The sequence below is a fragment of the Myxococcus sp. AB056 genome (assembly GCF_006547365.1).
GTDB classification, from domain to species: Bacteria; Myxococcota; Myxococcia; order Myxococcales; family Myxococcaceae; genus Myxococcus; species Myxococcus virescens.
Map to the genome: position 1 here is coordinate 1 of NZ_VHLB01000012.1, position 115343 is coordinate 115343.

94 protein-coding genes and 2 pseudogenes (1 of these 96 running past the window's edge) are annotated in these 115343 nt (G+C 68.0%); 41 read left to right on the plus strand and 55 right to left on the minus strand.

The window, feature by feature from the left end; all coding sequences use genetic code 11:
• Nucleotides 1-139 precede the first annotated feature (139 nt).
• Nucleotides 140-496: pseudogene (locus FMP39_RS07860) on the plus strand (transposase); the annotation flags it as partial.
• Between the two features lie 207 nt (nt 497-703).
• Here FMP39_RS07860 and FMP39_RS37350 read toward each other — a convergent pair.
• The 4 genes from FMP39_RS37350 to FMP39_RS07880 all read right to left on the minus strand — a co-directional run bounded on the left by FMP39_RS37350 (nt 704) and on the right by FMP39_RS07880 (nt 5491).
• The gene (locus FMP39_RS37350) at nt 704-1183 is read right to left on the minus strand and encodes a hypothetical protein (RefSeq protein WP_194858285.1); all 480 of its coding nucleotides are present in this window, start codon (nt 1181-1183) and stop codon (nt 704-706) included.
• Nucleotides 1184-1701: 518 nt separating this feature from the next.
• The gene (locus FMP39_RS07865) at nt 1702-2181 is read right to left on the minus strand and encodes a hypothetical protein (RefSeq protein ID WP_141258960.1); all 480 of its coding nucleotides are present in this window, start codon (nt 2179-2181) and stop codon (nt 1702-1704) included.
• Between the two features lie 20 nt (nt 2182-2201).
• Nucleotides 2202-3437: an IS3 family transposase gene (locus FMP39_RS07870; protein ID WP_141589350.1), complete on the minus strand. Its 1236-nt coding sequence runs from the start codon at nt 3435-3437 to the stop codon at nt 2202-2204.
• Between the two features lie 713 nt (nt 3438-4150).
• Entirely contained in the window at nt 4151-5491 is a 1341-nt protein-coding gene (locus FMP39_RS07880) for an exo-alpha-sialidase (RefSeq protein ID WP_141589351.1), read from the minus strand.
• Nucleotides 5492-5770: 279 nt separating this feature from the next.
• Here FMP39_RS07880 and FMP39_RS37835 point away from each other — a divergent pair.
• A pseudogene (locus tag FMP39_RS37835) lies at nt 5771-5899 on the plus strand (IS3 family transposase); the annotation flags it as partial.
• Nucleotides 5900-6019: 120 nt separating this feature from the next.
• Here the strand turns inward: FMP39_RS37835 and FMP39_RS07885 are convergent.
• The 3 genes from FMP39_RS07885 to FMP39_RS07895 form a co-directional block, all read right to left on the minus strand.
• The gene (locus FMP39_RS07885) at nt 6020-7234 is read right to left on the minus strand and encodes a methyltransferase (RefSeq protein WP_141589352.1); all 1215 of its coding nucleotides are present in this window, start codon (nt 7232-7234) and stop codon (nt 6020-6022) included.
• Between the two features lie 88 nt (nt 7235-7322).
• Nucleotides 7323-7589, minus strand: coding sequence for a hypothetical protein (locus FMP39_RS07890; RefSeq protein WP_141589353.1), 267 nt, complete (start codon nt 7587-7589; stop codon nt 7323-7325).
• Between the two features lie 31 nt (nt 7590-7620).
• Nucleotides 7621-8535 carry an NmrA family NAD(P)-binding protein gene (locus tag FMP39_RS07895; RefSeq protein WP_141589354.1) on the minus strand — a complete coding sequence of 305 codons (915 nt, stop codon included), beginning with the start codon at nt 8533-8535 and terminating at the stop codon, nt 7621-7623.
• 104 nt (nt 8536-8639) lie between these two features.
• Between FMP39_RS07895 and FMP39_RS07900 the strand changes: the two genes are divergently transcribed.
• A complete protein-coding gene (locus FMP39_RS07900; protein WP_141589355.1) occupies nt 8640-9191 on the plus strand; it encodes a TetR/AcrR family transcriptional regulator in 552 nt (183 codons plus the stop codon).
• Between the two features lie 253 nt (nt 9192-9444).
• Here FMP39_RS07900 and FMP39_RS07905 read toward each other — a convergent pair whose 3' ends face one another.
• Nucleotides 9445-9795 carry a calmodulin gene (locus tag FMP39_RS07905; protein WP_141589356.1) on the minus strand — a complete coding sequence of 117 codons (351 nt, stop codon included), beginning with the start codon at nt 9793-9795 and terminating at the stop codon, nt 9445-9447.
• Between the two features lie 183 nt (nt 9796-9978).
• The gene (locus FMP39_RS07910) at nt 9979-11373 is read right to left on the minus strand and encodes an ELWxxDGT repeat protein (protein WP_228557772.1); all 1395 of its coding nucleotides are present in this window, start codon (nt 11371-11373) and stop codon (nt 9979-9981) included.
• A 311-nt stretch (nt 11374-11684) separates the two neighbouring features.
• On the opposite strand from FMP39_RS07910, the gene FMP39_RS07915 reads away from it, so the two are divergent.
• On the plus strand, nt 11685-14600 hold the full coding sequence (locus tag FMP39_RS07915) for a DEAD/DEAH box helicase (RefSeq protein WP_141589358.1): 2916 nt from the start codon (nt 11685-11687) through the stop codon (nt 14598-14600).
• Nucleotides 14601-14766: 166 nt separating this feature from the next.
• Entirely contained in the window at nt 14767-16872 is a 2106-nt protein-coding gene (locus tag FMP39_RS07920) for a serine hydrolase (RefSeq protein WP_141589359.1), read from the plus strand.
• Nucleotides 16873-17073: 201 nt separating this feature from the next.
• Here FMP39_RS07920 and FMP39_RS07925 read toward each other — a convergent pair whose 3' ends face one another.
• From FMP39_RS07925 to FMP39_RS07950, 6 genes are all read right to left on the minus strand, one after another.
• Nucleotides 17074-17955 (minus strand): NAD(P)-binding domain-containing protein, encoded by an 882-nt coding sequence (locus FMP39_RS07925; protein ID WP_228557775.1) that lies wholly within the window; start codon nt 17953-17955, stop codon nt 17074-17076.
• 62 nt (nt 17956-18017) lie between these two features.
• Complete coding sequence (locus FMP39_RS07930; protein ID WP_141589361.1) at nt 18018-18746, minus strand: hypothetical protein; 729 nt, start codon at nt 18744-18746, stop codon at nt 18018-18020.
• On the minus strand, nt 18743-20707 hold the full coding sequence (locus tag FMP39_RS07935; RefSeq protein ID WP_228557776.1) for a serine/threonine-protein kinase: 1965 nt from the start codon (nt 20705-20707) through the stop codon (nt 18743-18745). Before FMP39_RS07935 ends, FMP39_RS07930 begins: the two co-directional genes overlap by 4 nt.
• 47 nt (nt 20708-20754) lie before the next feature.
• On the minus strand, nt 20755-21795 hold the full coding sequence (locus tag FMP39_RS37840; RefSeq protein ID WP_228557777.1) for a hypothetical protein: 1041 nt from the start codon (nt 21793-21795) through the stop codon (nt 20755-20757).
• A 107-nt stretch (nt 21796-21902) separates the two neighbouring features.
• Nucleotides 21903-22658, minus strand: a complete 756-nt coding sequence (locus FMP39_RS07945; RefSeq protein ID WP_141589435.1) for a Dickkopf N-terminal cysteine-rich domain-containing protein — start codon at nt 22656-22658, stop codon at nt 21903-21905.
• Between the two features lie 192 nt (nt 22659-22850).
• Complete coding sequence (locus tag FMP39_RS07950; protein ID WP_141589363.1) at nt 22851-24596, minus strand: sigma 54-interacting transcriptional regulator; 1746 nt, start codon at nt 24594-24596, stop codon at nt 22851-22853.
• Nucleotides 24597-24914: 318 nt separating this feature from the next.
• On the opposite strand from FMP39_RS07950, the gene FMP39_RS07955 reads away from it, so the two are divergent.
• Nucleotides 24915-27731 (plus strand): carboxypeptidase regulatory-like domain-containing protein, encoded by a 2817-nt coding sequence (locus FMP39_RS07955; RefSeq protein ID WP_228557778.1) that lies wholly within the window; start codon nt 24915-24917, stop codon nt 27729-27731.
• Between the two features lie 209 nt (nt 27732-27940).
• Here FMP39_RS07955 and FMP39_RS07960 read toward each other — a convergent pair whose 3' ends face one another.
• The 5 genes from FMP39_RS07960 to FMP39_RS07980 all read right to left on the minus strand — a co-directional run bounded on the left by FMP39_RS07960 (nt 27941) and on the right by FMP39_RS07980 (nt 32890).
• The gene (locus tag FMP39_RS07960) at nt 27941-29101 is read right to left on the minus strand and encodes an ankyrin repeat domain-containing protein (RefSeq protein WP_141589364.1); all 1161 of its coding nucleotides are present in this window, start codon (nt 29099-29101) and stop codon (nt 27941-27943) included.
• Nucleotides 29102-29158: 57 nt separating this feature from the next.
• Complete coding sequence (locus FMP39_RS07965; RefSeq protein ID WP_194858286.1) at nt 29159-29896, minus strand: ribosomal protein L7/L12; 738 nt, start codon at nt 29894-29896, stop codon at nt 29159-29161.
• A gap of 209 nt (nt 29897-30105) precedes the next feature.
• Nucleotides 30106-30633 carry a DUF1993 family protein gene (locus FMP39_RS07970; protein ID WP_141589366.1) on the minus strand — a complete coding sequence of 176 codons (528 nt, stop codon included), beginning with the start codon at nt 30631-30633 and terminating at the stop codon, nt 30106-30108.
• 704 nt (nt 30634-31337) lie between these two features.
• Complete coding sequence (locus tag FMP39_RS07975; RefSeq protein ID WP_141589367.1) at nt 31338-31928, minus strand: hypothetical protein; 591 nt, start codon at nt 31926-31928, stop codon at nt 31338-31340.
• The gene (locus FMP39_RS07980; protein WP_141589368.1) at nt 31925-32890 is read right to left on the minus strand and encodes a 3-hydroxyacyl-CoA dehydrogenase family protein; all 966 of its coding nucleotides are present in this window, start codon (nt 32888-32890) and stop codon (nt 31925-31927) included. The genes FMP39_RS07975 and FMP39_RS07980 overlap by 4 nt, the downstream gene beginning before the upstream one ends.
• Before the next feature lie 177 nt (nt 32891-33067).
• Between FMP39_RS07980 and FMP39_RS07985 the strand changes: the two genes are divergently transcribed.
• Together FMP39_RS07985 and FMP39_RS38655 are read left to right on the plus strand one after the other, a co-directional pair.
• Nucleotides 33068-33250: a hypothetical protein gene (locus FMP39_RS07985; RefSeq protein ID WP_194858287.1), complete on the plus strand. Its 183-nt coding sequence runs from the start codon at nt 33068-33070 to the stop codon at nt 33248-33250.
• Nucleotides 33251-33289: 39 nt separating this feature from the next.
• The gene (locus tag FMP39_RS38655; protein ID WP_368667058.1) at nt 33290-33442 is read left to right on the plus strand and encodes an NAD(P)-binding domain-containing protein; all 153 of its coding nucleotides are present in this window, start codon (nt 33290-33292) and stop codon (nt 33440-33442) included.
• A gap of 131 nt (nt 33443-33573) precedes the next feature.
• On the opposite strand, the gene FMP39_RS37355 is transcribed toward FMP39_RS38655, so the two are convergent.
• The 8 genes from FMP39_RS37355 to FMP39_RS08025 all read right to left on the minus strand — a co-directional run bounded on the left by FMP39_RS37355 (nt 33574) and on the right by FMP39_RS08025 (nt 42904).
• The gene (locus FMP39_RS37355; RefSeq protein ID WP_228557779.1) at nt 33574-34275 is read right to left on the minus strand and encodes an ATP-grasp domain-containing protein; all 702 of its coding nucleotides are present in this window, start codon (nt 34273-34275) and stop codon (nt 33574-33576) included.
• Between the two features lie 130 nt (nt 34276-34405).
• A complete protein-coding gene (locus FMP39_RS07995; RefSeq protein WP_228557780.1) occupies nt 34406-35716 on the minus strand; it encodes a hypothetical protein in 1311 nt (436 codons plus the stop codon).
• Nucleotides 35717-35876: 160 nt separating this feature from the next.
• Complete coding sequence (locus tag FMP39_RS08000) at nt 35877-36743, minus strand: sigma-70 family RNA polymerase sigma factor (protein WP_141589370.1); 867 nt, start codon at nt 36741-36743, stop codon at nt 35877-35879.
• A 1-nt stretch (nt 36744) separates the two neighbouring features.
• Nucleotides 36745-37209 (minus strand): carboxymuconolactone decarboxylase family protein, encoded by a 465-nt coding sequence (locus tag FMP39_RS08005; protein WP_141589371.1) that lies wholly within the window; start codon nt 37207-37209, stop codon nt 36745-36747.
• A gap of 156 nt (nt 37210-37365) precedes the next feature.
• The gene (locus FMP39_RS08010; RefSeq protein WP_141589372.1) at nt 37366-39081 is read right to left on the minus strand and encodes a radical SAM protein; all 1716 of its coding nucleotides are present in this window, start codon (nt 39079-39081) and stop codon (nt 37366-37368) included.
• 156 nt (nt 39082-39237) lie between these two features.
• A complete protein-coding gene (locus FMP39_RS08015; protein WP_141589373.1) occupies nt 39238-40590 on the minus strand; it encodes a thioredoxin family protein in 1353 nt (450 codons plus the stop codon).
• A 167-nt stretch (nt 40591-40757) separates the two neighbouring features.
• A complete protein-coding gene (locus FMP39_RS08020; RefSeq protein ID WP_194858288.1) occupies nt 40758-42119 on the minus strand; it encodes a PQQ-dependent sugar dehydrogenase in 1362 nt (453 codons plus the stop codon).
• Between the two features lie 293 nt (nt 42120-42412).
• Nucleotides 42413-42904 (minus strand): DoxX family protein, encoded by a 492-nt coding sequence (locus FMP39_RS08025; RefSeq protein WP_141589375.1) that lies wholly within the window; start codon nt 42902-42904, stop codon nt 42413-42415.
• A 708-nt stretch (nt 42905-43612) separates the two neighbouring features.
• Here FMP39_RS08025 and FMP39_RS08030 point away from each other — a divergent pair.
• The gene (locus FMP39_RS08030; RefSeq protein WP_141589376.1) at nt 43613-43951 is read left to right on the plus strand and encodes a hypothetical protein; all 339 of its coding nucleotides are present in this window, start codon (nt 43613-43615) and stop codon (nt 43949-43951) included.
• A gap of 170 nt (nt 43952-44121) precedes the next feature.
• On the opposite strand, the gene FMP39_RS08035 is transcribed toward FMP39_RS08030, so the two are convergent.
• A complete protein-coding gene (locus FMP39_RS08035) occupies nt 44122-44895 on the minus strand; it encodes a hypothetical protein (protein ID WP_228557781.1) in 774 nt (257 codons plus the stop codon).
• Nucleotides 44896-45159: 264 nt separating this feature from the next.
• Entirely contained in the window at nt 45160-46146 is a 987-nt protein-coding gene (locus FMP39_RS08040; RefSeq protein ID WP_141589378.1) for an alpha/beta hydrolase, read from the minus strand.
• Between the two features lie 95 nt (nt 46147-46241).
• Between FMP39_RS08040 and FMP39_RS37360 the strand changes: the two genes are divergently transcribed.
• The 7 genes from FMP39_RS37360 (at nt 46242) to FMP39_RS08070 (ending at nt 53541) form a co-directional block, all read left to right on the plus strand.
• Nucleotides 46242-46532, plus strand: coding sequence for a hypothetical protein (locus tag FMP39_RS37360; RefSeq protein ID WP_194858296.1), 291 nt, complete (start codon nt 46242-46244; stop codon nt 46530-46532).
• 201 nt (nt 46533-46733) lie between these two features.
• A complete protein-coding gene (locus FMP39_RS08045) occupies nt 46734-48257 on the plus strand; it encodes a hypothetical protein (RefSeq protein ID WP_228557782.1) in 1524 nt (507 codons plus the stop codon).
• 187 nt (nt 48258-48444) lie between these two features.
• A complete protein-coding gene (locus tag FMP39_RS37365; RefSeq protein WP_194858289.1) occupies nt 48445-48609 on the plus strand; it encodes a hypothetical protein in 165 nt (54 codons plus the stop codon).
• Nucleotides 48610-48761: 152 nt separating this feature from the next.
• Nucleotides 48762-49283, plus strand: a complete 522-nt coding sequence (locus FMP39_RS08055) for an RNA polymerase sigma factor (RefSeq protein ID WP_141589381.1) — start codon at nt 48762-48764, stop codon at nt 49281-49283.
• Nucleotides 49280-50014 (plus strand): hypothetical protein, encoded by a 735-nt coding sequence (locus FMP39_RS08060; protein WP_228557783.1) that lies wholly within the window; start codon nt 49280-49282, stop codon nt 50012-50014. The genes FMP39_RS08055 and FMP39_RS08060 overlap by 4 nt, the downstream gene beginning before the upstream one ends.
• 31 nt (nt 50015-50045) lie before the next feature.
• Entirely contained in the window at nt 50046-50585 is a 540-nt protein-coding gene (locus FMP39_RS08065; protein WP_228557784.1) for a hypothetical protein, read from the plus strand.
• 58 nt (nt 50586-50643) lie between these two features.
• The gene (locus FMP39_RS08070) at nt 50644-53541 is read left to right on the plus strand and encodes a CHAT domain-containing protein (RefSeq protein ID WP_228557785.1); all 2898 of its coding nucleotides are present in this window, start codon (nt 50644-50646) and stop codon (nt 53539-53541) included.
• A 62-nt stretch (nt 53542-53603) separates the two neighbouring features.
• Here FMP39_RS08070 and FMP39_RS08075 read toward each other — a convergent pair whose 3' ends face one another.
• The gene (locus tag FMP39_RS08075) at nt 53604-54260 is read right to left on the minus strand and encodes a biotin transporter BioY (protein ID WP_141589384.1); all 657 of its coding nucleotides are present in this window, start codon (nt 54258-54260) and stop codon (nt 53604-53606) included.
• A 242-nt stretch (nt 54261-54502) separates the two neighbouring features.
• Here FMP39_RS08075 and FMP39_RS08080 point away from each other — a divergent pair, with 242 nt between their 5' ends.
• A complete protein-coding gene (locus tag FMP39_RS08080; protein ID WP_011552285.1) occupies nt 54503-54970 on the plus strand; it encodes a DUF2147 domain-containing protein in 468 nt (155 codons plus the stop codon).
• Nucleotides 54971-55021: 51 nt separating this feature from the next.
• Here FMP39_RS08080 and FMP39_RS08085 read toward each other — a convergent pair whose 3' ends face one another.
• The 3 genes from FMP39_RS08085 to FMP39_RS08095 all read right to left on the minus strand — a co-directional run bounded on the left by FMP39_RS08085 (nt 55022) and on the right by FMP39_RS08095 (nt 58862).
• The gene (locus FMP39_RS08085; protein ID WP_141589385.1) at nt 55022-56506 is read right to left on the minus strand and encodes an ammonia-forming cytochrome c nitrite reductase subunit c552; all 1485 of its coding nucleotides are present in this window, start codon (nt 56504-56506) and stop codon (nt 55022-55024) included.
• Nucleotides 56503-57006: a cytochrome c nitrite reductase small subunit gene (nrfH, locus tag FMP39_RS08090; RefSeq protein ID WP_141589386.1), complete on the minus strand. Its 504-nt coding sequence runs from the start codon at nt 57004-57006 to the stop codon at nt 56503-56505. The genes FMP39_RS08085 and nrfH overlap by 4 nt, the downstream gene beginning before the upstream one ends.
• Nucleotides 57007-57644: 638 nt before the next feature.
• Entirely contained in the window at nt 57645-58862 is a 1218-nt protein-coding gene (locus FMP39_RS08095) for an MFS transporter (RefSeq protein WP_141589387.1), read from the minus strand.
• 104 nt (nt 58863-58966) lie between these two features.
• Between FMP39_RS08095 and FMP39_RS08100 the strand changes: the two genes are divergently transcribed.
• The 3 genes from FMP39_RS08100 to FMP39_RS08110 all read left to right on the plus strand — a co-directional run bounded on the left by FMP39_RS08100 (nt 58967) and on the right by FMP39_RS08110 (nt 62046).
• Nucleotides 58967-59722 (plus strand): helix-turn-helix transcriptional regulator, encoded by a 756-nt coding sequence (locus FMP39_RS08100; protein WP_228557786.1) that lies wholly within the window; start codon nt 58967-58969, stop codon nt 59720-59722.
• 477 nt (nt 59723-60199) lie between these two features.
• On the plus strand, nt 60200-60382 hold the full coding sequence (locus FMP39_RS08105) for a hypothetical protein (protein WP_020477576.1): 183 nt from the start codon (nt 60200-60202) through the stop codon (nt 60380-60382).
• A gap of 206 nt (nt 60383-60588) precedes the next feature.
• On the plus strand, nt 60589-62046 hold the full coding sequence (locus tag FMP39_RS08110; protein WP_228557787.1) for a hypothetical protein: 1458 nt from the start codon (nt 60589-60591) through the stop codon (nt 62044-62046).
• Between the two features lie 86 nt (nt 62047-62132).
• Here the strand turns inward: FMP39_RS08110 and FMP39_RS08115 are convergent, their stop codons facing one another.
• Both FMP39_RS08115 and FMP39_RS08120 read right to left on the minus strand, forming a co-directional pair.
• On the minus strand, nt 62133-62636 hold the full coding sequence (locus tag FMP39_RS08115) for a hypothetical protein (RefSeq protein ID WP_141589391.1): 504 nt from the start codon (nt 62634-62636) through the stop codon (nt 62133-62135).
• Nucleotides 62637-62645: 9 nt separating this feature from the next.
• Nucleotides 62646-63383, minus strand: coding sequence for a helix-turn-helix transcriptional regulator (locus FMP39_RS08120; protein ID WP_228556355.1), 738 nt, complete (start codon nt 63381-63383; stop codon nt 62646-62648).
• Between the two features lie 118 nt (nt 63384-63501).
• On the opposite strand from FMP39_RS08120, the gene FMP39_RS08125 reads away from it, so the two are divergent.
• Nucleotides 63502-64437, plus strand: a complete 936-nt coding sequence (locus FMP39_RS08125) for a DMT family transporter (RefSeq protein WP_140861626.1) — start codon at nt 63502-63504, stop codon at nt 64435-64437.
• A 326-nt stretch (nt 64438-64763) separates the two neighbouring features.
• Here the strand turns inward: FMP39_RS08125 and FMP39_RS08130 are convergent, their stop codons facing one another.
• Nucleotides 64764-65351, minus strand: a complete 588-nt coding sequence (locus tag FMP39_RS08130) for a 2OG-Fe(II) oxygenase (protein WP_228557788.1) — start codon at nt 65349-65351, stop codon at nt 64764-64766.
• 170 nt (nt 65352-65521) lie between these two features.
• On the opposite strand from FMP39_RS08130, the gene FMP39_RS08135 reads away from it, so the two are divergent.
• Both FMP39_RS08135 and FMP39_RS08140 read left to right on the plus strand, forming a co-directional pair.
• A complete protein-coding gene (locus FMP39_RS08135; protein ID WP_141589393.1) occupies nt 65522-66421 on the plus strand; it encodes an alpha/beta fold hydrolase in 900 nt (299 codons plus the stop codon).
• Nucleotides 66422-66470: 49 nt separating this feature from the next.
• Nucleotides 66471-67025, plus strand: coding sequence for an AAA family ATPase (locus tag FMP39_RS08140; RefSeq protein WP_141589394.1), 555 nt, complete (start codon nt 66471-66473; stop codon nt 67023-67025).
• Nucleotides 67026-67184: 159 nt separating this feature from the next.
• Here the strand turns inward: FMP39_RS08140 and FMP39_RS08145 are convergent, their stop codons facing one another.
• Entirely contained in the window at nt 67185-67949 is a 765-nt protein-coding gene (locus tag FMP39_RS08145) for a M57 family metalloprotease (protein WP_141589395.1), read from the minus strand.
• Between the two features lie 275 nt (nt 67950-68224).
• Here FMP39_RS08145 and FMP39_RS08150 point away from each other — a divergent pair, with 275 nt between their 5' ends.
• A complete protein-coding gene (locus FMP39_RS08150; protein WP_228557789.1) occupies nt 68225-68926 on the plus strand; it encodes an endonuclease/exonuclease/phosphatase family protein in 702 nt (233 codons plus the stop codon).
• A 177-nt stretch (nt 68927-69103) separates the two neighbouring features.
• On the opposite strand, the gene FMP39_RS08155 is transcribed toward FMP39_RS08150, so the two are convergent.
• A complete protein-coding gene (locus FMP39_RS08155; RefSeq protein ID WP_141589396.1) occupies nt 69104-70846 on the minus strand; it encodes an amidohydrolase family protein in 1743 nt (580 codons plus the stop codon).
• A 198-nt stretch (nt 70847-71044) separates the two neighbouring features.
• On the opposite strand from FMP39_RS08155, the gene FMP39_RS08160 reads away from it, so the two are divergent.
• On the plus strand, nt 71045-71305 hold the full coding sequence (locus FMP39_RS08160; RefSeq protein ID WP_141589397.1) for a hypothetical protein: 261 nt from the start codon (nt 71045-71047) through the stop codon (nt 71303-71305).
• 36 nt (nt 71306-71341) lie between these two features.
• Here the strand turns inward: FMP39_RS08160 and FMP39_RS08165 are convergent, their stop codons facing one another.
• The 3 genes from FMP39_RS08165 to FMP39_RS08175 all read right to left on the minus strand — a co-directional run bounded on the left by FMP39_RS08165 (nt 71342) and on the right by FMP39_RS08175 (nt 74726).
• On the minus strand, nt 71342-72148 hold the full coding sequence (locus FMP39_RS08165) for a glyoxalase (RefSeq protein ID WP_090489845.1): 807 nt from the start codon (nt 72146-72148) through the stop codon (nt 71342-71344).
• A gap of 125 nt (nt 72149-72273) precedes the next feature.
• Nucleotides 72274-73506: an SGNH/GDSL hydrolase family protein gene (locus FMP39_RS08170; RefSeq protein ID WP_228557790.1), complete on the minus strand. Its 1233-nt coding sequence runs from the start codon at nt 73504-73506 to the stop codon at nt 72274-72276.
• A 341-nt stretch (nt 73507-73847) separates the two neighbouring features.
• A complete protein-coding gene (locus tag FMP39_RS08175; protein WP_141589399.1) occupies nt 73848-74726 on the minus strand; it encodes a bifunctional 5,10-methylenetetrahydrofolate dehydrogenase/5,10-methenyltetrahydrofolate cyclohydrolase in 879 nt (292 codons plus the stop codon).
• Nucleotides 74727-74944: 218 nt separating this feature from the next.
• On the opposite strand from FMP39_RS08175, the gene FMP39_RS08180 reads away from it, so the two are divergent.
• The 3 genes from FMP39_RS08180 (at nt 74945) to FMP39_RS08190 (ending at nt 76872) form a co-directional block, all read left to right on the plus strand.
• Nucleotides 74945-75754, plus strand: a complete 810-nt coding sequence (locus FMP39_RS08180; RefSeq protein ID WP_141589400.1) for a GNAT family N-acetyltransferase — start codon at nt 74945-74947, stop codon at nt 75752-75754.
• Between the two features lie 81 nt (nt 75755-75835).
• Complete coding sequence (locus tag FMP39_RS08185) at nt 75836-76519, plus strand: iron-containing redox enzyme family protein (RefSeq protein WP_141589401.1); 684 nt, start codon at nt 75836-75838, stop codon at nt 76517-76519.
• Nucleotides 76520-76611: 92 nt separating this feature from the next.
• Nucleotides 76612-76872: a DUF3892 domain-containing protein gene (locus tag FMP39_RS08190; RefSeq protein WP_026113945.1), complete on the plus strand. Its 261-nt coding sequence runs from the start codon at nt 76612-76614 to the stop codon at nt 76870-76872.
• A gap of 9 nt (nt 76873-76881) precedes the next feature.
• Here the strand turns inward: FMP39_RS08190 and FMP39_RS08195 are convergent, their stop codons facing one another.
• Nucleotides 76882-77997: a LuxR C-terminal-related transcriptional regulator gene (locus tag FMP39_RS08195; RefSeq protein ID WP_141589402.1), complete on the minus strand. Its 1116-nt coding sequence runs from the start codon at nt 77995-77997 to the stop codon at nt 76882-76884.
• A gap of 331 nt (nt 77998-78328) precedes the next feature.
• On the opposite strand from FMP39_RS08195, the gene FMP39_RS08200 reads away from it, so the two are divergent.
• Together FMP39_RS08200 and FMP39_RS08205 are read left to right on the plus strand one after the other, a co-directional pair.
• Complete coding sequence (locus tag FMP39_RS08200) at nt 78329-79645, plus strand: ferritin-like domain-containing protein (protein ID WP_228557791.1); 1317 nt, start codon at nt 78329-78331, stop codon at nt 79643-79645.
• A 189-nt stretch (nt 79646-79834) separates the two neighbouring features.
• Nucleotides 79835-80860: a pirin family protein gene (locus tag FMP39_RS08205; RefSeq protein ID WP_141589404.1), complete on the plus strand. Its 1026-nt coding sequence runs from the start codon at nt 79835-79837 to the stop codon at nt 80858-80860.
• A 149-nt stretch (nt 80861-81009) separates the two neighbouring features.
• On the opposite strand, the gene FMP39_RS08210 is transcribed toward FMP39_RS08205, so the two are convergent.
• Together FMP39_RS08210 and FMP39_RS08215 are read right to left on the minus strand one after the other, a co-directional pair.
• The gene (locus FMP39_RS08210) at nt 81010-82269 is read right to left on the minus strand and encodes an MFS transporter (RefSeq protein ID WP_141589405.1); all 1260 of its coding nucleotides are present in this window, start codon (nt 82267-82269) and stop codon (nt 81010-81012) included.
• Nucleotides 82270-82275: 6 nt separating this feature from the next.
• Entirely contained in the window at nt 82276-82824 is a 549-nt protein-coding gene (locus tag FMP39_RS08215; RefSeq protein WP_141589406.1) for a TetR/AcrR family transcriptional regulator, read from the minus strand.
• Nucleotides 82825-83116: 292 nt separating this feature from the next.
• Between FMP39_RS08215 and FMP39_RS08220 the strand changes: the two genes are divergently transcribed.
• The 4 genes from FMP39_RS08220 (at nt 83117) to FMP39_RS08235 (ending at nt 89757) form a co-directional block, all read left to right on the plus strand.
• Nucleotides 83117-83866, plus strand: a complete 750-nt coding sequence (locus FMP39_RS08220; protein WP_141589407.1) for a sulfite exporter TauE/SafE family protein — start codon at nt 83117-83119, stop codon at nt 83864-83866.
• Between the two features lie 126 nt (nt 83867-83992).
• Complete coding sequence (locus FMP39_RS08225; protein ID WP_228557792.1) at nt 83993-85924, plus strand: bifunctional UDP-sugar hydrolase/5'-nucleotidase; 1932 nt, start codon at nt 83993-83995, stop codon at nt 85922-85924.
• Between the two features lie 292 nt (nt 85925-86216).
• Nucleotides 86217-87194 carry an NADP-dependent oxidoreductase gene (locus FMP39_RS08230; RefSeq protein WP_194858291.1) on the plus strand — a complete coding sequence of 326 codons (978 nt, stop codon included), beginning with the start codon at nt 86217-86219 and terminating at the stop codon, nt 87192-87194.
• 94 nt (nt 87195-87288) lie between these two features.
• A complete protein-coding gene (locus tag FMP39_RS08235) occupies nt 87289-89757 on the plus strand; it encodes a helicase-related protein (protein WP_141589408.1) in 2469 nt (822 codons plus the stop codon).
• A 135-nt stretch (nt 89758-89892) separates the two neighbouring features.
• Here FMP39_RS08235 and FMP39_RS08240 read toward each other — a convergent pair whose 3' ends face one another.
• The 6 genes from FMP39_RS08240 to FMP39_RS08265 form a co-directional block, all read right to left on the minus strand.
• On the minus strand, nt 89893-91419 hold the full coding sequence (locus FMP39_RS08240) for an SMP-30/gluconolactonase/LRE family protein (protein ID WP_228557793.1): 1527 nt from the start codon (nt 91417-91419) through the stop codon (nt 89893-89895).
• A gap of 491 nt (nt 91420-91910) precedes the next feature.
• A complete protein-coding gene (locus FMP39_RS08245) occupies nt 91911-95966 on the minus strand; it encodes a DUF3857 domain-containing protein (protein ID WP_194858292.1) in 4056 nt (1351 codons plus the stop codon).
• 155 nt (nt 95967-96121) lie between these two features.
• Entirely contained in the window at nt 96122-96850 is a 729-nt protein-coding gene (locus FMP39_RS08250) for a bifunctional 2-polyprenyl-6-hydroxyphenol methylase/3-demethylubiquinol 3-O-methyltransferase UbiG (RefSeq protein WP_141589411.1), read from the minus strand.
• An 81-nt stretch (nt 96851-96931) separates the two neighbouring features.
• On the minus strand, nt 96932-99010 hold the full coding sequence (locus FMP39_RS08255; RefSeq protein ID WP_228557794.1) for a methyl-accepting chemotaxis protein: 2079 nt from the start codon (nt 99008-99010) through the stop codon (nt 96932-96934).
• A gap of 326 nt (nt 99011-99336) precedes the next feature.
• Nucleotides 99337-100542, minus strand: a complete 1206-nt coding sequence (locus FMP39_RS08260; protein WP_141589413.1) for a bifunctional 2-polyprenyl-6-hydroxyphenol methylase/3-demethylubiquinol 3-O-methyltransferase UbiG — start codon at nt 100540-100542, stop codon at nt 99337-99339.
• A 99-nt stretch (nt 100543-100641) separates the two neighbouring features.
• Complete coding sequence (locus FMP39_RS08265) at nt 100642-102090, minus strand: FAD-binding oxidoreductase (RefSeq protein ID WP_141589414.1); 1449 nt, start codon at nt 102088-102090, stop codon at nt 100642-100644.
• A 24-nt stretch (nt 102091-102114) separates the two neighbouring features.
• Here FMP39_RS08265 and FMP39_RS38660 point away from each other — a divergent pair, with 24 nt between their 5' ends.
• Nucleotides 102115-102630, plus strand: a complete 516-nt coding sequence (locus FMP39_RS38660; protein WP_141589415.1) for a carboxypeptidase-like regulatory domain-containing protein — start codon at nt 102115-102117, stop codon at nt 102628-102630.
• Here the strand turns inward: FMP39_RS38660 and FMP39_RS08275 are convergent.
• Entirely contained in the window at nt 102591-102746 is a 156-nt protein-coding gene (locus tag FMP39_RS08275; RefSeq protein ID WP_153904234.1) for a hypothetical protein, read from the minus strand. The genes FMP39_RS38660 and FMP39_RS08275 overlap by 40 nt on opposite strands.
• A gap of 379 nt (nt 102747-103125) precedes the next feature.
• Here FMP39_RS08275 and FMP39_RS08280 point away from each other — a divergent pair, with 379 nt between their 5' ends.
• The 5 genes from FMP39_RS08280 to FMP39_RS08300 all read left to right on the plus strand — a co-directional run bounded on the left by FMP39_RS08280 (nt 103126) and on the right by FMP39_RS08300 (nt 109773).
• Nucleotides 103126-105207, plus strand: coding sequence for a WD40 repeat domain-containing protein (locus FMP39_RS08280; protein WP_228557795.1), 2082 nt, complete (start codon nt 103126-103128; stop codon nt 105205-105207).
• Nucleotides 105208-105664: 457 nt separating this feature from the next.
• A complete protein-coding gene (locus FMP39_RS08285) occupies nt 105665-106819 on the plus strand; it encodes a hypothetical protein (protein ID WP_141589443.1) in 1155 nt (384 codons plus the stop codon).
• A gap of 8 nt (nt 106820-106827) precedes the next feature.
• The gene (locus FMP39_RS08290; protein ID WP_141589417.1) at nt 106828-108012 is read left to right on the plus strand and encodes a glycine betaine/L-proline ABC transporter ATP-binding protein; all 1185 of its coding nucleotides are present in this window, start codon (nt 106828-106830) and stop codon (nt 108010-108012) included.
• Nucleotide 108013: 1 nt separating this feature from the next.
• Complete coding sequence (locus FMP39_RS08295) at nt 108014-108847, plus strand: proline/glycine betaine ABC transporter permease (RefSeq protein WP_141589418.1); 834 nt, start codon at nt 108014-108016, stop codon at nt 108845-108847.
• 14 nt (nt 108848-108861) lie between these two features.
• Nucleotides 108862-109773 (plus strand): glycine betaine ABC transporter substrate-binding protein, encoded by a 912-nt coding sequence (locus FMP39_RS08300; protein ID WP_228557797.1) that lies wholly within the window; start codon nt 108862-108864, stop codon nt 109771-109773.
• 27 nt (nt 109774-109800) lie between these two features.
• On the opposite strand, the gene FMP39_RS08305 is transcribed toward FMP39_RS08300, so the two are convergent.
• Together FMP39_RS08305 and FMP39_RS08310 are read right to left on the minus strand one after the other, a co-directional pair.
• The gene (locus FMP39_RS08305) at nt 109801-110826 is read right to left on the minus strand and encodes a phosphagen kinase (protein WP_141589420.1); all 1026 of its coding nucleotides are present in this window, start codon (nt 110824-110826) and stop codon (nt 109801-109803) included.
• A 313-nt stretch (nt 110827-111139) separates the two neighbouring features.
• Nucleotides 111140-113071 (minus strand): S28 family serine protease, encoded by a 1932-nt coding sequence (locus FMP39_RS08310; protein ID WP_141589444.1) that lies wholly within the window; start codon nt 113069-113071, stop codon nt 111140-111142.
• A 140-nt stretch (nt 113072-113211) separates the two neighbouring features.
• Between FMP39_RS08310 and FMP39_RS08315 the strand changes: the two genes are divergently transcribed.
• Entirely contained in the window at nt 113212-114786 is a 1575-nt protein-coding gene (locus FMP39_RS08315) for a DUF4419 domain-containing protein (RefSeq protein ID WP_141589421.1), read from the plus strand.
• Nucleotides 114787-114801: 15 nt separating this feature from the next.
• Here the strand turns inward: FMP39_RS08315 and FMP39_RS08320 are convergent, their stop codons facing one another.
• Nucleotides 114802-115343, minus strand: the 3' portion of a protein-coding gene (locus FMP39_RS08320) for a serine/threonine-protein kinase (RefSeq protein ID WP_141589422.1). It continues 949 nt past the right edge of the window; 542 of the gene's 1491 nt are visible here — the last part of the coding sequence; the start codon falls outside the window, past its right edge — the gene reads right to left on this strand; it ends in the stop codon at nt 114802-114804.

Here is a 115343-nt window from a genome sequence, read left to right on the forward strand (position 1 = left end):
GCACGCGCGACTGGACGCCGGTAGGCCCCGTGCGCCTCAATCCCACTCCCAACCTCACCCCGCTTCCGCAGGAGGTGCGGTCCGTCGGCTGAACCCTCTCACGCGACAACTACCTTGACGCTCACCGGTCTGCTTCGATGAGATGCCGGTGCAACTGCTGGAGTGGGTACGTCCTGCTTCGCCGGCCTCCCCTGGACGAGAAGCACGCCGGGACTACGCCTACTTCCGCTGTGGCACTGCCAATCTCTTCTGCGCATTGGCGCGCACAGCAGGCTGGCACTTCGTGAAGGCCACGCCCAACAGAAAGAGCGAGGCATTCGCCGAAGCGCTGCGGGACGTTGCCAATCACTATCCGGACGCAGCAGCCATTCACCGGGTGCTCGATAACCTCAGCACCCACTCCTGTCGCGCCCTGGAGGTACGATACGGGAAGCGGGCAGGTCGTCGACTCTGGCGCCGCTTCACTGTGCATTTCACGCCCGTGCACGGCAGTTGACTTAATCAGGCAGAGGTAGATCTCCCTCTGCTCTCTTCAGTGCCTGGGCAGGCGGCGGAGCCCCACCCTCGACAAGCTCGACCAGGAAACGGGCGCATGGGAACGGTGGGCCAATCGCCAGAGGTTGCGAATCCGCTGGCGGTTCACTGTCCCAAAGGTCCGGGCGACGTCCGGCTACAATCCACCAATCTTCTCCCGGTCAGAGGACTACTCCCACGGCAGCAAATCTGTGTCTGTGAAAATCGCATTGAAAATCCTAACCCGCTCCGGCTCCGTCTTGAACATCGGCATTTCAATAGGGTGCTCACAGGTTTTGCGATCAATCTGTATTAGGCCCTCCTGTAAGCACATTTCGGTTATCTGTCTTTCAAGTCCTTCTCTTGGTTCGCCTGGCTCGACAAATCGCCCATGGGCGCCCCAGGAGAAAGGCCGCGTCAGCACAAAATACGGTCCAACCATCGACACCCGAAGCAATAGCCCGCCATCGGTGCTACGTATCCGATAGGAGAAACAGACGTCGTCATTGCTGTCTGTCAGATCCTCTACCTCCGCAGCGCGGGAAATCTTCTCGCGCAGGAGCGCATACGGGTCCTTCCTTAGAGTGGTTTCAACAAAGTCGAAGCGAGGCTTGTCTAAAGATCCGTACTTCGCCTCTATTGTCCGCAGTAGCCTATCTAGATTGATCATCTGTGCCTGAAAGTATAGGCGGAATGGGGGCCTTCTTGAAGATGGCCTTACCCGTGGGCGCGGTCAGAACCCAGAGCCGTTCCTCCCGTGGAGCAGGTCCTTGCCAGAACGGAACATGCGCGTGAGGGCATGAGTATGGGACGGACTGGGCCTCTGTTGTGCGGACGCAGTGGGATTGGGGCTGACGCAAGGAGGGCGAGGTGACACGCCGTGTGCGAGGCGGAGCGCCGATAAGAAGGCCTGCCCCACAGGTTTCAGGCGCACCGCTCCTGTCCGCGGGCCGTTGGTTCGGCTCGCGCTCCTTCTTTTTGCACTGCTGCCTCAGTCCCACAGCGTCTGATATTACATGGTCACTTTGGATCTCCCCGGAGGAAGCTTCTCCTTGGAGAAGCGCCGGGACTCCGAGGGACGTGACCGTGTAGTACTTGACGGCCGGTCGCGATGCTCGAACGCCTATCACGGGAGTGGAGTTGCCCCGTTAAGTTCGGACAGGTTGGCGGCTCGACTATGCACTTCTGTCACACCAGTTCTGAAAAACGCTTCTTCCACTCCGCTGGCAACGTGGGCGGGCCTTTCAACTCAAGAAGCTGCCGCAAGTCGTGCTTGAAGCGCCGGAGTGCTGCGCCCAGGTCGTCCCAGGCAAACTCCGCGTTCTGCCACTCGGGATGCGGGGCGCCACCACCGATGCCGGCGACGATGGAGAGGTGGAGGGACGCGTCCGTGCGCTCGAAGAGGAAGGCGGGGTCGCCCTGCTCGCACGAGTCGAGGGTGTAGGGCTGTCTGTCGGAAAGTGCCGCTACGGCCCCGGTGAGTTCGTCCCACCACTGCCCGAGGCACACATCGTCCGGCCCCCAGAAGCCCATGCACGGCACGCGTCGCTCGCCGATGGTCCACGCCAATTCACCATGAACGTGAGGCTCATCTTCGCAAAGCGCTGCCAGGGGCCGACGCTCGTTGCCCTCGCCGGGCACGTGGGCGCTGCGGAGTTCAAGCTGCATCGATAGGGAGCCTGACGACATCAGCCGACCTCCGCTGGACAGGCGCCTGCGGCCACCGCCCCGCGAAACTCGCGTGGCGAGCGCATTCCGAGCCCCTTGTGAGGGTGTACCGAATTGTAGTCTTCGAGCCAAGCTGGCAGCTGCGCCAGGACGTGGGCGGCAGAATGCAGCTCGTGCACGTACACGTAGTCGCGCTTGAAGGTCTTCACGAAGGCCTCCGCCATGCCGTTGCTCTCCGGCGAGTACGCGGGCGTGGTGCACATCAACAGCCCCAGGGAGCGGCCGAACTCGCGCGTGTCGTGCGCGGTGTAGACGGGGCCATTGTCCGATAGCCACTCCACCGGGTGCGGCACCCGTATGATGCCCGGGCCGAAGCGCGCATCCACCGTCTCGGCCATCAGGTCCTGGATGGTGAGGCTGGTGGGGTACTCCGCAGAGGTACGGTACGCGATGACCTCTCGGTCGCAGCAGTCGAGCGAGAAGGCTACCTGTACCCGCTCGCCATTCCAGCAGCGGATTTCAAAGCCATCCGAGCACCAGCGCAGGTCGCTCTTCAGCGTGGTGACGGTGCCCTCGTGCGTGCGCGTGGGCTTGCCCGTGTGCCGCTGGAGGAGCAGCACGGCGTCCCGCATGAAGCGGTACGCCCGCTTGTGGTTGACGGGTGGCTTGTCCTCCTTGCGGCGCTGACGGTTGAGGAGCGCGCAGGCCCGGCGGTACCCGTAGGTGGCACGCTCCTGGGCCACGGCCTTGAGGCCCGCGAGCGCCTCGGAGTCTCCGTCAGCGTCTGAGCAGCGGGGCTCTCGAGGGGAAAGAGGGCGGTGCAGCGTGGAGCGGGCCACCCGAAGTGTTCGGGACACGGCGCTCACAGGATGCCTCGCAAGCTCGACAACGCCGCGGACGACAGCAGTTTTTTCGCGGGCCACCGCCACCGCATCCCGCAGAATCTCCGCCTCCTGCGTCTTCTTGCCAAGCAGCCGCTGCAGCTCGCGCACCTGCGCCTTGAGCGACTGCACCTCGGAGGCGGGCACCACGTCCTCGCCAGTCTTGAGCCCTGACTCGCCGCCGGCGGTCTTCAGCTGCCTCCAGCGGAACAGCTGGCTGGGGCTGATGCCGTACTTCCGGGCCACCAGGGACACACTGCTCCCCGAGGCCTCGCAATCAGCCACCAGGCGCAGCTTCTCCTCCGCCGAGTACCGGCGGCGGCTCTTCCCCTGCCCAGCCCCTCCAGGGGCGCCCTCTTTCGTCGTCTTCTCCATCGGTCAGACTCGCTTTCTAGCCGAACGAGCCTGTCCGACTCTTCAAGAGGCTACCCAAGGGAGGTTGCCCGCTCGCTCTGGGGCTGACTTGCCTCAGGAGGGAATCCGCACGATCTGGTCGCGCTGGGGAATCGACTCGTCTTCAGCTCCGGGGACGGTGAGCCAGAGGGCGATGAGCTTTGGACAAGCGACGGCTCGCCGTCGGGCACGACGCGGGGGAATGATGTCTGGCCAGGGCCTATGAGATTCTCAGCTGGTTCCCTCGCGGTTCTGAACTCGCGGGGGTCTTCGCCGCGAATGATGTTTCGGGCAATGGTGTGAGCACTGGGTGAGCAACGGCACCCGGTAGGGGAGCACGCACTTCAAGAATCTGGCGCCTGGTGGTGACTCATCGGATCCCGAAGCGCTGGCCTTCATTAAAGGCACGCTGTTCTTCGCCGAGAGCTGGGGAGCATGGGCACGAGCCCTGGGGGAGCGATGGCACCCGTTCGGGCACGGTGTAGCTGCGGGAGCTGGCGCATGGGAGCGCCTCCTCCTCGTCGCCGCGCGACTTCGTGCGCTCGGGCTGGGACGTGTCCTTCTCGGCGGAGGACGGAAAGACCAGACGCGAACTGTGGGCCTTGCCGTTCCGTCCGAAGGACGAGTGCAAGTAGCACCCGTCTCACATGCGCGCGATCATCCACCGGAGTGCATGCCGCCGGGGCCGGCGCGGCCTACTTCACCTCGGTGCGTCGGAAGAACACGTCCGTGTTGTCGACCGACAGGTCCTCCAGCCAGCCCACGTAGCCGTTCTTTCCCCCCTCGGATGAGAGGACCCGTGGGGCGGAGGACCGCCCGGGGGAGTCGCTCAGGTTCTTGATGGGCTCGAAGGAATCACCGAAGTCGCCGCTGGCCCGATAGAAGATGTCGGTGGGGCCCGGCGTACTGTCTTCCCATACGACGCGAAGGAACTCGTTCTCGGCGGAGAGGCTGACGGCACCGGAGTCACCGGAACTCTTGCTCAGGTTGCGGGCCTTGGCGAACGAGTCGCCGCGGTCGTCGCTGATACGGAGAAAGATGTCGAAGTTCCCGGGGCCATTGTCCTGCCACGCCACGAAGACATGTTGGCCCGAGACCTCGAGGTCCGGTGCGAGCGCCAGTCCCACCCTGTCGCTCAGGACCACGGCCGGCTCGAAGGTGGCCCCCCGGTTGGGGCTGCGCCGATAGACAATGTCACAAAGGGTGGGGAAGAAGTCATTACACTCTTCCCAGACCACGTGGACCTTCTGGTCTTTTACCGCGATGCGGGCGCGCTGTGACGGCTGGAGCGGGCCCTGGGGGGCGCTGAGGTTGATGAGCGGGTCGAAGGTACGTCCCTCGTTGGTGCTGCGGCGGAATCGCACGTCGGGAATGTCATCCACTCCCGCGTCATCGCCGACCAGGAATACTCCGTTGTTCGACGCGACGATTTCCGTGACACCAATATCCTGGCCGTCGTCGATGGTCAGCGTGGGGTCAAAGCTCTGGCCCCGATCGTGGCTCGCCCGGAAGAGTTGGTCGACTGACTCCTCACCGGTCGAGACGCCCCACGTCACGTACACGTCGCTGTTCTCCGCCGCGATCCGGGGAGTGAAGCCGCTGGTGCTGAGTGTCAGGGGCGGTTCGAACGTCCTGCCGTGGTCGTGGCTCGCACGGAACTGGATGCCCTGCTCGCTCCATGCGACGTAGACCTTCTTTCCCTCCGCGAACACGAACGGGATGAAGGCGGGCGTGACGCCGCTGCTCAGAAGCTGGGGAGGGCTGAAGCTCCTGCCCCGATCCGAGCTCCTTCGCAGGAAGACGCTGGTGGTGCCCCCGGCCGGGGTGTCACTCCAGACGACATAGACGTCGTCTCCTGAGACGGCCATCGAGTACTCGAAGTTGAAGGTCGGCGTGTCGCTCAGGTTCAACACCGGGCCGAACTTCTCCTCGAACCGTCTCGGAACTTCGTGGGCCACCGCCCCAGAGGACAACAGCAACCCTCCGAAAAGCCAGGCCCAGCCTCCGCGCCCCACCGCGCTCGTCAGTTTCGCCATGTCTGCTTCCCCATCTCCTTCGCTTGCCGGGGAGGAGTAATTTCTGGGGCTGAGTCGAGACACTGCTCGCGGGCGCTGCTCGGTTGGTGGTGGCCAACAATGAGGTGAAGTTGCCCCGGCTTCGCGCCTCTCCCGCAGTTTGCGTGATGCTCCTCGGAGGAGTAGGCAGACTCAGCAGGCTGCCAGTGACGTGGCTACACGCTGGGAATGGAAACGCTGTACTCCCTTCCCGGATGCCGAGTGGGAGCATGTGGAGCGCACCGGCTCGGCGACTCTCCTTCGAAGGCAGAAACACGGATGGCCTTCTTCGAGTTCATCGAGGGTTGGCACAACCCACACAGACGGCACCCTGCGCTCGACTACGAGTCGCTCGCCAACTTCGAAAAGAAGTACCGGGCTGCTGCTTGATGGCGATTGCCCGGGACACTCTGCGGAACCGGAGCAACTTCAGTGAGGGCTTGAAACGTTGCGCCAGACTGGCCGCATTGAGGGGCGCGACAGGCCCCCGGGGGCCGGCCCGAGACGTGCTCAAGCACTCCGCGACGCGATGAGTGCGAGGTTGCGCGGAGACAGGCGCGGATCGAAGAGTTGGAGGAGTTCGACCTGGAAGCCCGATTCCTCCAGGAGGAGCGCGCGATCAAGCAGGAGCACGACCTCCAACGCCCTCGCGAAGCGGTCCCTCAGCAGATGGCAGAGCAACAGGTCCCGTGTCTCGGCGCGAACGGAAACCTCGAAGGCATTCAGCTCGGCGTCCGTCATGCCGGGATCGAGGCCCAGGCGCTCCAGGCGGTCGCGCGCGTAGACGGCGAAGCGTTCGGCGTAAAGCGCCCGGGGCGCATCCCCTGCTCTCACGAAGCCGCGTTCGGGAAAGTGCCGCCTCGATAGGAGATCGAACGCGAAGCGCCACGCATATACCCGCTTCATCCGCGCGAACTCCTCCTCGGTCTTGTGATGCCGTCCCCGCGTCGTCAACGCCAGGGCATGTGGGGTGAAGGGCAACGGATGTTCGCTCCCGAAGCGGGAGACAGGGTAATCCCGCGGGACCTCCAGCTTGTCGTAGCAGCAGCCGATGTTCAGGACGAAGCCCGCCCCCTGGCTCTTGCGAATCTGCGTGAGGGCGAGCGGCCCGCAGGTGTGCAGGCCGATCGAGGCGCGGTCCCAGCCGGAGAAGAGCGGATCGAGCTGTGGTTGGAGTCCGTCCTCGACGGAGGCCTGGATGAAACACAGGGTGTCCCCGCCTGGGGGATGGGTTCTCGTCAGCCACCGTCGGCCCTTGTCCTGCAACGCGGCGTCCCGATCGATGCTGTGGAAGGTCCACCCGAACGTCCGCGAACAGAGGCGGGCGAGATGTCCCATGCCGCCGCCAATATCGACCGCCTGGTGGATGAAGCGCGTTCTCGGCGCGAGCAGGGCGAGCACCCGCTCGAGCTCGTGGGTCTTCTTGGCGTTGAGGCCCTGCGTCTCCGCGACCGTCAGCGCGTGAAGGCCCTCGTGCCAGGGCAGCGCCGTCAGTTCCTGGAGCGCGCCCAGGAGTGCGCACAGGGCCGGAGGCGCGACGCCCTCGAGCGCCCCCTGGTCCAGCTGACGCTCGCCCGCTTCATCGAGCGACCGGGCATAGCCCAGCCAGTCCTCGGGATAGGCGGCGCCGGACCCGGGCCAGCCCTGGAGGATGGAGCGGGACCAGAGCGGGGACCAGGGCCGGAGTTGGTGCGTGAGCGCTTCGAGTCGCGCCTGGAAGTCCATGTCGGCGCATCCTATGCGCCGCTGGTTGGGGATGACGGTTCCGATGTCCCAGGACTCGGCAGCGATTCAATCATCTCGGACTTCCCCGTCAGCGGCCCTCCGCCGTCAACAGCGCCTCGAATTCTCCGAGGCGCCACCACCCCCGGAGGCATCGCGGATGGAGGATGTGGACCTCGACGGCCAGTGGCGCATTTCGGTGGAGGGCGACCAGGTCCGGCTCGTTCCCGAGCAGCTCGAAGCCAAGCAGGCTCGGGTCATCCCATTGGCCCATCTCGAACGTCCAATCCCTGTTCGTGGGATGCCGCGCGGTGTCCGCCTGCGACACGAAGCTGGAGAAGCCGCTCGCCCCGGACACGGCATCGGCGCTGCGACGCCTGGGCGGCAGGTCAGGCCATTTCGCGACGCTGGCGCGCCCAGGTCTCGAAGCTCATGGGCGAAAGGCCATAGGACCGCGCGATTTCAGGCCGCGCCAGCACCGGTGCGACGTTCATGTACGTCAGGCCTTGGGCCACGCCGGGATGCAGGCCGGCTGCGACGGCCTCCTCGACCGTACTGAACTGGACGATGTACTCCTTGCCGTCGAGGCGCGAGAGGACCTCGGCGATCTGAGGAAGCGTGAGCAGGTCACTCGCGAGCTGCAGCGTCACGCCGTTGAACGTCGCGGGATTGTTGAGCGCCGCCGCGGCCGCCTTGCCGATGTCCTCTGGCGCGACCAACGCGATGGTTTGATCGGTCCTGATCACCGTGAGCAACCGGTGCCCGTCGACGAAGCCAGCCGGATCCAACATCGGATGATCCATGAAGGTGGCGGGCAGGATGAGGGTCCAGTGCTTGAATCCCGCGCTGCGGACGAGTTCGCAGGTGGCAAGCTTGTTCTCCCAATACGTCTCGTGCGCCTTCCAGCGCCCCTCCGCCCAGCCCTCCACGTTGCGGTGGTCGCCGACACCGGAGGTCGCGGTGTGCACGAACGTTTCGACACCTTCGGCAAGCGCGGCCTCGACGAGGTTCCTCCCTTGCTGGAGTTCCTTGCTGTAGTCGACGCCAGTCGTGGAGATGATGGGGGACTGCATCGAGAAGACCGCCCGCGCCCCAGCGCAGGCAGCGCGCAACGACGCCGGATCGTCGAGGTCCCCGACGACCACCTCGGCGCCAGCCTCCGCGAGGGCCTTCGCGTTTGGCGCCTTGGGATTGCGCACCATCACACGCACCGGGGTGCCGCCTTCGGCCAGCAGCGCCCGGGCGGTGGCGCCGCCCTGACGCCCCGTGGCAGCGGTGACGAGAACGCATTCGTTGCTGCTCATGGACCGCTCCTTTGTAAGTGGGGGACCCCACCGTTTATTCTCGTGGTTAGATATGGAGGGGGACCCCATTTGTCAACGCGGGTTCGCGTGAGGAGGCGGTCGCGGTGGAGCATGTGAAGCCGTTGCGAGCGGACGGGCGGCGCAACCGGGAGCGGATTGTCGCGGTCGCCGCGGAGCTGGTCGGCAGGGATGGTGCGCAGGTGTCGCTCGAGGAGATCGCGCGGCGGGCGGGGGTCGGCTCGGCGACCCTGCACCGGCACTTTCCCTCGCGGCAGTCGCTGTTGGAGGCGGTATTCCGCGATGGCGTCGCGCAACTCTGTGCGCGGGCATCCTCGCAACCGGGAGAGGATCCCGCCGCCGAGTTGGCGGCCTGGCTCGAGGACTTGACGGTCTACACGGCGACCCACCGCGGGCTTGCCGCAGCGCTGTTGACCGGCCCGGATGGCCTTACGGCTGAGGAGGTCTGCTCCACCGACAAGCTGCTCGATGTGTTGAGCGTTCTGGTGGCGCGGGCGTCATCGGCAGGCGCGATTCATGCCCGTGCCACGACGGAGGACCTGCTGATGCTGGCGAACGCGATTGCCGTCGCCAACGAAGACGATCCGCTCACCGCCAGCCGGGTGCTGCGCCTCGCGCTCACCGGCATCCGGCCGTGAATGCGGGGAGCGCGGCGGTCTGCGCTCCCGCTTGAGGACGCCCGTCTCGGTAGACGCCGGAGTGATGCTACCGGCGGGTGGACAGGCCGCACTGCCTTTGGGGGGACAGGCCGGCCCTGTCCGCGCTCCCATGCGGTGTGCGGCAGGGGCCTGGCTCGCTTGGCTGGGACAGCTCGAGCCTCAACACCAGGCGGCCTTGCGTGGCTTCTTCGGCCACGCAGGGCGCTCTGCTCGCGGACCTATCTGAAGGGGATCAGGCGATTTCGCGCGTCAGCTTGGAGTCCCACGGGCACCAGTGTCCGCCCGGGAGGAATGCACCGCCCGCCTCGTCGAGGTGGTCTTCCACATACGTCATGTTGGCATCGCAGACCTCGATGGCCATCGAGAAGAAGCGGATGGTGTTCGGGTCCAGGTGGAAGGAGAACTTCGGGTTGTAGGCCGCGGCCCGCTTGATGATGCGTCCGTGGACGTGGACTTCGTTCTTCTCCTCGCCAGAGAGAATCTTCCGTGCGTGCGCAATCGTTTTCTCGTCAGACAACTCGACGATGAACTCCAGGTTGGGCTGGGCGGTCTGCGTGAATGCGAAACGAACCGGGTTTGCCATTGAAAGGCTCCTTGGGGTAGGGGCCCCATATAGGAGACTCCCCTCACTCGATTGCATCACCTGCCGGTAGCGGTGGTGTGTCTTGAATGCGGCGTCGTGAGGTGTGTTGTCTGAGGCAGTCGCACGGGGCGGGGGCGGCCTCCGAGAACCGGCAGGCCGCCAGTGTGATGGGTTGGCGAGGCGTCAGTGACTCGCGACCTGAGGCCTCGGCACGGGCAATACCCAGATCTCCCGGCCGAGTTGCCCATCCAGCGCCGTGAAGTAGATGAAGTCGCCCGCGCGCAGCAGGTCCTGCGGATAGGAAGAGGCGGGGCCCGGGACGATGTCCTGCAGGAGCTTGGTGCCGCTCGGTTGTCCGTTGCTCACCCAAAGCTCGTGGCCGTGTGCTTCATCGAAGGCGTAGAAGACGACGCGGCCGTCATCAGTGGGGACTGGCGTGGGCGGTCGGAGGTCCGGAGAGACGATGAGTGGCTGGTACAGCAGCTTCGTTCCCTGGGCGGTGGCATCGGTCCGCCACAGCTGGACGTCGAAGGGGGCGGGGCTGCCGATGTCGTAGAAGAGCGTGAAGTAGAGCTTTCTCTCGGTCGCCGTGGACGTGGCGACGAAGATGAAGAAATCGAAGGGAAGGTCGGCGTAGGGGTTGGGGATGCTCGCAACGAGATTCGAGCGCGGGTGGCAGGAGGGGGCCGGGTCGAGCTTGCGAATCTCCGTCACCGTGAAGCCCGGTGTGAAGGTGGCGAAGTAGAGGCGTTCCTTGAACAGGGCGAGGATTTGCGCTTCCGAGCCCTGGGGTCCGGGAACGGTGTCCTCGACCAGCTCCGTGCCCTGGGCCGTGCCATCGCTGCGCCACACTTCACGGCCGTGCACGGCGTCGTCCGCGGAGAAGTAGAGCACTCCCTCCGCTTGCGTCAGGTTCCGAGGGAACGAGGAGGCGGCACCCGGGTTGATGTCCTTGACGAGGCGGGTTCCGGAGGCGCTGCCGTCACTCACCCAGAGCTCCACTCCGGTGTCGGGCACCCCGAGGCTCATGAAGAGGCGGTTGCCCACGCTCGCCAGGTCAAAGGGCCCGTTCACGGTGTCCCTCGGTCCCAGGTCCTTCACGCGCACTGTGCCTGCCGAGGTGCCATCACTGCGCCACAGCTCCAGGTTCTCGGCGGCGATGAGGGTGGGCCGGACCGACCGGAAGAAGTAGAGCTTGTTGCCCACCGCGATGAAGTCCGCCAGGGAGGCGGTGCCGCCCTCCGGGGCAAGGTCCTTCACCTGACGCGTGCCCGCGGTGGTGCCATCACTCACCCACAGGTCCGCGCCGTGTTCCATGAAGCCTTCGGTGAAGAAGAGCTGCTGGCCGACGACGGTCAGCCGTCCGGGAGAATCGTCCAGGTGCTTCACGGGGACCGTGCTCGCTGTCGTGCCCGCGCTCCGCCACAGCGCGCCCCGGTCCGCCTCGAAGTCGAAGGCAGAGAAGAAGAGCTTGCCGCGGAAGGACACCAGATCTGTTGGCGACGGGCCACCCAGCGGGTCCGGGAATGGCCCCGGGGGAGGCGGGTAGATGTCCTTCAACAGCGTGGCGGGCCCCAACTTCGGGAGTGGGGCATCCCAATGCGCGGTGACCTCCTCGGGGGCGTGTTCCTCGGCGAGCGATGCTTCTGGAAGAGGCCCACCGCATCCCGCGGTTGCCAGACAGACCCATGCCACTTGCCACCATGCACGCATGATTCCCCCTCGTTCTCGGGTGGGCGACAGCCCCGATGGCGATAAGTCCGGAGCAGAGCCGCGGCCAGGGGGCGCGCCGGGTTCCTGGTCGCAAATCTTCCGCAGGTCCAGTCGCGCTCACTTCCATCGCCTCGTGATGCTTCGTTGATGGATGAGAACGCGACGCAGGCTCCCGCGTGCGGGCGACGGCTCCCGCGAGCATGCGTCCTTTGGACGGTGCGGTGCTCTCGGCCCGGACGACCGCGTCGTGGAGTTGGGCTTCCTCGCGCCGCAGGCCACGTTCACCGGGCGGCGCTGGACTCGCTAGCCCGATGGCCGAGTACGTCACTCCCTGGCGCTCACGGTTGCCTGCCTCCCCTCGGCCGGGCTTGCGCGGGCGAATCGCTTCCCCTGGACACCGCTCGTGCGTATCACTGGCTTTCGTGCGTACGCCCACCGACCGATACCTGCCGCCGCGCCCCGACGCTTCCTCCGCCGTCATGCTCCAGCGCGGGCGGGTGGTGGTCATCGCGCCCACGCGCGCCGCGTGCGAAACCATCGAGCTGGCGCTCGGGTTGGAGCTGCGCACGTACCTGGAGGAGCACCACGGCGAGCGCCTCCGCGAGCTGGCCCGGAGCGGGCAGGGGTTTGGCATCGTCGCGGGCACTGGCACGGGCAAGACGCTCGCCATCCGCTCCATCGCGGAGGAACTCGTGGGCCGGCGGCCCCTGCGGGTGGCGGTGGTCAACCGCGAGCGGGAGGCCACCACGCAGACGCCGCTCGCGGACGTGGCCATCGTCACCACCGGCATCGCGCGGCGCTGGTTCCAGGGCGGCGCCATCCGGCGCGAGGACACGCTCATCGTGGATGAAATCCACCAGACCTCCGCCGAGCTGGAGCTGTGCCTGGCCCTGGGCAAGCGCGCGGGCTGCCGCTTCATCTGGCTGTCCGCCACCGTGGACCCGGCCTTCTACGCGCGCTACCTGGACAGCGCGGACGTGCTCCAGGTGTCCTCCTTCGACCCGAGGAAGGCGGCCCGGGTGGAGGTGGAGCGCTGTCAGCCGCTGTCATTCCTCGACGAGGACTTCCTGCGAGAAGTGCAGCAGCAGGGGCGCGGCGTGGGCGTGTTCCTGGCTACGCGCGCGGGCGTGGAGGAGGCGGCGGCCCACGTGCGCGCGAACGCACCGGAGCTCCATGCGGCGCACTACCACGGCGGCGAACCGCTGCGTGCCATTCGCCCCTTCCTGGAGGGTACGGCGCCCCGGCCCTTCGTGCTCGCGATGACGGCGGCGGGGCAGAGCGCGCTCAATGTTCCGGGGCTGGACACGGTCGTCATCGACGACATGCGCTTCACGAACCTGGTGGAGCGCGGCCGCAACGTCCTCACCCGCGTGCACCTGGGCAACAACGAACTCTTGCAGATGGCGGGGCGCGTGCACGGGCGGGTGGAGGGTGGGCGCGTCTTCATCCTGAGCGACCGGCCGCTGCACTTCGCCTCGCTGAGGCCCACCGAACCCGAGTTCCAACTCGCGGGCGAGCCGGAGCGGGTGGCGCTCACCGCCGCGGCCCTGGGCGTGCGGGCGGATGAGTTGGATTTGCCCGTGCCGCTGGACCGCAATGCCTATCGCCGGGCGCTCGCGAAGTTGCAGGCGCGCGGCATCGTGGACGCGGAAGGACGGCTGTCCGACTACGGCCGCGCGGTGGAGGCCCTGCCCGTGGAGCGTCCGTGGGCGGAGCTCATCGTCAACGCGGAGGAGGCGCTGCTGCCGTTGCTCGCGGTGTGCAGCTCGGTGGAGTCGCTGCACAGGATGACGCGCGAGGAGCGGAACCTGGACGGACTGCTCGTGCCCGGCAGCGACCACCTGACCGCGTACAACCTCTACGCCGAGGCCTTCCGTGGAGCGGGCACGGTGGGGGAGGTGCAGGGGCTGCCGCGCCACGTCTTCCATGCGGAGAAGCTCGCGGCCTGGGCGGAGGTGCGTGGGGTGTTGGTGAAGGTCCTGGAGGACGCGGCGCTCGCGATGGCGAGCGTGTACCGGAGCGTGGGGCTGGCGCTGCCCGCGCGCATGCCCGTCGCGGACCCGCGCGCCCACCGGCGTTTCTGCGACCTGCTCGCACGCTTCATGCCCTTCGACCTGGTCATCGACGAGCGCACCGCCTGGGGCGAGGTCGCGCGCGTGTCGAAGACGAGCGTGTGTGGCAACCTGGGCGCGGTGGCGGGCACGCTGCGCTACTTCGCCGACCGCAACGGCGACTCGCAGGCCGGCATCGAGGGGACCCAGCTTCCCGAATCACTGCTGCGCCGCTACGCCCACCGTCACTCGGCGGCGCCGGTGTACGACGTGCGCTTCCGCTCGGTCGTGCTCGAAAAGCGGGTGGACTATTTCGGCTTCGAGCTCGAACGGGAAGTGGAGGTGCTGCGCGCCTGGGGGCCGGAGCTCGCCAAGGCGGCCCGGCACGCGCTCGCCGAGGCGTTGGCGCAGGGTGAAGTACCCCATCCCGCGGTGGACCGGCACCGGGTCGCCATCGCCGAGGTGCGCGAGCTGTGGCGACGCTCGGGAGGGACCACCGCGCCGCTGGGGTTGTCGGAGCTGACCGCGCTTTACGAGGCGCAGTTGGAGGGGGTGGACACGCTCGACGACTTCAAGGCGCGCCCGCTGCGGCTCGAACTGGACGCGCTCGTGCCGTCCGCGACGCGTCAGGCGCTCCTGGCGCTCCCGGACGCCGTGGAGGTGCGCGAGCAGGCGGTGCCGCTCGAATACGACGTGGAGAGACTGTCGGACGGAGCCCCGCGAGGCGTGGTGCGGCTGCACCTGCCGGAGAAGCTCGCGCGCACGCTGGTGCAAGAGGAGCTGCCGCTGCTCGACCGTCCCCAGCGCTTCAGCGTGGCTCGGGGCCGAAGGGGCGTGCTCGAAGCTCGCTCGCTCCTCGAGCTCCAGGAACTGCTCGACCGGCCCTGGATGCCGGACGAGATCGCCGAGGCCACCCGTGAGCGTCCAGTCCCGCGACAGGACCGGGAGCGCGGCGCCCCCAGACATGGGGGGCACCGGGGCCATCACGGCAAGGCACCCCGGAATGGAAGACGGCCGGGCGGCGGCGGACGGCGGCGCTGACCTGACGCACGGGCAGGGCGCTCACCACGCAGAGGGCGCGCCGTCCATGGGCCTCGCGTCCGGGATGCAGGTGGTCGCGCTTCTGCCGAACCAGGGGCTTTCGCGGAGCCGACCCCTGTCGCTCATGGCCCTGAGGAAAGCAGGAGGTGTGCAGGGGGCTCTTTTTTTGCTGTCCGCAGCTGAGGGGAAATGCGCGCTGGATTCGTTTCCTGTTGGCGGTACCAACGTCAAGCAGGAGTTCTCGAGCATGAAACCTTTCAGCATGAGGCCGCTACTGACAGTCCTGTCAGTGCTGGTCGTGTCCCTCGTGGGATGCGGGGTGCCAGAGGAAGAGTCCCGCGACACTTCTAGCGCCGAGTCCCAGGCACTGGCCGGTCCATATGATGCTTGGATTGCCCGCCACGGGCTCACCAACGCCCAATATCAGACGGAGTTCAATACCTGGGTGGGGCAGGGCTATCGTCTCTCCTATGTCAGCGGCTACGAAGAGGGAGGCAGTGCCCGTTACGCGGCCATCTGGGAGCAGACGAGCGGCCCGGCCTGGCGGGCCTTCCACGGGCTGACTTCAGCGCAGTATCAGACCACCGTCGTCAATCAGAATGCGCAGGGATACCGCCCGGTGGTGGTCAACGGGTACAGCGTCGGAGGCGTCGCCTACTTCGCGGCTATCTTCCACGTGGACGGTGGTGCCGCGTGGGTGGCCCGCCATGACCTGAGCGCGTCCCAGTACCAGACGGAGTTCAACACCTGGGCGGGGCAGGGCTATCGGCTCGTGCACGTGAGTGGCTACACGTCCGGTGGCGCGGAGCGCTACGCGGCCATCTGGGAGCAGACGAGCGGCCCGGCCTGGCGGGCCTACCACGGGCTGACCGCGTCCCAGTACCAGTCCACGTTCAATACCAACGCGACCCAGGGTTACCAGCTCGCGAAGGTCAGCAGCTACAACGTGGGTGGCACGGACCGGTACGCGGCCATCTTCCAGGCTTCATCGGGGATTCCGACCGCCGCGCGTCATGGACTCTCCGCCGCCGCGTATCAACAGGCCGTGACGGACCTCAAGAACCAGGGATATCGCCCCGTCCTGGTGGCGGCGCACAACAATGGGAGCCAGCCCGAGTTCGCCCTGATTTGGCAGAACCTGACGTTCAGCGCGGCCGACCTGCAGCACATTGACGACACCGTCCAGCAGGCGATGGCCAGCACGAACACCGTCGGCCTGTCGCTGGCCATCACCCGCCACGGGCGCCTCGTGTTCGCCAAGGGGTATGGCCTGGCCGACCGAACCAACAACACCCCGGTCAACACCTCCCACCGCTTCCGCGTCGCCAGTGTGTCCAAGCCGATGACCTCCATCGGCATCATGCGGCTGATTGAAAGCGGCCAGATTCGTCTGACGGACCGCGTCTTCGGCCGGGGCGGATTGCTCGGGGAGACGTTCGGCGCGCAGAACACCTACGCGGACAGCCGCGTCCTGAACATCACGGTCCAGCACCTGCTCGAGCACACCGCGGGCGCATGGGACAACGACGGCGCCGACGGAACGGGCGACCCCATGTTCATGAACACGGGCATGACGCACGCCCAGCTCATCCAATGGGTGTTGCAGAACGTGCCGCTCGAGTTCGCGCCTGGGACGACGTACCAGTATTCGAACTTCGGCTACAGCGTCCTCGGCCGCATCATCGAGCGGGTCACGGGCATGACCTATGACGCCTATATGCGCACCAACGTGTTCACGCCCAGCGGCGCCACCAGCTTCGCCGTCGGGGGCGATACGTTGGGCGCGCGTCTGACGAACGAGCCCGTCTACTACCAGCTTGGCGCGGGTGCCTTCAGCCCGTACGGCATGCCGGTGCGTCGCATGGATGCGCACGGCGGCTGGGTCGCCACGCCCATTGATTTGCTGCGCGTCGCCGTGCGAGCGGATGGGTTCTCCACCGTTCCGGACCTGCTGAGCGCGGGCTCACTCACCACGATGACCACACGCACGACGGCGCTCGACACCTTGGGCAACTCCGTCAACTACGCCAAGGGCTGGTCGGTGAACAGCATCCCCAACTGGTGGCACGGTGGCTATATCCCGGGCACCCGGGCCCTGTTGGTGCGGACCGATGACCGCTATGGGCCCAGCCGCTCCGAGGAGTTCACCTGGTCCGTCATGACCAACTCCAACAACAGCTCCGGCTCGGGCACGCCCGACATCAACCTCGACAGCCTCATGTGGAGCGTCGTGAACGGCGTCAGCGCCTGGCCCGCGCACGACCTGTTCTAATCAGGCATCCAGTGGGGGCGCTTCCGGAGGAAGTGTTTGGAGTGTCGGGCACTTCCTCCTGTTTCGACCTCGTCCTGTTCGAGCCCGCCCCACGCGCTCGATGAGACCGGAGGCTGTTGAAGCAGCAGTCTGCGTTGGAGCTGTCTCAGGGGCCGCCCGCGCTGGCGGGCGGTCCTCGTGGCCTGTGCGGAGTCGTGAGCGTCAGTCCTGGAGCAGGGTTCGGAACACGGCCGGCAGCTCCTGGTCCCCCAGCCCCGCGCTGACGGCTCGCTTGTAGTTGTCGAGCAGTTCCTTCGGGAAGCGTGCGCTGATGCGGGCGTCCTGGCTCAGCCGGACGATGTGTTCGATTGCGGCGACGTGGGTGTTGAGACTGCACTGGTCGCCTGAGAAGTCATTCTGCTCGACCATGCCCTGCGCGGCGTCGGCGGTGACGGAAATCAGGCCGAGGAATGAGTTCTTCTGGGCGAAGAAAGCCTTCGGGTCCAGGCCTTCCGCCTTGCACATGGCCGCCGCGTGCAGGAACGCCAGGGAGCCGCCGTAATAGGCCTCGAGAATCGCGCAGTCGAGCGTCGCGGCAGCGCCAATCTTCTCGTCGACGTACACGGAGTTCTTGGCAATCGCCTGGAGCGTCTCGACGTGCCGGTCGAAGGTGCCGCGCGACCCCGCGTAATAGACGGTCGCGTACTCGGTGGCGACGAAACTCGGGTACGCGAGGATCGCGGCATCCAGGTAGTCCACGCCGTGGGCCTGGGCCCACGCCAGCCCCTCGCGCGCGTCCGCGGGTGAGCCGCTGGTGAGCTGCACGAGCGTCGCTCCAGTCAGTGCCTCCGCGACGCCCTTCTCCGAGAGCACCTCGGCGGCGGCGGCGTAGTTGGAGAGGGAGACGACGACGAGCTCGCGTCCCGAGACGGCCTCGACGAGGTTGTCGAAGGCACGGGCTCCACCACCGACGGCGGTGGCCTTGCTGGGAGTCCTGTTCCAGACCGCGACGTCGTGGCCCGCCGAGGCGAAGGCTCGCGCCAGTGCGCTTCCCATGAGACCACAGCCCACCACCGCCATCTTCGCTGAACGAATTGGGTGCATGTGCAAGCTCGCTTGGACTCCAGGTTGTACGGCAAACCCGAAACGTGAAGCCCGCCCATCCCTCAAGGAACCGGGCGAACTGACGGAGCGGGCGTCAACACCAACCCATCCAGGACACCATACGCATAGGCCACCGCGAAGGCATAGGCTCCCACCAGGTACGTCACGTTGAGCGTCCGCGCCGTCCCCGCGTCGCTCGCGCGATATCGGCCGTCCGGCCCGCGCAGCGAGAGCGCGGTCCCCAGGGAGACTCCCGCCGCTGCGAGTCCCAACCCCTGCGTCACCGCCATCACCGTGCCCATCCCCGAGCGCCCGTGCTTGAAGTGCCCCACGCCCAGGGGCGCCAGATACCAGGCACGGGTCAGCGCCGGCGAGGTGGGTACCTCGTCTTTGCGGATGGGGGCGACGATGGGGGAGGGCGCCGGAAACAGCCGAGGACTCCGTTCGGCGCGCAGCTCCCCGATGCGTGTCTGGTGTTGCGCTCGCGCGCGCTCGACGAATGCAAGGAAGTCCGGTGGATACAGCAGCGGGTCCAGCGCCGAGTCGCCGTGAACGGCCAGCCCTCGCACCACCTCGTCCTCCGCGCGGGCAAGCTCCTCCTGTGCGTGATAGGTGGCCGCGAGCAGCAGGTGCGCTTCTGCTTCCAACGCCGCTCCGTCGAGCCGCAGCGGATAGAGCAGCGACTCCAACTCGGCGCGGGCCTTGGGCAGCTCGCCGGATTGGTAGGCACCGCGCGCGCTGTCGAGCGGGGACGCCGCGAGCACCATCAGCATCAAGGCCGCGCCCATCATGGCGTCACGTCCAGCGCCACTTCGAGACGACGACCGGCGACCACGTCCACCTCTCGCACCAAGGGCGGTTCACCCACGCGGCGTGCTGTCACCGTGTGTCGTCCATGTTCGACCATCACCGGACCGGACAGGGGGGCGACGCCCACCTCCCGGCCGTCCACGAAGAGCCGCGCGCCCACGGGAGCGTGGATGCGCACCTCTGCCTTGCGCGGTGACAAGACCACGTCGCGCGTCACGGTCTCCCCCGGCGCGAGCGTCACCTCCTGCTCGACCTCGTCGCACAGCGGGTTGACGAAGCGCAGCCGGTAGGTCCCCGCTGGCAGCGAGAGCTCACGCACACGAGGTGTGTACCCGTGGCTCTCGCCGTTCACGAACACCTCCGCCCACGGGCGCGCCGTCACCTTCAACATGGCGGGACGGGCGGGGAGGGTGGTTTCCACGTCTGGCCCTGGCGCCGGCACCAAGGGCCGCGCGGCCCCTGTGGGCTCGGCTCCCGCCGAGTGCCCTGTCGGCAGGGGCGATACGGCCCGCTTCGCCGAATCCATTCCCCCCGAACGCCCGGTCGAAACGGAGGGCCGAGCCCGCTTCGTCCCGGCACCGTCCGCCGCGCGCTCTGTCGGCGCGAAGGCCCCGGCCAGATTCGTGGTGTCACTTCCAGCCGGAGGCTCCGGTTCCCGCGAAGCGTCCAACATGCCGGGTTCCGTCCCCGGGGCAGGCCTCTCCTGGCCCGGGGGCGTGGGCGCGTGAAGGCGTTCACCAGTGGAGGCGCCGTCAACGGATGTCGTTCTGGGGGAGGCCTGCCCTGATGAGGACTCCGCGCCACGCGGTGTCTTCACGCCTTCGACGCCCTGGCCCGGCCTCATCCACCAGCCCGCGGTCGCGCAGAGCACGAGCCCGGCGCCCACGGCGCCAGCCCTCCACGCGGAACGCCTCGGCCGCTGACGCAACAGCGCCACCACCTCGGCGGATGTCGGCTCCAGCGACAGCGCGGCGTTGAGGACCTTCGCGGCCCGCGCCCCCTCGCCGCGCGCCAGCAGTCCGCGCCCTTCCTCCAGCAACCGCTCGAAGCGAGCCCGGCGCCATCGACTGGTGCGGGCCACCGGGTCTCCCAAGAACTCCCGCGCCACGTCGGCAGGCGGGCCGACCTCTCGTAGGAGCAGCTCCTCCAACGCCAACGCCAGCGCGGCCCCGTCGCGCGGTCTATCCCGTGCATCCCTCGCCAGACACCGCGCGACCAGCGCTGACAAGGGCTCGGGCGTGCCCGGCACCACCTCCGTCAGCGGTGGCGCATCCTTCGTCATCACCGACGCGGCCAGATGCGCAGCGCCCTTGCCCGCGTGCGGCGTGGCGCCCGAGCACAGCTCGAACAGGATGACACCCACCGCGTACACATCCGAGGCGGGGGAGTACGCGCCTGTGTCGATGCGCTCGGGCGCCATGTATGGCAACGAGCCCGTCACCGCCCCGGTACTCGTGAGGCGCTCCTGGTCCTCCAGCGCGGCGAGTCCAAAGTCCGCCAGCTTCAGCGGCCCGCCTTCCGCCACCAGCACGTTGTCGGGCTTCACGTCGCGGTGGACGATGCCGCGTGCGTGCGCCGCCGCCAGCGCCCGGGCGAGCTCCCAGCCCAACACCATCACCGCCTCGGGCGGCACCGGCGAGAGCCTCCCCGCCAGCGCGCGGAGGTCCTCGCCCCGCACCCACTCGCAGACGAGGAACGGGCCATGGGCCTCATCCTCGCCGTAGTCGTGGACCTCCAGGACGTTGGGATGATGGAGCGAGGCGGCCAGCTCGGCCTCCCGCCGGAAGCGCTCCGCGCGGCCCGTGCCGCCTCCCGGGTGCATCCGCTTCAGCGCTACCGGGCGCGACAGCCGCACGTCCGTGGCCAGGAAGACCGTGGCCATTCCCCCACGCCCCAACTCCCGCTCGAGTCGGTAGCGGCCCGCAAGCACTTCACCCGTCATCACCCGGGCATTCTCCGGGAGCGCGCTCCCGCGAGCAACTTGGTAGATTACAGCGACAGCCGACAGGCCTTCGTGTTCCCCACCTGCTCGCAGGCGCCCGTCGCCCCTCCGGGGCAGTCCCGGTCCAGCCGGCACGGCTGCCGGCACCGCAGCGCCGCCCCCGATGGCAGGCACACGCTACAGGGCGCGCAGTCCAGCGAGTTCTCGCATTCCTCCCCCACCGAGACCGGGGTACCCGAGCACTCCTGCACGCACAGCCCGTCCGGAGCACATTGGTAGCCCGCCTCGCAGTGGTTGCTCTCCGGGTTGCACTTCTCCTCGCACCGCATTCGCTCCCTGGGGCAACCGGCGAACTCGGAGCACTCGAATGTGTCCCTGCACGGCTCTCCAATCCGAGCCCCCACGACACAGGTCGAACTGGTGGAGCACCGTCGCCCGTCGCGACACGTGAAGTCCGTCGAGCACGTCAGCGTGCACGTCCCGCCGACACAGGCCGCCGCTGCATCCGCGCACTCGCACGGCCGCGTGCACGCTCCTCCCACCTCCACCGTGCTCGCGCATCCGGCGTCCGGCGTCCCGCATCCCGAGCCCGTACAGCCGGCATCCGGCGCCTCGCATCCCGAGCCCGTACAGCCAGCATCCGGCGCCTCGCATCCCGAGCCCGTGCAGCCCCCATCCGTCGACGTCGTCACCGGCACACATGCACTCAGGGGGCCGGACGCGTCGGGCACGTGCCCACATCCGTAGCCTGGCCGAGTACAGGCCTCGCCACAGGTTCGCAGGCACTTCCCCAGCCCCTGCGCGCACACGCTTCCTGCCGGGCAGGGCGCCGCGTCGGAGCACGCCAGCAGGCAATACCCGCCCGGAAAGCCCGTGCCACAGGTGCGCCCCGGCCCGCAGTCCGCATCCTCGCCGCAGGCATCCCCAATCCGCACCGTGTCCACGGGCTCGCAGTCACCTCGCACGCAGACCTGCCCCTGGGGACAGCCGTCGGGTTCGTCACAGCGGATTCGGATGTCGAGCGGACAGCCCGGCGCGACGAGCAGCACCAGCGCGGGCAACAACGAGAGCAGGAGGAGTCGGCGCATCACCAAGGCCCGGGCGACTCTAGGCGGAGGGAGGCTCGGAGAGCACCCCCCAACGACGCCAGAGGCCCCGTGCTCCCCGACGGGGAACACGGGGCCGTCTTCGCCAGCTACATGCAGGTGCCCATGACGCCCGGCGCGCCGAAGCACTGGCCGCTCTTGCAGTGGCTGTTCTCCGCGCACGGGAAGCCGAAGGCACCCGGGCTGCAGAAGCCGAGGACCGCGCCGGAGAAGGGCTTCACGCAGCTCCACGCCGAGGGGCAGTTCGAGTTGTCACTGCAGAGCCCCTGCATGCAGAAGCGGCCCTTGTTGGGCAGGTAGCCGTCGTTGCACACCGCGCCGCCCAGGCCCGTGGGGCACACGCCATCCTCGGGGCAGGGCGCGAAGCTGGCGCAGTACGGCTGCTGCGAGCCCTCGTCCGCTGCATCCAGGCACACCGCATAGGTGTCGCAGCCGTCCTTGAAGTCGCTGGTGTTCGGGTTGCACGAGGGCGGGTTGGCCGGAGGCGCCAGGCTGCACAGGCCCTCGATGCAGACCTGGTTGCTCAGGCACTGGCTGTTGGAGCTGCAGGTCGGCACCTTCTTGTTCTTGCAATAGGAGACGAGCGTGCCCGTGTCCTCGGTGTCACAGTACTGGTCCGCCGCGCAGTCCCCGTTCGACTGACAGCCGAGGGCACACAGGCCGTTGAAGCAGAACTGCCCGGAGGGACATGCCTTGCTCGCGCTGCACAGCCCCACGTTCTGCTCGTTGGGGTTGCCGTCGGGCCCCTCACCGTCATCGTCCTTCGTGCTGCCGCAGCCCATGACCGTCAGCGCCAGGAACAATCCCATCACCACATGCTTCATCGTCGTCTCCGTCAGGTTCATCTGCACCGTGGCGGCTCTCCGCCTGCGTGCGATGGGCAACACCAGAGCAACGTGCGTGCCCAAGCCTCGCGAGACATCGAATCGCCCCGATTCCACGGGGTTGCATGACGCCCCTGGCCCTCCGAGCACCTGTCGCCGGGGGAAACGTGCCAGGACTGGCACGCGGGCAAGCCCTCCAGAGGAGGCGGCCTGTCAGTCCCCTTCGCCGAGGTAGCGAAACAGCGAGCGAAGCCCGATGCCCAGCGCCGCCGCCGCGTCCTTCTTGCTGCCGCCGCAGCGGGCAATGGCCTCCCGCACGTAGCGCTGGACGAACGCCTCCCGCGCCTCTTCCAGGGGAATCATGGGCGCTGCGTCGCCGCCCAGCTCCAGGTCCTCGGGGCGCAACAACTCGTCCGTCGCCAACACCGCCGCGCGGCGCACGCGCGACGCCAGCTCTCGTACGTTGCCAGGGAAGGGGTGCCCCCGCAGTGCCTCCGTGGCCTTCTGCGTGAAGCCTCGCGCCTTGCGCCCCTCTTGCGTCAGCACATGGTGGGCGATGAGTAGCACGTCCTCGCCACGCGCTCTTAGTGGCGGCACGTCCACACGCACCTCTTCCAGCCGGAAGCGCAGGTCCGCGCGGAAGGTGCCCCGTCGCACCGCTTCCTCCAGGGCCACATGGGTCGCGGACACCACGCGCACGTCCACCTTGCGCGGCTGGTGTTCGCCCAGGCGGGTGACCTCGCGCTCCTGCACCACGCGCAGCAAACGCGTCTGGAGCGACAGCGGCATGTCCCCAATCTCATCCAGGAAGAGGGTGCCACCGTCGGCCGCTTCCACCAGTCCCGCCCGCTCCGAGCCCGCGCCGGTGAACGCGCCACGCGCATGGCCGAACAGTTCGCGCTCGATGAGGCTCTCTGGCAGCGCCGCGCAGTTGATGGCCACCAGCCGGCCGCGCCGGCCACTGCGCCGGTGGAGTGCCCGCGCCACCAGCTCCTTGCCCGTCCCTGTCTCGCCTGTGACGAGGACGTTGAGCGGCGTGGGCCCCAGTCGCTCCACCTGCCGGTACAGGGCGCGCATCGAAGGGGATTCGCCGATGAGCCCCTCGAACGTCGCGGCTTCGATGCGGCGGGTGAGGCCCTCCACCTGCGCGCGCAGCTCCGTCAATTCGCGCCGGGTCGACAGGAGCAGCGCCGTCAGCGCGGAGAGCGCCATGGCCTCCTCCAGCGCCACCGCTGAAAAGGCCGGAGCACCCAACCTCCGTCCCAGGTACACCACGGACAGCGGCACCGGCTCAACGCGCAGCGGCACCACCAGCGCGGAGCCCAGCCGCAGTGCTTCCATGCTGGGCGCCCGGGCCAGCGCCGCGTCCGCCTCTACGTCGGCCACCCGCAGCGGGGCACCCGAGGTCAGCACCCGGTCCACCAGGCTGTCCACCACCGCCGCGTCGGGTCTGGCGCCCGTGGAACACAGCACGCGCCGAGGTCCCTCCCGAGAGTCCGCGGCGACGAGGAAGCCCACGTCGGCGCCCACCACGTCGGCGAGCCCCCGCATCGCCACCTCCAGCAGCTCCAGGGGAGGGCGCTGCACCAGCAGCCGCGAGGACAGCTCCGCCAGAACCGCCACCAGCCGGCCGTCCTGTCGCCGGGGGGCCACCTCCGCCGCATCACTCGCGACGGAGTCCACCGCTTCGATGAGCTCCAGCTCCACCGTGCCCACGCGGAAGCGGTCCCCGGGCTCCAGGGGCGCCAGGTCCACGCGCCGCCCTCGCACCTTGATGTCACAGCCCTTGCCCGCCGGGGACACGCTCCAGCCTCGCGCGTCGCGGAACAGCAGCGCGTGGCTCGGCTTCACGCCGGGCGCAAGGAGCACGGCGTCACAGGTGGCGTCGGAGCCCACGGAAACGACGGGCTTGTCCAAAGGGAGACGGCGGCCGTCGGGGAGGACCAGAAGCTGGGGCATGGCGGGAGCGGACGACACAGTCGCATATCAGGAATGCGGGGGCGTGCGCAGGCGGGGCCTGGAAGGAGCGTGCCGAAGAAGGGGCCTCGTGCCGTCGCCGCCGCCAATCGCCTGTGCTTCGTCGTGTCCGAGTTCCACGGCGCCCAGGGCGACCTGAGCGCGCCAGGGTGGAAGGCCGTCGCGAGGCAGGCGCGTCCCCCACCACACGCCTTCTGCGGCCACTCCATTCCACGGAATCGTAGAATCCATGTACCGTCAGGAGCTTCGCCGTTCACTGGCAGTCCTTCCCATTCCCGGTTCCTCCGAGTGGCACACCCCATGCGCCTCATTCGTCCTTCCTGGCTCTGGGCCCTCCTGCTGGCCCTCTCCGCCTGTTCCTCGACCTCCACGACCCCCTCCGACGCGGGGACTCAGCCCGATTCGGGGACGCAGAGCGGGCGCATCGAAGGCCAGGCCATCCTGGAGGGTGCCTCGTCCCACGCGGGCATCAGCGTCTCCGTGGAAGGCGCTTCAGTGAGCGCCACCACGGCCACTGACGGCCGCTTCGTCTTGGAGAACGTCGCCTCGGGCACGCACATCGTGGTGGCGAGAATGTCCGGCTACTCGGAGGCCCGACAGTCCGTCACGGTCACCACGGGAGCAACGGCCTCCGTGAGGCTCGACCTCGCGCGCGGACGGGGCTCAATCCTCGGCAATGTCCAGGTGGAGGGCGTCCTGGATGCTTCGGGCGTCACCGTCACCCTGGTGGAGACGGGCGCCAACACGACCACGGACGCGACGGGGCTCTTCACCTTCTCCGACCTGGCCCAGGGCACCTACACGGTGGCGCTTCAGAAGACGAACTACCTGGCGACGCAGCAGACGGTGGACGTGCGGGGCACGGGCTCAACCCTGGTCAACCTCTCCCTGTCGCGCGAGCGGAGCAGCGTGACCGGCGTCATCCAGCTCGAAGGCTCGAGCAACCACGCCGGCGCCGTCGTCACCCTGGTGGAAGCGTCCCTCACCGCGACCACGAATGCCGAGGGACAGTTCAACATCCAGAACGTGATGACGGGCACGTACACCCTGCGAGTGCGGCGGGAGAACTATGTGGACGCGCAGCAGACCCTGGAGGTCCGCGCGAACCAGCCGAGCCAGGTCAACCTGACGTTGTTGCTCGTACGCGGGGACGTGGCGGGCACCGTCCAGTTGTCGGACGGAGCCACCCCCTCGGGCGTCACCATCACCGTGACGCAGACGGGCGCCAACACGACGACGAACGCGCAAGGCCAGTTCACCTTCACCGGGCTTCCGCTGGGCACCTACACCCTGACCGCCCAGAAGGAGGGCTACGCGGTGGTGCAGCAATCCGTCACGGTGCGCACGGGCGCTGCGGCCACGGTCGCCTTCACGTTGGTACGGGCCCAGGGCCGCGTGGTGGGCACGGCCCTGCTCGAGGGCGCGAGCAGCCACGGCGGCATCACCGTCACGCTGGCGGAGACGGGGGCCACCACGACCACGAACGGCCAGGGCAGCTTCACCTTCAACAACGTGGCCGCGGGCACGTACACGGTGGAAGCGCGGTCGAGCGGCTATGCCGTGGCGCGCGAGTCCGTCCAGGTGCAGGAGAACCAGTCGGCCAACGTCTCGCTCTCGCTGACGCGCGAGCGGGGCAACGTGGCCGGTGTCATCCAGCTCGAAGGCGGGATCTCGCCGGTGGACATCAACGTCACCCTGGCGGGGACGGCCTTCAGCACGCGCACGAACACCGCGGGCCAGTTCTCCCTCACCGGCATCCCCACGGGCTCCTACACCTTGGAGGCCCAGAAGGACGGCTTCGCCACGGCCCAACGCACCGTGGAGGTTCGCGCCGGCGAGCAGGCCCAGGTCAGCCTGACGTTGTCCCGCGCTCGCGGGCACATTTCGGGCGTGGTCCTGCTGGAGGACGCCAACACCACATCGGGCATTTCGGTGGCGCTGGTGGAGAGCAACACCTCCGTGTTGACGGACGCCCAGGGCCGCTTCTCCTTCAATGGCCTCATCGTGGGGACGTACACGCTTTCCGCCTATTGGACGGGCTATGAGATTCAAGAGCGGAGCGTGGTGGTGCGGAATCAGGAGACCACGGTGGTCAACATCACGCTGCGGCGCAGGCCCGGCGTGGTGACGGGCACCATCCAGCTCGAAGGCGAAAGCCACCACGAGGGTGTCACCGTGTCGCTCTCCGGCCATGGCGCCACCGCGACGACGGATGCCCAGGGGCGCTTCGTCCTCGAGGGCGTGCCCCAGGGGCGCCACACCCTGGCGGCCAGCAAGGCGAACTACGCGAAGGCGGAGGCCGCGCTGGACGTGCGCGAGGGCGAGCCCCAGCCGGTCAGCCTGTCCCTGTCGCGGCTGGGCGCGCTCGAGGTCTCCGCGCCCAAGCTGGCGGTCCAGGGGGGACACCTGACCTTGACGGGCTCAGGCTTCGGCGCCGAGCGCGGCCCCTTCACCGTCACGGTGGGAGGAGAAGCCGTCACCGACTTCATCTCCTGGTCCGACACGCAGGTGGTGGCGCGGGTGGCGCACCACGTCGCTCCAGGTGAGCACGACATCGTCGTGACGCCGGGTGTGCCCTGGCGGCGGCACACCACCTCCTCCGTGAGGGTGGTGCCCCAGAAGACCGTCGCCTACGGGGAGCAGTGGGGCGTGGGTGTCCTTGCTTCCAATCACGTCGCCGTCTGGGGAGAGCCCTTCCTGGCCGACATCCACCCGATTCCGGCGGGGCTCACCGACGTGGTGAGCGTGGCCACGTCGCGAAGGACCGCCTTCGCCCTTCAGGCGGATGGCACCGTGGTGGCGTGGGGCGGTGACCTTCCCTCTGACCTGAGTGTCCCCGCCGACCTCACGGAGGTCGTGGCCATCGAGGGAGGCGATTCCTTCGTCCTGGCGTTGAAGGCGGATGGCACCGTCGTGGCCTGGGGCGAAAGTGCCTTCGCCCCGTCCCCCGACGTGAGGGACGTGGTAGGCATTGCCGTCACGAGCAACGCCAGCCAGGCCTTCCTCGCCGATGGCACCATGGTGACGTGGGGGCAGGACAACGAAGGACGGGCACTGCCTGCCGAGCACCTCTACCTGCCGCCGCACGACCTGGTCCTGCGCGTCCCGGCTCGCTAGCCCCGCACACCATGGGCGACCACAGACGTCGCCCATGGTGCTGGTTGAAGGATGTTGGCCAAGGCGACGCGCGTCCCGTTGGCGCGCGCGTCGAAGCAGCGTGAATTCCGCCAGGCTGGCGCAGTGAGCAACCTTCGTTGCATGTTTCAGACGGCCCATCCGGCAAATCCCCCTGGCTCCATCGTGGGGTAGGGGATGGGTGCGGTCGTTCAGTCGTCCGTCCGTCCCTTGCGCGCCGTCTCCAGCAACTTGCGGATGGCATCGGCGTGCTTGCCATCGGTTGGCGCCCAGTCGGCGGGCATGCGGCCGGCGCGGTCGCGAATGAACGGGTTGGCACCGGCTTCGAGTAATGCCTGCACGAGCGTCGGCATCGCGTGCGCCAGCGCTCGCTGTAACGGTTGTTGTCCTTCATCGTCGGGGACGTTGGGATCGGCACCCGCGGCCAAGAGGCTGCGAATGATGGGGCCGTGCACGCGTGCCGACGGTTTGAACAGTGCCATGTGCAGCGCGGTGAGTCCCTTGTCCGTGCGGTGGTTCACCTTGGCTCCGCGTGCGAGCAGGAGGTCCACCGCTCCCAGTTCGCCACTGCGCGCGGCCAGCATCAGCGCCGTCGGGTTGCCCTTGAACTGGGTCCAGTCGGGGTCGAGGCCGGCGTCCAGCATCCGCCCCACCAGTTCGAGGTTGCCGGCAGCGGCCACCGAAGGGAAGTCCTGGGTCGACCACTGGCTGCGGGCAATGCCACCGGAGAACGTCCATTCGGGTTCAGCAGCGGCAGCGCCACGGACGTCCTTGCCCGTGGCCCTGTCGACAACCTGTGCGCGCCGTGCCTCGGCCGCCTGCCGCGCGCGCTTCTTGCTGCCGCGCCAGAAGGAATGCGTGGCCGGGTAGCTCGCCGGATCGCTCAGGTAGTTCGACAGCGCGGCATGACCATTCTCCAACGCCACGATGGAGGGCAACTTGCCGTCATTGTCCGCCTGCTCGCGATCCGCGCCGGCTTCCACCAGGCATCGCGCGATGTTGGCAAAGCCATTCGCGGCGGCCGTCCACAGCGCGCTGGCACCGGTTTCGTCCCCCGCGTTCACATCCGCGCCGGCCTTCACCAGCAAGCTCACAAGAGCGGCAAAGCCATGCGCAGTGGCCGCGACCAGCGGCGGCTGGAAGGCCGCTGCATTCGGGGAGGCCTTCGCGTCCAGCAGCGCGCGCACGGCAGCCTCGTCACCGTGACTGCAGGCATACGCCAACGGCGTGGCCTGGTAGCCGTCGAGGTCGACTTCATCTGGGTCGGCCCCTTTTGCCAGCAGGTCCTCCACCGCGAAGACATTGCACTGCTCGATGGCAGCGAACAGGTTTTCGGGCTTGTCGAGCTTCATGAGCGCTATCTGATGGACGCGTGGTGTTGGGCTGGACGCCGACGCCTCGCAGCCTACCTACTCCGCCGACCCTGGCGGAAGCCGGAGGAGCCGTGAGTCGGCCCTCCGCGCCGCGTTACGAAGAGTCTCCAGGCCTGGCCCGAGCGCTGGGAGCGGTGGCAGGTCCAGGAGGGCGAGCGCAGCCTCGAAGCGCTCCAGCTCGCGTAGCAACTCCGCGCGCATCCACCGGTGCTCGGCGTCGTCCAGCGCGCACAGGGCAATGAGGGCCTCGGCGTTGTCGCGGACCTGGGGCGAGCGCTGGGAGAGCGGTACCCACGGCGCGCCGCGACGGTAAGCCTTGTTCCCCATCCACCAGGCCCACTGTCGCAGTTCGCGTTCCTCGTCGGAGGTTGTCGCGAGTCCCTCGCGGAGCGCATCCAGGAAGAGCGCTTCACTCACGTCCTGTACCTGGGAGGCTTCGTTCCATTCCCTGGGGGGCATGGGCACATCGGGCCGGGTGACGATGCGCGTCGAGCTGACACGGGCGCCCAGCTCCTCGAAGCGGTCGGCGATGTGTCGGGCCTTGCCCGTGTGGTCGTATTCCCCGAGGCGCGCGGGGAGCTGGGCGACGAAGTGCTTCACCTCCTGGAGTCCCATCCCCAGGTCGCTCCGCAGGCGCTGCATGACCTCGATGCGACGCGCCCCCGTGCTCTCCAGGGTGAGGGTGGTGAGCGTCTCATCGCACTGGGAGGTGAGGCGGTCCACGTGCCCCAGCTCGACGGCGCGCGCGACCCAGAAGAACGTATGGCAGCCCATGCAGCGCGCAACCAAGGGTGGCAGCGGCCGCATGGGGGCTTCGAACCAGCCATCACTCCAGAGCACGGCGCCGAACGTATTTCCGGAGACCAGGGTCCTGCATCGATGGAGGGCGCCACAGCGCGGACAGCCAATGACTGCGTCGGGACCAGGGATCATGACGTTGGAGTCCAAGTCCTCTTCTGTCATCGAACGCCGACGCCCTCGGCTCAGGCCGCTGGCTGGCGCAGGTAGGCGAACATGTGCGGGACGTAGTCGGCCTTGCCAAGCTGCACACCGTTGTGCCGCAGAATGCTGTAGGCCGTGACGAGGTGAAAGTAGAACTGCGGTGTCACCCAGTTCCGCGCGTATTCGCTGCCGGTCATGTCGAAGGCCATGCCATTGGGCAACTCGATGGACAGTTGGCGTTGTGCGCCTTCCTCTATCTGTGCCCGGTCAGCGCTCGACAGCAGTTGTAGCGTTCGCTCAATCAAGGCGTTCGCTTGTTCCATGTCAGCCGGCGCGTCTAGCGCTGACAGCGGCTGCTGGCCAAGCCGCAGCACTGCTTCCTGCGCCTGGGTACAGGCGAACTGCACCTGGCTGGCCAGGTTGTACATGTCGGGTGCCAGTCGCGACTGGAGCAGGTTCTTCGAGTCGCAGCCCAGCTCGCGAGCATGCGCCTCCCCCTTCTTCAGGAAACCTTGCAACGCGCGAAGCATCTGCGCGAAGCAGGGAACGGTCATTTCGTAGATCGACATCGGTGCCACCTCCGTGAAGGATGACTCAACCCTAGCAGGCTTGATGCGCCCTGCCAGGCGCACTGTCAGGCCCCTGTACTTGCGCAAGGCCGCTCACGGCAGCCCCCGTGTCCGTCATCGTGGAGCTCATCGGCTTCACCGTCCGGTCGAACGGAGGGAAGGTGATGGTGACGCGAGTCAAGCGGGGGCGTGTCGCCGCCCGTGTGGGAAGCGAGCCCGGGATGCGAATCGAGCGCATCGACGCGCCTCGGCGGAGGTTCGCGCGGGGGCCCATCGCGGAGCTCTCCCGGGTCGATCTGCACGATGCGCTCATCCCCACGTGGGGCATGTTTGAGGCGCTCGGCCATGCGCGGTGGGGAGAGCGATCCGGCTGGTTGGTGCCGGCTGGGACCAAAAAAGAACCAAATCTAGTGGACGGGCCTGGACTCCCCTTGGACAGCAATCCGCCCTTTCTTAGAGGGAAAACCAGACGGGCAGCCGTTGGTCCGAGAAGGGACCAAATCCGCCTGTGCGGCTTCGATTCTCGCCGCCTCCACTGTGAAGCCCAGCAATCCCATCGGGTTGCTGGGCTTTTTGTATCCAGCGGAGCACCGCCGACCCGCCGGACTCACGCCTCCAGCCCAGTCTCTGAGCAACTCGCTCCTCGCCGACCATGGCCCTCGTCTGCCTGCAACCCCTCACGTCACTGATAGGACGGATACGGTTCACCGCTCCGGAGTCTCCATGCGGATGGCCAGCGCGCGACAGCCCGCGACGGCCTCCTGGTCATCGGGCGGAGCCCACGCTCCGATCGAGTGATAAAGCCGGCCCTCGCGTCTCTCCAGGTAGAGAATCATGTTGAGCGGCCAGCCGCTTCCCTGGAAGAGGTGTCGGTCCATGGGGGTGGGCTCCTGGCTGACGCGCAGGCCACGCTCGTGGGGCGGGCCGATGCGGTGCCAGTCCGGGTGCAGGTGGATGGAGCCGAGCACTTCCAGTCCCTGGGCCTCGGCCTCGGTGGTGATGCGCAGCAACTCCTGCGGTTCGCACCAGAAGCCACGACGCCCATTGGCGTAGCAGGCACCAAAGCGGGGGATGATGGTGGTGTCGAACTCCTGGAGCACGCCCTCATCCGTCTCGCGGACGTTGGTTGCGAAGCGAACACGCTCCACGCGCATGGCGTCGCCGACGACGCGTCCCAGCAGCACGGCCCAGCTCCGGGGCGGAACCTCCGGGGTGCACGTGGTGTACTCGCGGATGGCGTCCACCAGGAAGTCTGACAGCACCGCCGATTCCAGCAGGACGGTCTCCGCCTTCATTCCGCCAGCTCCGCCGTGGGAGTGCGGAGGCGGCCCGCCGCCCGGTCCTCACGAAGCTGGGTGGCGAGGTGGCGGGCCATGCGCTCCTCGTAGGCGGCGGTGGACTCGGGCGTCCAAGTGTAGAAGCCCTGGCCCGTCTTCTGGCCCAGCTCGCCCCGCTCCACCTTCTGCGCGAGCACGGGCGGCACGGGGCGGCCGGTGCCGCGGAGGAGGGCCGTCATGAAGTCCAACCCCACCAGGTCCAGCCGGTCGAAGACACCCGAAGCGCCCAGGCGCCGTCCGACGCCCTGGGTGAGCACGCGGTCCACCATCTCCGGCGTGGCCACGCCCTCGTGCACCAGCCGGATGGCCTCGCCGATGAGGGCCTGCTGCAGGCGCGGCCCCACCGAGCCCGGCACGTCCCTGGAGAACACCACCGGTGACTTGCCCAGCTCCTCAATGAACCGCCGCACCGTCTCCACCGCGTCGGGGGACGTCTTCTCGCCGGGGATGATGTCCACCAGCGGGATGAGGTGCGCGGGCAGGTAGTAGTGGGCAGAGAGGACGCGCTCGGGCCGCGTGCAGTCCCGGGCGATGGCCGTCACGCTCAGCGCGGTGGTGTTGGTGGCGAGCAGGGTGTCGGGGGCCGCGAGCTGGTCCAGCTCGCGGAAGAGCTGCTGCTTGAGGGCAAGGTCCTCGGGGATGGACTCGATGACCAGGTCCTGCTCCACGGCGGCCTCGGCGAGCACTGTGGTGCGGCGGATGCGTCCGAGCGCGGCGGGAGCCTGCTCCGGGGCGAGCAGGCCCGTCTCCACCATCAGCGATGCGTCTCGCTCCAGCTTCGCGCGCGCCCGCTCGCTGCTGTCGGCGCGCGTGTTGTAGAGCACCACCTGCCTGCCGGCGATGGCGAGCTCGAGCGCGATACCGCACCCCATGGCGCCCCCGCCCACCATGCCAATCCTCTTCAGCCGCTTGTGTGTCATGGGGCACAGCCTTGCCAGCCCGCGCGGCAGAGACAACCTCTTGATGTGTTGCTGTAATTGTTCATGGCGCATGTGTGATTGATGCACCGAGCCATGCCGGGGGCGCTCGGGCGCGTCGCCCTGACCACCTGCTCCCAGCGGGGTCCTCCCCGTGGCGGCGGCGCCCGTCATCTCAGCGTGCGCGTCCTTGATGCACGGACGGGAGCGTTTCAGCACGAGTTCCGTCACCCGTCCCCGGCCTTCTCCGTGGCCCCGGGGGACGAGGCACTCGTCATGCTTGCCAACGACATGCTCGCGCGCATCTTCAACCTGTCCACGGGCGCACTGCTTTCACAGATGCAGGGGCGCGCGATGGAATGACTACCGAGCCGAGGAACGCCTCATCAGGTTGCTCGTCCCATGAACATCGGAATCATCGTCGCAGGGAACCTTGGAGCGACCCTGGCGCGGCATCTCAAGGCCCTGGGGCATGACTTTTCATTAGCGAACGCACGCGGCGTCGAGGGCGTCACGGCCATAAGCTCCCAAAGGCCCTGGCCGCTGCCGACGTGACGACGGTCGCCGAGGTCCGTCAGCAGAACGACCTGCGCGTCAAGGCCATGTTCAGCCGCTGAGGCCTCCGCGTTCAACGCGACCCGTGGACGGGCGCGTAGGCCACGCGTCGCCCCTGGAAGTGAGGCGGCTCAGGCGCGCGTGGCTTCGGCGATACAGCGGGCGGCTTCGGCCGCGTTGCAGCCGTTGAGCCCAGCGCCCCACGCGGCGTTGGCTTCCAGGAGCGCCCAGCCCCGGCCCTCCACCCAGGCCGCGTCCAGCACGCACGTGCGAGGCAGCATGGGCGACCGCGCCACGGTGTCGAGGAACGCCCGTGCCTCCGTCAAGTCGCCGTCGCCCTCGTACAGCGCGCAGGTCACGACGTGTCCGTTCAGCACCCACGCCCGGGCCTCCGCGCGCAACGTCACGACTTCCGAGGACAGCATGGGCGTCTCCGGTGCGAGGCCCCGGCACTCCGTGGTGAGCGGCTCCGGCCCGCTCCACACGGCCGCGCGGAAGACCTTGGGCACCCGCGGTTTGACGAAGCGTGGAAACGGCTCCGTGACGATGCGCTCCAGCGTGGAGCCATGCACCTCGCGCTTCAACCAGGCCGGGTCCACGTCCAGCAGCAGGTCATCTGGAGGCGACACGAGCGTGAGGCCCAGCTTCTGGGCCAGCACCAGGCAGAACGCGTCGTTGCCATAGAGGCGGGTCCTCGCCGGGGGGACGTCGGGCGGGCTCCAGAAGCGGTCCAGCCGCAGCACTGTGCCGCCCCCGAGTTCCCAGGCATGCGCGACGGCGTCCCGCTCCGGGTCCGCCTTCGCCGGAATGAGCAGGATGAGTCCATGGAACATCCCGGCATGCTACAGCGCGAGCGCGCTCATCGGGTGCACGGTTACACCATGACGAGCGCGATGACGCCGCCAACGTGCTCGCCCCGGACGATGAGTCAGCGGACCTACAGCACCTGACTCAGGGCGCGCGTCACGGCACGAGCTGTTCGACCGAAGGCGCGTGCGAAATGCGGATGGCTGGGATGTCCAAGACATCATCCTGCTTCACGCGGGTCCCCACGATGACCTGGTAGGGCGGTTCATCGAGCACGGGGGCACGCCCGTAGACGACGAAGTACTTGTCATTGGCATAGGCCACGTTGCCGGACACGAGCTGGCGAGCCGCCGCGCCCCGGGAGATGGCGAAGCCGTGGCGGTCACGGACGTTCCCGTTCAGCTTCACCCGGGCGCCACGGACGCGGCTGGTGTCGGCTGTCAGCGCGCTCCAGGTGACGAGCACCTGGTGGCCCTCGGAGGCGACCTTGGGCGTGATGTCGCTCGTGCCCGAGGTGGCGATGGGGATGCCGCTGGGGTCCAGGACGTTCGCCGTCCCGTCCTTCACCCGGGCGCCGTAGATGTCGGGGGGGCCATTGCGTGCGTCGCTCCAGGCGACGAAGAAGCCCTGCTTCGTCGCCGTCACCGCCGAGAAGTTCTGATTGCCCGGCGCAGCGGAGATGACGAAGCCGTCCGGGTCGAGCACCGCGCCCGTGCGCCGGATTCTCGCGGCGAAGATGTCCTGGCCGCCGAAGCGAGAGTCCGTCCATGTCGCCAGGTACCGGTCATGGGACCATGCCACCGCGACGCCATAGGAGTTGATGGCAGACAACTGGTTGGAGATGAAGACCTCCTGGACGTCGAAGTCCGGCTTCGCCGTGTTCAGGGTGATGCCGCGGACCGCGCCAGTGGCGGTTCCGCCAAAGCCAATCCACGCCACCAGGCACTTGCGGTCGTGGCAGGCGATGCCCGGGGAGCCCGCGGGCTGGTGGTCGGTAGGGGTGAAGAGCGTGACCGGCGGGCCGTCCAATGTCCCGTTCCGGTTGACACGCGTCAGGAAGATGGAGGTATCCCCGGTCCAGACGACGAGGAACTGCCGGCCATCGAACGCGGTCGCATGGTAGTAGGCGTCGGGTCGAAAACCGGGGTTGAGGGGGATGGCATCCGGGTCCAGCAGCCGGCCATTCTTCGAGACGCGCGCGGCGTAGAAGCGGCCGGGGCGGCCGTCGGACCAGGCCACGAAGAACTGGTTTCCGTCCTCGGCCACCTGGGCATCCGTCGCGAAGGTCGGTGTCGTCCAGTTCGGGTAGGGCCCCTGGCTCCCCGGACCATGAAGCCCGGCCTCGGCGTCCTCTCTCGAAGGGGAGTTGCCTTCGAACAGCTCCGCTTCACCGCCACACGCCAGAGAGAGGAGCCCCCCGAGGAGCAACGCGCTCCAGCCACGAGTTTGCTTTGAGAGTCCACGCATGATTCGCCCCCTTGCAACATCAGTCCGGCGGCAGGGTCCACGGCGGGGGCGGGTGGTCGCAACGCGGTATTCCTGCCGAAGCGGGCGAATGGACAGACGCCGGGCGCATCCATGCGTGCTTCGTCGCGCCTTGAACGAACGCCTGAAACCGTGGCCCCTGTCAGGGCGGAAGCTTGTCTCCCACGAGCCCGCGGATGCCCTGGAGCTTGTCGGGGTTGCGAGTGACGTAGATTGTAGCGATTCGGCCCTCTTCGATGCCCAGGGCCGTCGTCTGGAGCGTGCCGTCCTTCTCCAGGGTGACGAAGGCGGGCAGTCCGTCGATGAATCCCTCGTGCACCCGCTGCGAGGCGTTCACGCCCGTGATGCGCAGCAAGCCCTCGAAGAAGCGCAGCGTCTTCTCCTGACCGTAGATGGGGTTGAGGGCCGCCTTCACCTTGCCGCCACCGTCGGAGTACACGACGACGTCCTGGGCCAGGAGCGCCTGGAGCGCACCCATGTCCCCGCTCCGGGACGCGGCGTAGAAGGCCGAGGCCAGCTCACTGCCCTGTGCTTCCGACACGGGAAATCGCGGCCGAGCCTCGCGCACGTGGGCCCGTGCGCGGCTGGCGAGCTGGCGGCACGCGGCAGGGGCCCGGCCCATGGCCTTCGCCACCTCCTCGAAGTCCATGCCGAACACGTCGTGCAGGAGGAAGGCGGCTCGCTCCAGCGGGGACAGCCGCTCCAGGGCCATCATCAGGGGCAGCGTCAAGTCATCACCCTCCACCGCATCGACGATGGGCTCCGGAAGCCAGGTGCCCACGTACTCCTCGCGGCGTACGCGGGCGGACTTCAGGACGTCCAGACACAACCGCGTCACCGTGCGGACAAGCACGGCCTCGGCGTCGCGCACGGCGGCGCGGTCGGTCTGGTGCCAGCGCAAGTACGCCTCCTGCACCACGTCCTCTGCCTCTGCGACGATGCCCAGCATCCGGTAGGCGATGCGGAGCAAGCGGGGGCGCAGCGGGTCGAAGGCGTCAGCGGGATTCACGTCAGGCGGCCTCGGTGCGGGGAGTGGTGACGGGGTGAATGGAGCGGAACCCCACGGAGATGCGGTTCCAGGTGTTGATCATCCCGATGAGCAGGGTGAGATGCACGATTTCCTGCTCCGAGAAGTGCGGCGCGAGGGCAGCGTAGTCCTCATCGGACGCGTGCGTCTGGGAGACGTGCGTCAGGGCCTCCGTCCAGGCCAGGGCCGCCCGTTCGCGCTCGGTGTACAGGGGCGACTCGCGCCAACCGTCCAGCAGGTAGATGCGCTCCTCGGTCTCCCCATGTGCGCGGGCGTCCCGGGTGTGCATGTGGATGCAGAACGCGCAGCCGTTGAGCTGCGATGCGCGGATCTTCACCAGCTCCTGGAGGCTCTTCTCCAGGCCCAGCTCCAGCAGCTTCTGGCCGTAATCGAGCGTCAACTTCATCGCATCGGGGGCGACGGCGAACGCGTTCATCCGGGGCTTCATGGGCGGCTCCTGAGTGTCGTGCAGGGCGAAAGTGCCTGCGTTCAACGTCAGGACGACGCAGCCGGTGCCGCATGTGACATGGCCTTTTCCGGCCGATTTATTCGCCCCACCGTTCCCCGGGCGAGGAATCAGTCGAGCCCCCTGCGGTGCGAAAGCTCACGCCGGCTGGAGGAAGCGTCCGTCCACCAGGTGGTCGATGACCTCTCGCGCGGAATGCGGGTCGAGCCGCGCCTTCGCGCCGAGCTTCGACACGGCGCTGGAGACCGTCGTGGGGTGCTCGAAGGCGGCCAGGGCGGCCAGGAGGATGGCGCCGTCCTCGCCCTGCGTGAGCGTGGGGTCGGAGAACCGTTTCGGGCTGACAGAAGGGGCGCAGCTCATCGTGATGCCATCCACGGAGCGGAGGACCGTCACCGCCTCGCCCGCGAGCTTCGCGGGGGCGCGGTGGCTGCCCAGCCACTCCCCCAGGGTGAAGCGCTGGGTCCAGGGAGCGGTGTTGCGCAGCCGCGTCCTGCCCTGGATGGCGACGCTCTTGCGCGTGTCGCGGTGCTTCCAGGCCAGCGCGTCCACCCGGTCGGAGGTGTGCTGGACCGCCGCCTCCAGGCCCGCGTCGCGGAAGCGAATCATCGGCACGGACACGTCACCGGGCTCGCGGCGCTCGAAGTAGTCGAGGAACTCCGTGAACGTCTTCGCCTCCGTCACCATGTCAAAGCGCGCGGGATGCTGCGTCACCAGCGCCCCCGGCTGCGCCTCGAGCCGCTGGTAGCCCACCACGCAGTCCAGGCCGATGATGCGCTCCACGAGCCGCAATTCCTCCGCCAGGGTGGCCTTGCTCGCGAAGGGCAGGCCTCCGATGCCGGAGATTTCGATGTCCAGGTTGGGGTACTTGCGGCAGGCGTCGATGACCTCCAGCAGCTCGCGGTCCTTCGCGCAGGGCTTGAGCAGCCCCCGGCCCATCTGTTCCAGCCGCTGCTGTTCGGAGAAGCACCCGATGTCGATGACCATGTAGACGCGCTGGAATGTCGCGGCCAGCGCCGCCACCAGTTCCACCCGGGGCACACCCCACAGAAAGTACGTGCAGCAGTGGTGGGAGAGGTCCACGCCCGCCCAGGTGCTGCTCAAGAAACCGGCGGTGCTGCCCGCGAAGTCGTAGCGCATCTGCCACGTCCGCCCGGCGATCTCCTGGTGGTCGCGGCGCACGTTCTCCTCGGCGCGCAGGAAGGGCTTCGCGCGCCCGAAGTCCGCCTTCTGGTTGCCTCGCGCCCCGCCGCAATACAGGCAGTTCTCACCGCACCCCTTGCCGGGCGCGACCCAGCCGGAGAACGAGTGCTGGTCCATCTGGCTGAGGAAGATGTCGTTGAAGTGCGAGTAATAGATGTCGTCCGTGTTCGTGGCGCGCTGCACGTACTCCAGCGGCAGCCGGCGCGGACGGCCGTCCGGACTCCTCGTCACGACGTTGGGCGGCGCCTCCTCGCCATTGCACAGCGCCAGCAGTGGCACCTCGCCGTCGCCCAGCACGATGTGGTCGATGCTGTCGTAGCCGCTCAGCTCCTTCCACCAGTACGACGCGGAGTTGCCTCCCACGACGATGCGGATGGAGGGGTCGAGCCGCCGCACCGTCCTCGCGATGAGCAGCGCGCGGTCCACGTGGTGGAACCACTTGAGGCTGATGCCCACGAGCTTCGGGCGTACGCGGCGCAGGAGGCTCTCGAAGGTGCGTGTCACCTCGGCTTCGGTCTCATCCCCGTCGTACAGCCGCACGAAGGCCTCGATGCCGCCGCGCCGCAGGTAGCCCGCCAGGTACAGGATGCCGCACGTGGCCTCCCCCGTTCCCGCACCGACGAGGAGGACTGGAGAGAGCACACGACCACCCATGCGACGGACACCGGCCTTTCAGAAGACGGCGGGCAGCGTAGGCGAAACAGGCCAGGCTCGGGCGAAATGGTGTGGGCCCGTCCGCCTGGCCGCCTGTCCCCAGCCCGGTAAGGCGGAGCCCTCAGCGCCGAGTCATGGCGGCCTTCCGTTCGCCGTTCACTTCGGCGACGCACCGTTGCTCGCGCGAAGCCTCGCGAGGGTTCGTTCGAGGACCTTTCGCTGGAGATGGTCCTGCGGAATGCCTGGCGTCCGGTCCATTTCGCTCAAGGCCTCGGTCAGCAGTCGCTCCGCGTGCGCCCGCTCTCCATGTGCCATGAGGATGCGCGCATGGCCCGCGAGCACGGTGCCTCGGGAGACTCCCTTGGCCAGGGCCAGGGCCCGGTTGCTCGCCGTCAGCGCCTCATCCTTCCTCCCGGCCATCAGGTACAGCGTCGCGAGCCGGGCTGGCGGGTTGTAGTCCCCGGGCAGCTCCCGCTCGCTGCGCTCCAAGAGGGGAATGGCGGCGTCCGGCTGGTCCAACAGCGCGGTGGCCATCACCCGATGCGAATCGAGCGCCGAGCGCTCCTCGGCCCCATTCGCGTGAGTGGCCTGGAGCTGGAGGAACGCCCACCAGGTCCGCGCCTGGTCGCGCAGCCCCGCTTCGTCCCCGGACGCCTCACGGGCCTCGCAAGCCAGCTCGTAGAGCGACGAGCGTTGAAGCGGAGTCAGCTCGGTCTCGGCAGCACCCAGGGCCCGGTTTGCCTCCTCGGCGAACTGGCCTCGCACCGCCCGCGCCTCATCGGTGTTCGTGTCCAGCGCGCAGCCCATGCCCACGTAGAGCAGCCGCGTGCGATCGTCCACGCGCGAGAGCTTCGGCAACTCCCTCGCGGCCACCCGCATGCAGTCCGCGGAGGAGCCCGTGGCGGCCAGCGACTTGCTCCAGGACACGAGGGCGCCCGCGCGGCGCGCGTCCTCGGGGGCCAACTGCTCCAGGGCTCGCTGATAGGCCACCGCGGCTTCTCCGTGCTGACCGGAGAGGGCGAGCGCATCCGCCCGGGCCAGCACCTCCGTGCCCAGGCGGCCTTGCTGGAAGGTCCGCTCGGATTGCTCGAGCAAGCCCAGGAACTGGGGGAGGGACACCGCACCCAACGAGCGCGCGAGGACGGCGCCCGTTTCTGGCTCCAGGACGAAGAAGGTGGGCCACGTGTCCACCGGGTATCGCTGGAGGAAGGCCATGCTGGTGTCCGCGTCCGTGTCCACCGCGAGCCAGACGAAGCGGTCCGCCCACTCATCCAGGGCGGAGGACGTCAGCACCGTGGCGCGCATGGACCGGCACGACTGGCACCAGGGGGCCCACGCCTCCACCAGGACGGGCCGCCGGCCCTCCCGCCCCGCCCGGAGCGCTCCCTCCCAGTCATTCTCCAGGAAGACGGGCCCTGCCTTCGCGGGAAGAGGGCGCTGCGGGGTGGCGTGAGGCGTCGCGCACCCCCAGAGCAGCAGCAGGGCGCAGACGGCGAGTCTCATCGTCATGGAAACTCCGGGGTTGAGGGCTCGACGCGGGCCCCAGACACCCCGGGAGTTGGTGCGGTTCCGGAATGCGGACGGATTGGACGGAGAGGGGCTGTGTTGCGATCTCCGCGCCCCCCGAGGACCGAGTCGCTCGGGGAGCGTGGAGCAAGCCGTGGCCTCCGGTGACTTCAGCGCGGCGTGACCTTGAGCAGCTTTCCGTTGGTGGCGTCGGTGAGCAGGTAGAGGGCTCCGTCGGGGCCCTGCACCACCTCGCGGATGCGCACGCCCAGGTCCTTGAGGAGATGCTCCTCGCCCACCACGCGGTCATTCCGCATCATGAGCCGCACCAGCGCCTGGCTGGACAGGCCTCCGATGAAGACGTTGTTCCGCCACTCGGGGAACAGGGTCCCCGAGTAGATGGTCATCCCCGAGGGAGAAATGACCGGGTCCCAGTAGTACACGGGCTGCTCCATGCCTGGGCCCCGAGGGCTCTCGTGGATGGGCGCGCCGGAGTACTCCTCGCCATACCCGATGGTGGGCCAGCCGTAGTCCTTGCCGGCCTCGGGGCGGTTGAGCTCGTCACCCCCGCGCGGTCCCATTTCGACCGTCCACAGCCGGTTCTGGCTGTCGAGCGCCGCCGACAGGACGTTGCGGTGGCCCACCGACCAGATTTCGGGCTTCGCCCCCTCGGTGTTCACGTAGGGGTTGTCCTGGGGTACGGAGCCGTCGGGATTGATGCGGACCACCTTGCCGAAGTGGCTGTTCAGTTCCCGAGCCTGCACCCGGCCCGCGAGGATGGATCGCTCCCCGAGCGTGACGAACAGCTTGCCGTCGGGGGTGAACACCAGCCGTCCCCCCGAGTGCAGCGTCGACTCGAGCGTGGGCATCATGCGGAAGATGACCTGGACGTCCTCCACGCGAGGCTGCGCACCGTCCACGAGCTTCGCACGCGCCACCGCGAGCCCGTTGCCGCCCTGGCGTGGCTCGGAATAGGTCCAGTAGATGAGCTGGCTCTGCGCGTAGTCGGGGCCGACCTCCACGTCGAGCAGGCCCCCCTGGCCACGGCCATCCACGGAGGGCAGCCCCGCGACGGCGGGAGACTTCGCGCCCTGCGGCGTGACGATGTAGAGCGAACCGGTGGGCTTCTCCGTCACCAGCATGCGCTGGTCTGGCAGGAAGGCGATGGCCCAGGGATTCCTGAAGCCCGAGGCAATCTCGGTGACCTGGATGGGCGTCTGCGTCTGGATGGCCGGGACGCGTGTCTGCCCGGGGAAGGCTGGATCGAACTCGGGCACGTTGGGCGGGCCCTGCGGGACCGGGGGGCCGGTGGGAAGCGGATCTTCTGGCGGAACACCCGCGTCGTCCGGCGGAACACCCGCGTCATCTGGAGGGACGCCAGCGTCATCCGGCGGGACGCCCGAGTCTTCCGGCGGGACGCCCGAGTCCAGCTGCGGGACGCCCGAGTCTTGGGGCGTTGGCGTGGGGTCTGGGGTCTGGCTGCAGCCAGTTAGGAGGGCGGCGACGATGAGGGGCATTGACAGGGTTCGCATGCGACTCTCTCCTGGGGGATAGAACGGAATTGAACATCGCGTGCCTCGAGTCGAGTGGAAAGCCCGCGCTTCATCCGGCGGCCGGGTCGTGCCGGACATCGGACAGAGGCTCGCCTCTCGAGCGGAACACAGCACGCCATCGCCAATCGCTGTGCAGCGAGGCACCAATTGTATGGAGTGGCCGTAGTATCCCGTTCAGGGCGAAGAGGACGAGCCTGGGCTTCCTGCCTCACGAGCCCAGGGGCCGTTCTTCTCTCGGAACCAGGCAGCCAGGGGCCTGGCGGGAAGAGCGGCTACGGTTCCGCGCCAGGGCGGCCTGAAGCCTTTGGCGACGTGGCCCGGCCCGGCAGGACGGCGCGGAGCCGCGCGTCGCGCAGCCAGAGCCCCAGCCAGAGCAGCGTCGCGACGTAGACGGGGAAGAGCATGTGGGAGAAGAGCGGGTTGCCGACCCGGACATGGGTGGCGACCGCGCCTCCGAGATAGCCCGTCCACAGGATGGCCCCCAGTACCGAGAGCCGGGGAATGAGATACACCGCGAGGCACACCAACTGAACGACTCCCAAGCCGAAGAGCACGCTCACGGGGTAGCCGAGCTCCACCGTTCCCTGCCGGGCCTCCGGAATCTGGAGCAATTTCCCGGTGGCATCGAACAGCAGGAAGAGGACGGCGATGCCGCTCAGGACGCGTCCCGTCCACAGGGCCTTCTTCGAGGAGGACTGCGTGCCCGACAGCAGGCGGGTTGCCGGGGTGACGTGCTGGAGTTCGGTGGGGGTCGCCGTGGTCATGGGGTTCTCCGTGAAGCGGTTTTGAGGGTTGGACCGCCATGGCCGCCGAAAATCATCGGTCGGTCGGAAAAAAGATCGCGGGCCCGCCGCGCCTGAATGACCGCGGCTCAGTTGGGTGGGCTGGGTGGAGGAACGAAGTCCTCGCGGGAGCAGGCCTCCCTCGGTTCTGCGCGCTTCTGGCCGGCGCGCCATCATCCATCGCTGTGCAGGCGCGAACGTCATGCGCAGCCGTCAACCTGACGAATCCGGCGGTGTGGTTTCTGCCGGACGTGGCGCCGCCAATTTGAAGTCTCACGTGAGGCTGGTGCTCGCCACGACGCGGCACTCCTACCCATCAATAGACAGTCTCAAGCCGTGGGGCTTCGCGGCGTTGGGCTCTTCATGTGAGTAGCACTACGTGTGGTAACCGGCCTCGTTGGTGAGTCGAACGGGTCCCCATGGACATCGGTGTCCGTCTCGGGCGGAGGGAGAGGAGCTTGTCTCCATCCAGCGCGTCCTGCACCACGGGGGCGCGCGCGGAGCTCGCGTTGCTGAGGTTCGGGGGGACGGGAAGCGGGGTTTCGGGAGCGGAGCACGAACTCGTCCATGCTCTGGAAATCGTCGCGCACGCTGTCAGCCATCGTGAGATGCGTGCCTCCCACGTGGATGGCTGTTCACCCCCTGACCCGCAGTGTCCAGACGCGGGGTGGAGGTCTAGGATGCCGCGCCATGGGAATGTTCGTCATCGGGGCTTTCTTTCTGGCGCTCTTTGGCGGGGGCGTGCTCGGGGTCGTGTCACTCCTCATCCACCTGTTCGCGGTGAGAAAGGGGCGCGGCTCGTGGAAGTGGTTCCTGCTGATTTCCGGAGCCGCCACGGTGGTGGTGGGCGTATCCGCCTATCTGTGGATGTTCAGTGGCCCCAAAGCGTCGGGCGCACCGACAGGGGACGACTACGAGCGGATCATCCTGGGGGCAGCGCTCCTGGGTGGCTCGCCAGGGGTCGGGCTGCTCGCCGGACTGCTGGCCTTGCTCAAGGGCAACGCACCGGCCCCCGTCTCGCCGACATGAGGGCGCCTGACAAGGGGGCCCATTCCGCACGCGGGGGCCTCAGAAGGCGAGACGCGCGACGGCATGGGCTTCTTCCCCTACTGCGCCTCGGTGGGAGTCATGCGAGGCGCATGATACGAGCGTCAGCGCCGCGACATGGTCTCGCCTTGCGGCATCCGGAGCCGACCTCGCTAGTAGGTTCCCCAGCGTGAAGGCAGGGGGCCACTCCACTGCGACCGAGTCCCGGGCGTCGTCAGCGGCGAGTCCCCGGCGATGCGCATGACGTTGGCGTCCGCGTTCATGTTGGACCAGTCCACAGCGATGTTGCGGCAGTACCGGTCACGGGCGAACCCGGTCTGGAGGTCATGCACACAAGGCGTCGGGTCCCAGACCCGGTCTGCCTGAAGGCGCTGGACCGCGGCGACGATGTTGGACGGCATCTCCCCGGAGGCTCGGACGAATGGAACGCCGTCAATGGGAGTGCCATCCGCCGCGAAGAGTTCGAAGACCTTGCCGGAGTAGCTCAGCGTGCCCGGCATGCTGAAGTCCCATGCCCCGGCGGTGAATGGGGCGGCCTGGCCACAGGAGGCCGGGTTCCCAGGGGCATCCGTGCAGGCGCCGCGAAGGTGGAGGACCAACACCGCGCCCGTCTCCACCGTGTAGCCCTGGGGGAAGGTGAAGGTGAAGTCGGAGTTGGTGAGCTCCTTGAGGGAGATGCCCGTCAGTGAACCGCCGGTGACGGCCACCAGCTCGATGAGTTCCTGCTGGACGTACGGGTTGATCTCCGTGATGCGCAGCGAAGCCTCTGGCGCAGAACTCCCAGCATCCGTGCCCGAGTCCGGAGCGCCGGCATCGCCCGAGCCTGCGTCCACGCCACCGTCATCCGAGCCCGGGTCCGGGTCCGTTGAACCCGCGTCCACCCCGGAGTCTTCCACTCCTGCGTCGACGGTTCCCGCGTCGGGCAAGGCGGCCTGAACGCAAGTCTCCTCCACACAGACGATGTCCGGTCCGCGGGACGCGCAGTCGCGGTTCTCCGTGCATTCAGAAGAGGAACAGGCGGAGAGGACCGGGAGCAGGGCGAAGACCAGGACTCGTGGGACGCGGTGCGCATGGAACATGGGGGGATTTCCTGGAAGCAAGAGGGGGGAGCTGTAGGGCAACGATGACGGAGTGGCAGGCGCCTCAGATGCATGGCCCGCCCGCAGCCCGTTGAGCCAACTTCATTTTCATTACGGAGGACACGGGCTCATGGCGCCGCGGGCGAACATCCGTGCAATCCACGCGTCGCGTGCCGCGATGCAGGCGCGCGCCAGGTCGGACTGCGGGGCGATGTCATAGAAGCCATGGAAGGCTCCGCCCCAGACGTGCAGCTCGCACTCACCACCCGCCGACAGGATTCCGCGGGCATAGGCGACAGCTTCATCTCGAAACGTCTCCGCTCCTCCGACGTCGATGAAGGTGGGCGGCAGTCCGCTCAAGTCCGATGCTCGAGCGGGCGCGGAATACGGTGACACCTCGGGGCCTCCACAGCGGTCTCCCAGCACGGCTCTCCAGGCGGTCAGATTGCTGGTGCGGTCCCAGACGCCGACGCCATCGTATCGGTGTGCGGATTCCGTCTCGTTCCGGTCATCCAGCATCGGGCATTGCAGAAGTTGGCCCAGCAGCCGAGGGCCCTTCCGGTCCCGAGCCAGAAGCGTGGTGCCCGCCGCGAGCCCTCCGCCGCCGCTCCCGCCGAAGATGACCAGTTGATTCGGATCAAACCGGAGCATGTCCGCGTGCGCCGCCATCCACGCCAGGCCGGCGTAGCAGTCCTCCACCAGGGTGGGCGCTGGATGCTCGGGCGCCAGCCGGTACTCGACGGTGACACAGACGGCATCATGGCGGAGCGCCCAATCCACGAGCGGCTTCGCCCCCGCGAAGCGGGTGCCCATCACCATGCCGCCGCCATGGATGTGATAGACGGCGGGACCGGGAACCGAGTGGCCTTGCCGGGCAATGACCGAGACCACGATTTCGGCGCCCTGGTATCCGGGGATGCTGTAGTCAACGCAGCTGACCTGCGCGTCGCCAATCAGCGTTTCCCGAGTCACATGGCTCAACCGGCGGAAATGCTCGAGCTGCTCCAACGTCATCTGCAAGGGCACATACCCCTTCAGCGGGGGGAGGAGGGGGGCCAGTTGTGGATCGAAATCCGTCGATGAGGTCGGGCGAGTCATGCGCGTTCCATACCGGATGGGTGTGACACCCGCAAAGCAGCTGTCAGGCAACTGGCGGATGGGCACGCCCGCGTGGTGACCCCTATTGTCCCCACATGCGTGCGTTGCGAGTGCTGCTGGCGTTCACGGTGGGGTGTAACGCCCCAATGCCTCACCCCATTACGGCACAGGGCGCTCCGCCCGATGTCGGCGATACGTATGAAGCCTGTGGCTGCGGCTGTTGCCCGATGGCGGGGCCGGTGTACGAGTGCCTCTACTGGACCCAAGGAGACAGCCTGCAGGCTGTCATCGCCAAGGACAAGGCGATGAAGGACGGACCGTACTGCAAGGGAACCGGCAAGGTCCCAGGATGCTCATTGGGGACGATGTACAGGTACTGCGACTGAAGGCACCGGTCCGTCGGTTGATGCGGTCAACCCGCGGAGCGCTTCCGAGCCCGGTCCTGGCGCCTGAACGCCTTCACCAGGAAGTCCACGAAGGAGGGGCCCGCACCGGCAGATGCCATTTCTTGAGAGGGAGACTATCGCCCCCCGGCCCGGCCTCTTAATCCACCCGAGGCAATGAGAGCGCATTCGCCCGGGGGATTCATGACGAGCATTGGTGAGCGTCTGCCTTCTGTCTCCGCGTCCAAGGTCCGCAGCGTGGCGGACATGAACTCCGCCCGCGCGTTCGTGGACCTGCTCGGCTCGGTGATTCCGGCCCAGCGTGCCGCGCCGGTCGCGGCTGCCCGCCACTACAACATCGAGTCCCTGGGCCCTTCCAACGCCCAGCAGCAGGCGGCCCATGCGAGGGAGGTGCTCCCCTCTTTGCTGGGCCTGCTGACCGATGAGCGCATGGCGCGCTGCATCGACGAGGCCTACCGGGAAATCTTCCAGGGCGACCGGTGGCCGCGCGGACCGGAGCGGTCCAAGTGGCTGGGCTTCGCGCGTGAGCTTCGCGCCAACGACCCCAAAATCACCGCCGAGCAGGTCCGAGCCGCCATCGCGAACGAGCTGCGGCTCGAGCGGGACGGGCTGGATGTCGCGACGGTCGAGAACGTCGACCTGTACATCTCCGGAGCCATCGGCTGGGTGACCTGGTGCTACGAGGGGACGTCGCGTAACGCCACCGAAGAAGACATGCGCCATTGGCGCGCCTTCGCCGCCGAGAAGAAGCGGGAGAACCCCGATATCCAGCCGGACGAACTCAAGTACGCCATTATCGATGCGGTGCGGGCGAAGGTGATGAAGATGGACTCGACGTCACCGGAGAACGTCGACAAGTTCATCGATGACGCCGTGAAGTGGGTCACGCTCTGCTACCAGGGCAAGGAGCGTCATGCCTCCCCAGCGGAGCTGACGTACTGGCGCGCCTTCGCGGCGGAGAAGCTGCGGGAGGACCCGGAGATGTCTCCCGTGGCGCTCAAGTACGCCATCACCGATACCCTCCGCGCGAAGATGACGGGCACGGACTCCGCGTCGCCCGCGAACATCGAACGCTTTATCGAAGACGCCATCGGGTGGGTCTCGATGTGTTACGAGGGCAAGGCGCGTCACGCCTCTCCGGCGGAGATGGCGCACTGGCGTGCCTTCGCCACCGCGAAGCTCGCCGAGAACCCGAAGATGACGCCGGAAGAGCTCAGACATGCCATCACCGACGCCATCCGGGAGCAGGCGCTGGGGATGGACACGCTGTCTCCCGCGAACATCGATGGCTTCATCATGGAGTCCATCGGCTGGGTGTCGCTGTGCTACCTGGGAGCGTCTCGTGCCCCCACGGACGAGGAGATGCAGTCCTGGCGCGCCTTCTCGGCGGAGAAGCGGCGGGAGAACCCGGACATCACTCCGGAGGAGCTCAAGTACGCCATCCGGGATGCGGTGCGTAACGAGCTGACGGGCATGAGCAAGCCCGCGGTGCTCAACATCGAGCGCTTCATCCGGGAGGCCTACGAATTCATGTTCCACGCCTACCGGGGGATGCCGGCGAACATGAAGCGCGAGCCGACGCCGCGAGAGCTGCACGAGTGGCAGCAGTTCGCCCGGGCCCGACTCCGGGAGGAGCCGAAGCTGTCGAGCGAGGAACTCAACTCCTACCTGCTCGACAGCCTGCGAACGGCGCTGGCCAACCAGTGACGGAGGCCGCTGCCTCGCGACCAGCGGTTTTCGTCCTCCTCGCCGGGCTGTCCGCGTCAGAAGTCCCTGTTGGTGCCGGTTCGCATGGCGGGGCCGCGGCCCGGTGGGTTTGCCACTCCAGGCGATACCACCGGGCCTTGTCGTAGCGCCCGACCCAGACGCACTCGCCGGAAATCGTACGGGTGAAGTGAGGGTAAAAAATCCCGCCCTCCGTTCGGGTGGCAAGACGCCCACGACGGCCCGTTCCAATGCCACGCTCACTTGGGGACACGACTCCGCCATGCGCCGGATGCGCCTCACCGACGCCGACACGCGGCTGCGCATCCTCGTCTGGGATGCAGCCCTGCCGTAGTCGTCCGGCCTCCCTGAATCGCGGAGCGCATCGCCTCCCAGGGGGCGCCTCACGTTTGCCACCTCACTTGCCGTGGGAGGGACCTTTCGATGACCATGAATGCACCTCGGAGGAACTTCCACGTGGAGCCACGACACAGGCCGGCACAGGCCATGGTCTCTCTCCCCTCGGACGTGCTGGAGCGGCTGCGAGAGGACCTGGCCCGTGCGGTGGCCCGGGTGTGTCCGCCCCGGATGGCCGATCGCCGCGATGACCTGGTGCAGACGGCCATGATGCGCGTCATGGAGTTGCAGCGGCGCGAGCCGGACCGCAGCCGGTTGACCTCCGCCTACCTGTACCGCGTCGCATACACGGCGCTGGTGGACGAGTTGCGCAACGTGTCACGCCGCCGTGAGGTCCAACTGGAAGAGGTGGAATCGCTGCCCGAGCAGCCGGTGGCATCGGGCGACCCGGAGAAGGCCGCGGGCGGCTCCCAGATTGCCCAGGCCGTGCGCGACTGTCTGCGCAAGCTGGTCCAGGACCGCCGGCTGGCGGTGACGCTGTTCCTGCAAGGCCACAGCGTGCCGGAGTCCGCGCGGTTGTTGGGCTGGGACGACAAGCGCACCGAGAACCTCATCTACCGCGGCCTGGCCGCGCTGCGCCTGTGCCTCTCCACGAAGGGATTCGAGCCGTGAGCGAGCGAGGACGCGACGAGACGAAGCCCGATGATGCCACCGTCGAACGTCTGCGCGCCGCCGTGCGTGCCGAGGACCCGGTGGAGCGCGCGGAGGCGCCGGTGGATGCGGACCTCGTCTGGCGCGCGGTGAGCGGCGAGCTGCCCGCCGAGGAGCGCCGCGCGGTCGTCGAGCGTGTGGCGGCGGACCCGGCCTGGGCGGCGGCCTGGCGGCTCGCGAACGAACTGACGCGCTCCGCCGCGGAGGCCGCGCCTCCCGTGGAGCCCCTGGCGGACAGTTCGCGCAGCCGGCGCCGAGACGGTGACGCGCGGCAGAAGCGCCGCTTCCGCTTCGCGTGGAGCCAGCCCCTGTGGGGTGTGGCGGCGACCGCGGCCCTGGCCCTCATCGTCGTGGGCGTGGTGATGCGGGATGAGCCCGAAGTGCCGCGGCTGCGTGGCGGCGATACGGCGGCGGTCGTCTCCCAGGTGCCAGAGGCGGTGCCTCTCAAGCGCGACGCCTGTGTGCTGCGCTGGAGCGGCGGTCCCGAGGGAACCCGTTGGTCGGTGCGGTTGTCCACGGAGGACCTGAGTTGGGTCCACCGCGTGGACTCGCTTGAGAAGCGTGAGTACCGGGTGCCCGCCGAGGTGCTGGCGCCGTTGCCACCGGGAACGACGTTGCTGTGGCAGGTGGAAGCGCGGTTGCCGGACGGGCAGGTGCTTCGCGGCGCCACGTTCGTCAACCGGTTGGAGTGAAGCGCGCGGTCCGAAGTCCAAGGGCGACCTCATGAGAACGGAGCTGGGCATGAAGACACGGCGGTGGATGCGAGCAGGACTGGTGGCGCTCCTGATGGGAGTGGCCGGAGGGGCAGGGCAGGCCTGGAGCCAGTCGGTCCCCGTCACCCGCGCGGTGAAGACGGCCTTCAGCTACGGAGAGCCGCGCGACCTGGTGGTGGCCTCGGTGGTGGAGACGGGCGTCCGCACGGGCCAAAGCCAGACCGTGACGCTCCAGCTCCTCGACCACTCCGGTGTCGTCGTCGCGCAGACCACGGGGGTGGTGGACCAGGATACGCCCCTGCGCCTGACCTACCGGACCCCCTCCGAGGCCCCGGTGTTCGCGCGCGCCATCGCCACGGTGAGCGCGGAAACCCTCTCCGCGGCGGCGGTGACGGTGGAGCGTTGGTCCGTTGTGGAGCCTGCCTCCTGGACTGGAGCCCTCGTTTGCTATTTCGAGCTGGTTCCGATGCCCAGGCCTCCGCCTCCTCCCCCCGGGCCGGTGACGCTCAAGTGCGAGCCCGTCGACCCGCCGCCTCCGCCCACTCGCTGACGTGCCGCTCCGGACGCACCGGTCCGAATACAGCAACAGAAGGCTCCTCTCCTTCCTGATGGGGGCCATTCTCTCGGTGTGTCCGGCCCTGGCCTTCTCCGCGGCGTCAGGCCGTCCCCAGCCTCCCTCGCTCGAGTCGTGCCGGGCGCGCTTCGCCTCGCAGCCAGAGGGCCGCGAGGCGGCGATGTGCTTCTACCAGTGTGCCCAGGTCACTTCCGCTCGTGACGCTGTGGTGCGCGAGCTGACGGCCTTGATGGAGCGTCACCCTGAGCATGGCTGGCTGCCCCTGGTGCTCGGGCATGTCGAGATGCTGTCCAGCGGCAAGGAGGCGGAAGGTCCCTATCTTCGCGCGGCGCAGACGTTCCGCCGGCTCCAGGATGCGGAGGGCGAGGTGCTGGCGGCCATCAACCTGCGCGCCATCCTCCTGGCTCAAGGACGAACCGAGGAGGCCTGGGATTGGACGCGGCGCGTGGTGGAGGTGGCGAGCGCCTCCGGCCGGCCGGAGCTCCACGCACGCGCGCTCATCGTCGAGGCCAGCCAGCTTTATGAGGTGGAGCTCGACCTGGGCCGGGCCTTCCGTGTGCTCAAGCGCGCCGAGTCGCTCGTCTTCCCGGACGGCGCGGAAGGGCTGAAGAAGCAGTACCTGTCCGTCATGAGTACGGTGAGCGAGCGGCTGGGCCGGTTGGAGGAGGCCTCGGACGTCAATGCCCGGCTGGTGGAGTTGACCCGGAGCACTGGCGACCTCTTCCTGGAAGCGCATGCGCGCTTCACGCTCGCCAACGTCGCGCTGCGGCGGCTCGAGCGTGACCATGTGCCGGCGGACCGGGCGCGAGCGTTGGAGTTGGCGCGGCAGGCCATGGCCGCCGCGGAGAGGGCGGGGAACCCAACGCTGGTGGCCCGGGCGGTGCGTCTCACTGCGGACCTGTTGGGAGACACCCCGGAGGAGCACCGTGAGGCGGTCGCGCTCCTGGAGCGCTGCATGGCGCTCGCGGAGTCGCTGGATTCGGACGAGCGGCGGCTGGCGTGTCTCTGGACGCGCGCGGAGCGGCGGGCAGGCGTGGACCCGGCCGGAGCCATTCAGGACTCGGAGGCGTCACTGCGACTGGTCTCCGAAGGAAACGACCCGCTGTTCCATGCGTTGGCCCTTCGAGGCCGCAGCACGGTGGCGTACCGGACACAGCCATTGCCCCAGGCACTGGAGCATGCCGAGCGCGCCCTGGACGCGCTGGAGGCCCTGCGCCAGACGCAGAGTGACGCCTCCAGCCAGGCGGAGCTGTTCGCGACGTGGGCCCGCGACTACCACCGGCTCGCGGGGTGGACGTTGGAGGCTGGTGGGGCGACGGGCAAGCCCGCCACGCTTCCATTCAGGGAGGCCGTGTCGCGGGCCTTCGCCGTGAGCGAACGGCTCCGGGCGCGGACGCTGCTCGATTCCCTGGTCGCCTTCCGAGCACGCGCGGACTCCGGGGACACGCCCGAGCGCCGGGCGCAACGAAGCGAGGTGCAATCGCGGCTGGTGGTGGTCCAACGCCAGCTCTTGGACCCGTCGCTGACGAGCGCTGGACGCGAGGCGGCCCTGAATGAACTCCAGGCGTTGGAGCACCGCGAGCGGGACCTGCGCCCAGCGCCTCACAAGAGTGTGCAGGAGTTCGCCTCACTGGCGTCCGTGGAGGAGGGGCTGAGGGAGGACGAAGCGCTGCTGGTCTTCCTCGTGGGGGACGACGAGGACCTCTCCGGAACGTCGGCGGGTGGTGCGTGGCTGTTCGTGGTGACACGGGAGGGAACCCACGTCCATCGCATCCCCGAGCGCACGCGGCTCGCGGCGGCGGCCACGCTGTTCTCCGGGCTCGTCGAGCGCAGGGATGACTCCGAGCGCGGCGCGGCGGTGGCGCTTCATGCGCAGCTGCTCGGCCCGGCGCTCGCGGGATTGCCACCCACGGTTCGGCGGCTGCTGTTGGTTCCGGACGGGCCGCTGCATGACCTGCCCTTCGCCGCGCTGCGGGAGCGTCGGGATGGGCCACCCCTGGTCGCTCGCTACGAACTGGCCCTGGTGCCCTCGGCGAGCTTGTGGCGGCACTGGCACGGGGAGGCCCCATTCACGCCTGTCGGTGAGGCGCTGGTGCTGGCGGACCCTGAGTGGGCCCTGGGACAGGGTGTGGCGCGGCCGGCGGCGCGCTCTCGGGCTGGAATCTTCGACGAGGCCGCGCAGCTCGGCGCGCTGCCCGAGGCTCGTCGCGAAGGGCTCGGGGTGGAGCGAGAGCTGCGAGACACCCGCGTCGTCCCCCGGCTGCTGGTGGGCACGGAAGCCTCTGAGCGCGCGCTCAAGAGCGCGGACCTATCGCTGGTCCGGGTGCTGCACATGGCGGCGCACGCCGTGGTGGATGCCGAAGCGCCGGAGCGCTCCGCGCTCGTGCTCGCCCCGGGCGCGGAGGACGAGGACGGCATTCTCCAGCCGCGCGAAATCATCCGGCTGCATCTCGATGGCGCGCTGGTGGTGCTGTCCGCGTGCCGCAGCGCCTCCGGAGTGGTGCTTCCGGGAGAGGGCGTGCTGAGCCTCGCGCGGGCCTTCTTCGAGGCGGGCTCGAGCGCGGTGGTGGCAAGCTTGTGGCCGTTGCGCGACGCGGAAGCGGCGGACCTGGTGGAGCATTTCTACCGGCACCTGGCTACGGGCTTGAGTGTCTCCGCGGCGCTGCGGGCCGCACAGCTCGAGGCCATCGACGCGGGTCTGCCACCTGCGGCCTGGGCAGGGCTGGTGGTGCTCGGCGACGCCGCGCTGGTGGCCGCAGCGCCTCGCGAGGATGGTTCGCCCATGGTGCCTGGACTGGCTGGAGCGCTTGTCATTGCCGCGGCGCTCCTCGGGCTCCTGGCGTTGCGGCGCGGGGGCCGTTCAAGCTCCGAACGTTCCACGCCAGTGGGACGCGCGGGAGATGCCCGAGGTCACCGATTCAGCGGTCGATGAGTTCGCTGGCCGCCTTCTTCATATGCGCATCGGCGACGAAGCATGGGGCTGACGTCGAGGCGTCAGACCTTGCGCGGCCCCACCAGCCGCCACGCGAGGGGCAGCAGCACGGCGGCGATGGCGGCCTTGAGGAGCCCTCCAGGAAGGAAGGGGGTGAAGCCGACGCCAACGGCCTTGGCCACGCCGAGCCGGGCGGACAGGACAAGCCAGGGCAGGCCGACCGCGAAGACAGCCAGCTGACCCACGGCAAAGAGCGGCAGCGCGGTCCACGGCCGCCGGTCGAATCCACGCTGCGCCGCCAGTCCCACCAGGATGGCGGCTGGAACGAAGCCGACCAGGTAGCCACCGGTTGCTCCCAGGATGCGTTCCAGGCCGCTGGCGCCCTCCGCGAAGAAAGGCAGGCCCACCGCGCCCATCAGGAGGTACAGGAGCTGCGCGGCCATGCCTCGCATGGGGCCGAGCGCCGCGGCAGCGACGATGACGCCCAGGGACTGACCCGTGATGGGAACAGGTGAACCGGGTACCGAAATTGAGACCTGCGCGAGCCCCGCGGTGAGCAGCGCGCCGCCGAGCACGAGCGCCACGTCGTGGGCCCGGGAACGCGCGAGCGCATCGGCGAGCACGCGGGGGCGAGGGCGGGCAGTGGCGGCGAGCGTCAGGCGGAGCCTCCAGAATCGGACACCGCGAGGACACGGCGCGCCGCTGGGGTACACGCTCATGTCTCGAGGTGCAACGCCGGAGAAACCCGCATTCCTCCGTCGAGTTTGCTCCTGGGAGCGCCTGGGCGACGTCGATAACACCGCGATGAGACAGCCATGACGCGAGGCGGCACGTTTGAGCGGCGCACCGCGTGCCAGGAAGGGCTGCGTGCCGGCACGGCGGTGGAGTACAAACGAAGTGATGCGGGGCTTGGACGCATGGGGCCTCCTGCGTGAGCCCCCGCGCGGAAGGACACCAAGAGATGAACGCAACCCGCTGGTTTGGACTCGCTTCCCTGACCCTGCTGCTGGCCTCGAACGCCTTCGCCGAGGACAAGGCCCCCGCCGCGACCAATGCCGCCGTTGGCCGGTGGACGACCATCGATGACGAGACGAAGAAGCCCAAGTCCGTCATCGCCATCTACGAGGAGAACGGCAAGCTGTACGGGAAGATCGAGAAGCTCTTCCGCGAGCCCAAGGAAGAGCAGAACCCGCTCTGCGACAAGTGCGAGGGCTCGCTGAAGAACCAGCCCATCATCGGGATGACCATCCTTCGCGACCTGAAGAAGGATGATGACGAGTGGTCCGGCGGGAGCATCCTCGACCCGGCGAATGGCAAGACCTACAAGTGCAAGGTCGCCGTCGAGGATGGCGGCAAGAAGCTGAAGGTCCGCGGCTACGTCGGCATGTCGCTGCTGGGCCGCACCCAGTACTGGGTGCGCGCCGAGTAGCCGCTTCGGCGGACGGCGGAAGCGGACACCTCCCGCTTCCGCTCGCCGTGCCTACTTCGAGCCTTGCTGCGTCTCACCCGCGCCATCCGCGGACACTGGCGTCAGCGGCGCCGGAGCGCCTTGAGGCCGCGTGGTGGGGCTGGTGGAGGCGCCACCACCGGGACGCAGCGCGTTCTGGCCCAGGCGCGAGAAGTTGATGGAGTTGCTCAGGATGCGCACCGCCTCCTGGTCCGCGTGGAAGCCCATGGAGTTCTCCGCCTCCACGAAGTCCAGGTAGAACTGGGCACGCTTCTGAAGGTCTCTCGCCTTGGCGAGCGCCTCGTCGGACAGCCCCGCCTTCTGCGCGGACTCGATGTCATGGATGAGGTCCACCAGCGCATCCATGGCGATGTTCCGCGTCTCGAAGGTGCGCGTCTGGATGGTCTCCGCGCGCTGGAGCAGCTCCGCCTCGCTCCACTTGTGGCACGTCTGGCACGCGCGGTTGATGTTCAGCAGCGGGCTGCGCACCTGGTGGTCGCTGACCTTCATCGCCCCCTCGCGCATGAACGGCATGTGGCAGTCCGCGCAGGCCACGCCGCTCTTCGCGTGGATGCCCTGGTTGTACATCTCGAACTCGGGGTGCTGCGCCTTCAGCACCTTGGCGCCCGTGAGCTCGTGCGTCCAGTCGGAGTGCCCGTCCTCATCGTAGTAGGCCATGATCTGATCGATGTTGATGCCCTTGGCCCAGGGGTACGTGAGGCGCTTCTCCTTGCCCTTGAAGTAGTACTCGACGTGGCACTGCCCGCACACGTAGGTGCGCATCTCCTGGCGCGTCGCGTCCTGATTCACCCGGAAGTTGGGAACGCCCTGGCTGGCCTTGAGCGCGGCGATGCCCTCGATGAAGCCAGGCCGCGTCACGCGGAGCTGCATCGTGGTGGGGTCGTGGCAGTCGATGCATGAGACGGGGTGCTCCACCAGCTTGCGCGCCTCTATGAAGGGCATCTGGTTCATCTTCTCGAAGCCCTTGATGAGGTCGCCGTCGCCGAGCTTCTTGTAGGGCACGTACACGCTGGCGTGGCAGTGGATGCAGGTGCCCGGCTGCTGCGTCACGTGCTGGCGCTCGGTGTAGACTTGGTCGTCCAGCATGTGCGCGTGGCCGCGCTCCTCGCGGAAGTCGGTGGCGAAGGCGTAGCCGCTCCACATCGTCACCAGCCGTGGGTCCTCCTCGAGCCGGCTCTGTGCGACGACGGTGCGTGGGTCCGCCTGGGACGGCGTGCGCGCCACGGCTTCACTGCCGCCATAGCGGGTGCGCTTCTGGTCCACCGTGCGCTTGTAGCTGTCGTACTGCAGCGGGAAGTTCCGCCCCCACACCTCCGGGTCGGTGATGGTGTCGTCCAGCTCCACCACCCGGTAAAAGGGATTCTTCGCCTCCTGCTTGCGCTCCATGATGTTGACCAGGAGCGCGGTGACGCCAGCGGCGGCCAGGGCGGCAGCCACTGCCACGGCAATCACCAGCTTGACGCCGCTGAAGCGCCGTTGCTTCTCGGGCTCGGTCATCGTTCAACCTCCTGATGGATGAGTTCGGGGTTCCCGGAGCCTTCGGGGTGCCCCACGGAGTTGTGGCAGGTGAGGCACTGCAGCGAGTCTGCGTGGGGCGTTTCGATGCTCTCCACGAGGCTGGCGTGGCAGTTCCGGCAAGCGTTCTCCGTCACCTGCCGGTTGGCGGGGCGGATACGGATGGGGTCCGGGAAGGTGCCGGTGGTGAAGTAGAAGGAGTGCCAGAAGCCGTTGCTCGCCTTGTTGAGGTACTTGGGCACCAGCGCTGCCGGCGTGTGGCAGTCGTTACAGGTGGCCACCGCGTGGTGGCTGCTCTTGCGCCAGCCGTCGTACTGCTCGGTCATGATGTGGCAGTTGGCGCAGGCGGCTGGATCGTCATGCAGGTAGGCCGCGCCCTTCGCGTACGCGAAGGTGTAGCCACCGATGCCAATGGCCGAGCCCAGGGCGAGCCCCAGGGCCACTGCCAGGAGTGTGCGGGAGGCCGAGGACACGTTGAACACCGTATCAACGGTTGTGCAGACGGCTAGCCCCATCTCGCAATCGCGTGCGAATTTCCGCGCCGTTTGGGAGACCAGAGCCGGGTTGCGAAATTTTTGCGCCCATGCGGGAGGCGCGCAGCATTTGCGTCGCATAACACGCCAAGTGGTAGCGACGACAGGCTGGCGTTGAGCGTGCCGCGCAGCTCGCGCAGCAGCAGGTACGCGCCGAGTGACTGCTGGGCCTCAACGATGTCCACAAGGGAGGCGGTGCGCCGCGTGGCTGTGCACGCCGTCCGTGTTGAGGATGATGGCCTCGATGTCCGCCAGCATGGGGGACAGGGCCGGACCAGGACAGTCGAAGCCTCGGCGCGTGGGGCGCGGTGGCCACGTCGGCGACGCTCAGACGGAGGAACCTCCATCCGGTGTTGGAGCAACGGGGCGCCTGCATCGCGTCCCTCAGGGCAGTCCAACGCAATGACGGCCTGCTTGCGCTCGGCCAGGACAACCCCGAATACCTCCGAGAGGAACCCCCGCACCTGCTCTTCGTCGATGGCCACCATACGCTTCCTGGTGGCCGTCCTTCTGCCCAGGCGCCAGCTCCCTCGCACGTGGCGGCCAGGCAGGCGCTTGCTGATCCACTTGCTAGATGACGGGAGCCCTCAGCTCCGACCCCCTCCTGACGAACTACACAGGATTCGGGACTTGCCCCCCGGCGGCGACTCCTCACTCAACGCTCCTCTGCACCTCATTGGCCGGACGCTGACGATCGCCGCCAGCAGCGCGCAGACGGCCAAGGCAAAATCTAGGCGCTGCCCGTAGCCGGCAATCACCAGTCCCGCCCCGAGGAGGTTGTAGTAGAAGAGACTCAGGACTGCGCCAGCAGTTCCGAACCGATCAGCATAGGCTCGCAGGGCGATGGCCAGCACATTGGGGATCGCGACGGCATATGCGGACGAGATCAGCGTCACGCCGCTCAGGAAGGCCAGGCTCTGCGGCAGAAGCGCGGTGAGCAGGATGACGAGCGCGGTCCCCGCCCCCAGGAGGAGGACGCCGAGCGCGATCAGCGCTTCCGCCGTCCAACCGCGGCGCAACAGGGCACGGTTCATCAGCGCCCCCGCCAGCGCACCGGCGGCGAGCAGGAAACCGCTCTGGCCGAATGAGAGCCAGGGGTTCTCCAACCCGGCAAAGAGGAAGGGGCCAAGCTGGTACCAGGCGAAGATCGCGGCATTGAATGCGGCGATCAGCAGGGTACAGCGCCAAATGCCGGGATCGCGGAGCATGACTCGGAAGGTGGGCCAGAATGGGGCGACAGACAAAGTAGCGGGGCGGGTTTCAGGCCAGCGCCAGAGACTCAACCCGAGCATGAACGCCGCAAGCAGGCCGAGGGCCGCGAAGACGCCACTGTGACCGGCCTTGGCCGCGAGCAGTTGGCCTGCGAAGAGGCCCACCGCCGGGCTGATAGCCAGCGCCAGCCCAAGCACCGCGAAGACCCGGCCCAGCTCCGGCCCAGCATGGCTATCGCGTAGCGCGGTCTGGGTAACGATCGATCCAACCGCAGCCCCGAAGGCGGAAATAAGCCGTGCGGCCAGCAAATGTGAGAAATCACTGGCGACCATGGCCCAAGCCGCACCCGCCGCATAAAGCGCAAGGCCCGCAAGCAGCGCCGGGCGGCGGCCCCACAGATCGGAGAGCCGGCCCCAGGCCACCACGCCGAAAGCGAAGGCTGCGAACCAGAGTGACAGCGTCTGGCCCGTCTCGGCTGGGGTGACGCGATAGGCCGTAGCGATCAGCGGCAGGGCTGGGCTGTAGATGGTTTCAACGATCTGCGGAAAGCTCAGGAGCAGAATGGCGAGCAGGAACGGCGGACGGGGGGACATGGCAACCTCAACGACGATTCGCCATCACGTCTAGCCGTTCGGGCCTCCGCGTATTACAAACGGAAAGACAATTTCCATCGGAAATCGGACAAGTGCCCTGGCTAGTGCCCAGCGACCCTTTCGACCCCGACCAGCAGGCGGCGCCGGTCAGCGGCATCGCCTCGCTGCTGGTGCGCCACGATTCCGGCCTGCACAGCCATCAAAGAGGGCAGCTCCTCTTCGCCTACGCCGGCTCGATCCGCATTGCGCTACCCGGCATGATTTCGATGCTGCCGCCGATCCGGGTTGCATGGATTCCGCCGGCGACCGCGCATCGCGTGTTGATCCGCGGTGAGGTGGAATATCGCTCGATCTATCTCGACACGTCCCGCATCGCGCCCCCGACCGAGGGGTCGGCGATCCTGTCGATGACACCGCTTCTGCGTGAGGTGTTCGAACGGATCAGCCATGCGCCCTTTGAGACCGACTGGAACCAGGGGGCTGCGGCGAACCTGCTGGCGGTCTGCCTTGATGAGCTGCGGACGGCCCGGCGCGAGCCGATGCTCTTGCCGGTGCCGAGCGATCCGCGCCTCTCGCGGCTCAATCTTGACGAATTGCCGCCCGAACTCTCTGGGCTCGCGAACCTGGTGGGAGCCAGCGCTCGCACGATCACTCGCATCTTCCGGCGCGAGACCGGTATGAGTTACCAGGCTTGGCGGCAGAGCTGGCGGCTTCTGCGGGCGGTGGACTTGCTGGCCTCGGGAGAGAACGTGAGCGGGGTGGCCTTCGATTTGGGCTTCGCCAGCGACAGCGCCTTTATCGCCTTTTTCCGCCAGATGACCGGCGAAACGCCAAGGCGGTATCTGCGCGGCAGGACATGACCACATAGAAAGCCAAAGCATGCTCAGTTTCGAGGGTTCTCGTCGTGGGGGGCGAAGATGGCACCCGCCAACTTGCCACGGCGGAGGCATACGCGCCCTGAGCGAACGGCCTCTCTGAAGGTGGCATCCCCCCACCGCTGGGAGCTGACGGCAAGCCGAGGCCGGTCAGGTGCGGGAGCGCCGCTTCGGTAGACAGGTTGGCTCCGCTAGCTGCTTCCGCCCCTCAACCGTTCGCACGTACTCCACAGGGCTTTCCACTGGCGGCGCTGAAGGTGGGCACCGCGCCTCGCGTGGCATTCGAGGCGCGGTGCTTCGTCGAGACGAGCTGTTGACCCGTGCGGGACGGGCGACTGCGGGGCCCACCCGGCGTTCACCGTCATCCGCTCCATCGCGCGTACGGTGACGTAGGGCACGAAGCCCGCGGCGCGTGAGCGGGTGTATGCATCCGCGACGTGCGCGGAGTGCGTGGCGTAGTCGGTGGACTGGTGTCTGGCCACCAGCTTCGGCGAGGCCACGGCCCAGGAGCTGTTGGACACCTACGGCCGGCGCTTCACCACGGAGGAGACGTTCCGGGACGTGAAGGACCTCAAATTCGGAATGGGCCTGAAGGCGGTTCGCGTGAAGACGCCGGAGCGCAGGGACAGGCTGCTGCACATCTGAGGGGATGCCTCAGGGAATGCCCCGCATCGCGCAAGCATCATCCTGGCACCGGCGCCGACAGGCCCGTCATGACAGGAATGTCACGGCAATCCCGACTATGAGGCCAAGGGTGTGTCGGAAACCCTTGAAAACACCGGGGGTCTGGGTTGGCGCGGTCGTTGCTGATGCGGGGGGCACTGTCTACCCACCCCAAGGAGCAACGCCCCATGCAGAACTCCAGGTCCTGGCTCGCGGCCGTCGCGGCTGTCGCATTCGTCGCGACGGGCTGTGATTCCGATGAAGCTCCCGATGCGAAGAAGGTCGCCGACATCGCCGCTTCCCGCTCTGCGGAGACGCTGCGAGGTGTCAGCAGCAGCATGAAGACCGTGAGCGGCTTGTCGACGCTCAATGGCCTGGACGACGCGATGGCGCTGTTCGGTGCGGGCTTCGAGGGCGTGCCGCTTCCGGGGCGGCAGGTGGGCGACGAAGGCGAGGCGCTGTCCACCTTGTTCGACGCGGATGAAGTGGACGCGCAGGCGGGCGAGATGGAGCGGTTCCTGCGCGAGCGCGTCTTCACCGAGGCCAACGTGGAGTCCACGGAGGACAACGCCACCGTCTTCCGCTTGAAGGGCGAGCAGATCTGCACGGACGGCAGAGCGCCTGCGGACGCGGACTGTGTCCGCTTCGTGGATGATGCGCAGCTGCGCGTTCGCGCGACGAACCTGGGGGACGACTCCCTGGAACTGGAGTTGCTCATCGGCGCGAACCGCGCGGAGCCGCTGGCGCTGCGCTTCCTGCCGAAGACCGTCTCGCTGGTGGTGGACCTGGGCGGCCTGAAGAGCGCGGTGGAGCAGCTCGACGCCGAGTCGGCGGGGTTCCTGCCGAAGGTGATGGTGGGGCAGGTCGAGCTCAAGGCGACGAAGGAGGGCGAGTCGCACTGGATTGTCAGCGCCTCCATCCTGGACGCGCTGCGGCTGGAGCTGGCGCTGGAGGGGAGCACCTTCGCGTTCTCCTCCGCGCGGGCCGCGCCGCTCGTGTCGTTCGAGGCGGACGGTCAGGCGAAGCGCGCGCGCTTCTCGCTGGACCTCAACACCACGGAGGTTCGCCTTCCCTACTCGGGGTTGGCGCCGGCGCTGCGTGGCAAGGATTGGACGGTGTCCCTGGCCGGCATCTCGTACTCCGTCGAGGCGACGGAGAATCAGACGGACTTCGTGGTGAAGAACCTGGGCCTTGGCGACGCGCAGACCCACGTGAGCCTGGGGAACGACAAGCTCTTCGCGCTGGACCTCAACGAGCAGTCGGGTCGGCACTTCGACGTGACGCTGACGCGCGGGGCGGACGGCGCGCCGCTGCTGAAGGTGCAGCCGGAGTTCGACCTGGTGACGCGCTTCTACCTGGCTCCGCTGAAGGCGGACCCCGCGTCGGAGATCCCCGCGGCGTATGAGGACGCGACCTATCGGCTGCGTCTCAGCGGGGGCGCGGGGGGACCGAGCCTGCGCGCGGCGCCCGCCAACAGCGCCACGGGCTTCAAGGGCGGCCTGGAGGTGGTGACGGGCGAGCTGCTGCTCTCCGCGAATGACTCGCAGGTCGTCGTCGCCCAGGGGCAGTGCCTGGTGGGTGCGGAGCCGGCTTCCGAAAACGATGCTTCGCTGTTGTCGTACCTGCGGCAGGGCAGCTGCGAGTAGTCCTTCAACTCTTCGATGCCGCACGTGAGGGCCGCGCCCATTCCAAGGGGGGCGCGGCCCTCGTTTTTTCAGCGGGCGATGGGGGCTCACTCCGGTGGGACTTGTTCCTGGCGTGTGAGGACCACTTCCCGGGCTGCATCGTCGAACGAGAGCACGGTGGCTTCCACGCGGGCGTCGAGCGGGGGAGGGGTGGGGTTGTCGTGTGGGTGGTTCCAGGAATTGATTCGCCCGGGGAAGGTGACACCGATGTCGAGGTGACAGTCGAAGGAATCGCGCAGGATGACGGTGCCTTGGACCTTCGTTGCGACAGGAAGCCGTTCCTTCAGGTCCTCCCACGCCTGGGCTCGGTCCCGAGTCCAGTAGCGTCCGAGACGAGGGCGCAGTTGCTTCCGCCGGGACCAACGGTCCTGCGTCAGGACGACCCAGAACAGTCCACTGCCAATGAGCGGGCCGGGAAACAGGCCCAGGACGAAGCCCCCCACCGCGCCTGCCCCAGCGCCCAGGACGCCCGCCCATTGGTAGCCGAACACCGCGCCCACGCCGCTTCCAACAACGGCCCCTGTCAGGGATGAGCATTCAATGAGATTCATGTGCGACCCTCACGAGGCCACGAAGCCGTGGCCCCGGACCTTGTCTGGCGTGGTGCCTGTCATCCGCCGGAACATCGCGATGAAGGCGGAGGCGCTGCTGTAGCCCAGGTCGAGCGCGATGGCCTCCACGGAGTGGCCCTGCTCTAGCCGCGCGAGCGCCTTGACCACGCGCAGCCGCTGGCGCCACTCGCTGAACGACAGCCCCAGGTGCTGCTGACAGCGCCGCTCCAGTGTCCGCTCCGTGGTGTGCAGCACCCGCGCCCATTCGGCCAGGGAGCGCTCATCCTCCGGGTGCTGCTCGAGCGCAGTGAGGACCGGCTCCAGGAGCGAGTCATCGGACATGGGCAGGTAGCTCCCATGGGTGGGGGCCAGCGTCAGCTGGTCGATGAGCACCCGGAACAGCCGGCGCTCGGCGCTCGTGCGAGGCTGCGCCAGCTCATGCGCGCGGAGGTGCTCCAGCAATGACTTCACCAGAGGGCTCACCGCCAGCGCGCACGTCGTCTTGGGCATGCCCCGGCACCACGCCTGCGCGAGGTAGAGCGAGCAGTGGCTCGCCTCGAAGCGGTTCATGCCTCGGTGCTCCACGTCGGGTGGAAGCCAGATGCCGTACTGCGGTGGCGCCAGGTAGTGGCTGCCAGCCAGCTTGAGTTCCATCACCCCGCTGAACGCGTAGACGAACTCACCCCAGGGGTGCCGATGCCGGGGGTACGTCGCCGCGGCAGGCAGGCTCGCCGTCCGGAAATACACGGGGTGTGGAAGGTTTGTGGTGAAAGGAACCTGGAGCTGCTTCGCCATGGCGCCTTCTCGGGATGGGTTGTCGGAATCTCGCTATATCAATCAGCCCCGCCATGCGCAGGATGGTCGCATGAGTTCTCATCGGAAACCCGCGGACGGCTTCGCGCTCGCGAGCATGCTCGCGTTGTGCGCCATCTGGGGCATGCAGCAGGTGGCCGTCAAGCTGGCCGCTCCCCACATCCCCTCCATGATGCAGATGGCGGTGCGCTCGGGTGTGGGCGCGCTGCTGGTGGGGCTGTTGTGCTGGGTGCGCGGCGAGCGAGGGCTCTTGCGCCGTGGCCCCTGGCGTCCAGGGCTCGTGGTGGGCGCGCTCTTCGCCCTGGAGTTCCTCTTCGTCGGCGAGGGACTGCGCCACACCCACGCGTCGCACATGGGCGTCTTCCTCTACACCGCGCCCATCTTCGCGGCCCTGGGCCTGCACTGGCTCGTGCCTGCCGAGCGGCTGCGGCGCACGCAGTGGTTGGGCATCGCCGTGGCTTTCGCGGGCATCGCGCTGGCCTTTGGCGGTGGCTGGCTCCAAGGCGACATCAGCCCGGGCGTGCTCTGGGGCGACGCGCTGGGGCTGCTGGCAGGACTGGCCTGGGGGGCCACCACCGTGGCCATTCGCGTGTCGGCGCTGTCTGATGCGCCCCCCACCCAGACGCTCCTCTACCAACTGGTGGGCGGCGTCGCGCTCCTGCTGCCGGTGGCCCTGCTCACCGGTCAGGCCGGCCCGATTTCAATGGCGCCCATTGCCTGGGCAAGTCTGTTGTTTCAGGGCGTCATCGTCTGCTTCGCCAGCTATCTCACCTGGTTCTGGCTCCTGCGCCGCTATCTTGCCTCCAACCTGTCGGTCTTCTCCTTCATGACGCCGCTGTTTGGCGTCAGCGCGGGCATCCTGGTGCTGAATGAGCAGGCGGATGGCTTCTTCGCCGTGGGGGCCGTGTTGGTGCTCACCGGGATTCTCATCGTCAGTGGTTCGAGCCTGCTTCGGCATCAGCCCGCGCTGAAGACGGGGACGACCTGAGCCTTCTGCGCCGGATGGCACGGACTTCCGGGGCGGATGTCGGACCCGACGGCGCGAGGCACCTGGAGACGTCGCGGCGGGAGTATCTACGCTCCCTTCAACTGGCTCAGCGTGAAGGGCGTGCGGTCCCAGGTCCCGCCGGGCATCGCAATCTGGGATGAGGCCGTCGCCGTCGAGGGAACGCCGCTGGTGCTGTTGATGGTGAGTGAGCCCGCGGCCTGCGTGCTCGTTGATAGAGCGTCAGGTGCGCAACCTGGGTCTTCCCCTGGGTATTGAAGGTGATGCCCAGCCTGGCTGCTGCGCGTTGTATCAGGCACCACTCAAGGTCATGAGGCCGGGCGCCGATACATGAGGTCGGTGCGCAGCGCGTACTTGCGGCCCTGGGTGACGGTGGCGCCCTCGTGAAGCAAGCGGTGATTGAAGAGCAGCGCGCTGCCCGTGCGCGGCGTCACGGAGTGCCCAAGCGACAGGAAGTTCGTCGCGCCTCCGCCCGGACATTCATTGAGGTAGACCATGAAGGTGAGGAGGCTCCGCTCGTCGCGAGTCCTCACGAAGGCGCCGTCGAAATGCGGGGCGAAGTATTCACCCACGTTATACCGGTAGCAGCGCAGGCGCTCATTGGCACCACAGAGAGTCCACTCATGTTCGAGCCGGTGCGGCACATGCGGAGCGGCACGCTCGAACAACGTCTGCGCCAAGGGGACGTCGTCGAACATCACCCGGGAGTTGTTCCGGATATCGGGGCGCATCACGAAGCCCGCGGAGGTGGTGATGGGGGCCGCCGTGGGCCCCTCTGCTTCAATCCGTTCGATGAGCGCGGCGCACTCCTCCGCGCTGAGCAGGTCACCCAGGACGATGACGAGCGGGTTGTGCGTACCGAGCACATCATCCGGGTTGGGCAGAACGGGCGTCATGGTCATCGCGAGGCGGAATGAGGGGGCGGCCGCGGCCGGGCCGTGGGGCGGACTCTATCCCGGTTGACCCGCGAGCAACCGGGCGACGGCATCTGGCATCCATCCACGGGGTGCCTCCTGGGTGACTAGGTTTTCGCCGAAAGGCAGGCGCGGGTCAGGGAGGTTCATGCATGCCGGCGGTCCATCACAGGACGGTGGAAGTGGAGGGTCTCGAGATCTTCTACCGCGAGGCCGGGCCCGAGGATGCTCCGGTGGTGCTCTTGCCGCACGGCTATCCGTGCTCGTCATTCCAGTTCCGCAACCTGCTGCCAGCGCTCTCGGACGCATGGCGGCTCATCGCGCCGGACGCGCCGGGCTTCGGGTACAGCGCGACGCCGGACCCGAGTCGCTTCAGCTACACGTTCGACGGGTACGCACGCTTCCTGGAGCGGTTCGTGGAGACGCTGGGGCTCAGGCGCTACGCGCTGTACCTGCATGACTACGGCTCGCAGTTTGGCTTCCGGCTGGCACTGCGTGCGCCCGAGCGAGTCGCGGCGCTCGTCATCCAGAACGGCGACATCTACGTGGACCAGTTCGGGCCGAAGTACCGGATGCTGAAGGAGTCCTGGGCGAATCCGACGCCAGAGCGCCGAGCGAAGTTGATGGCCGCGGTGAGTGAGGACGGCTTCCGGGACGAGTTCATCGGCGAGATTCCCGAGTGCCTCGTCGACCGCGTCAGCCCGGATCTGTGGACGTTGTCCTGGTCCCTGGTGGAGCGCTTCGGCCGGAAGGAGAACCTGGTCCACCTCCTGGAGGACCAGCGCACGACGCTGGCGTGGATGTCCCGCTATCAGGCGTATCTGCGCGAGTATCAACCCCCGACCTTGATTCTGTGGGGGCCCCACGACGGCTACATGCCGGAGGGCGCCGGACGCGCGTACCTTCGAGACGTTCCGGCCGCCGAGCTGCACGTCCTGGACGCGGGACACTGGGCGCTGGAGACGCACCTGGACGAAATCGCGTCCCACATGCGGGGCTTTCTCCAGCGCGTGCATTCGGTGCACAGGGAGAGCAGCGCCTACCTCTTGTGAAAGCCGCGAGCGGTTTCGTCGGTGAATTCGAGACGCTACGCTGAGGTCCATGAAGGCGAACCGAATCGTCCTCGTGTCGGGCCCGTCAGGTGCTGGCAAGTCCACCGTGGCACGTGGACTCGCGGAGCAGTCTCCCCTGGCGCGTGCGGTCCACCTGCATGCCGACGATTTCTATGCCTACATCCGCAAGGGTGCGCTGGCGCCCTGGCTGCCAGAGTCCCACGCTCAGAACACCACGGTGATGAAGGCCCTGGCGGCGAGCGCGGCGAGTTATGCCGTGGACGGGTATGAGGTCATGGTCGATGGCGTCATCGGCCCTTGGTTCTTCGAGCCTTGGCTTGCCGCCGCCCGGACGCATCGGCTCGACTTGCGCCTCATCGTCCTGCTTCCGGGCGAAGCGGAGACGGTGGCGCGTGCCTCGAGGCGTGTCCACGCGGACGCACTCACCGACGCCGACGTGGTGCGCAACATCTGGCGCGGCTTCCGCGAGGTGGCCCTCCCCGAGGGGCATGTGCTCGACACCAGCAATCAAGACGCCGCGGAGACCGTGGGCGCTGTGCGCCGTGGGTTGACGGACGGGCGCTTCCGGCTGGAGTCACCGTAGGGCCTCGGTGCGTTCCGCGCGATCGTTGGCCCTCCAGCAGGGCCTTCAGTCGTTCCAGGCCCGCTGTGACGGCTTCCGCGTCCCGACCAAACGCCTCTGCGGACATACCGCGGCGGCGGATGATGCGCCTCTTGTGCAGGCGCATCATCCCGCAGCATCTCAGTACATGAAGTTCAACGCGACGATGTCGGAAGGGGTGAACTCACCGTCGGTGCCAGACGGGTAGCAGGTATTCATGATGGACCCGCCTGGCGTTGCCCCCGTTGGCGTTCCGGGGATGTGCAATGCGCCCGTGCCCGTCGGCTCCATCGCGCCACTGCCACAGCTGATGCTCGGGTTGAAATGGTCCGTGTGGCGGAGGCCCAGCGTGTGGCCCAGCGCATGGGTGATGACATGCTCATTCACGTCTACGCCGTAGCTGTTCAGGCCGGTGCCAATCGAAATCGCCCCATAGGGAAGTCCTCCTGAGGGAAAGCCCGCGACGTGACCACTCCCCGCCATGGTTTTCGCGGTGATGTTCGCGGTACAGCCGGTGGCCGGGCCTCGAACAAAGGTAATCCTGAGTCCCAAGACATTGTAGTTGGCGAGTGCCATATCGAGACCTTGGATGAGCCGGACATAGCTCCGGAACTCCGTCGTGGGATTGACGCAAATCCTCGTCACGCTGGAGCCGACGATGTTGGTCGTCATGTAGTGCTCTTTGCTTCCCTCTCCGCGCTGGAGCATCTCCCGGGAGGCCGTGAGTGGCACATGTGCGTCGCCCCCGACGTAGACGGCGTCATCGACGACGGTGATGTCGTCGGGGCGAAACCCTGCCTCGGTCAGATTGGAGAGGAGTTCAGCGTTCCCTGCATGGGAGTCGGGCCCGCAGCCGGACAGCAATACGCCACAGTTCAACATCAGGACTGCCGCTCTCTTGAACATGGTTCGATGGGCTCCTGTCGTGAATCGGGTTTCTGCGCTGCTCGCTCAAGCAAAGCATGGCGGAAGTCGAGGCGGCACCGTGCCTGGCCACTCCCTGGGTGACTCCCGTCACCCATCATGCAGGAGGCTGACCATGACGGGCCGGTGCGGCTTCCCTGCCACAGGCACGGGACTTGCTGTGGACTGTGGAGATGTGTCTCTCCAGCCTCACGCTCACGTGGGTCCTTTCCCTCCAGGAAAGTGCCGCGCCTTCACCGCCCAAGCCAGTCACGGTGATGACCTACAACGTCCTCTACTCCGCTCCCGAGGAGGACGTGCAGAAGTCGCTCGATGTCATCGAGAAGGAGGCGCCCGACATCCTGTGCCTGCGTGAGCTGACGCCGAGATTCGCCAGGGCCTTTCGGAAACGACTGGGGAAGCAGTTCCCCCACGTGCGGCTGGTGCCGCGAAAGGGAACCTGGGGTGTGGGTATCGCCAGCCGGTATCGGCTGCTGCGAACGGAGCACTTCCCCCAGACGCCACACCGGATGCCCGCGCTGGAGGCGGACGTCCGGCTCGGTGGGCATTGGGTGAAGGTGGCCTGTGTGCACCTGATGGCGCCAGGTGCCAGGCATCAGCGGGCAGATGACCTGCTCACTTCCATGGAGAAGAACGCGGTGCTTCGGAAGAGCCAGGCGGAGGCGCTGGTGCGGCGCTATGCGCGGTGGCGAGGACCGGTCCTGCTGCTGGGGGACATGAATGAAGGCCGCTCAGGCGAGGCCATGGAGGCCTTCGCCTCCGCGGGTTTCCAGCACGCTTGTGACGGGCCGGATGCCGCCTGCGGTGCCACCTGGCCTGGCTCTGCCTCCATCCTCCCGAGCGTCGTCGAAATCGACCATATCCTTGGCCGCGAACTTCGCCTGAGCGGTGCGAAGGTGCTGCGTGCGGGAGGCTCGGACCACGATGCGGTCCGGGCGACGCTGGACTTTCCACCGTGACGTTCCGTGGACCGGGGCCCGGTTCGCAGTTGTTTCATCGCTTGAGGCGACGGAAGGTGAGGGCACGGCGGGAAGCGCGCCGCGCCCACCAGGACTGTGGGCAGCCTGGGAGGGATTGGCTGCTGGCGCAGCAACGGGCCACCACGCCTTGATTTCAGGTCCGGCGTGCTCCGAGCCTCAAGCCTGGGCGCGCAGCACGCCGCCGAAGCCGCGCTCGCGGCCCAGGGCCGGAGACACGCCGGCTTCATTCACCGCTTCGCGCCCGGAGATGAGCACCGCCTTCACCGCGGCGTCGTTGCGGTTGACCAGGCGGACGAAGCCCCCGAAGTTCTCCATGGGCGCCTCGGCCACCTTGTCGAGCTTCGCGTCCAGGCCGTCGGGTTGGATGACCACCAGGTCCGCGCGGCGGCCCTCCGCGAGCACACCCGCATCCAGGCCGAACCATCCGGCCAGCTCCCCGGTCAGCCGGTGGACGGCGCGCTCCACGCTCATGAAGGGCTCGCCGCGCTTCTCCGCCTCGCGCACCAGCCGAAGCAGCCGCAGGGGGAAGTTGTAGTGCGCCATGTTGCGCAGGTGCGCCCCGGCGTCCGAGAAGCCCATGAGGATGTCCGGATGCCGGCAGATGCGCTCCAGCTCCTCGCGCCGGTCGTTGGCCATCACCGTGTACCAGCGCAGGGAGTCTCCATGAGCAGAGATGAGGTCCAGGAAGACGTCCACCGCGTCACGCCCCTGCTCCTTCGCCACCTGGGCGAAGGACTTGCCCACCACGCTGGCGTCGGGGCACTGGAGGATGCGCGACTCGTTGAAGTCCCGGTGGAAGGCCCGCGGAAGGAAGCGGTTCGTCCACTCGCGGCGGAAGCGGCTGCGGTACTCCGGCGTTCGCAGCAGCCCCGCGCGTGAGGCGGCGTCCTGGAGGTGGAGGGCGGCGGCGCCCGCGCCGAACTCCTCGAAGACGACCAGGTCGATGCCGTCCGCCCAGAGGTCGAAGATTTCGGGCAGGGCCTGCCACCGGAAGTCCGCCCCCAGCAGCCGGTTGGCCACCTGGGACAGCACGCCGATGAGGCGGTGGATGCCCCGGTTGGCGCGCGTGTCCATCATCGAGATGACGGTCGTCTTGAGGCTCGGGCGGAACAACCCGATGCTCTCCAGGAAGAACAGCACCACGTTCACCTTGGTGCTGATGTTGGGCACGCCCTGGAAGACACGGCCTCGTTCGCGGAGCAGCCGCGTCAGGCGGCGGTATTCGCTCCAGCGGGCATAGGTGGACGGCAGCGGGCGGCTGCGGATGTCGCGCGAGCCGCCCATCTTGTCCCACTTGAGCGTCATGATGGACAGGCCCACGTAGCCGAGCTCGAGCCCTTCGCGCACCAGGGACTCCATGGCGCGCAGCTCGTCCTCCCGTGGGCGCAGGCCGGGCTCCAGGCTGCGGTGCAGGCCCATGGTGTGGGCTCGCAGCGCGGAGTGTCCCAGGAAGGACGCCACATGGGGGCCCAGCGGCAATTGCTCCAGGTGCGTCAGGTAGTCGCCGAGCGTGTTCCACGTCTTGCGCTCCTCCAGCAGCGACCGGACAGTCTCGTAGGGAATGGCCTCCACGCGGCAGAACATGTCCGCCAGGTCCTCGGGCGTGCCCAGCGCGAGGCTGAGCGAGCAGCTTCCCATCAGCACCGTGGTGACGCCGTGTCGCACGGACTCCGACAGCGAGGGCGCCAGCTCCACCTCCGCGTCGTAGTGCGTGTGGCAGTCGATGAAGCCCGGTGTCACCCAGTGGCCGGTGGCGTCGATGACACGCGTATGCGGGGCGCGCGGAATCGGTGCTTCCGAAAGCGTGGTGACAGTGTTTCCCCGGATGCCCACATGGAGCTTGCGCGGGGGATTGCCCAGACCATCGAACACGAGGCCGTTCTCGACGATGAGGTCCATGCACGGAGCCTAGGCCCCGTCGATTGTCAGCTTCCACCCAGAAGACGCGCCGACAGTTCTCTCCCGCACATGCTGGCGTGGATGGCATTGCCTGGGCGCACCAGGGGAGCGCTCGGCCCCCGGGCAGCCGCTCCGCAGGGGCGTGACTACCTTGGCCTGCGGAAGGTGCGAACGCACCAAGAGCCAAGGAGGCGTGCAATGCAAGGCAAGGGTTGGAAGTGGCTCACGCTGGTGGGCCTGGGGGCGTCGCTCGCGGCGTTCACCGGGTGCAATGAGCAGTCCGCGCGGGAGAACTCGCGGCAGGTGGGCCGTGAAGTGGGGGAGGCGACGAAGGAGATTCAGGAAGGCGCCCGGGAGGCCGCGAAGGAAGCGCATGGCGCGGCCCGGGAGGCGGCCCAGGGGTTCAAGGAAGGCCGAGGCGGCTCGGGGAATCCCGACGCCGGAGTCGACGCTGATTGAGGATGCGCGCGAGGGACTGGTGCGAGGCTTCCGACGCTAGCGCCGCCGCCGCGGGGAACCCGTGCGTTGGGACGGCGCCGGGTCGGGCCTGGTTCGGGCGAGCCAGTCCTCCAGGCGCTCCGCGGCCTTCAGCTCGTCGGACAACTGGCTCCGTGCCTCCTCGGGAAGGGGCAAGGCCTGCAGTTGCTGCTTCAAGGCACGTCCCGTCGTGGCATCCCCCAGGGCAATCGCCAGCTCCATTCGGGCGGCCAGGGCACGAACGCGGTCCACCACGGGCGCCTCCGCCTCATACCTGGCGAGTCCGATGTCGAGCGCCCGCGCGGCGGCTTTGTCGTCATTCTTGAACTCACGCAGGATGCGCGCGTTGTCGATGGCCTTCGCCAGTCCCGTGAGCTTCTCGGAGCCGCCGTACTCCAGGTCCTCCGGCTCATCGCGCTGGATGAAGATGATGTTGTTGCCGGCGGGGTCAATCAGCGAGAAGCGGCTCTGGCCGGGCCTGAACCGGGTGATGCGAGGCCTGCCCGTGGCCAGCACCTTGCCGTACTTCGCGCGCAGCGCGTCCGTGAAGGCCCGGTGGTAGGGCTCCACCGAATCCACCATGACCAGGCAGCCACCCGAGTTCTCTTCGCTCGGGTCCAGGCTCTTCGCGCCCTTGCCGAAGTGCAGCTCGATGTCACTCCAGCGCAACGCCAGGTACAGGTACGGCTTGGTCATCTGGTACGTCACGGTGAAGCCGAGCGCCTGGTAGAACGCCAATGTTTCGTCAGCCGAGACGCAGGGAAGCAACGGAACAGTCGTTTCCTTCCCGCTGATGGCGGTGGCCTTCGTCTCATGGGTAGGCATGGCCCGATGATAAACGAGCGAGGTTGCCGGGGCACCTCTTCGCGTCATGCGCCAAGGTGCCTGTGCCTGCGTATGGCGGCGCTATGAGACGCACATGCGTGGCGGCTCGCGGCGCACGAAGCCGCTCAGGGCCGCACGACGTCCCGGATGAACCGGGTCAGCGCCTCCGCCATCTTCTGGTGTGTGGCCGCCGACGGGTGCCAATCCTCGCCAACGCCGTCCACGTTGGGATTCTGCACGGCCATGACGTGCCGGTAGACGCGGGCGTCTCCCTGTTGCTGTCGCTCTGCTACCAGCTCGGTGAGCCAGTCACCGACATGGACCGAAGTCGTCGTGCCGTTCTGCTCGAGCTGCTTGTGGCCGTCCGACATGCTCCCCAACGTGCAGACGAGATGGGCGCGCGGGTGGAGCGTCCGCAGCCGCGTGAGGAACGCGCGGTAGGCGGATTTGAAGGCCGCTTCGTCCGGAAGGTAGGCGTCGGTGCCGCTGCCGGCGAACGTGTCGTTGGTCCCCGCGTTGACGACAATCACATCGGGCGATGGGCCAGAGAAGTCCCAGGCGACGCCGTGGCCGGGGACCGCGAGCTCGTAGAGCGCGGGCACCAGGCCGGACGTGGACATGTCCAGGTTGCGGTACACCCCGTGGCCCGAATAGCAGATGAGCACCGCCTCCGCGCCCAGGTTCCCCGCCGTGAGCCAGGCATAGGTGCGCCGGGGGTTCTGGTTCTTCGACGTGAAGGTGGGCGCGGTCCAGGAGGGCGAGTCCGGGATGAGGGCGACGTCGCTGCCGTATCCACAGGTGACGGAGTCCCCAACGAACTCCATCCGGAGTCCCGAGCGGGCGGGCGGCTCCCGGAGCTCGCCATGGACTTCCAGCGCCACGAGCTCGCTGTGGCCGACCAGGGACTCGGTGCGCTTGATGAGTTCCACCGTGTGCAGCCCCACCTCCAGGCCGGTGGCGAGCAGGTAGCTGGACTGATGGCGGCTCACCGCGAGCTGGCGCGCGGGCGCCCCGTCAATCACGACATCGAAGTAGGTGGTCCCCACCTCGCCACCCTGGCCCGCGTCGTGGAGCTCCATCCGAACGGCGTCTCCCCAGAAGCGGGCGCGGATCGTCACCCCGGGGTGGGAGAAGACGACGCCGGTATCCGAACGGTACGTCCGGCCGAGGTACTGCACGCGTGCGTCGGAGGCGGGAATGCGCACCCACGCCAGTGCACCCGCGTCGGGCGCGAGCGGCGGGGTGTGCGAGGCTGACTTGCACCCACTCACCAGCAGTCCGACTCCCACGCTGGCGAGCAACAGGCCGCGCGCCAGGGCCGCGCCGATGCCACGCACCGCATGAAGGGTGTTCCTCATGCGCTCAGTGGATATCGCAAGATGGACACGCATGCGCTGGGGGAGCAGGGCACCCGGGCGTCCAGGGGCGGCAGCGCGGGCATCGGGCGCCGTGCCGACACGAGGCTCGGCACGGTGCCACACGGCGCGCTACGGGCCGGTCAGCCGGTGGAGCGGGACGGAGGGGCGGCTCCACGTCCCGCCGGGGAAGCTCATGTTCAGGGAGGACGGCATGGCGCTCGGAATGCCCGCCGCGCCGTTGGTGGTGAACGTCCCCGCGGGCGTCGAGCGATTGCTTCGTGGCCGTGCGAGTCCGCCGCCGGGCCTGGCGGCGTACGTCCAGGCCCGGGCCGCTGGCGGGCTCACCGGGCCTGGGCCTGCCGCGCGGCCTGGAGCGTGTTCGCCAGCAGCATGGTGATGGTCATCGGCCCCACGCCGCCGGGCACCGGGGTGATGGCGCTGGCAATGGGCAGGATGGCATCGAAGTCCACGTCCCCCACCATGCGGTAGCCGCGCGGCGAGCTCGCGTCGGGCACGCGGTTCTGCCCCACGTCGATGACGACGACGCCCGGCTTCACCATGTCCGCGGTGATGAGGTTCTGCTTGCCCACCGCGACGATGAGGATGTCCGCCTGCCGCGTGTAGGACGCGAGGTCCGGCGTGTGGCGGTGGGTGATGGTGACGGTGGCGTCAGGGCCCGGCGCCATCAGCAGCGACGCCAGCGGCTTGCTGACGATGAGGCTGCGGCCCACGATGACCACGTGCTTGCCCCGGGTGGGGATGTCCTCGCGCCGGAGCATCTCCATGATGCCGGCGGGGGTGCAGGGCACGAAGGCCCGGGGGTCTCCGACGAAGGCGAGCCCGGCGTTCACCGGGTGAAAGCCATCCACGTCCTTCGCCGGATGGATGTGCTCCAGGACGGCCTTGTAGGGCAGGTGGGCTGGCAGCGGCAGTTGCACCAGGATGCCGTGCACGGACGGGTCGGCGTTCAGCCGGTCGATGACGGCGAACAGCGCCTCCTTCGACACGTCCTCGGGCAGCGTCAGCGTCTGGCCGCGCATCCCCAGGGCCTCGCACGCCCGCGTCTTGCTCGCGACGTACGCCTGGCTCGCGGGATTGTTGCCCACCAGCACCACGGAGAGCCCGGGTGTCACGCCTGCGGCCTGGAGCGCCGCGACGTCCTGGGCCATCTCCGCCCGCATCACCCGGCTGATTTCGGTTCCATCGAGGGTCCGCGCCATGCGCGGCTTCTTACGCCAGATTCTCCAGGTTGGCGCAGCGCTTCTTCGCGGTGACCACCCCGGACGGTGTCCTGGAACACGCTCCCCGTCGTACCTCGCGGGCCCTGGATTCGCGGGGAGCAAAAAGAGCAGGGCCCGCGCGCACTCGGGGCTTGGGCGGCGAATGAAAGGGCGAGGACGGCGCGACGCCGGACCCGCTTCGCTTCCCGGAGAAACCCATGACGTCCATGCATTGTCGTGTTGCCACCACCCAGCGCGAGCTCGATGACGCGGTCCGGGTCCGCTGGGCCGTCTTCGGCGGAGAGCTGGGGTTGATGACGGGGTGGATGCCGCCGTCGCGTCGCGAGGTGAGCTGTTTCGACACGCTGGACACCACCGTGCACCTGGTCGTCTATGCGGACGCGGCCCCGGTGGCCACGTTGCGGCTGCTGCTGCCCAACCCGGAGGTGGCGGATGCCATCGGCGGACGGCTGGGGCTGGAGCTGGAGCAGAAGCTGGACCTGTCCGACATGGTCCGCCCGGGCATGGTCGTCGCGGAGACGTCGCGCTTCTGCGTGCTCGACGGCTGGCGCCACTCCGAGGCCGTCACCCGGCTGCACGCGGGCATCTACGAGGAGAGCCGGCGGCGCGGCGTGACGCACTGGATTGCATCCGCGAACCTGGACACGGATTCGCGCGAGGACGCGATGCTGTCCTGTCAGGTGGCCGCCTACCGGGGCTGGATGAGCCAGCGCTGGCGCGTGGACGTGCCGGAGCCGGTGGATGCACCCGCCATCCCCAGCAATCCCTACTACACGCCCATGGAGCGGCTGCGCGCGGAGCAGGGCCTGCTGGACGGCTTGCGCGTGCCGAGGGCGCCCACGCTCTTCGCCCGGAAGATGGGGGCGCGCTTCATCTCCGAGCCTCTCTACGACGCCAGCTTCCGTCGCTTCACCCTGCCGCTTATTGCCGCGCTGGATGAGATTCCCTCCAGCACCCTGGCGCGCTTCAACGCGCTGGCGCAGCACCCCCTTCGCCGCGCCGCCTAGGCCGCTGGCGCTTCTTCCTTCCCTTCACCTTCAACGCGCAGCAGCCGGGGACCGGAAACGGCCCGGAAACAGGAGACGTCCGTGAACACGCAAGTGCAGAACCCGACGCAGGTGGACTGGGTGGCGGTGTTGGCGCAGGAGGCCCGCGGGCTGGTGGCCGCGCTGGACGCGCAGCCCGACGCCCGTCGCCTCTTCGACGGCACCATCGACACCGAGGGCTACATCCACTACCTGATTCAGACCTACCACTATGCGCGCTGGAGCACGCCGATGCTGGCGGAGGCGGGCCACCGGCTCGAGCGCCAGGGCCGGCACCCGCACCTGGCGGAGCTGCTGGTGCAGAAGGCCGGAGAGGAACGCGGCCACGAGAAGTGGCTGCTGTCGGACCTGAAGAACCTGGGGTGCCCGGAGGTGCGTGTGGAGACCGCGGCGCGGACTCCCGCGGTGGACGCCTACACCGGCTGGAACTTCTTCACCTCCCGGTCCGGTGTGCCGACGGCGGTGCTGGGGACCGCGTACGTGCTGGAATACCTGTCCCAGACGCGAGCGACGGGTGTCGTGGAGCGTCTGATTGCGGCCGACATGATTCCGAACATCCGCAAGTCCGTCACCTTCCTGCGCAGCCACGGCGCGCTGGACGGGGACCATGTGGCGGAGATGGAAGCGGTGCTGCGGACGCTGACGGACCCCGAGGACCAGGCTGCGGTGATTTTCTCCGCCCGCGCCACGCGGTGCATCTACCCGGGCATCTTCCGCGAGCGCTGAGGGCCGCATACCTCCCCGGTGGTAGAGACAGTCCCGCGCCTGAAGGCGATCCTCCCCAGCGAATCGTCGTCCGCGAAGTGGGAGGCGTCTTCATGCGCTACATCACCCAGATCCGTCTCGAAGGAGGCGCGCTTCACGAGCACATTGCCCGCCTTCGCTGGAAGGAGGGCAACGAGGTGGGTGAGGGCAGCCGCTTGGAGCTGGTCCAGTGGCTCAAGGCGGGGGGCGATGCCCGGGTACAGACGTGGCCCCGGGACGTGAAGGTCGAGGTCATCGACGCCCGGCCTCCGTACCTGCGCACGAAGGCCAATGGCATCCTCACGGACAACCTGCTGGAGCTGCCGCGCTTCTGAAGCGCCGCCTCAGACGGGCTTGTTGAGGTGCGCCGCCTGGTAGAGGAAGTCCGTCCGGTTATCGACTTGCAGGCGGCGGAAGATGTCGCGCACGTGCGTCTTCACGGTGTCCTCGGAGAGGCCCAGCTCGCTGGCAATCTGCTCGTTGGACCAGTTGTGGAGCATGCCCCGGGCGATGTCGACCTGCCGGGCCGTGAGCTGCATGCGCATGGTTTCGGGGAGCGGAATCGATAAGGGAATCTCGTTCAGAATCAGGGCCCACTGCCGCGGGCCTTCGGTTTCGGGAAGCTCGACGAACCGCACCACGCGGTACGACTCCCCGTGGAGGGAGACCCAGAGATTGTTCTGGAGCTGCGCGTCCGGCGTCATCCGCGTCAGGGCCTCCAGCCGCTCCATGAGGACGAGCGGAATCCCCGAGGAATGAAGGTCCGAGGGCTTGAACCACCGCTCCAGCAGCGTGGCGGCCCGGCGTGAGCGCAGCACCTCGTGGGAGGGCGGCGCCACCACGACGTAGGCGGCGTCCGGCCGGCTGTAGAGCTCCTCCAGGAGCCGGGAGCCCGTCGAGGCCGTCTGCATGTCGCGGCAGTTGCGCACCGCGTTCAGCAGGTGGGGCGTGAGGCTCGTCAGGAAGGCGGCGTCCTTCTCCGAGAAAGCCAGCCGGCGGTCCCGGTAGAGCGTGAAGGCTCCCAGGAGTTGAGGATAGACGGGCAGGAGCACTGCCATGACGTGCTCCAGGCTCAAGTCCAGCTCCTTGCTGCGCTGGTAGAGCGCGCTGCGCTCCAATTCCTTGCGGGTAATCATCTCCGAGTCCCGGAGGACCACATTGGGCTGGGCGAAGATGGGGGCCCGCACGAAGTCGGAATCGACCCACTTGGAATACTCATCCAGGAGGGCCAGCCGGTAGCCGGGGACCAGCCATTGGAACTCGACGATGGGGCCCAGGTTGATGAGGCACAGGCCCACGTAGTCGGCGGGTGTCAGCTCCAGCAGGGGCTCCCGGGCGGATTCGAGCGCTTTGGGGAGGGACAAGGTGCTGTTGAGTGCCGCGATGACTTTGTCCCGGAGCAAGAATTCATGGGAGGAGAGATTCATCGACGCGAGCTTCCTTCCTGCCTGGTCAGGCAACCCTGCGGGTCCGTTTCTGTGTCAGGCCATTCAATAGGCTCCGACTGAAAGGCTGTCCCTCACCCCCCAGTGGTAGGCCCCGAGCTTGACAGGAGGCTCCCTCGTCTGTCGGTTGCCATGCAAGGGGCTGTCGATGGCTTGACAAGACGCGGCCTGCCCGGGCCGAAATGACAGGCAGGGCGTCAGATGAGGAACCACCCCTCAGGTTTCTGAGCAGGGCAGGTAGGAAACGTCGGCATTTCGCGACACCTGTCAGGCGCTCCCTGGTGTGCAGACGTTGGCATCTTCATTGCTGAAGTGCGGGCTCCCAACCGCAGGAGGTCTTGCACCCATGGATTCGAATCGCTTGCGTCTGCTCTTCTCCCGGGCCCTTCGCGCCTCGCTTCTGTCGCCCCTGACGCTGGCGGGATGTGATGGTGAGGTGGACCTGACGGGTTATTCGCCACCGGCTTGCGACAATGGGGAGCTGGCCATGACAGGCTTGTCTCCTGCGGCCGCGCCGGACTTCGTGCAACTGCGGAGCTTCCATGCGGCGGGCGAGCCCGCGGCAACGAGCCCTGCCTCCTCCGCGGGAACACCTTGCGCGACGGCGACCCAGCCCCAGACATGCCTGTCAGAGCTCGAGGCGTTGGCGCCTGCCCGTGGGTTCCGCGACGCCTGCGGCTTCATCTGCACCGACTATTTCCTCGCGACGACCCGGGGCGACGTGGTGTCTGCCATCGCCTCGCTGGAGGCCCTGAAGTCGTTCCTGGGGCCGATTGATACGACGCAGGAAGCCGCGCTGACTGCCTTTGCCGCGGGTTACTCAGTGCGCTGTGGCGGGCTCAAGTATGGGGCGGTGAAGGAGTTGGGCGACGGTGCGTTCGGCGTCGTCGGCACCAAGGGCATGGCGTGTGGCAAGGGGACGGAGTTGACGCAGTATGCCCTGCGAGTGTCGTCAACGGGCGAGGTGGTGGAGGAGGAGCGCAAGGTGTTGGCGCGGGGCACGGACAACTGTGCCGTGGGGCGCAGGCCCGAAGGACTGCGCTCAGAAGGCGCGGTGGCGTGTGACGATGTGCTGGGACAGCACTTCGCCGCCATTGCCCACCTGGAGGCCGCGTCCATCCAGGCCTTCCTGCTGCTGCGGGAGGAGCTGGCCGCACATGGCGCGGACCTCGCGCTGCAGGACGCGGCGCTGATGAGTGCCTTGGAGGAGGTCATGCACACGGAGGTCAGCGCCCGCCTGGCGGGGCGGCACGGCGTGACGCCCCAGGCGCCCCGGGTGGACGCGGCGGCGCCCCGCTCCCTGTTCGCGGTGGCGCTGGACAACGCGGTGGAGGGCTGTGTGCGGGAGACGTTCGGCGCGCTGGTGGCACGGCACCAGTCGCTCCATGCCCAGGACGCCGAGGTGCGCACCTCCATGGCCCGCATCGCGGAGGACGAGACGCGGCACGCGGAGCTCTCGTGGAAGATTGACGCCTGGGCGCAGGCGCGGCTGTCGGAGGAGGAGCGCGAGGTGCTCCGGCTGGCGAAGCAGCGGGCCGCGGCGGCCCTGCGCGAGGAGGCCTGCGTGCCGGTGAATCCCGTGCTCGTGTCCGAGGCCGGGCTGCCCCCTCCCGAGGTCGCCGTGGCGATGGTGGACACGCTCGCTCGGGAGCTGTGGGCCTGAGGTTCGTGGGACGGTGGGGCAGGTGATGTGCCCCACTCGCCGCGCCCACTGAGCACCCAGCGGGCGGCCCGGCATCTGGGCGGAGGCCCTACGGGGCAAGCGGCGCGGAGGGCTCGTTGTTACGCTCACCGGAGAGTGCCCCGGCTCAGGGAGTTTTCCTGGGGCTCTGGAAGGGATGAGGCGTAGGAGATGAGTCAGCAGCCAGAAGCCGTTCTTCGTGTGGAGCCGCTCGGGATGCCGTGGCGGACCCCGGATCCGTTTCTTTTTTGCGTCCACCACGACGACAAGTACCCCATGGGGAACGAGCGCCTCGGGCCGTCCGCCTCGCTGGCGGGCCGCAACCTGGGCCAGGACTTCGATGGGCGGGACGGCTGGAACATGTATCACGGCACCGTGGTGCCCGGTTTTCCCCAGCACCCGCACCGGGGATTCGAGACCGTCACGGTGGTGCGTCGCGGGCTGCTCGACCACGCGGACTCCCTGGGGGCTGCGGCGCGCTTCGGCGGTGGGGATGTGCAGTGGCTCACCGCGGGCGCGGGCATCAATCATTCGGAGATGTTCCCGCTGCTCCAGCGCGACCAACCCAACCCGGTGGAGCTGTTTCAAATCTGGCTCAACCTGCCGCGGGCGAACAAGCTCGTGGAGCCGCACTTCTCCATGATGTGGAACCACGTCATCCCGCGGCACGTCGCCCGGGACGCGGAAGGGCGCGCCACGGAAGTCACGGTGGTGGCCGGGAGCCTGGGAGACGTGAAGGCGCCACCGCCGCCGCCCAAGTCGTGGGCCGCGCAGGCAGCGTCGGACGTGGCCATCTGGACGCTCAAGCTGGCCCCGGGCGCGCGGTGGACGCTGCCGGCGGCGGCCCGTGGCAGCAACCGGATGCTCTACTTCTTCCTCGGCTCCAGCCTGCGCGTGGCGGGGCGTGCCATTCCGCCGTCACACAGCATCGAGCTGCGGGCGGACGTCGCGGTGGAGCTGGAGAACGGCGCGGACGAGGCGGAGTTGTTGATGTTGCAGGGCCGTCCGATTGGAGAGCCCGTCGTGCAGTACGGCCCGTTCGTGATGAACTCGCGGCAGGAGATTCAGGAGGCCTTCGCGGACTACCAGCGCACGGGCTTCGGGGGCTGGCCCTGGCCGGCAAATGGCCCGGTCCATCCGCCAGAGGAAGGGCGCTTCGCCCGGCACGGGGATGGACGCATCGAACGTCCGGCCTGAGCGGGAGCACCGTCAGCGGGAGTGCCGCTGCAGGGGCGCTGAGGCTTCCCATACTGGATGCGGCCGTGAAGCGGGGCGGAGCCATCCGCCGCCCTCGACGAGACGGCACCCCTGGAAGACGGACCAGGATGTGAGGCTGGCCTGTCGCATCAATGGGGCTGCGGGAGGGAGGGGCCTTGGCCACCCGGCGCGGTGGCAGTGGCGCGGACGGTGGCCAGGACTCCCGAGAGCAGCACGACGAGGGTTCCCGCGAGCGGCACCACGAGCAGCCCCACTCGCAAGCCCACGGCGTCGGCGACGAGCCCGACGAGCGGGGGCGACGCGAGGAACCCCAGCCGCATCAGCCAGCTGACGACGGTGAGTCCCGTTCCCGGTCTCAGGCCGGGAAGCTCATCGGCGCCGTGCATGGCGGCGGGGACCAGCGTGGCGACGCCGAAGCCCGCGAGCGCGAAGCCCGCGATGGTGCCCGGCATCGAGGGAAACAGGAGCGCCGCGCTCATGCCCAGCGCCGTGGTGGCCCCTCCGGCCCGAGCGACGGCGCGCTGACCGAACCGGTCCACCAGCCCATCGCCCAGCATCCGGCCCATGAACTGCGCGCCCACGAGGGCGACGAACCCGAATGAAGCGACGGCGGCCGTGGCGCCGAGTGTTCCGGAGAGGTAGACGGCTGCCCACGTCATGCCCGCGTCCTCGACGAGCGTGCCGCCGACGGCAATCAAGACCAGCGCGGCAATCACCAGCCAGATGCGCCCCGTTGGCTGGCGCCGTGCGGGAACGCTGTCCAGGTGCGCCGCCGCGGGCTCGGGCTCGACGGTGACGATGGGCTCGGGGCCGGGGAGCGTGTAGCGCAGCGCCATCAAGGACACCCCGGCGAAGAGCAGGGCGGAGAATCCCAGATGCAGGCCCCGGTGAAGGTTCAGTCCCGCGGCGAGTCCGCCCATGAGTCCGCCGACCACCGCGCCGATGCTCCAGACCGCGTGGAAGGAGTTGAGGATGGACCGGCCATGGAGCCGCTGCACCCGCAGCCCGTGGGAGTTCTGCGCCACGTCGGTGATGGCGTCCATGCCACCCGCGAAGAAGAGCGAAACGGCGAGCACCCACCATGACGATGCGAGGCCCGCGACGAGCACGCCCAGGCTCGTCAGCAGGGTGCCGGCGACGGCGACCCGTGAGGAGCGGAAGCGGCGGATGAGCGCTCCAGCGGCGAGCCCCGCCACCATCGCGCCACTGGGGAACGCGGCGACCGCCAGCCCGTAATGAGCGTTGCTGAGGCCCAGGTCGGCTTTGATCTGCGGATAGCGCGGCAGGAGGTTGGCGAAGATGGCGCCGTTGGTGAGGAACAGCACCGCGACGGCCGCGCGGGCCGCCCGGTACTCGCGGGGGACCCGTTGAGGGGAGGTGGAGGGCATGGCAGGTCAGGGGGAGCGCGAAAGAAGGCGGCGCACGGCGTCCCGGGTCAGGTCGCGGCTGCGGGGGGCGGGGTCGAGGCTGACGTGGATGAACAGTCCCTCAATCAAGGCGTCGAGCTCATGCGCCATCCTGGCGTCGACGAACCGCTCCAGCGCGGCGCGGCTGCGGCGCATCCAGTCGTGGGTGATTTGCCGGAAGGCGCGTTGGCGCGCCGCGAGCGTGTAGAGCTCGAGCGTGAGCACGAGCTCGTCCTGCCCCGCCGCGAGGTCGTCGTGCACGATGTGGACGATGGCGGAGACCAACGCGTCAAGGTCGGTGGCCGCGGCGATGCGCTCGGCGAACCGCTCGCTGATGCGCTGGGCGAAGCGGCTGAACGCCTCGTGCAGCAGTTCGTCCATGTTCGTGAAGTGGTAGGTCATCGAGCCCAGGGGCACGCCCGCGCGCTCGGCGACCCGGCGGTGCGACGTGCCGGCCACGCCCCCTTCGGCGATGACCGCCAGCGCGGCATCGATGATGCGATCCCTTCGCTCGGGGTCATGTCTCCGTGTGGCCACGTGGGTCTCCGGGGATGCGGCAGGAGGCATGAGGCCGCGAGGTGTCGCTGGCGATATGTACGAACGTACATATCCCGTTATTCCGCCGGGCCGTGGCGCTTCCCTGGTGGGTCGCCGCGCGAGCGCTTCGAGGGCCGCGGCGCGGTCTTCCCTCGGGGTGCCTTGGGCGGCAGGTCACACGCTGCCTCAGGGTGGGCCTGAGGCAGCAGCGGGCAGTTCCGAATTCTCAGGCCGGAGGGCGACACCCAGAATCAATGCGTCGCGTGTCCCTCACCCGCCCGGATCTCCCCTCATGCCATCGTCCGACAGCCTTCTGGTGACTGTTGCCGTCTTCGTGCTCGCGGGCCTGGTCAAGGGCATGGTGGGGCTGGGCCTGCCCACCATCGCCATGGCGCTGCTGGCGCTGGTGATGCCTCCCGCCCGAGCGGCGGTCCTGCTCATCGTGCCCTCCCTGGTCACCAATGTCTGGCAACTCCGACCCTGGTCGACCTTGGGGCCTTTGCTGCGGCGACTGGCGCGGATGCAGGTGGGCGTCTGCGTCGGCACGCTCGTCGGAGCGTGGGTGCTGGGCGCGCCCGTGGGCGCGTGGGCCACGGTGTCCCTGGGCGTGGCGTTGGTGGCCTATGCGGCCTGGGGACTCAGTGGGGCCCGACTCCCGGTGGGACCGGTGGCGGAGGCGCGCCTGGGGCCCTGGGTGGGCGCGCTCACCGGCTTCGTGACGGCGGCGACGGGCGTCTTCGTCATCCCCGCGGTGCCGTATCTGCAAGCGTTGGGCTTCGAGCGAGAGGAGCTGATTCAGGCCATGGGTATCTCGTTCACGGTATCCACGCTGGCCCTGGCGGCGGGGCTCTACGTCAACGCCGCCGGCGCGGGGACGCAGCTGGGCCAGTCCCTCCTGATGTTGCTTCCGGCGCTCGTCGGGATGCAGGTAGGGCAGTGGCTGCGCCAGAAGCTCTCACCCGTGCTGTTCCGGGCGTGTTTCCTGGTCAGCTTGCTGCTCCTCGGGATGCACATGGTTGCCCGCGAAATGCGGGTGGGGTGAAGGTGCTGGGTCCTGGGCCGCGGACAATCGCCATGAAAGTGTCACCGGCCGGGTAGGAAGGCGTAACCGGGCTGTCATTCGCGCCCGACACCATGCTGCCTTCCGAAAGGCACCTGGGAGCGGTTCATGCGATTGAAGACGGAGCTGGAAGTGCGCAGGGGGGCGCGTTCGTCGAGCCGGACGCGTTGGTTGACGGTGACGTGGATGGCGGCCAGCGTGCTGTCCGCGTGTGGTGATGACGATGCCATCGACCCTGGCGAGCAGCCCGCGCCGCTGGACCTGACCATCCTCCACATCAACGACCATCACTCGCACCTGGCGGGTTCCAGCCTGGAGCTGAACGTGACGAACGCCGCGGGTGACACCGTGGCCGCGGAGGTTGAATCCTCGGGTTTCGCGCGCGTCACGTCCGCGATGAAGGAGCTGGCGGCCGGAAAGGAGAACGTGCTCAAGCTCCACGCGGGTGACGCCCTCACCGGCACGCTGTACTTCAACCGCGCGGGCCAGATTGGCGAGGCCGACGCCGCGATGATGAACACGGTGTGCTTCGACGCCTTCACCCTGGGCAACCACGAGTTCGACAAGGGCGACACCGAGCTGAAGAACTTCATCGACCATCTGCATGCCGGCCAGTGCCAGACGCCCGTCATCAGCGCCAACGTCCAGTTCGGTGCGGGCTCCGCCCTGCACACCTCCAGGGCTGCCGGCTACGTGGAGCCCTTCACCGTCGTCGAACGGGGTGGCCAGAAGATTGGCCTCGTCGGCCTGACGATTGCGGGCAAGACGAAGGAGTCCTCCAGCCCGGACGCGGACACCACGTTCGAGGCCGAGGTGCCCGCCGCCCAGCGCGCCATCGATGCGCTGCGCGCCCAGGGCATCAACAAAATCATCGTGATGAGCCACATCGGGTACCAGCTCGACCGGACCATCATCCCGCAGTTGAGTGGTGTGGACGCGGTCATCGGAGGTGACTCCCACACACTGCTGGGGCCTGCCGCCATGGAGACCTTCAACGTCGGAACGCCCGCGGGGCCCTACGCGGAGTCGCTGCGCAACCGCGACGGCGAAACCGTGTGCCTGGGGCAGGCCTGGCAGTACTCGCAGGTCGTCGGAGAGATGACCCTCCGCTTCGACGCCGAGGGCGTGGTCACCTCATGTGGCGGCACGCCCCACGTCCTCATCGGCAATCAGTTCTCCGTTGACGGGACGCCCGTCTCCGAATCCGACAACGCCGCGATGCTGGCCAGCGTGGCCGCCAGCGGCTTCCTGCGGGTGACGCAGCCGGATGCCGCCGCCGCGCAGGTGCTGGCACCGTTCCAGGGTCGGATCGACGAGTACAGCCGGACGGTGGTGGCCACGGCGGACGACGAGCTTTGCAATCGTCGCGTGCCGGGAAACACGGAGCCGGGCCGCTCCAGCGTGAGCTGCAACGCCCTGGGCGAGGTCCACACTCGGGGTGGCGACATCCAGCAGCTGGTGGCCCAGGCCTACCTGGAGGTGGCGAACGCGGATTACGGCGGCGCGGACATCACGTTGCAGAGCGCGGGCGGCGTGCGCCGACCGCTGCAGGGACCGGTGACGGCGGCGGACGTCATCGAGGTGCTGCCCTTCGGCAACATGCTGTTCCGGCTGGACGTCACTGGCACCGAGGTGAAGTCGATGATTGAGGACGGGCTGCACGCCACGTTCCGGGAGGGCGGCACCACGGGGCCCTATCCGTACACCGGCGGTCTGCGTTTCGACGTCAACGCCGCCCAGGCTCGCGGCCAGCGCGCCAGCAACCTGGAGGTGCTGGACCAGACGACGGGCCAGTGGAACGAGCTCCAGCCGACCGCCACCTATCGCCTGTTCGTGCTGAGCTTCAATGCCACGGGGGGTGATGGCTACGTGACGCTGGCCAACGTGCCGGCCGAGCGCCGCTCCGACATCGGCGTGCTCGATGCCGACGTCCTCCAGACGTACATCGACCGTCAGGCCGAGCGCGAGCCCGGCACGAACCTGCCCGTCCTGCGCAAGGTGGATGCTTCGCTCTACAGCACGAAGTCGTTCGTCGAGTAGCGCGTCGAAGGAGCGCCGTCCCGCCCACCGTCCGCTGCTCGGCGGTCCCTTCAAGCAGGCACCCACCGATGAACGGTGACGAAAGGTGTTCTGGCCGTGCCTTTCGTGCTCGCCCGGTTTCTTGCTGGCCTGCGACGTGGCCTTGCGAAGTGGAAGGGCCGCCACGGTGGCGGGCATGCAGGCGGCCCTTGGCTCGCGGCGCCGTGGGTGTCCCCTGCATTCCGAGGGAGGCGTGCCCACGCTCCGGAAGAACCCTGTCGGGGCGTGAGCTCCCCGCCCACGAGGACTCTCCATGAAGACATCCATTCCGTCGCAGATGAAGGCCGCCGCCATCGACCGCTTCGGTGGGCCGGAGGTGCTTGGCGTGAAGACGGTGGCCGTTCCGGCCGTGGGCGCGGGAGAGGTGCTCATCCAGGTGGAGACCGCGGGCGTCGGCAGCTGGGACGCGGCGGAGCGCGAGGGGGAAATGGAGCTGCTCAAGCCTGGAAAGTCATCCTTCCCCTATGTGCTGGGAACGGATGGGGCCGGCACCATCGTGGCGGTGGGCGAGGGCGTCACGTCCCGCAAGGTGGGCGACCGGGTGTACGGCTCCGGCTTCCTCAATGACAAGGGCGGGTTCTTCGCCGAGTACGCGGTGGTGAAGGCCGAGGACACGGCGCTCGTGCCGAAGGGCTTGAGCGCGGAACAGGCGGGCGTCCTGGGCGCGGATGGAATCACGGCGCTCCAAGGCGTGCAGGACGCGCTGAATGTTCGTCAGGGCATGACGCTGCTGGTGTACGGCGCGAGCGGCGGTGTGGGCCATCTGGCGGTGCAACTCGCCAGGCGACTGGGAGCGCGGGTCCTGGCGGTGGCTTCGGGCTCGGACGGCGTGGAGTTGGTGAAGCGCCTGGGGGCGGAGAAGGCGGTGGACGGGCGGGGTGGTGATGACGTGGCGAAGGCGATTCGTGACTTCGCGCCGGACGGGCTCGACGCGGCGCTGGTGCTCGCGGGCGGCGAGGGCAGGGCCTCGGCCCTACAGGCCGTGAAGAAGGGAGGCCACATCGCCTACCCGAATGGCGTCGAGCCGGAACCACGGGCCCCCGAGGGCGTGAAGCTCACCGCGTACAATGGCGAGTCGAATGCTGACGTCCTCGCGCGCCTCAACCGGCTCATTGAAGCAGGGCCCTTCCATGTCGAAGTTTTCCAGGTGTACCGGCTAGACGACGCGGGCCGCGCGCTCGAAGCCGCGAGCAAGCACCATCTGGGCAAGCTGGCCCTGCGCATCCACTGAGCCGCCGCGCGCCGCGCCAGGACGCTGGCGTGGGCTTCGCGGCCGCCGCTGCTGGAGCCGGGCGGAGGGGCCCGTCCGAGGTTAGAATCCGCGGATGAACTCCAGCCCATCCAGCCGGTCGTCCGTCGTCGTGGCGGAGCTGGGGCCCACGAACACAGGGAAGACCCACCGGGCCATCGAGCGCATGCTCGAGCACGGATCGGGCATCATGGGGTTGCCGCTCCGCCTGCTCGCCCGCGAAGTCTATGACCGGGTGACCGCTCGGGTGGGTGAGGGTCGCGTGGCGCTGATGACGGGGGAGGAGAAGCGCGTGCCCCCGCGCCCCGACTACTGGATTTGCACCGTCGAGGCGATGCCGACCGACAAGTCCGTCGACTTCCTCGCGGTGGATGAAATCCAGCTCGCTGCTCACCGTGAACGCGGGCACGTCTTCACGGATCGACTGCTCCATGCGCGGGGACGCAAGGAGACCTGGTTCCTGGGCGCGGACACGATGCGTCCCATGGTCCAGACGCTCATCCCCCATGCCTCGGTGAAGCGCGCCACGCGTCTGTCACAGCTTCGTTATGCCGGGCATCGCTCCCTGAAGAGTCTCCCGCCGCGGTCGGCGGTGGTCGCGTTCTCCGCGGACCGCGTCTACGAGTTGGCCGAGTCGCTGCGGCGCCTCCGGGGCGGCGTGGCCGTGGTGCTGGGCGCGCTGTCTCCCCGGACGCGAAACGCCCAGGTGGCGATGTACCAATCCGGAGAGGTGCAGTACCTGGTGGCCACGGATGCCATTGGTATGGGGCTGAACCTGGACCTCAACCACGTGGCCTTCGCCGCGCTGTCCAAGTTCGACGGCGCCGACCAGCGCGAGCTCTACCCGGACGAGCTGGCGCAGATCGCGGGCCGCGCCGGCCGCCACTTGAACGACGGGAGCTTCGGCACGCTGAACACGTTGCCGGAGCTGCCGCCGCGGGTGGTCTCCGCCATCGAGACGCACCGCTTCCCGGCGGTCCGGAGCCTCATCTGGCGCAATGCCGCGCTCGACTTCTCGAGCCCAGAGGCCCTGCTGGATTCACTGGCGCGCGCGCCGGGCCACAGTGCCTTCATCCGGGTGGAGCGCGCGGATGACTTCGATGCGCTCAAGGACCTCTCGCGTCTTCCCATCATCCAGGACCTGGCCACCGGGCCGGCCATGGTGGAGCTGCTGTGGCAGGTCTGCCAGATACCCGACTTCCGCAAGGGGCTCTTTGGCCAGCATGTGGCGTTGCTGCGTGAGACGTTCCTGCAACTCACCGCGGGGGACGGGAAGCTGGACGCTGGCTGGCTGAACAAGCAGGTGGCTCCGCTCGACGACGTGTCCGGAGACATCCACACGCTGATGGACCGGCTGGCGGCCATCCGCATCTGGACGTACATCAGTCATCGGCCGGGGTGGCTGCACGAGGCGGAACACTGGCAGGAGCGGACGCGCGGCATCGAGGATGCGTTGGGGGACGCGCTTCATGAACGGCTCGTCGAGCGCTTCGTGCAGCGCGCCGCGAGGCGCAGCACGCGCCGCTTTGTGAAGGCCACCGCGCGCCCTCCGTCCGGTTCGGCCAGTCCCTTCGCCAAGCTGGGGCAGATGCTGGAGGAGTTGCCCGGCGCCGAGGGCTTCGCGATGACGGAGGAGCAGTTCGTCCAGCGGGTGGTGGACGCGAGCCATGATTCCTTCCAGGTGGATGCGACTGGCGCCATCTCCTTCGAAGGTGAGCCCCTGGCACGCCTCGTTCGCGGGACGGACCGTCGCTCTCCCTTGCTGGCACTGGCGGAGCCGGAGGTCTGGACGGGCGGCGCGCGGCAGCGGCTGGAGCGGCGTCTGCTCGCGCTGGCGCGGGACCTCGTCACCGAGGCCATGGGCGGCTTTCCCGCCGAGTCCTTCTCCGGAGCGGGGCGCAACGCGGCGGCGCGTGGGCTCGCGTATCGCCTGTCCGAAGGACTGGGCGTGATTACGCAGGGCGAGGCGCATGAGCAGTGGCGGCTGTTGGATGAGGAGGCTCGCGCGCGCTTGATGGAGCAAGGCGTCTGCCAGGGACACCGCTTCGTCTACGTCGCCGAGGCCCTCAGCCCGCATGCGCTGGAGCGGCGCTGCATGCTGACGTCGCTGTTCCTCCAGCGGACATGTCCCACCGGAGTGCCACGAGAACCCGTGCTTCAGCTCTCCGAGTTGGACCGCCGGGACGCACGTGCCTATGGGTACGAGGTGCTCGGGAGCGTGGTTCTGCGCATCGACATCGTCGAGCGGCTGTGCGAGGCCCTGCGCCACCCGCACGGGGGCCGGCAGGTGCAGGCGCTCATGCAGGAACTCCGCTTGGAGGGAGCGCTCCGGGCCCGGGTGCTTCGCGAGCTGGGAGGCGCCACGGGAAACCCTCCGCCGCGGCGGCGCCGTCGCCGACGTGGCGGCGTCGCGCAAGTGTCCGGCGCGAGCAGCGCTCACCCAGGTTCGCCTCGGAGCGGGGCCTCGGAGCGGGAGGGACGTCGGCCCCGGGAGGGGGCGGTCCGGAATGCCACGGCGTTTCGAGACGGACCCTCGGAATCATGAGGCGCTGGTGCCCCCGTCGGCGTCGGAGCTCCTCGTCTGAAGGGGCGGCTCGCCTCCGCCAGCCTTCGAGCGCTGGTGGCGCTCATCCGGGAGCGGAGGCGAGGCCCTGCTTGGGGCTTCAGGGGACAGCGGCGCTCAGTTCGCGTCGTGCCCGTGCGGCTTGTGTCGCTTCGAGGGCATGAACGTCAGGGTGGCCGCATTGGCGCCGCCGCCACTCCCCGCCGGCACGAAGACGTCAATGAAGTCCCCCGTCTTCCCGCTGAAGCGCAACACCGTGGCCGGGAGGAAGTCCGGGATGTACAGGTTGCCGTCGGGACCGAACTCCATGTCCACGAAGTCAGTCAGGCCACCGCTCCCCGACTCGACGAAGACGTCGATGAAGGCGCCTGTCTTGGCGTTGAAGCGCAGGACGTCATCTCCAGCCGTGGTGCCAACGTAGAGCTTGTGGTCCTTGCGAATGGCAATCGTCACCGCGTCGATGTCCGGGATGAAGATGGCACCGGGCTGTCCGGCCGCGGGGAAGGGCGCGCCATTCTCGTCGTAGCGCACCACGTTGTTGCCGATGATGCTGACGACGAACAGGTTCCCCTTCTTGTCGAACGCCATCTTCTGGGGAACGAGCAGTCCGCCGCCCGAAGCGAACACGTCGATGAAGGCGCCTGTCGTCCCGTCGTAGCGCAGCACGCTGTTGGTGCCGCCAAAGCTGTCGGCGACATACAGGTTGCCATCAGGACCGAAGATGAGGCCGCCGGGGAAGCCCAGCCCGCCACTGCCCACGGGCACGAAGATGTCGATGAAGGCGCCCGTCTTCCCGTTGAAGCGCAGCACCTCCCTGCTGGCGAAGCTGGCGATGTAGAGATTGCCGTCAGGGCCGTAGACGAGCTCCTGCGGGTTGTTGAGCCCGCCGGCGCCAGGCGGGATGAAGACGCCCACGAAGTCGCCCGTCTTCCCGTCGTAGCGCAGCACGCTGCTGTTCACGTTGTTGCTGACCAGCAGGTCGCCTCCCTTCTTCTTCCGGACCTTCACCTTCACTGAATCCAGGCCCCACTGTTCGTTGGCCTCGCCTCGAGGCGGGTCCGCGAAGCGGAGTGTCAGCCGGTCTCCGGTGTGCCGGAAGGTGAAGGACAGGGGGTAGATGGCGTCCCCCTTGCTGCCATAGCCGGACTCGTCCTGGTACCCGAGCTTGCCCTTCATCGATGCGCCGGTGAGGCCCGGGTGGCTGCCTTGGAGATAGGGCTTCGGGTACGACTGCTCGTAGCGTGCGTCGAACGGCGCGTCGTCATTGGAGAAGGTGGCGTCCAGCAGGACGGGACCATCGTCCACGCTCGCGACCCAGCGGTCTGGCCCCTTCGTCGTGTCGTTACCGTCCCACGACTTGAGGACGAACAGCTCCAACTGGACCTCGACCTCGTCATGGTCCGGCAGGCCGGCCAGGTTGAGCGTGACTTCCTGTTCGCTGAAGGGCCCCAGGAACTTTCGTTCTCCCTTCGGCGTCCGGGACACGGTGCGGTGGCTCCACTCGGGGCCCGCGCCTTTCCCGAAGTTCTCTGAATAGACTTTCTTCTCCGCGTTCTTCCACTGTGCTTCGACGCTTTCCTGTTCGACAGACTCCGACGCCGCCTGCTCCGCGAAGCTGTCTGCCTGCTCGTCGGGTCCTCCCATGCATCCAACCAACCACCACGCCGCGAGTGCTGCACAACCCAGCCGCCAACCCTTCATGAGCTGCCTCCCCTTTGACGCGAGGCCCAGGGTGCGGACACGACGGGAGGGCTGCCATTGACTGGGAGGGTTCCACGCGTCCGGGCACAGGACGCTTCAATGCCCGGCAATCCGGAGCCGGAGCTCCGGGATGCGCCGCTTCATGCGCGGGGAGGGCCAGGCAGGGGCTCGGGCGCCGGGCCTACCCGCTGTGCCCGCTGCACGCGACAACGGCTTGCCGCCGGGGCCAATGGGGCAAGGCCCGCCGACGCAGTCCTCGAAGAGGCAGAGGACGCCCGAGGAGGGACAGGGTTTTTCTCCACGCCTGCGGCTGCGGCGGGCGTCCGCAGCGCCGCGACCGAGCACCCCAGTGGCATGGCGGTGCTCAGGCCAAGGATGGCGGAACGCTCGTTGCCGCTATTCTGCTGTCGGTGCGCTGGTATGGATGCCAATGCTCAGTCTCTCGCCGTGGCGGTCTTGGTGCTCCGGCCCCGGTTCATGCGGCTCTTGGCGAGCTTCTGGAAGGAGCGGGCATCGGAGTCGTTGGGGCCGGGCATGGCGCGATAGAGGGCTTGCGCCGCATCGGGCAGGCCGAACGCTTCCGCCAGACGTGCGCGGGCATAGAGCATGCCTGGAGTCAGTTCTGCGGGGGTGTGCTGGGCGAGTGCGCTGTCCATCAGCTTGCGCGCCTCTTCCAACTTCCCAGTCTCTACGAGGAGCGTGGCCAGAAGCGACAGGGTTTCGAGGTCGTCCACCCGGCTCATGCGAACGGCTCGCTGCGCCCACTGGACGTCGTCCGCTGTGACGCGCCCACGCAGGAGCGCCGCCCAGGCCAGCGTCCGGTATGCCTCCGCACCGGCGGCTCCCTGGTCCACGAGCTGCTTTCCCGTCCGGCCCACATCGTCCCAGTGTTGTTCGTTCACCGCCGCCACCAGCAGCGTTTCCATTCCGAGCGGGTCGGTGTGCAGCAGCCCGAGTCGGCGGTCGGCTGCGTCGCGGAGCGACCGCCAGCGGCCTCGCTCCACCAAGAACTCTCGCTTCATGTTGAAGGCGTCCTCGGACGCGGGGACGTCCTCACGCACTTCATCCAGCAATGCCTCTGCGTCCGGGCCTTTTCCGGCTGCCTTCAAGGCCACGGCCAGGGCCATCATCAGCCGGTGACGCTCGACTCCCGATGCGAAGGAGGCTTGGGAGCGCAGCGTCTTCAGCACGCGTGCATCACCCGTGTTCGCGCCCAGATAGGCGGACGCGGCACGCAGGTGGGTGACGCCCTCCATCCCAGAGAAGCCCTTGAGGGTACTCACGAAGGAGGCGAGCGGAGAGAGTCCTTCGGGAGGAATGTCGCGGGTGTCCGCCACCGCCCAGCGAATCCACTGGATGGCTTCCTTCAGATGGCCCGCGTCCAGCCACCTCAAGGCTTCCGCGCCAAGCGGGCGCGGGTCGCTCGCGGAGGCCAGCAGCTTGTACTCCTTGTTCTCGCGCACCACGTACCAGGCGTCCTCGAACGTCTGGTCGCCCAGCAGCAGGTTCAGGCGGACGCGATACCCGACCTTCTCTTGCCCGTCGGGCTTCAGGTCGAGCGCGGACACCGCGAGCTCCGCCCGGAACTTCGCATCCGTCACGTTCCAGAAGGACTTCGCATGCCGCGATGCATAGGCATGCAGGGCCCGCAGCTTGCGACGAAACTCGCTGTCGCTCCGGTCCCTGGATGAGAGATGCGGACGAATGGCCTCTTCGAACGCGCGCTCGTCATGGGCCGTCCATGCGGCCAAGACCACACTGCGCACCAGCGCGATGGCGCCTGCGTCTTTCGCCTTTTCCGGCCCGCGGCGAGACTTCCGGGCGAGCTCTAGACGGAACTGGAGGTCGGGGTCGTAGGTGTCCTTCAGCGCGGCTTCGAAGAGGCGCGCCGCGGCATCGGCGTGGCCCTTCGTGAGCAGATGGTCTCCCGCGAGCGTCAGGGCCTCGCGCCGCGAATCCAGCCCCTCGAACTCGCGCTCCGCCAACGCCAGTGCGTCGGCCGCACCCTTCAGTTCGGCGGTCGTCATGACCATCACCCGGCCCCTGAGCTCGGACGGCGCGGCGACGCGCGCGGCCTCCAGGGCCTCTGTCGACGCCCCTGCTCGGAACAGGGCCGTCATCAATCGGTCATCCACGTTGCGAGCACGGAGCGTGTCGCGCAGATGGCGCCACGTGGTGATGGCTTCGGTGAGGCGCGCGCCCTGCCCGAATCGCTCCCCGTGCGCGTTGTGCTCCAGCATGTCGGCCAGCAGGATGTTGGCGGCGACGTTCTCCGGTTCCAGGCTGATGGCCTTGCGGCAGGCCGCCACTGCGCCCTCGAAGTCGGCGCCGGGGTGGCGCAGCCGTCCGTGGAGGTCATGTTGAAGCACCCACGCCAGGACGTGGTGGGCCAGAGGGGAGTCCGGACGCTGCGTCACCGCGCGGCGGGCCTCCTCCCGCGCCTGTCCGCCGAAACCGAGCCGTAGCAGGGTGCCCGCGTACCGGGCTCGCACCAGCGCGGAGTCCGGGCGAGCGGTCAGCCATCTCTCATACACGGCGAGCCCGTCCCGGACGCGGGCGCCCTCGACGAGCCGCGAGCCACGGTCCTCGAACTCCACTGCCTGGGCTTCCCGTCGGACCAGGTCCGCGAGCGCGGTTCGGAACGCGTTGACCTCATCAGGGGTGTAGCGACGCTTGCCCGAGTCGAACACGTAGGTGGCGGACAGTCCGCCATCCTGCTCACGCATGTATCGAAGAGAGAGTGAGGCGGGCCCCAACGCCAGCGTTTCGTCCCGGGGAACGGCGTTCACGGCGAACCCGCGGGGCGGCTTCAGGCGGTAGCGTGCCTCGGCGCGGTAGGCCACGGGCAGCACCAGGTCGGCCTGTCGCCGGGCGGGAGGTGGCCGGACGCGGCCGAGTTCATCCGGCAACAGGTCGCGGACGTCATCCAGCGTGTCGGGAAGCCAGGCGAGGGGGGACTCGATGCGCAGTGGCACCTGGACGCTGCGCCAACTCGTCGCGGCGAAGCGAGCGGAGGCGATGTCCAGCTCCATGCGGAAGGGGCCGGAGACCTCATCCAGCGGCGAGTGCTTCATCCCCTCCAGCGTGCCCTGATACTGCGCGGTGGCCACGGCCTCCATGTTCCGGCGGAAGTCCATGGGCCGCAGCTCTTTCAGCAGGCGTCGGTATTGGACCGCCAGTGCCCCAGTGAACTCCCGGAGTTCATGCACGCGCGCGGGCCCTTCCTCGGACAGCGTCACGGTCCGCGTGAAGATGGCGGTGTTCCGTTCCGGAAGCGTCTCGTCGATGCGCACGAGCCCCTGGGTGTCCGGGGTGGCCACGAGCGCGTGGCGCCCTTGCAGCTCGGGAGCGACCACGCCGGCTTCCGCACCCGGGTCGGTGGGGTCCATCCACAAATCGGGCGACCCGGGCACGTAGACGATGGCGTGATTGAAGAACCCCATGCCCGGCAACTGGGGCACGTCCTCACGGCCGACACGCACGAGCGCTACATGGGCGGGAATCCCCGCTCCGCGGAGCAGCCCGACGAGGAGGGTGGACATCTCCTTGCAGTCGCCATACTGCCGCGTGAGCACTTCCTGAGGCCGGGCGGGAACGATGGCCGCCGCGCCGAATTCCAGGCCCGTGTAGCGCACCGATTGACGCACGTGCTCCAGCATGCGCTGTGCGATGACGCGCCGGTCTTTCGTGCCCTTGCTCAGCTCACGCGCGCGGGGCTGGAGCGAAGCACCCTCCAGCCGGCCTTCGACAATCCGGTGGTAGCTGGCAGCCACGTCGTTCCAGGAGCGCCCGGTGGAGAAGGCGACATGCGGGTAGAAGGCCTGCGCCGGCGGCATGTCCGCTTCGAGCGGAGCCACGGGGGCGTAGGGACCCCCTTCGAATGACAGGCGTTTCCGGTCGGACTGGTGTTGTGGCAACGGATCCAGGGGGAGGCCCTGGACACGCAGTGTGAGTTGCGTTGTCAGCGCCACGTCCAGGTCCAGGCGCACCTTGCGGACGGGGACGGGACTGGCGAAGTAGAAGTGGGTGACGACGCCAGCTTCGAAGAATGACTGGGTGTCCTCCACGATGGACTCCACCTCGACCAGGCTGCCGGGGCGCAGGGCTGGGAGTGGCGCACGCAGCGCGCGGGTGTCCGTGTAGATGTCCGGGCCAGGATCCTCCACGGGCGCATCGTGCAGCGTCTGTTCGTCGAGCGGGTGCACCTTGCCGTCAGGGGAGATGACGCGTGCTCGCAGCAGCGGCCGTTGCTGGCGCCAGGGGGACCATTCAACGCGGGCTTCGGACCATGCGCGCACGCCCGCTCGCGTGATGATGCGGAAGACGGTGCGAGACGATGCTCGCCATTGGTGAGGCGCAAGTTCCGTGTAGCGGCCCTCCTTCAGGAGAACCTCCACATCGGTGCCTTCCGCTGGAGCCGGTAGCTTCGCGGCGGCCTGAGCCATCGTGGGCCCCGTCGCTTCGAACGCCGCGCCCTCCCAGGGAGCCATGCGCCCACTGGCAAGAGAAGGAATGCTAAATAGGAAAACGAGACAAAACAGCACAGGCTGCTTCAAGCCTACCCCCATCATATCCGTGGCGGTCACATAACACTCCGCCAGGGCAGGGAGCTACTGGGGGGCTGGGTGGCCGCCGCCGCGTTTGTCTAACGCCGCGCGGACACGAGCAACATCATGGGGCGCTCCCGCTCCTCGGCCAGTTCTGGCTGGGCGGAGAGCTGCGCCTCGGTCGGACCCCATTCGTTGACTTGGCGCAGACTGAAACCGGTGTGAATCAGGGCGTTCAACAAGGTGCCCAGCGTGCGGTGGTACTTGATGACGCCCTTGGCGAGCCAGTCCGTGGTGCGGGGCCCCTCGGCCTGGTAGCCATTGAGGGGCCATGTCTTCTGGCCTTGTTCATCCACCCGCCAGCCCGGGTGGGTGGGAGCCATGTAGATGGGATGCTCGGTGGAGAAGACCAGCGCGCCGCCCGGAACCAGGGTGGCATGCACCTTCGCGAGCAGGCGCGGCAGGTCTTCGATGTAGTGAAAGGCCAGGGAGCTGTAGACGAGGTCGAAGCTGGCTCGAGGAAGTTCCACCGTCTCCAGGTCTGCCTGGGTGTAGACGATGTCGTGGGTGGGCGTCAGCTGCCGGGCCCGTTCCAGCATTCGCGCCGAGACGTCGAGCCCGTGAACCTGCAGTGCCCCTTGTTCCCGGGCCCACCGGCAGAACCAGCCATAGCCGCAGCCGAGGTCCATCACCCGGAGGCCCCGCAGCTCGGGCAGCATCGCCCGCAGCGCGGGCCATTCCGGTGCACCCGCGAGCCCCTCCATCGAGCGCCGCAGCTGGCTGTAGCCTTCGAAGAAGCCTGGGTCGTCGTAGATGTTCTGCGCCATGCTGGCTTCTGAGCACCCTTTGCGCGGGCCTGCAACCGAGGCGCTCCCATCCGTCACTGCGCGGACGTCACGGGACGAGGCTCAGTCATCGAGCGTTCCCGCCTGGAGCGCGATGCGGGCCGTGCCCGCCATGTTCTCCGCCAGCGCTTGCACCGAACCCGACACCTTCTGCGTCTCCTCGACGGTGCGCAGCGTATGCCGCATCTGGGCGGACAGGTCTTGAATGGCCTGGGCAATCTGGGAGGTGCCCGCGTCCTGCTGCGCCACCGCCGCGGAAATCTGCCGCACACTGGTGCCAGTGTCGTCGATGATGCCCGTGAGCCGCTGGAGCTGGGTGCCGGAGACGCGCACCGCGTCCAGGCTCGCCTTCACGCGTTGCTCTCCCTGTTCACTCATCTTCGCGGCCTCACGCATGCTCAGACTCACACCGTCGAGCACCTCGCGGATGCGATGGGTCGCCAGGATGGACTGGTCGGCGAGGCTGCGGACCTCTCGCGACACGACGCCAAAGCCCCGGCCGTGCTCCCCGCTGCGCGCGGCCTCGATGGCGGCGTTGATGGCCAGCATGTTGGACTGGTCCGCCAGCCCCTTCACGGTGTCCACGATGCTGGAGATTTCGCGGGTGCGTGCGTCCAGCGCGAGGATGCGGCTCGACATCTCGGAGACCTCCTGGCGGATGGCCTCCAGGTTGGTCAGCGTGCGGGTGATGGCCGCGCCGCCATCGCGCCCCGCCTCCTCGGCGGTTTCGATGGAGCCCGCGAGCCGCCGCGCCTTGTCCGCCGTCACCAGGGAGCCCTGCCGGATTTCCTGGACCGTCTGCTCCGCCTCGCGGAGCGCCGCGGCCTGCCGGCTGACACCCGCCGTCTGCACCTCACTGGACGTGCGCAGTTGTTGCGCCACCGCGGCCAGCTCGCCAGCACCGCTCCCCATGTCCTGGGCGAGCCGCTTCACTTCATGACGACGCTCCTCGAGCTGATGCGTGTGCGACGCGAGCGCGCGCACCACCAGCACCGAGCGGCGCACGACGATGCCCACCAATGAGAGCGCGAGCGCCAGGAAGCCCCAGTGCATGAGCGAGTCCGTGGCCTCCGCCAGCCCGAACACCGGCAGCGTGGTGTGGATGACGACACCGAAGAACACGCCCAGGCCCATGGAGAAGATTCGCGCGTCGGGGTTGCCCCGCCACGCCGAGATACCGGCGACGATGACGCACCCGAGGAGGCAAGGCACCGAGTAGAGGACGAAGAGGCCAAGGTTCCGCTGCGCCATGCCCAGGTCGACCATCACGATGATGACCTGAAGGGAGGCCGGCACGCACGCGCCCCAGGCACTCCACCGGAACCAGCGCATCCGGTTCTCCAGGATGCTGTCGGAGATGAACCAGGCGAGCGCGGGCAGGATGCAGTGCGAGCCCACCAGCGTGAGCTGGCTCCCCAGCAGATAGCCGCCCCAGAGCGCGGGAATCAGGCCGCTCATGCCGAGAAGCAGGGCCGCCGAGCCGCTCGTGAAGATGATGAGCGGCAGGAGCATCTGCGTCTGACGCCGTACCAGGGCACCCAGGGCGGCGGCACAGGCGATGGTGAGTAGCAGGATGCCCATGACGAAGGGCGCCAGCCCCGTGCGCGTTACCGTCGCGAGCAGTTGATGGTGTGCCCCCACCCGAGCCGCTCCTCCCACGCCGATGATTGGACCGCTGCTCTGGATTCGCAGCAGCAGGCGCGTGTCTTCCACCGTGGGTGGCAGGGGGATGAGCCGCCATGCGAGGTTGTCCGTCTCCTCCTTGCCCGAGGGATTCAGCCGCCCGCTTGCATGGATGCGGTGGCCGTTGGCGTAGACCTCGAAGGCGTTGGCCACCGTGCCCAGGTAGAGCGCAGGCTCCAGCCACTGCCCCTGGGGGACGGGGATGCTCAGCCAGAGGAAGGTGTGCGCTCCCCGGCCCGGCGGCTCGCGGAGGGCCGCCACGGGCTGCCACGCCTGCTCATTCCCTGACTCCAGTGCCCAGGCGGGTACATCGGCGGGGCCCGGCGGTGAGTCTCCCCAGCGGTATCTCCAGCCCTGATTCAAGTCGATGCTGGGCTGTCCTGTGTCCGCCCACGCGGAGGTGGAAAGCATCAGGAGGAACGGCAGCACCCAGCACCACGACATGTGTCGTGAAGACATGCATGCGCCGGCAGGTGAGACAGGTGAAACACCGGGGACTGCGTGAGTCGCCGGCGCGTGAGTCGGAATGCGGATGTGACGCATGGATGCGTCCATCCTCGGGTGCGGGAGACGCCCCTGTAAAATGGGTCTGCTTCACCCCGCCCGGCCGCTCGGCCTCTGCCCGTATGTGTTTCATCGACAGGCGGTGAGACTTGGGTTCGGAATTGCTCGGTTTTTGTGTTTCACGGGCTTCGTCAGCAGGACAATGCTCTGGTGGTGATACCGGACGGCGCGGTGCGTGTATCACTGCGCCACCCGGCTGGGAGTCCTGGGGCGGCGAAGACTCAGCGCGAACCGCGCTTGACGCGGCCCACCGACCATTCGACGAGCTTCCGGGCCTGACGGTGAAGGGCCGTCTGTTTGAGGGCGCCGTTGAGCTGATCCGCGAGCTGGTGTCGCAGGGGCGGGGTGGCGATATGCTCTTCCAGCTCCCGGATGCGCTGGGCCTGCTCCAGGAGGCGCTGTTCCAGTTCGTGGAGGCGTTGCGCCTGGACCGGGTTCGACGTCTCGTTGACGAGGTGTCGCACCGGAGGCGGCGAAGGCCGGCGGGCGATGAGGTCGGCGTTGTCACCCTTGCGAAGAACGAAGTTCAGCGTGTTCCGGGTGAGGGCCTTGGGGACGCGAGCGCCGCTCTTCTCCACGTAGAGACGCAGCACCTCTTCGTCGAGTGTGACAGGGAACATCTCCAGCACTTCTGGCTCGAAGCCCGTCCCCACCAACAAGGGGTCGATGTCGCCCAGCGCCAGCTCGAGCTCATGGTGGCTGACGCCGATGCCCCATCGGGTCAGCAGCATGGGGGCGTCTTCAGCGGACGCCTGGGCCATCGAATCTCGGAAGTTCTCGCGGGGGGAACGTGAGGCATACGGCCACCCGAGTTCAGGCGGCAGGAAGTGGAAGAACGGCATCAGGGACGTGTGCGCGTCGAAGTACACGAGCCGGTTGGGCGTATCCACGACGACGAGCAGTCCACCGGGACGCAGCAGGTCCCAGCCGGTGCGGAGCGTCTCCAGTCGCTCGGCGGGCGTCTGGTGTTCGAGCACCGCGTACAGCACGAAGATGTCGGCGCCCTCGGGGTTCTCCTGCCTCAGCTGTTCCAGCAACTTCGCGGGCTCCACGACGCGCGTGTCGACGTTGCGCAATCCCAGGGCCTTCATGCGGCTTTGGGCCGCGCGCACGGAGGGCGCGTGGATGTCGTATCCCGTGACGTGGCTGACAACCTGGGCAAAGGCCGCCGTGCTGGAGCCCGTGCCACAGCCCAGCTCGACGACGTTCGCCTTGCTCAGCTTCGTGTATCGCGCGAGCCAGGGCAGTACGTGGTCGACGCACCGGTTGTAGCGGCCATCCACATGGTCCGCGATGTCCGACTGGCCGGCCGGCGTCTTCAGGAAGCCCGCATCGAAGTCCGCGAAGTAGGATTGCAGCAGGGCCTCGCGCACATTCGCCAGGAGCGTGGGGTCCTCCATCCTGTAAGCCTCGAAGCCCGTCGCCATGCTTCTGTCTCCTCGCCGTTGGTGGTGGAGCGAACTGCGGGCACGGAAGGTAGCAACCGAGGCCGCTCCGGGCGAGCAATGGCACGTGCGAATGGTGGCTTAATGGCGAAGCGGCGTGCCGGTGCTGGGGCGGATGTTCTGATTCACGCGGAAAAGATTGTTCGGGTCGTAGCGGTCCTTTACGTCCACCAGCCTTGCGTAGTTGTCCTGGTACGTTGCCTGGACGCGCTCCTGGCCCTCGTCCATGAGGAAGTTCACGTAGGCGCCGCCCGCGGAATAGGGATGCAGGGCATTCCAATAGTCCTTCGTCCAGGTGGTGATGTCCCCGGCCTTCTCAGGAGAGGGGTCCACTCCGACGATGACCTCCGCCCACCGCGCGTTCCGGAAGCTGAAGGCGGTGTCGCCTGGTGCCGCCCGGTGCGCCGCTCCGTCGATGGGATAGAGGTGCATGGTGGAGTGCATCGTGGGCAGGCGGTGGGCGAACGCCACGTGTCGGGAGATGGCTTCGTCTCCCAGCTCCCGTACGAAGTCCGCGCGCCAGTACCATTGGAGGCCCGGCGGATAGAGCGCATCGAACATGGTCTGCAGCGCGGGGTAGGGCATGGTCTGCACGCCGTCGAGCGCGGGGGCCATGGCGCGCACGGGCGCGAAGAGCGCGTCGGCTTGAGCCGGGTCTCCGGTGTAGCACCACACCACCGCGCACATCTTCTGCAAGTGCAGGTGGGGCGGGAAGGGCGCCGCGGGCGGGACGACCAGGAAGGCGAAGAAGCCGGTGAGTGTCTCGGGCGCGGTGGGGATGAACTCGCGGTACCACCGCATCACCTCCTCGGCGCGTTCCAGGGGCCAGAGCGTCGGCCCTCCCAGGATGGTGTCCACCGGGTGGGCCTGGAAGAGGAAGGACGTGACGACGCCAAAGTTGCCGCCACCGCCGCGCACGGCCCAGAACAGGTCCGGGTGCTGCTGGGCGTTCGCGGTGACGAAGCGCCCGTCCGCCAGCACCATGTCCACGGCGAGCAGGCTGTCGATGGTGAGGCCGTAGCGACGCGAGAGGTGGCCCAGGCCACCACCCAATGTGAGGCCCCCCACGCCCGTGGTGGAGATGATTCCCGAGGGAACGGCGAGCCCGAACGCGTGCGTGGCATGGTCCACTTCGCCCCAAACGCTTCCACCCGCGACACGCACGGTGCCTGATTCGGGGGCGACCCGGACGCCGCGCATGAGCGACAGGTCGACGACGAGTCCCCCGTCGCAGGTACCCAGGCCGGCACCGTTGTGCCCACCCCCACGGACCGCGAGCATGAGGCCTTGCTCGCGTGCGAACTCCACCGCCGCGAGGACGTCCGCCACGTCGGCGCACCGGGCAATCAACGCCGGCCGCTTGTGAATCATGGCGTTGTAGACGCGGCAGTGCTCGTCGTAGTCCGCGTCCCCGGGGCGCACGAGCCGGCCGCGCAAGCGGGCCCGTAACTGCTCGACCCGGCCTGGGGGCAGCCCGGACGGCCGTCCTTCGCCTGTGCGCGCAGGCTCACTTCGAGGGTCCAGGGGCATGGCTTTCTCCTCCGTGGGGCCGTGATGGGAAAGGCCCCTACAGCCAAGCTAGGGACGACAGTCGGCGAGCGCGAAGGCGCGTTCACGGCAGGTGGGCAGGAGGGGGCGCCCAGGCACGCGTTGGCGGAGGGACGAGGACGTGGCGCTTGGCAGGCTCGATTGGGGAGAAGGGCAGACCAGGAGCCTCGTCTTCCTTCGTCGCCACAGGGGTTGAGTTCGAGGTCTGGGGCCCTGGCTCCCGGATGGTTGTCTGATGATGGCTATGTCCTGAGCGGCAGCGCGGGGTGGAGATTGTCAATCCATGCGCAAGTCGCCGTGCCATGCTGGTGTGAAGCGGAGAGGCCTCATGCTGCCATTGTCGGAACAGTCATTGATTCCGAATGGGAACACCTTCTTCCGGGCGTCAGCGTGACGGTAAGTTCATCCTCGTCGCCGGGAGAGATGCGGACGGAGACGGATGCCACTGGCGTCTATCGCTTGGATGGAGTTTCGCCTGGGACCTACTCGATTCGGTTCGAGCGGGAGAAGGACTTGCAATAGATGATTGTATTGCCAGTCACGGAGCCGGTGGCGTTCAGCCGGCTGGCGTCGAGCAGCGTGCCCTGGCGTCCCGCGACGTTGGGCTCGGTGGCCGGGCGAATTACCACATCACGCATGGTGTCGTAGAGCGCAATGCCCACGGGATGATCGCAGCCCTGTCCGCCTATGCGCGTAGGCCGCATGTCGATTTAGGTGTCCTCGATGAGCGCGCCCGCCGTGCCGTTTGTCAGCCCGGTGACGTCGTACGTCATGGTGGCTCCCATTCCGTTTGAGGACCACAGGCCAGTGGGAGCGCCAGGGCGCCCACGACCAACCATGCACGGCAGGAGGGGGCGTTTCGAAACACGTGAGGCTCTGGGGGATGTGTACGGTCCAACCACCCTGGAAAATGCGAAAGCAGTAAAGCCGGTAATGCTCGGTGTCGGTTCCGCCACGGGCTCATGCGCTGGGCGAAGGGGATTGTGCCGGAGCCATGCCCCGGGTGATGAATCCGGAATGCGCCTGCGTTCGTGGTGGTGGGTCCTGGTCCTGCTCACGGTGTCCTGCGCGGGGCGGCGCTCCTCGCCCGAGGTCCTTGCGGTGCGAGACGCTCGGTCCGAACTCTTCCGGGCCCGCGGTGACGCGGCCATTGAGTCGAAGCAATGGGCCCTGGCGGCGGGCTACTTCGCGTCCGCGAGACACACGGAAGACTCACCCACGGCGCGCTGGGGACAGGTGTGGGCGGAGAAGCGCGCCTCGTCGCTCGAGTGGGCAAAGCAGTTCGAGGGTTCGGTGCTGGCGCTGGCCTTCTCACAGGACGGCAGGCTGCTGGCCTCGGGAGGGTATGACGCGGTCGTGCGCGTCTGGGACGTGGAGGCCGGAGCGCAGGTGGCGGAGCTGAAGGGCCACAAAGCCGAGCTCCATGCCGTCGCGTTCTCTCCCGATGGCCGGTGGCTGGCCGCCGCCGGCAGGCCCGGCGCGCTCTGGCTCTGGGATTGGAAGCAGGGGCGCAGGGTGGCCTTGCTGTCCGGGCACACGGATGTCGTGCGGGGCCTGGCCTTTTCCCCGGATGGTGAGTGGCTGGCGAGTGGTGGCCTGGACCGGACGATTCGTGTCTGGCGCATCCGCGACGGTGCGGAGGTGCTTCGGTTCACGCATGACGACATCGTCATCGCGGTGGCTTTCTCCCCCGACGGAGGACGGCTCGTGTCATCGAGCATGGACCGGACCGCGCGGGTGTGGGACCTGACGGCGCGTCGCGAGCTGCACCGGCTGACGGGACACGGGGACAAGGTGGAGTCCTGTGCGTTCTCCGCGGATGGCGAGCGGGTGATGACCGCGTCCGCGGACCGGGCCATCCGTTTCTGGGATGCCCGGAGCGGGGCCCTGCTCGACGTGCAGCGCAACACGGGGGCGCTTTCGGCCGTGGCCATCGATACGGGTTTCCAGCAGCTCGTGCAGGCGGGGTGGGAGGGACGCGTGCAGCGCGTGGACGTGCGCGGAGGTGGCGAGGTCCTGGAGCGGTTGGATGCGCACCGGACCTTCGTGATGGCCGTGGCCCTGTCCCCGGACGGGCGCAGGTTCGCGTCCGGTGGCATGGACGGTGTCCTCAAGGTCTGGTCGCGGCCCGAGGTGCCTCCGGACGTCCTGCTGCGGGAGCTTCCCGCCTGGCCTGAGGTGCTGACCTCCGTGGGGCCAGACACCTTCGTGTCGGGTGGGGAGGACGGTCTGCGGAGCTGGTCGGCCTCGTCCGGAGGCGAACTCCACTCTCGCCTGGAGGCACCGGACGCCGTGGGGGCCGTGGCCGTGAGCGCGGACCGGCGGTTGCTCGCGGTGGGAACGTTGAAGGGGGAGGTGCGTGTGCGAGACGTCCGGTCCGGAAATCAGCTGATGGTGATTCCGGCCGCGCACGAATCCATCCGGGCGTTGGCCTTCAGCCCAGACGGCGCATTCCTCGCCGCGGGGGTGGCGCAGGACGTCGTGCTGTGGGCTGTCCCCTCCGCGACCCAGGTGGCCCGGCTGACAGGGCACACCGGGAAGGCGTGGGCATTGGCATTCGATGCCACGGGGCAAAGGCTGGCTTCGGGCGCAGCGGACCACACGGTGCGTATCTGGGACGTGGCGCGAGGCGCGGTGATTCGCGTCCTGGAGGCGGGCGACCGGGTGCGCGCCGTCACGTTCCTGGCGTCCGGGGAGTTGCTGACCGCGGGAATGCGTCAGCCCATCCGGCTCTGGAGCCCAGATGACGGCCGCGTGCTGACCTCGATGGATTCGCGCACGGTCGGCGTCTTGTCGCTCGCGGTGGCGCCTCAGGGGGCGTTCGTGGCGTCCGGCGGAATGGGAGGAGAGCTGAAGGTCTGGCGGCTTCCCGACGGGGCGCTCATGGGGGAGGTGCCCGGGCTGCAGGGGTTCGTCTCCGCTGTGGCCTTCTCTTCCGATGGAGCGTGGCTGGCGGCAGCGGCTTCCGACCGGACGTTCCACCTACTGGGCTTCGACGCCTTCGCACACCCGCCGCCCGTGGAGCCGGACCTGACGCGGATTCTGCGGCGCCATGGGCTGCTCTGGGATGACTTGCGGGGCGTGTTCACCCTCCACTGACACTGATGGCGGTGGTCGCCCGTGGGCTTGAGAGGCATCGCCGGCAACAGGGGAGGGGCATCTGGATTTGACGCTCCGGCCGCTGAAGCGTCACGGAATGAGGAGATAGACAGCGGTGACACAGGCGCCTTGAGCCGCCCGTGTGGGTTGGCGGGCGCGCCGCTCATGCCCCGCGAGCAGGCGGGCGGCGCCCTGTTTCCACATTGTTTGAGCTCAAAAGTATGGACGTGCTCCGTCTGACCTGTTAACGACTGATTGCACTGTCCCCTGGGTGGACTGTCTCGCGCGCCAGCGTCCTCGCTGAGTGTGGATCGGGAGAGGGCCGCCCCTTGTGCCACGTCTGGCGCTCAGGACGAGTGTGGCCCGTTCTGGTCCGCTCGCGCCTGTCGTCCCTTGCCAGGAGTTGCGGTTGTCCACCCGTCTTACCCGTTTCTCGCATGCGCTTTTCTTGTCTGGATTGACCTGCCTGCTCGCGCCCGAAGCACGCGCCGATGAGGAGGTGGTGGAAGACCCGGACATGCTCAAGGTCGGCGGTGCGCTGCGCCTCAATGCCTTCTTCAAGACGTGGCCTGGAGAAGAAGACAACCGCAATCGCGGTGGCGACGTGGCGTTCGATACATTCCGGCTCAACGTCGACGCCAGACTTTCCAAGGTGTTGCTGTCCGCCGAGTACCGCCTCTATTCGGGGTACTCCATGCTCCACCACGGCTGGGTGGGCTATGAGTTCACGAAGGCGACCCAGCTCCAGTTCGGCGTACACCGCGTGCCCTTCGGCGTGCTGCCCTACGCCTCACATAACTGGTTCTTCTCCCTGCCCTACTACATGGGGATGGAGGACGACTACGACCTGGGTCTGAAGCTGGTCCACACGCAGGGGCCATGGGACCTGCAGGTCGCCTTCTACAAGAACGACGAGGGCAGCTTCACCGGCCGGAGCACGGACAGCGCGCGCTACTCGTATGACGTGGTGCAGGTGAGCAGCTCCAACCCGGGCGAGGCATACCTGGGCGTGGAGAGCGCGAACCACGAGAGCAACAAGCTCAATGCACGCGCGGCGTACACATTCCAGCACGGGGACCTGGGCCGCACGGAAGTGGGCGTCTCCGCGCAGACCGGGCAGATCTACAACAGCGTCACCAAGCGCAATGGCCTGAACTGGGCTGGCGCGGTGCACCTGGACGGCTACTACGGCCCGTTCAACCTCCGCATGGAGGTCCTCAGCTACGGCTACGACCTGAAGAACCCCGAGGGCCACGACGACTCCATCGTGACGATGGGGGCCTATGACGCGCCCTACAAGATGGCCACCCGGGGCACCGTCTACGCGGCGGGCCTTTCGTACGACGTGCCCGTGTCGTGGGGCCCCATCACGAAGCTGACCTTCTACGACGACTTCAGCCTCTTCGACAAAGCCAACGCCGCGTTCGAGACGTCGATGCAGAACGTGCTCGGCATGCTCGTCACCGCGGGGCCCGTCTACACCTACGTGGACGTGGCCAGCGGGAAGAACCAGCCCTGGCTGGGGCCTGCTTATGGCCACGCACTTGCGGAGGGCGATCCGAATGCCCCGTGGGAGACGCGCTTCAACATCAACGTCGGCTACTACTTCTGAGAGGCCCCATGGAGAAGATTGAAGTCCGTGGCTTGCGGAAGATCTACGGCGGCAACCCGGAGCGGGCCATTGCCCTGCTGGAGAAGGGGCAGAGCAAGCAGCAGATCCTGGAGGAGACGGGTTGCACCGTCGCCATCCAGGAGGCTTCCTTCGATGTGAAGGCCGGCGAAATCTTCGTCATCATGGGCCTGTCCGGCAGCGGCAAGTCCACGGTGCTCCGCTGCCTCAACCGCCTCATCGAGCCCTCCGCCGGCAGCGTGCACGTGGACGGCGTGGACGTCACCCGGGCGGACAGGGCGGGTCTGCTGGACGTCCGGCGCCGGAAGATGGCCATGGTGTTCCAGAACTTCGGCCTGCTGCCCCACCGCAGCATCATCCGGAACGTGGAGTACGGGCTGGAGATGCAGGGCCTGGAGCGGCGGGAGTCGCGGCCCAAGGCGATGCAGGCGCTCGAGCTGGTGGGCCTGAAAGGCTACGAGGAGAAGCTGCCTCGCGAGCTCAGCGGCGGCATGCAGCAGCGCGTGGGGCTGGCGCGGGCCATTGCCACCGACGCGGAAATCCTGCTCATGGACGAGGCCTTCAGCGCGTTGGACCCGCTCATCCGCCGGCAGATGCAGGACGAGCTGCTGGAGCTCCAGTCCCGGATGAACAAGACCATCGTGTTCATCACCCATGACCTGGATGAGGCGCTGAAGCTGGGTGGGCGCATCGTCATCATGAAGGACGGGCGCATCGCGCAGCTCGGCACGCCGGAGGAAATCCTCAGGAGCCCCGCGGACGACTACGTGCGCGCCTTCGTGGAGCACGTGGACCGCACCAAGGTCCTCACCGCGCGGACCATCATGCGGCGGCCGGAGTCGGTGGTGCACCCGAAGGACGGGCCCGCCCTGGCCGTCAAGCGCATGCGCGAGTCGGGCACCTCCACGCTCTTCGTGACCAACCAGGCCCGCAAGCTGGTGGGCCTGGTGCGCATCGAGGACACGCTGCGGCTCATGGCGGAGAACAAGCACAGCCTGGAGGGGGCGCTCGTCACCGACTTGCCCACCACGTCACCGGACACGCCGCTGGCGAAGCTGGTGGCGGTGGCGGCCACGACTCAGATTCCCATCGCCGTCGTCGCCGAGGACCAGTCGTTCCTGGGCATCGTGAGCCGCGCCACGCTGCTGGCCAGCATCGCGGGGGAGCAGCGCTGACATGAGCACACTGAGAATCGGCGAAGGTTTCGAGGAGCTGATTGACTGGCTGGGCACGCGTGGCGCGCCGCTGTTCGACGCCATCCGTTCGGTGCTCACGGCCTGCATCAACGGCCTGGAGAGCGCGCTGCTCCTGCCGCCCAGCTACGCCATCATCGCGGTGTTGATGGTGCTCGCCTGGCGCCTGTCCGGCCTGGGCACGGCCGTCTTCACGGCGCTGGGCATGTTGCTCATCCAGGACATGGGCCTGTGGAAGGCCACCATGGAGACGCTGGCGCTGGTCCTCAGCTCGGCGATGGTGGCGCTGGTGCTGGGCATCCCCCTGGGCATCTGGGCCGCGTACAGCCGCGTCGTGGAGCGGGTGCTGCGGCCCGCCCTGGACCTGATGCAGACGATGCCCGCCTTCGTCTACCTCATCCCCGCAGTGCTCTTCTTCCGGCTGGGGAAGGTGCCCGGCGTGGTGGCCACCGTCATCTTCGCCATGCCGCCCGCGGTGCGCCTCACCAACCTGGGCATCCGGCAGGTGCCCGCCGAAGTCGTGGAGGCCGCCATCGCGTTTGGCGCGACGCCGCGTCAGACGTTGCTCAACGTTCAGCTCCCCATCGCCGTCCCCACGCTGCTGGCCGGAGTGAACCAGACCATCATGCTGTCGCTGTCCATGGTGGTCATCTCCGCCATGATTGGCGCGGGGGGACTGGGCGAGCAGGTCCTGAAGGGCATCACCCAGCTCCGCATCGGGCTGGGCTTCGAGAGCGGCATCGCGGTGGTCATCCTGGCCATCGTGTTGGACCGCCTGACTCACGCGCTGGGCAAGCCCCGGACGCGCTCATCATGAAGGAGACCCGTCCCGTGAACATTTCCTCTCTCAATCGTCTGCCCCTGCTGCTCACGGCCGTGGCGGGGCTGCTCGTCGCCCCCGGATGCAAGCAGGAGAACAAGGCGCCCGCCGCGGGTGACACCGAGGCGCCCGCCCCCGCGAAGAAGCCCGTGGTCCGGTTGGTGTACGTGAACTGGGCCGAAGGCGTGGCCATGACGCATCTGGTCCAGGCCATCCTGGAGGACCGAATGGGCTACGAGGTGAAGACCACCATGGCGGACGTCGCCCCGGTGTTCGCCTCGCTCGCCAACGGCGACGCGGATGCCTTCCTGGATGGCTGGCTGCCCGTCACCCACCAGAGCTACATGGAGCGCTTTCAGGGCAAGGTGGTGGACCTGGGCACCAACTACGAGGACGCCCGGATTGGCCTGGTCGTCCCGGCGGACCTGGACATCACCAGCATCGAGCAGCTCAACGGCAAGGCGAAGGACCTGAACCAGTCCATCGTGGGCATCGACTCTGGCGCGGGCATCATGACGACGACGGAGAAGGCCATCGCTGAGTACAAGCTGGACCTGAAGCTGGTGCCCTCCAGCGGCCCGGCGATGACCGCGGAGCTCAAGGACGCCATCGCCAAGAAGCGCCCCGTGGTGGTCACCGGTTGGAAGCCGCACTGGAAGTTCGCGCGCTGGGACCTGAAGTTCCTGGACGACCCGAAGGGCGTCTTTGGCGCCAAGGAGTCCATCCACACGCTCACCCGCGTGGGCCTGGAGAAGGACCTGCCCGACGTCGCGACGTTGCTGCGCAACTTCAAGCTGGATGACCAGCAGCTCGGCAGCCTGATGGGCGCCATCGCCGAGGCCGAGGACGCGCCGGAGAAGGCCACCCGGGAGTGGGTGAAGAAGAACCAGGCGCTCGTGGATGGCTGGATTCCCAAGTCCTGAGCGCGATGCGAGGCGCTCCGGGGGCTTTCAGTTCCCGGGCGCCGCCTTCGGGTGTCCACGCTTTCGTGCCGCGGATTCCATCTCCATGAGCGCGTGGATGCCCGTCCGAAGCTGTTCGTAGATGTCCCGCTCGGTGACGCCCAGACGGGTGGCATTGGAGACGTCGTGGATGCCGTCCCGGGCTTCGGAGTGTTCGCCGTGCAGGCCCCGCACCGCGAGCCCCAAGCGGGCACACCGCGCGCGGAAGTCCGGCCGGCGTGACAGGTGGGGCAGGCGGATGAGGACGGAGGCTCGCATGGCGGTGCCCAGGTTGGTGGGGCACGCGGTGAGGAAGCCCAGCCGTGAGTCCTGGGCGAAGTCGAGCTGCCCGTCGAGCTGCTCGAGCGCCGTCTGGAGCCGTAGGTAGGTCTGCGCCAGCCCCGAGCCGGGCTGCATGCTGATGATGCGCAGGGCGTCTTCCTCCCCGACCCAGACGATGAAGCGCATGTCCGCGGAGTGGAAGATGCCGCGGTTGCGCGGCCAGTCGCGGTTGACGCCCGCGCTGTCCAGGAAGCGGTCCGATTGCTGGAACAGGACGTGGTGGTGCACCAGCTCCCGCCGCTCTGCCTCGGAGAGGCTGGCCAGGGGATGGTATTCGCCCGCGAGGTGACCCCTCAGGCCGGAGAGGACCTGGACGACCTCTGCTTCCAGCGCGGCCCTGTCCCTGGCGCCAATGGCCGGAGGAAAGGCATACCGGGCCAGGTTCCGTCCGACGCGGACCCGCGTGGAGAGGATGAACTCGCCCGTGGGGTCCAGGTCGTCCTGGGGCAGCCCGTCGAGTGAGAAGTCACTCGTGTGTTCGCTCAGGTCATGGCCCGAATGGTCCCGGATGATGGGATGCAGCAGCGGGGAGAAGAGCGCGTAGGACTCGCTGTCACCCGCGTAGACACCCATCTGGGAGTCTCCGTGGTCCAGACCACTCTGGATGGTCTTCCGGAGCGTCCAGCCATTGCGTGTCGTGAGCCGTTCGAGCCGGGACTTCAGCTCGGGGGTGAGGTGCTTGTGGAGCAGCATCGATCCGTGGCTTGAGCACGACATGTGCCACGGTTGTTTCTGCTCAAACGTATGTGATTTTCGATGTTTGGCGAGCGAGCTGCCGTGTATCGCGCGGCGCTGACACGTCAGTGGGAGGGATGACACGTCAGCGCCGGGCCGGTGTCACGCTCAGGGCACGAGGGCGCCGAGCGTGACGGGCCGGGAAGCTGGACGGCGCTCCGTGGAAGCGTACCCGCGATACGGCTCGATACGGCGCCGCGGCCGTGGGTGGCTTGGATGGATTCAGCCGCTCACCGGAACGGCTTCTCCAGTGAGCGGCGTTCGCGGCGGGCTACGGGGCCGGGGGCGGTTGCAGCCGTCGGGGCGGCAGGTGCGGGCCGAACTCGACGGTGTCGGCCTCCGGGAGCGGCACCGGGGCGTGCTTCAGTGACGGGACGCCTGCCCAGCGCCGCACGATGTCCTGGGCCTGGTCCCGAAGGGTGGTGGGAAGCCAGTTGATGGCACTTCCGTGGTTGCCGCCCGGAGCCGTGAATACGAAGGAGTCCTGGGCGTTGCCGAGCGGGAACGCCGCCGCAGTCCACGGGTCCAGGTCGCCATAGATGAACATCACCCGCTCGCCATGCGTCACGAGCCAGTCCTCGATGTCCTGCATGGCCTGGGGCCGGAACACGACCGGCACGCCGGGCGTCGAGTACACCGGCGCGATGTTCGTTCCGGGGTACTGGATGAGGCTGCCCAGGTGCGCCTCGTAGGGCTTGGGCCAGCCCAGCTCCACACTCGCCTGGTAGTAGTAGGGGTAGTACGCGGCAATGCCGGAGCTGCTGTTGTCGGAGAACGCTTCAAGGCCCACTGCCCAGTCAATGATGTCCAGCATGTACTCAGGCGACGCCGTGTCATCCGGGAACGCGTCGCAGTACTGGGGGTTGGAGTACTGCCAGAAGGCGAAGTACGTCTCGATGACGGCGTGCTCCAGGGCCCGCTCGAAGCCAAGCTGGTTGTAGGTGAGGCCCTGGTTCACGGCATAGGCGCGCAGCAGCGCCACCATCTCCTGGCGGCGGTTCAGCACGGCGCGCTGGAAGGTGTGGATTTGCTCGCGGCACCACTCCAGCTCCGGGCCTCCCACGGTGGTTTGGAAGGCGGGGAAACGCTCATCTTCGCCGCGCACGAGCGGCGCCACATAGGCCACCGTCGCGTCCACGTCCTCCGGGTGGAACCGGCGGTAGAACACCATGGTCTCTCCGCCCTTGCTGACGCCCGTGGACACCCAGGACGCGGAATAGATTTGCTTGATGGCCTGGGCGACCCGGTGGAAGTCGTCCGCCGACTGCTTGATGGTGAGCTGGCTCCAGTCAGCGGGCTCCGGACGGCTGGGCAGGAAGAAGCGGTGCTCGATGGAGAGCTGATTCGCGGCCAGCAACGTCGTCAGCTCGCGACGGCCCGCGGTCAGGGACACGTAGTAGCCGGTCGCGTAGAAGACCATGGGCGCCGTGACCGAACGGTGCAGCAGGACCAATCGCTGCTTGAATCGCTGGCACTCGGGGCGTGCGTGGTCGGCGGGCTGGTCGTACTCCATGACAAAGAAGCGGTGACCCGCGGGAACCGTGACGCCGTTGGGGTTCTCCGCGACGGTGAGGCCGGGAATGGCCCGCAGCCGGTCCAGGATGTCTGCGGTCGGGTCCTGGACGACGGTCGGGTCGCCCGGGTTCGAGACACCGCCATCCGGCGGCCCGAACGGGCACTCCGGTGCCTCCGTGCCCCCGTCTCCGGTGCCCCCGTCCGTCGGGCCCGAGCCTCCATCCTCCTCCCCCGTGCCCGCGTCGCCCGTACCCGCGTCATCGGTGCCCGCGTCATCGGTGCCCGCGTCGTCCGTCCCCGCGTCATCGGTGCCCGCGTCGTTCGGCTCCGTGCCCGCATCGTCCGTGCCCGCGTCGTCCGTGCCCGCGTCGTCTGGCTCCGTGCCCGCGTCGGTCGTGCCTGCGTCATCGGTGCCCGCGTCGTCCGGCTCGGTGCCCGCGTCGTCCGTACCCGCGTCATCGGTGCCCGCGTCGCCCGTCCCCGCGTCGTCCCTGCCTGCGTCGGGCGTCTGGATGCCTGCATCCTGGCGGGGCTCGGGCGTGTCGCCACCGCAGGCCGTCTGGGTCAGGGCCAGCAGCAGCGGAAGTAGCAGCAGGATGGAGTGGGACAACCTTCTTGAACAGAGCATGAACCCCTCAGTTGATGGACGCGGTGTCGCAGATGCCACGGCTGCGAGACAGTAGCGCATCGGTCTGTCGTTGCCGCGCCCCGTTGTGGTGCGGGTGCCAATCTCCGCGCGCCGCTGGAGGTTTCCAGCCGGAGCGCTGTCTGCCTTCACGCTCGATGGAACCCTTGCCGTCATCCGAGCACGCGCGATGTAATGCGTGCATGCCCCATCGCGTGACGTTCGCCGTCGATGCCGTGAAGCCCGCCGTCCTGCCCTTGGAAGAGGTCGGACTCACCGAAGCCCTGAGTGGGCGGTTGGACGCCAAGGTGCTCGGGGCCTCCCATCGTGAGGCGCGGTTCGTGCGTCCCGAGGCGACCCATCCACTGCTCTCGGCGGTGCATCTGGCCTTCAGCGGGCACCGCCCATTGGTGCTGTCTCCGGACATCCTCTGGATCACCATCGCCCAGGGGTTGGCCCTGCACATCACCCGCAACGCGGAGGCGCTGCGATTCGACCTGGTACGTCACCAGGGGCGCAAGCAGTTGGTGGTGACACGCGACGCGTCCCAGACGGACCTCGCATCGGATGATTTCTGGCCCGGCGTCGTGGACGACTTCTCCGGGATGATTCAAGGGCACTCGCCCGCGCTGCACGACCTGATGGTGTGCGATTTCTCCACGACGGGGCCGGTGGAGCGCGTGGTCAGTCAAATCGTGCTGATGGATGCGATGCGGGAGTACTTCGACTACGTGGTGATGTGCATCTGCGGCATTCCCACCATCACACTCGAAGGCTCACCGGAGGACTGGCGCAAGCTGCGGGACAAGGTCGGACAGCTTCCTCGGTATGGCATGGAAACCTGGGCCCGGCACCTGCTGCCGCTGTGCGACCAGTTCATCCGAGCTTCCGAGGGACGGGAGGATCGCAAGTTCTGGCAATCCATCTACAAGCTGCACCACGCCTATGGCAACGATACCTTCAATGGCTGGATTGGCAAGCTGTTCCCCTTCCTTCGCAATCAATTGACGGGCGAATATGACTTTCCCAATCCGATGCTGGAGGCCCAGGCGCTGGGCAAGCCCGACGCCACGGAGAAGGGCGAAACCCTGTCCAGTGACAGATTGCCCACCGGGCTGTCCCGGGTGTCGCTCCTGCTCGCGGTGGCCACCGATTCAGGGATGGTGAAGGCACGGATGGCCCTGACGGCGGGCTTCATGGGGACGCTCCAGTCCGCGGAGACGCTGGCGCTGCGGCCGGTGCCGGGCTGGGTGGTCCACGAGGACCTGGGGCTGGATGCGATGCTCCGGCGCATCAAGGATGAGCACTGCATGGCCGAGGCACTCTCGGAGGCGCGTCACAGCAAGTGGCGCGACCTGTGGGGCGACGGTGGAATCCCGGCGGACATCAGCCAGTTCTACGCCGCATGCGACGGCGCGTCGCTCTTCGGCCAGGGGGATGCGGCCGTGTACCGCATCCGGCCGTCGGGAGCGCTGGAGTTCCACGACGGGACGCGCTGGAACAAGACCCATCAGGCTGATTCGCAATCCAGCGGCTACCCGCACGGCTGGACGCGCTTCTGTGACGTGGGCGAACACGGCTTCCTGGCCTACCGTTTCAACTCACAGCAGCCTGGGAAGCTCCCGCTCTACTGGGTGGAAAGCGCTCAGTCGCGGACCGGCGTGTGCGTCGCCGCCTCGCTGACGGAGTTCCTTCACAAGGCGCTCAATTCACAGGGGCGCGTCTACTTCCAGGAGCCGGGCTTCACGCCGGGAGAGGTCGAGGAGTTGTGGTTCTGATTCCCTTGAGAGGGATTACTCCCGCCTGAGCGTGACCGTGGCGGCGCCGGCGATGGCTTCGCGTGGCTTGCCCAGGGAGAGCCCCCGGAGCGCCTTGTTGATGCACTGGGCGAGCGGGATGAGCTGGGGCGGGTGCATGCGTGCTCCGAGGACGATGCCCTCGGGGGAGTAGACCACGGCGTAGGTGTCCTGACGGCATGCGGCGTCCTCGCCGTTCCGCGCGTAGCAGCTATCGAGCGCGGGCAGGCGCCCTTCAATGGACTCGGCGACCCAGCCGTCCGTGTACCCGCGGGGCGCGGGCGCGGCGGTGCCGTTCTCCGTCAGGCGGGGCAGCTCGATGACTCGGAGGCGGGCGGGCTCCTCCGTGGGCGTCATCCCAGAGGCCGTCAAGACGAGCCCTCCCGTTGCGGCGAGGCCCACTGCCAGCGCGCTGGCGACCATGAGGAGGGTCTGCAGGCGGGAGCGCGTGCGCGGCGGGGGGACGTGTTCCGCCGCGACGAGGACGGGCTGCGGGCCGGAGCTCGTGTGCGGCGTGGCGGCGTGTTCCACCGCGACAG

Coding starts and splice junctions, on each gene's coding strand:
- FMP39_RS08140 (WP_141589394.1), top strand. CDS start 66,471: ATGAAGGCGAACCGAATCGTCCTCGTGTCGGGCCCGTCAGGTGCTGGC.
- FMP39_RS08170 (WP_228557790.1), bottom strand. CDS start 73,506: ATGAGGAACACCCTTCATGCGGTGCGTGGCATCGGCGCGGCCCTGGCG.
- FMP39_RS08200 (WP_228557791.1), top strand. CDS start 78,329: ATGGATTCGAATCGCTTGCGTCTGCTCTTCTCCCGGGCCCTTCGCGCC.
- FMP39_RS07945 (WP_141589435.1), bottom strand. CDS start 22,658: ATGAACCTGACGGAGACGACGATGAAGCATGTGGTGATGGGATTGTTC.
- FMP39_RS07965 (WP_194858286.1), bottom strand. CDS start 29,896: ATGGGCTGCCATACGTTCTTCTGGGTCGCGCGCGCCGTCGAGCTGGGG.
- FMP39_RS37360 (WP_194858296.1), top strand. CDS start 46,242: ATGCGTGCGTTGCGAGTGCTGCTGGCGTTCACGGTGGGGTGTAACGCC.
- FMP39_RS08160 (WP_141589397.1), top strand. CDS start 71,045: ATGCAAGGCAAGGGTTGGAAGTGGCTCACGCTGGTGGGCCTGGGGGCG.
- FMP39_RS08080 (WP_011552285.1), top strand. CDS start 54,503: ATGAACGCAACCCGCTGGTTTGGACTCGCTTCCCTGACCCTGCTGCTG.
- FMP39_RS08175 (WP_141589399.1), bottom strand. CDS start 74,726: ATGGCGCGGACCCTCGATGGAACCGAAATCAGCCGGGTGATGCGGGCG.
- FMP39_RS07895 (WP_141589354.1), bottom strand. CDS start 8,535: ATGAGCAGCAACGAATGCGTTCTCGTCACCGCTGCCACGGGGCGTCAG.
- FMP39_RS08310 (WP_141589444.1), bottom strand. CDS start 113,071: ATGCGCTACTGTCTCGCAGCCGTGGCATCTGCGACACCGCGTCCATCA.
- FMP39_RS08135 (WP_141589393.1), top strand. CDS start 65,522: ATGCCGGCGGTCCATCACAGGACGGTGGAAGTGGAGGGTCTCGAGATC.
- FMP39_RS07960 (WP_141589364.1), bottom strand. CDS start 29,101: ATGAAGCTCGACAAGCCCGAAAACCTGTTCGCTGCCATCGAGCAGTGC.
- FMP39_RS08055 (WP_141589381.1), top strand. CDS start 48,762: ATGGTCTCTCTCCCCTCGGACGTGCTGGAGCGGCTGCGAGAGGACCTG.
- FMP39_RS08025 (WP_141589375.1), bottom strand. CDS start 42,904: ATGACCACGGCGACCCCCACCGAACTCCAGCACGTCACCCCGGCAACC.
- FMP39_RS08145 (WP_141589395.1), bottom strand. CDS start 67,949: ATGTTCAAGAGAGCGGCAGTCCTGATGTTGAACTGTGGCGTATTGCTG.
- FMP39_RS07885 (WP_141589352.1), bottom strand. CDS start 7,234: ATGGACTTCCAGGCGCGACTCGAAGCGCTCACGCACCAACTCCGGCCC.
- FMP39_RS08250 (WP_141589411.1), bottom strand. CDS start 96,850: ATGGCGCAGAACATCTACGACGACCCAGGCTTCTTCGAAGGCTACAGC.
- FMP39_RS07995 (WP_228557780.1), bottom strand. CDS start 35,716: ATGCGTGGACTCTCAAAGCAAACTCGTGGCTGGAGCGCGTTGCTCCTC.
- FMP39_RS08095 (WP_141589387.1), bottom strand. CDS start 58,862: ATGTCCCCCCGTCCGCCGTTCCTGCTCGCCATTCTGCTCCTGAGCTTT.
- FMP39_RS08240 (WP_228557793.1), bottom strand. CDS start 91,419: ATGGGAGGACCCGACGAGCAGGCAGACAGCTTCGCGGAGCAGGCGGCG.
- FMP39_RS08245 (WP_194858292.1), bottom strand. CDS start 95,966: ATGGCTCCCTGGGAGGGCGCGGCGTTCGAAGCGACGGGGCCCACGATG.
- FMP39_RS07880 (WP_141589351.1), bottom strand. CDS start 5,491: ATGGCGAAACTGACGAGCGCGGTGGGGCGCGGAGGCTGGGCCTGGCTT.
- FMP39_RS08275 (WP_153904234.1), bottom strand. CDS start 102,746: ATGCGTGATGTGGTAATTCGCCCGGCCACCGAGCCCAACGTCGCGGGA.
- FMP39_RS08010 (WP_141589372.1), bottom strand. CDS start 39,081: ATGGGTGGTCGTGTGCTCTCTCCAGTCCTCCTCGTCGGTGCGGGAACG.
- FMP39_RS08005 (WP_141589371.1), bottom strand. CDS start 37,209: ATGAAGCCCCGGATGAACGCGTTCGCCGTCGCCCCCGATGCGATGAAG.
- FMP39_RS08165 (WP_090489845.1), bottom strand. CDS start 72,148: ATGCCTACCCATGAGACGAAGGCCACCGCCATCAGCGGGAAGGAAACG.
- FMP39_RS08265 (WP_141589414.1), bottom strand. CDS start 102,090: ATGCCCCTGGACCCTCGAAGTGAGCCTGCGCGCACAGGCGAAGGACGG.
- FMP39_RS07970 (WP_141589366.1), bottom strand. CDS start 30,633: ATGTCGATCTACGAAATGACCGTTCCCTGCTTCGCGCAGATGCTTCGC.
- FMP39_RS08290 (WP_141589417.1), top strand. CDS start 106,828: ATGGAGAAGATTGAAGTCCGTGGCTTGCGGAAGATCTACGGCGGCAAC.
- FMP39_RS08260 (WP_141589413.1), bottom strand. CDS start 100,542: ATGGCGACGGGCTTCGAGGCTTACAGGATGGAGGACCCCACGCTCCTG.
- FMP39_RS08280 (WP_228557795.1), top strand. CDS start 103,126: ATGCGCCTGCGTTCGTGGTGGTGGGTCCTGGTCCTGCTCACGGTGTCC.
- FMP39_RS07935 (WP_228557776.1), bottom strand. CDS start 20,707: ATGACGGGTGAAGTGCTTGCGGGCCGCTACCGACTCGAGCGGGAGTTG.
- FMP39_RS08315 (WP_141589421.1), top strand. CDS start 113,212: ATGCCCCATCGCGTGACGTTCGCCGTCGATGCCGTGAAGCCCGCCGTC.
- FMP39_RS08150 (WP_228557789.1), top strand. CDS start 68,225: ATGACCTACAACGTCCTCTACTCCGCTCCCGAGGAGGACGTGCAGAAG.
- FMP39_RS08085 (WP_141589385.1), bottom strand. CDS start 56,506: ATGACCGAGCCCGAGAAGCAACGGCGCTTCAGCGGCGTCAAGCTGGTG.
- FMP39_RS07980 (WP_141589368.1), bottom strand. CDS start 32,890: ATGACACACAAGCGGCTGAAGAGGATTGGCATGGTGGGCGGGGGCGCC.
- FMP39_RS07950 (WP_141589363.1), bottom strand. CDS start 24,596: ATGCCCCAGCTTCTGGTCCTCCCCGACGGCCGCCGTCTCCCTTTGGAC.
- FMP39_RS08155 (WP_141589396.1), bottom strand. CDS start 70,846: ATGGACCTCATCGTCGAGAACGGCCTCGTGTTCGATGGTCTGGGCAAT.
- FMP39_RS08115 (WP_141589391.1), bottom strand. CDS start 62,636: ATGAATCTCATTGAATGCTCATCCCTGACAGGGGCCGTTGTTGGAAGC.
- FMP39_RS38660 (WP_141589415.1), top strand. CDS start 102,115: ATGGGAAAGGCCCCTACAGCCAAGCTAGGGACGACAGTCGGCGAGCGC.
- FMP39_RS08255 (WP_228557794.1), bottom strand. CDS start 99,010: ATGTCTTCACGACACATGTCGTGGTGCTGGGTGCTGCCGTTCCTCCTG.
- FMP39_RS08130 (WP_228557788.1), bottom strand. CDS start 65,351: ATGACGCCCGTTCTGCCCAACCCGGATGATGTGCTCGGTACGCACAAC.
- FMP39_RS08210 (WP_141589405.1), bottom strand. CDS start 82,269: ATGCCCTCCACCTCCCCTCAACGGGTCCCCCGCGAGTACCGGGCGGCC.
- FMP39_RS08065 (WP_228557784.1), top strand. CDS start 50,046: ATGAGAACGGAGCTGGGCATGAAGACACGGCGGTGGATGCGAGCAGGA.
- FMP39_RS07870 (WP_141589350.1), bottom strand. CDS start 3,437: ATGGAGAAGACGACGAAAGAGGGCGCCCCTGGAGGGGCTGGGCAGGGG.
- FMP39_RS08045 (WP_228557782.1), top strand. CDS start 46,734: ATGACGAGCATTGGTGAGCGTCTGCCTTCTGTCTCCGCGTCCAAGGTC.
- FMP39_RS08225 (WP_228557792.1), top strand. CDS start 83,993: ATGCGATTGAAGACGGAGCTGGAAGTGCGCAGGGGGGCGCGTTCGTCG.
- FMP39_RS08030 (WP_141589376.1), top strand. CDS start 43,613: ATGGGAATGTTCGTCATCGGGGCTTTCTTTCTGGCGCTCTTTGGCGGG.
- FMP39_RS08220 (WP_141589407.1), top strand. CDS start 83,117: ATGCCATCGTCCGACAGCCTTCTGGTGACTGTTGCCGTCTTCGTGCTC.
- FMP39_RS08040 (WP_141589378.1), bottom strand. CDS start 46,146: ATGACTCGCCCGACCTCATCGACGGATTTCGATCCACAACTGGCCCCC.
- FMP39_RS08110 (WP_228557787.1), top strand. CDS start 60,589: ATGCAGAACTCCAGGTCCTGGCTCGCGGCCGTCGCGGCTGTCGCATTC.
- FMP39_RS08180 (WP_141589400.1), top strand. CDS start 74,945: ATGACGTCCATGCATTGTCGTGTTGCCACCACCCAGCGCGAGCTCGAT.
- FMP39_RS08295 (WP_141589418.1), top strand. CDS start 108,014: ATGAGCACACTGAGAATCGGCGAAGGTTTCGAGGAGCTGATTGACTGG.
- FMP39_RS37350 (WP_194858285.1), bottom strand. CDS start 1,183: ATGATCAATCTAGATAGGCTACTGCGGACAATAGAGGCGAAGTACGGA.
- FMP39_RS37840 (WP_228557777.1), bottom strand. CDS start 21,795: ATGCGCCGACTCCTCCTGCTCTCGTTGTTGCCCGCGCTGGTGCTGCTC.
- FMP39_RS07975 (WP_141589367.1), bottom strand. CDS start 31,928: ATGAAGGCGGAGACCGTCCTGCTGGAATCGGCGGTGCTGTCAGACTTC.
- FMP39_RS07905 (WP_141589356.1), bottom strand. CDS start 9,795: ATGGCAAACCCGGTTCGTTTCGCATTCACGCAGACCGCCCAGCCCAAC.
- FMP39_RS08075 (WP_141589384.1), bottom strand. CDS start 54,260: ATGAGCGTGTACCCCAGCGGCGCGCCGTGTCCTCGCGGTGTCCGATTC.
- FMP39_RS08205 (WP_141589404.1), top strand. CDS start 79,835: ATGAGTCAGCAGCCAGAAGCCGTTCTTCGTGTGGAGCCGCTCGGGATG.
- FMP39_RS08015 (WP_141589373.1), bottom strand. CDS start 40,590: ATGACGATGAGACTCGCCGTCTGCGCCCTGCTGCTGCTCTGGGGGTGC.
- FMP39_RS07865 (WP_141258960.1), bottom strand. CDS start 2,181: ATGCAGCTTGAACTCCGCAGCGCCCACGTGCCCGGCGAGGGCAACGAG.
- FMP39_RS07930 (WP_141589361.1), bottom strand. CDS start 18,746: ATGATGGGCGCGGCCTTGATGCTGATGGTGCTCGCGGCGTCCCCGCTC.
- FMP39_RS08070 (WP_228557785.1), top strand. CDS start 50,644: ATGGGGGCCATTCTCTCGGTGTGTCCGGCCCTGGCCTTCTCCGCGGCG.
- FMP39_RS08190 (WP_026113945.1), top strand. CDS start 76,612: ATGCGCTACATCACCCAGATCCGTCTCGAAGGAGGCGCGCTTCACGAG.
- FMP39_RS08125 (WP_140861626.1), top strand. CDS start 63,502: ATGAGTTCTCATCGGAAACCCGCGGACGGCTTCGCGCTCGCGAGCATG.
- FMP39_RS37355 (WP_228557779.1), bottom strand. CDS start 34,275: ATGTTCCATGGACTCATCCTGCTCATTCCGGCGAAGGCGGACCCGGAG.
- FMP39_RS08230 (WP_194858291.1), top strand. CDS start 86,217: ATGAAGACATCCATTCCGTCGCAGATGAAGGCCGCCGCCATCGACCGC.
- FMP39_RS08305 (WP_141589420.1), bottom strand. CDS start 110,826: ATGCTGCTCCACAAGCACCTCACCCCCGAGCTGAAGTCCCGGCTCGAA.
- FMP39_RS08235 (WP_141589408.1), top strand. CDS start 87,289: ATGAACTCCAGCCCATCCAGCCGGTCGTCCGTCGTCGTGGCGGAGCTG.
- FMP39_RS07955 (WP_228557778.1), top strand. CDS start 24,915: ATGCGCCTCATTCGTCCTTCCTGGCTCTGGGCCCTCCTGCTGGCCCTC.
- FMP39_RS38655 (WP_368667058.1), top strand. CDS start 33,290: ATGAACATCGGAATCATCGTCGCAGGGAACCTTGGAGCGACCCTGGCG.
- FMP39_RS07925 (WP_228557775.1), bottom strand. CDS start 17,955: ATGCACCCAATTCGTTCAGCGAAGATGGCGGTGGTGGGCTGTGGTCTC.
- FMP39_RS08020 (WP_194858288.1), bottom strand. CDS start 42,119: ATGCGAACCCTGTCAATGCCCCTCATCGTCGCCGCCCTCCTAACTGGC.